Here is a 115,343-nt window from a genome sequence, read left to right on the forward strand (position 1 = left end):
TTCGGATTTCAGGCAAATCGCCATACGGACGGAATCGGGAAAAGCCGAAAGGCTGTTTCGCGCCGCCGTGTCGGCGTTCTGCTCGCTGACCCGCCCGTCGCGCCGCGAGATCGCCCAGCTCGAGGATCTGACGCTGCCGCTGTTCGACAGCGTGCCGGTCGAATCGCGCCGCTATGTCGCCGCTGCCCTGTCCGAATGCGAATATGCGCCGGCCGCCCTGGTGCGGCGGCTTTGCGAGGAGCCGGTCGATGTCTGCGCGCCCTTGCTCGTCCGTTCGCGGGCGCTGGGCGACATCGACCTGATCGCGTTGATCGGCCGCCACGGCCTGCCGCATGCGCGCGCCATTGCCCGCCGCAAGGATTTGAACCCGACCATCGCGCAGTTGATCAAGGCGCTGGAAAAGCCGACCCTGGTGCGCGTGCGGCAGCCCGAGCCGATCGCCGACGTGGCGGGCGCCGACGCCGAAGCCGCTGCCGCCGCTCCCAGCGCACCAAAACTGCCCGGCAGCGCCGCCGAAACCGCCAGGCGCCGCCTGCGCTCGATGATGCTCGCCGAGGGCGAGGCGACATCGGTCAATCCCTTCGCCGGCTTAGCAACTTACAGCAAGCTGCGCGAGACGGCGCTGACCGGCAACGCCGCCTTCTTCCAGACCGCGCTTGCCGACGCGCTCGATATCGACTTCTCGACGGCGCGGTCGCTGACCAAGCATTCGAGCTATGTCTCGCTGCTCGCCGCGCTGCGGGCGCTCAACCTCAGTGAGGACAGGGCATTCCTGATCGTGGTCGCGGTTTACCCCCGGGAGTTTCCGCACCCGCAGGCGATCCGCATCTTCCTCGACCGCTACCGGCTGCTGCACCACGAGGCGGCGCTCGACAAGGTGCGCGGCTGGAAGGCCGAAACATTGTCGCGAGCGGTGCGCGGCAACACCCCTGTCGCCGCGAATGGCGACCAAGCGCCGGACGTCGACAAAGCCAGCTTAGGGGCCAGCCTCAAGGCGTCTTGACGGAGAGAAGCTCCTCGACGGAAACCGTTCCGGCCTCGATCTCGACCACCCAGATGTCGGGATCGAATTTTTTCTCCCGCTCAAGCCTGGCGTCAAGCGCGGCGGCATCGTCGCCGGCGCCGAGCAGCGTGAAAAAGCGATCATCCGGTTTGTCCGAATCGTAGCTCGTCTGCGGCGCCGGGCCGAACAGGCAGACGTCGCCCAGCCTGCCGCGGGAGAGCACGAAGACAGCGCCGGCCTCGGTCGCGCCGCGCTTGACGACGGCCGCAAAGCCGCCGGCGCCGAAAACACGGCGCAGCAGGGCCGACACCCAAAACTCGGTGGTTACGCGCATGGCGAGGCTCCGGAGGACATGCGCGGCGTCTTAGCCGGATTTTCGGCTATCCGCGAGCGGTCGTCTTGACCACTCAATTGGTCAGGCCGATCTCGCGCATCTTGACGTAGACGACCTCGTCGGGCTCGCCCGTTTCCGGCAGGCCGAACAGCGACTGGAATTCCTTGATCGCCGCCTTGGTGCGGGCGCCGACGACGCCGTCGAGCTGCATGTCGTCATTGCCGAATGCCTTCAGGCCGGCCTGGATCTTGACGATGCGGGCATCGGGCGCCTGGGCGGATACCGGCGCGGAAACCGGGATGGGCGCAGGCGCGGCCTCGGGCGCGGCAACTCGAGCGGCGGCCATATCCACGGGCCTCGGCACAGGATGCGGGATGCCAGCCGTTGTCTGCTTGGCGCCGAGCTGGTCGAGCAGGACGGCGTCGATCTCACCGGAGGCCGGCAGGCCAACTTTCTGCTGGTATGCCTGGATCGCCTTTTGGGTATTCGGCCCGGAAATGCCGTCGACCGTTCCCGTGTAGAAATCGAGATCCTTCAGGATGCCCTGGACCTGCTCGACGGTCGGGTCGCTTTTGACCGGTGCCGGGCCGGGCCGCAGGATGTTGATGGTGGTTTCGGGTTCGTCCGCGCCGGGGTGCGGAAAACCCTCGATGCTGCGGGTGGCGAAGAAGGCGCCGGCATGCGGAAACGGCTGGTACCACAGCGCGTTGGCGGAAACGTAGAACAGCGTCACCAGGAAGGCGGTCGACCCGCCGACCAGGACCGGATTGCGCGAGATCGCGCCGCCGAGCGCAATCGCGCCGGCCTCGAACGCGCCGCTGCGGCGCTTGACCGCCTTAGGCTGTTTTGCGGAGCGAGCCATTCCTGTCCCCTTTCGCGTCGCCTTTCGTCCTGGTCGCGGGCATCGGCAGCACGCCGTTCCTGTCGGTCGCGCTCCTCTTCGGCCCGTTCACCGGCAGGCTGATCGTGACCGTCGTCCCCTCGCCCGGCATGCTTTCGATCGACATCGTGCCGTCGTGCAGCGCCACCAGGCCCTTGACCAGCGACAGGCCGAGCCCGGTGCCCTCGAAGCGGCGCGTATAGTCGTTCTGGATCTGCATGAACGGCTTGCCGAGATTGACAAAATCTTCCTCGGCGATGCCGATGCCGGTGTCCCTGACCCAGAAATGCAGCCGCGAGCCGATCCGCTTGGCGCCGACGACGACATTGCCGCCATCGGGCGTGAACTTGACCGCATTGGAGACGAGGTTGATCAGGATCTGCTGCACGGCACGACGGTCGGCATTGATCTCGCCGGCATCCGGCGCAATCTGCGCCTGGAGACCGATGTTCTTGGCATTGGCCTGTAGCTGCATCATCGACTGGCACATCTCGACCGCTTCGATAAAGCGGAACGGTTCGGGCTCGGTCGCGTAGGCGCCGGCCTCGATCCTCGAGACATCAAGGATGGAGGTGACGACGGCAAGCAGATGCTGGCCCGACTCCTTCACCAGGCTGACATACTCCTTCTGGCGCGGGTCCTTGAAGCCGCCGAACATCTCATGCAGCAGCATGTCGGAAAAACCGATGATGGCGTTGAGCGGCGTCCGAAGCTCGTGGCTGACGACCGCCAGGAAGCGGCCCTTCGCCACCTCGGCCGACGCTGCGGCCTCATTGGCGGCAGCAAGCTCGTCGCGCAATCGGGCAGCCTCGTCGTTCTCGCGCAGCAGCAGGGTGAAGGTCTCCTGCTGCCCTTCGGCGCGCATCAGTTCGAGCTGGAATGGCCGGTAATTGTCGGCCGCCGAGGCGCTGCCTTCCTGCGGCAGCCTTACCCGAAGATCGAGCCGGCGCGCCAGCGCGCCATCGCGCATGTCGGCAAGCGCGCTGAGATAAGCAACGCGATCGGACAGGTGGATGCGGTCGAACATGCCGGCGCCGAAAAGCAGTTCGGGCGGCAGTTTTAGAATGGTGCGCGCCTTGGCCGAGGCATCCAGGACCTCGCCATGCCGGGCGACATGCAGGACAACGGCGTCGATCATGTCTTCAAGGCGGTCGTTTGGAAGGAGCGCGGGTTGCGCGCGTGCTGCATCGCCGAGGGCTGCGAGCCGGGGAACCAGCGTCAGGCCCCAGGCGAGCGGCAGCAGCCAGTACCACGCCGCGACTTGCGCCCCGCCGAGCGGGACGACAGAGCCGACAAAGGGCTGCAGCAGCATTGCGGCCAAAGCTGAGAGGCCGCCCCAAAGTGCCGCGCGCTTTGAACCGCCGATCCACCAGGCCTCGAATGGCAGTGCCAGGGCCAGCAGCGCAACCGGCGACGCCAGGCCGCCTGCTGCCGCGACGGCGCCGGCAAGCGCAAGACCGCCGGCGGCAAGGGCAACCTGGGCTGCCAGCGTCATCTTGCCCGACGCCGCCACCAGCAAGGCGGCGAACCAGCAAAGACCGAAGGCGGCGAAAATGGTTGCGACGGTGACGGCGGCGCCCATGCCCGAGGTGACCAGTGTCACCGCCGCACCGGCGGCGAAGAACGGAGCGGCAAGCATGATGCCGATGAACCGGCGCTGGCGCAGGCGATCGCCCTGGCCGATGATGGCCGGATGGACCATGCGTTCGCAACCGGCCGCCAGCGCGCCAGGCAGTTCAATATATCTGGCAGTTGTCAAACTCAACGCACTCGCACCCGGTCGTGACTGCCCCTGCGTTGCAGGTCGCTTTTGCTTGTTTGAAACTCGCATCCAGCGTTTAAGGAATGAATAAGGCTGACCGGAACAACGAGCGCGCTGCGGCAAAAATTGGAGCGCCGGCACCGGAATGCACTGCCATTTGTAGCCATAGTAAACGGAGCGTTATGTGCAAAGGGCGTGCCCGTGGCTGCGAAACCCTGAGCCGGCATGCCTGCTCTTCTGAAGATATCCATGCGCAACAATCGCTTAGATGGTTACTGCAAGGTTAAGAAAATTGTCGGCATTTGAGGCTAATGCACTGCAAAACGCCTCGCTTCGAATTTGCCTAAAATTTGAGGAAAATTTTCACTGAGCAAGAAAGCCGTCCTTTGCGCCTCATGTGCCATTGTCGCTGATATAAAGAGGTCATTGCGCATGGACGCATGATCCGGTCATTGGACGAGAGGGCAGATCGATGGGCTTTTTGATAAGAATGGCGTTCTGGTTTTCGCTGGTGTTGCTGGCGCTGCCGCTGACCGTCGGCCCCGACGAGGATGGCCGCGAGAGCGTCGGGCCGTTCCAGGCGCTTTTTGCGGCGCGCGAAGCGGTCGGCGACATCGCCGGCATTTGCGAGCGTAAACCGGACGTCTGCGAAACCGGCAAGTCGGCGATGCATACGATCAGCGCCCGGGCCAAGGAAACCGCCAAGATCGCCGCCGCCATGCTGGACGACAAGAGCGCCGAGACCTCGCCCGATACATCGCTGGCCACCGGCAGCGTCGCCGAGGACATCGTGCTGCCGGCGACAGTCAACATACCTGCCAAGCTGGTGGCGAAGAACTAAACACCGTTTCAGCTGGTATCTACAGCGACACCGCAGGCCGGTCGGACCTCTCGATGCCTGCGGTGCTTTTCTTCTTTTTCCGTGACGCCGCAGCCGCGGATGACTATATCCCGAGCAATGGCCACGACGATCCAGACGATCCGCGACGACTTCTCCCTGCTCGACGAGTGGGAAGACCGCTATCGCTATGTGATCGAGCTCGGCGAAGCGCTGCCGCCATTTCCCGACGCCGAACGCAACGCCGCCAACAAGGTGCCGGGCTGCGTCAGCCAGGTCTGGCTGACCACGAGCCGAGCGCCGGGCGCCGATCCGGTCATCACCTTCACAGGCGATTCAGACGCTCATATCGTACGCGGTCTGGTCGCCATCATGCTGGCGCTGTTTTCGGGACGGACTGCCAGCCAGATCCTTGAAACGGACGCCGAGGCGACGCTGAGGTCGCTTGGCCTCGACGAACATCTGTCGCCGCAGCGGGCCAATGGCCTGCGCTCAATGGTCAAGCGCATCAAGCGCGACGCCGAGATGGCTCTCAAGCAGACTGCTTGATTGCTCTATCTTCTCTTCTTTCGACGCAATTCCCAAGAGAAAGCGCTCGGCAGTTTTCCTGGAATTGTTCTAGAAACAAAACGGCGCCGTAAGGGGCGCCGTTGACCTTGTCCATTGGAGCGGTGTTACCGCCCCTTGCGCTTGCGGCCGAGGCCCATCTTCTTGGCCAGCTGCGAACGGGCAGCGGCATAGTTGGGGGCGACCATCGGATAGCTGGCGTCGAGATTCCACTTCTCGCGGTATTCATCGGGCGTCAGACCGTAATGGGTCATCAGGTGGCGCTTCAGCGACTTGAACTTCTTGCCATCTTCAAGGCAGACGATGTAATCGTCATGAACAGAGCGCTTCGGGTTTACCGCAGGCTTCTGCTTGTCGGCCGGAGGCTGTTCGCTTGCTCCGCCCACGCGCCCGAGAGCGGCATGGACATCAGCGATAAGGTTCGGCAGTTCGCCGACGGGCACGGGATTGTTGCTGACATAGGCTGCCACCACATCGGCGGTCAGCTCGATCAGCGCATCGCTATTTCTGGAAGGTGTTTCGACGATATCCATGGTTTAGGCCCCAACGAAGGATGTTTCTGTTTGCGCCCTTTTTGGAAGATCGGGCATGGCGCGAATTTCACGCGGGAAGAGCTTCATGGATTCGCGTCCGGGCATCTTAATGAGCCCACAGACAAAGTAAGTCAATTCGCATCTTGCGCTATATTCAACGATATTCATCGAATAGTCGCTCTTCAGCTTCAATCTTTCGTGCACTCTGTAACTTCGCGATATTTTCTGGTCGGACCAGGACTAGCATGACGTAAGGTCACACCACCGCTAAATCAGCAAGGACTCATAAAGTGGGCAGCGATGCTTGGTCTATGCTTCGAGGTTTGGGCGGCTGATTGTCGGATTCGTACCAAACCGCAAGTTGCAAAGCGTTGGCGAAACACGCCGAAGAAGATTTGTCTGACCGGATTCAATACGGCGTGAGGTATTTTCCATAGACCCAGCCACTAACAAAACCACCGTTTTGCGCCGGGTCGTGCCAAACTTGACACCATTGATAGCGAATTGCCTGTTTCTGTTTCCAGTGCGGCTGGCCGGCGATCTCCAGAAGATTCAAGCCGCCGGTGCACTTGCCGGTCATCTGCAGGATCGTCCCGTTGGGATAGGCGGCCTGCTTCTGCGAGGTGCCGGACGGATATTTGCGAACGTTGAGCGTGTCGCCGAACGGCACGCCAGCCACTTGCCAAGCGGCGAACGCGGTTGCATGAGACTGGCCGGTGAAAGCCAGAACGGTCGAAGCGACGACGGCGAGAGCCGCAGCGGTGTTGATATGGAAATTCATCATCCTCTCCTTTTGGCTCATCTCCCGAGCCCGCCGCAACCAATACATCCCGGCCCTTGAACCCGCGCTGATCGGCGTGTTCATTTGCCATTCAAGTAATTTCTTCAGTGAGACGCAATGACCAAGACCTCAGCTTTTCCGACCGCCAGCCCGCCGAGCCCCGAGAAACACCCCGTCTTCGACACGCATCACGGCATTACCCGCACAGATGACTATGCCTGGCTGAGGGCCGAGAACTGGCAGGCGATGTTCAGGGACCCTTCCCTGCTTGAGGGCCGCATCCGCGCCCATCTCGAAGCCGAAAACGCCTATCAAGCAGTGCTTATGGCCGATACGCTAGAGCTTCGGAAGCAGCTGTTCGGCGAGATGAAGGGGCGCATCAAGGAAGATGATTCGACGGTGCCGATGAAGGATGGCCCCTATGCTTACGGCTCATCCTTCAAGCTTGGCGGCGAACAGCCCCGCTATTTCCGCATGCCGCGCGATGGCGGCGATGAGCAGATCCTGCTCGATGGCGACGCGGAAGCCGAGGGCAAGCCCTATTTCCGCCTCGGCGGCGTCGACCATTCGGCCGATCACCGCAAGCTGTTGTGGGCGTTCGACGACAAGGGCTCTGAATTCTTCACACTTCGCGTGCGCGATCTCACCAGCGGCAAGGAACTGAGCGACCAGATCGAGGCCACCAGTGGTGGCGGCGTCTGGAATGCCGCCGATGACGGCTTCTTCTACACAAGGCTCGACGACAATCATCGCCCGTCCAAGGTGCTGTTCCACGCGCTCGGCGGCAGCCCCCTTAATGACCGGCTGATTTATGAGGAAACCGATCCCGGCTTCTTCATGGATGTCGGCGGCACGCGCTCCAACGAATGGATCATGATCGGGATCAACGATCACGAAACCTCGGAATATCACCTGATGCGCGCCGATGAGCCTTTCGCCGAGCCAAAGCTGGTGGCAAAGCGCGAGACTGGCCTGCAATATGATCTGGAAGAAGGCGGCGACATCTTCTTCGTCCTCACCAATGCCGACGGCGCCAAGGACTTCAAGATCATGACGGCGCCGGCTAATGACCCGGTTCGCGCCAATTGGGAAGAGCTGGTGGCGCACGAGCCAGGCCGGCTGATCCTGTCGGTGGTCGGCTTCAGGGATCATATGGTCAGGCTCGAGCGCAAGGAAGGGCTGCCGCGCATCGTCGTTCGCGATCGCCGCAGCGGCGAGGAGCATCTGATCTCGTTCGACGAAGAGGCGTTCTCGCTCGGCCTGTCGGGGTCCTATGAATACGACACCGAGATCATGCGCTTCACCTATTCGTCGATGACGACCCCGGCGCAGGTCTTCGACTACAATATGCGCAGCCGCGAGCGTGTGCTGCTGAAGACCCAGGAAGTGCCGTCCGGTCACAATCCGGATCATTATGTCACGCGCCGGTTGATGGCGCCGGCCGCCGATGGCGAACTGGTGCCGGTCTCGCTGCTGCACCACCGCGACACGCCGCTCGATGGCTCCGCACCGTGCCTGCTTTACGGCTACGGCTCTTACGGCATTGCCATTCCGGCGGCGTTCAACACCAACTGGTTCTCGCTGGTCGACCGTGGCTTTGTCTTTGCCATCGCCCATGTCCGCGGCGGCAAGGACAAGGGCTATGGCTGGTATGACGACGGCAAACGGGCGCACAAGATGAACACGTTCACCGATTTCATCGCCGTCGCGCAGCATCTCGTCGCCGAGCGTTACACCCATCACGACCGCATCGTCGCGCAAGGCGGCTCGGCCGGCGGCATGCTGATGGGTGCGATCGCCAACATGGCGCCGCAAAATTTCGGCGCCATCGTTGCCGAGGTTCCCTTTGTCGACGTGCTGACCACGATGCTCGACGCAAGCTTGCCGCTGACGCCGCCGGAGTGGCCGGAATGGGGCAACCCGATCGGGTCGGCGGAAGATTACAATACCATCGCCGCCTACTCGCCCTATGACAATGTTGCCGATCACGACTACCCGCCGATCCTGGCGCTGGCCGGCCTCACCGATCCGCGCGTCACCTATTGGGAGCCGGCCAAATGGGTGGCGCGGCTGCGCGAGCGCAAGAGCGGCGACAATCCGGTGCTGTTCAAGATCAACATGGATTCCGGCCATGCCGGCGCCTCCGGCCGGTTCTCCAGGCTGGAGGAGATCGCCTACACCTATTCCTTTGCGCTCAAGGTGACTGGCAAGGCCGAACCCGAGGTTACGGCCAAGCCCGAACCTGAGGTGACGGGCAAGGCTGAGAATGCAACGGAGGCGTCGCAATGATCGATCTATCCACCTTGACGGCTTACATAGCGGTTGTGCTTGGCTTTGTGTTTATTCCAGGCCCAGCCACGCTTTTGACGGTCGCGCGAGCGACGAGTTCCGGAACCAGGGTTGGCGTCGCGACGGGCGCGGGCGTCGCGGCTGGCGATGTGTTCCATACCATCATGGCGATGGTCGGCATTTCGGCGATCATCGCCACTTCGGCAACGCTGTTCAGCGTCGTAAAATACATCGGCGCGGCGTATCTCGTTTACCTCGGCATCCGCGCAATCATCGAGAGAATACCGGCCGACCCTACTGCCGGCGCACTCGCGATCTCCGCCAGCAAGGCGTTTCGTCAAGCTGTCCTGACCGAAGTGCTTAATCCAAAGACGGCGCTTTTCTTCCTCGCCTTCCTGCCCCAGTTCGTGCGGCCTGAAAACGGATCGGTGATGCTCCAGCTGATGACGCTGGGCATAATCTTTGTTCTGCTCGGCCTTTTCAGCACAGTCGTCTTTGCCGTGAGTGCGGGCCGGCTCGGCACGTTCCTGCGCCGCAATCCGTCGGTGGTGAAATGGCAAGGCAAGGTGGTTGGCGGCATCTACTGCGCGTTAGGCGTTCGTCTGGCCTTGCAGCAGCGCTGATGTCGAAGCGAAAAGCGCGCCCGTCGAGGCGCGCCGGTCGTCACTTTTTGAATTCCGGGCTGCTCATTTTCACTCGCATTTGCAATGGCTGCGCGCTACCCATGCGCGCCACCTTCCAGACCATGACATACGCAAAGGGGCCACTATGTTGCTCGTCGACACCTATCTCGAGAAATCACCGATCCAGGGCATCGGGGTTTTCGCCAGGAACCACATTGCCAAGGGCACGCTGGTCTGGAAGCTCGACCCCAGATTCGACCGGATCATCGACGTCGAGACCTATGAAGGCGAGAGCGGCCCGGTGAAGAACTATCTCGACCGTTATTCCTATCCAGACCGCCGGGATCCGAACTACATCGTCTTCGAAGCCGACGACGCCCGCTACATGAACCATGACGACGAACCGAATTGCGATGTCTCCTCGCCCGAGGAAACCTATGCCTTGCGCGACATCGCACCCGGCGAGGAACTGACCTGCAATTACAGCCATTTCTTCGAGACGGGCTTCGACTTCCTCGGCGATCGCCACCTGTAGATCGCCACCTGTAGCCGGGATCACTTGGCCGGCTTGCTGCGCACCGGGTAGCCGTTGGGATGCGGCGGCACCGCCTTGAGATAGGCGGCTATTGCCGCGCGATCTCCCGGCGGCAGTTCGGCCATGTTGCGCTGCACGTCGACCATGGCGCCGCCTACCGAGTCGAAATCGGGGGTAAAACCGGTTTCGAGATAGTTGGCGATGTCGGCTTCCGACCAGTCACCGAGCCCGCCCTCGCCCGATGTGATGTTCGGCACGACGCCGCTGCCTTCGGCTGCCGACGCGCCAGCCAGCCACTGGCTCTTCCTGGTGGCGCCGGTGAAGTCGCGCGGCGTGTGGCATTCGCCGCAATGGCCAGGCCCCTCGACCAGATAGCGGCCGGCGAGTACCGGATCAGGCGTGCCATCGGCAAAGGCAATCACCGGCTCCTTGCTGAGATAGAGCCGCTTCCACAGGCCGAGGCCGCGGCGGATGTTGAAGGGGAAACTCAGGGAATTGTCCGGCGCCTTGCCGGCGACCGCCGGCAGCGTCTTCAGGAACGCATAGAGATCGGCAATATCAGCCGGCTTCATGCGGGCGTAGGATGCGTAGGGGAAGGCCGGATAGAAATGCTCGCCCGACGGCGACACGCCCTTCAGCATGGCGTTGGCAAGGTCCTCGACCGTCCAGGCGCCGATGCCGTCCTTGGGATCCTGCGAGATGTTGGGCGGCACGAAGGTGCCGAACGGCGTCTTGAGCTCGAGGCCGCCGACCAGTTGCAAACGGGCGTCACCCTGCGAGCCTGGCTTGGCGTGACAGGAGGTGCAGCCGCCGGCATTGAAAATGCGCTTGCCCCTGGCGGCGTCGCCGGGGCCGAGCTGCGCCAGGGTGTCAGTGTCGAGCTTGACCGGCGCCGACAACAGCCAGCCGGCGCCGGCACCGACGACACCCAGGACAAGGGCGGCGCCGACAAATTTTTTCCACAAGGGCATTGACCGGGATCAGCTCTTCTTCACCCGATAGGTCTTGTGGCAGGTGCCGCAATCACTGCCGAGCGTATCGATCTGCGCCTTCAGCGCATCGACATCGGCGGGTGCGGCGGCGACTGCGGCCTTGACGTCGGCGAGGTACTTGTCTTCGGTCGATTTGAAGCCCGCCATGTCTTTCCAGATTTTGGGCGAGGCGGTGGTATCACCGCTGTCGCTGCCGGCCGGGAACAGCGTGTCGACATCGAACTTTTCCGCGTTGACCTGCAGCGCCTGCAGCGCCGTCAGCACGGCGGCGGCATCGAAGTCCGCTTCGCCCTTGGCGATCTTCGACAGGCCGCCGACAATCTTGCCGCGTTCCTTCATCAGTCCCTGTCGGTCGAGGATCGGGTCGGCAAAAGCCGCCGAGGCGGCGAGGCTGAGCATAGAGATGGCGATAACAAGCTTTCTCATTCAATTGGCTCCAGGATGATGAGGGGGTCGCGACCTAACGTTAACGGAGGGCGGGCCGGGATTATTCCCTGTCCGCCGGCCGGATTCTGCCGAATTTCCGTGTACCTCCTGTTTCAGCAAAAAAAGAAAAGCCCCGATGCCGGGGCTTCTCTGGGTCGATCAGGCTTTCGCCTCTTCGTACATTTCAAGGACATGGTCCCAGTTGATGAGGCTGTCGACGAAGGCCTCGAGATATTTCGGCCGCGCGTTGCGGTAGTCGATGTAATAGGAATGTTCCCAGACATCGACGCCGAGGATCGGCGATGCGCCATGGACGAGCGGGTTCTCGCCGTTCGGCGTCTTGGATATCGCCAGCTTGCCGTCCTTGACCGAGACCCAGGCCCAGCCCGAACCGAACTGCGTGGTGCCGGCGGCGATGAAGTCGGCCTTGAACTTGTCGTAGCCGCCGAGGTCGGCGTCGAAAGCCTTCTGCAGGGGGCCCGGAAGCTTGTTGCCGCCGCCGCCCTTCTTCATCCACTTCCAGAAATGGATGTGGTTGTAGTGCTGGGCTGCGTTGTTGAAGAGGCCGGCATTCTTGCCGAACGACTGCTTGACCACCTCTTCGACCGACAGATCGCCAAGGCCCGCTTCGGCGGCCAGCTTGTTGCCGTTGTCGACATAGGCCTTGTGGTGCTTGTCGTGGTGATACTCCAGCGTCTCCTTCGACATGTAAGGCTGCAAGGCCTCGTAGTCGTAGGGCAAGGCGGGCAATTCAAAAGCCATCGGTCATACTCCTCATGGAAAAATCCGGTGCGGATACCGGATTAAGATAGGGCTGCATTGATCTGGAACAACTCCGGAATGAAGCGCCAATTGCCTTTTAGCGGCTCAACCGGCGGAAGTCGAATGCGCCCATTCCCAATAAAGGTCGCGCGCTTTCTTGGCCACCGGCCCGGGCTGCAGATCGCGGTCCTCGATGCGGGTGATCGGCACGACCTTGGAATGATTTCCGGTCGAAAATATCTCGTCGGCTTCAAGAAAGTCGCGCACCGACAGCATCTTCTCCGTGGTCTTGAAGCCGTAATCGCCAAGCAGCGTCATGGTGCGCGAGCGGGTGATGCCGGACAGGAAGGTGCCGTTGGGCGCCGGCGTCAACACGTGGCTGTCCTTGACCAGGAAGATGTTCGAGGTTCCGGTCTCGGCGACATTGCCCAGCATGTCCAGCACCAGCGCATTGTCGAAGCCGCGTCCCTTGGCTTCGAGAATGGCGCGGCCATTGTTGGGATAGAGGCAGCCGGCCTTGGCATTGGTCGGCATGGTCTCGATGGTCGGCCGCCGGAACGGCGACACGGTGATCGAAAAGCCGGTCGGCGAGATCATCGGCGATTCGTAGAGGCAGAGGCAGAAACGGGTCGAGGCCGGATCGGCCGGCACGCCCATATAGCCGCCATGCTCGGCCCAGTACATCGGCCTGATGTAGACCGCTGTCTTGCCGTCGAACTTCTTCAGCCCGTCCCAGGTCAGTCCAACAATCTCATCGGCGCTCATCGACGGCGCGAGGCCGAGCGCGGTCGCCGATGCGTTCACCCTAGCGGCATGCAGCTCGAGATCGGGGGCGACGCCTTCGAACCAGCGGGCGCCGTCGAAGACGCTGGTGCCGAGCCACATGGCGTGGCTGCGCGGACCAAGGATGGCGACGTTGCCTTCGTACCAGTCGCCGTCGACGAAGGTCCATGTCGCCGATAGCGCCGCAGTCGCCAGTGTCATTGTTCGGTTCCGCTTCAAAGCTGTTTGTTGCCAGGCATTGGAAGATGCTTTGACCGGCGCCGTCAACCGGCATGGAGCGGATTTGTTGAGGCCAGAGCGCCCCAAGAAAGCGATCAAGACTACAATCGATGCTTGCACCTTGCGCCGCCTGCCCTCAAAACTGTCGCCATGCATTACGCGGCTTACGTTTTCGACGCCTATGGCACGTTGTTCGACGTGCACGCAGCCGTGCGCCGTCATGACGGCGAGATCGGCCCCGACGGCCCGCTGCTTTCGGAAATCTGGCGCGCCAAGCAGCTGGAATATTCCTGGGTGCGCACGCTGATGGGCGGCTATGCCGATTTCTGGCAGCTCACCGAACAGGCGCTCGATTTCGCCCTGCGCAAGGTTCCCTCCGCCGACAAGGGACTGAAGGCCAAGCTGCTCGAAGCCTATTGGCGGCTCGACTGCTATCCGGAAGTGCCGGCCGTGCTGAAGGCACTGAAAGCATCCGGCGCCAAGCTCGCAATCCTGTCCAACGGCTCGCCCGAGATGCTGGAAGCGGCGGTCAAGTCGGCCGCCCTCGACCAGGTGCTGGACGATATCTTTTCGGTCGACGCCGTCAGGCGCTTCAAGACCGACCCGTCGACCTACGACATGGTGGCGACGGGCTGGCGACTCTATCCGGGCGCCGTCTCGTTCCAGTCGTCCAACCGCTGGGACGTCGCCGGCGCCACCAAATTCGGCTTTCGCACCGTATGGATCAACCGCGCCAACCAGCCCGAGGAATACCGGGATTTCCCGCCGGCGCTGATCCTGCCGTCGCTTGAAGGCCTGCTGACCGGCGGCTGATCACTCTGTTGCCTTCGAGCAACAGTGGCAGGGCGGTCACAGCTTCGCCTTTGTTTGTCCACCCTCAGGCCAGAATCGGAACCGCCTATCGCGTCAGGCATTGGGGGAGGCCGACCACTGCGCCGCTTGAAGGCATTCACGCTTTCTTGCGATTCGAGACTTAAAAAAGGCAACCATGTTGAAGACCGAAATCGACCCCTATCGCCTGAGCCGTCGCGGCTTTCTGAATGCTGCAGCCCTCGGCGCCGCTTCGATTGCGGTCTCCGCCTGCACCACCACCGGACCGGCGCCGGCGCCGGTCGAACCGCCACCGCCGACCTATGACGAGCCGCCGCTCGGCGACTATGCGACGATGTACGGCCCGATTTCCGACAGCGGGTTCGAGCTCCCGGCCATCCCGATCAAGAAGATGGACCCGCAGTTCCTGCGCCAGATCGTTCCCGATCCGACCGGCCAGCGGCCAGGCACCATCATCGTCGATACGACCAACCATTTCCTGTATCTGGTGCGCGAAGGCGGCCAGGCGATCCGTTACGGCGTCGGCCTCGGCCGCGCCGGCTTCGAATGGTCGGGAGACGCCGTCGTCCAGTGGAAGCAGAAATGGCCGAAATGGACGCCGCCCGATGAGATGGTTGCCCGCCAGCCTGAACTGGAAGAATACAGCGCCAAGAACGGCGGCATGCCCGGCGGCCTCAAGAACCCGCTCGGCGCCCGCGCGCTCTACCTGTTCCACGACAACGTCGACACGCTCTACCGCCTGCATGGCTCGCCGGAATGGAACTCGATCGGCAAATCCGTCTCGTCAGGCTGCGTGCGCCTGATAAATCAGGACATCATCGACCTCTACGACCGCGTGCCGTCGAAGAGCCCGGTCATCGTGACGTCCGACATCGGCCAGCCGATGGCGGCGAGCGCAAACCGAAGAGCCATCCCGATCGATGGCGGGGTGCCGGATGGCTCGGTCCTGCTCGGCCCGGTGACCTGATCGACTTCATCGATGCCATGAAGCGGCAGGTTCCGCTCCATGCGGCAAAGCTCGCCAGGATCCCGATAGCTTTACGCGAATGCCTGGGGTTCGCATCCAAGATATGCAATGCCGGCAACAGGAGGCCAAAAAAAACGTCCAGACGAACCATGGAGCCGCTGCAATCGGGGCGGCCATGCCCTGTCAATCTCGACGCTGCTGTGTTTCGTTACCGATTGATGTATATTAGACGGGAGTATGATTGCAGAGACATACATTTCATTAGATCATTGATGGCGGGGGAACGCCGATGGTGGGATTTGATTTCGATAGTCCGCCTGCCGACGGCGCCGAGGCCAACCTGTCGGCCGAATGCGAGCGCCAATTGCTGCCGCTCGTCCGTGGAATTGTCGAGGCGGCGGTTGCCGCCGGGTGGAGCCAGGAAGACGTTCTTCTGGCCATGGTCGAGCTGTCCTGGGATCTGTACGAGAAACGCCGAGGCGATCTTTAGCAGGCCTGCGTGAGCCGGATAATTCCGTAGCGCCGGCCAAGCCAGGCCATGTTTTTCTCGCGCGAACTTTTTTCTTCACTTACAATGTTTTTTCTATCCGCGGGATGCGCTACGCTGCCTTTGGGCAGGACTATGGGGGATACAAATTACCGTCCGGATTTCCGGGTTGGCTGTTTGCACGGCACGGAATTTCGATGGGCTGGCAAAGCGGCTGAGGCAAGGCTGAATGAAAAATGCGGGCGAGGTTCAGGAACGCAGCGCAGGCGCCGATCGGGTCGATCGGCACGCCCTCGGACATAATCCCCGAAAATGCCAATCCCAGAAGAGCAACCATGCGGGGGAGCGGGATATGCTCTGTCCGCAGCCCTGGATCGCTCCCGGAGGGTCGCTATCGCCGAAGTCGCCTACCTCGCGGGATTTTCGGATCAAGGCCATTTGGCCACCGCCATGAAGAAGCACAAGGGAAAGAAGCCATGATTCGGGCGATAACTGCTGCTGGATCGTCCGTGGCAATGACAGATAGTCGACCAGCTCTGTCAATGGCCGCGCGATCTATATTCGGAATACAACGCTGGATTGTGACGGCACACTATGCACAATAACTAGGCAAAATGTAAGATAAGATCGGAAAATAGTCAGGTAGCCTTGGCTAAAAATTCGAACCTGTAAATTTATAGTCAAAATCCTGGTAAAATTTTCATTTGAGCTCAAATTCTTCTTTGCAATATAAAGCAGCATCTGTAGGATTCGAAGGAACGCCCAGGAGCAAACGTGAATTCTGGGCGCCTCGATACAGCACAGGATTGGATTGATCGGCGCAGCAGTGGCAGAGACGAAGATGCAACATAGAGGCAACGTCCAGGAAAGCGCCGGGACAGAGCGGCGGCGCGAGGATCGTCGCATCTTCGACGGAATTCCGGAAAGCGCGGGGCGCTACCTGGTCACGTTTCGAGGCGGCGCGGCTCATGTCGTTCATGGGCCGGGATCACACACATTCAAAGCGGCGGAACATTTCGCTTCGGTTCTGCTTACACCCTCACCAGGGATTGCGGCATCGCTGGGCAGCGACAAAGTCCACGAATACGACGGCGACGTCGGCATGATCATGATCGTCCCAGCCGACCTCGGCGGCAAGGTGACCCGATCATCCACCACGGAAAGCGCAATCGTGGCGCTCACCCCCGAGAGTCTCTTCGAGCTGGCAACGCGTGAATTCGACACCGGCCATGCCGAGCTTCAACCGCCGCCGTTCGGGACCGTCGACTTCCAGGCGCTGCAACTCGCGCAGTTGCTGAAGGCGGAACTGACGGATCGGGAAACTCCAAACGAGTTCTATGTCGATTCGTTGGTCACCATGTTCGGCGTCCATTTGCTTCGGAACTACGCAGGAGCGCGAAAGTTGCCACAAGCCCCAAAGGGAGGTCTGTCGAACCGCAGCGCCCGGCGGGTGCGCGAATTCCTGGAGGTAAATTTTTCCAGCAAGATCGCGGTGGCCGAGTTGGCCGCACTCTGTGGCCTTTCGCCGAGCCATTTCATCCTGGCATTCACCAAGACCTTTGGCGAGCCGCCGCACAAATACCTGCTGCGGCTGCGTCTCGATTTCGCCGAAAAACTTCTCATCGAGAGCGACCTGTCGATTGCGGAAGTCGCTCATCTCAGTGGATTCTCGGACCAGAGCCACTTGACAGTCACCATGTCCAGATACCGGAACAGAACCCCCAGGCAGGTGAAGCTGCAACGTTAACGACTGTTGCGGCGCGCATGATTGTCCGCGGCGATACCTCGATTGATCTTCAGTATAGTCGAAGGTTGTGTGGCAGAGCAGTCACAGTTGTCGCGCAGGGACCAAATACCGGATTTTCCTACAAAGATTCCGGATTATTCCAAAATACCTGCACCGCGAATGTGCTCATGGTCGCGATGGAAGTCATTTGGGGCGGGGGAGCAACCAGATGATACAGCATGTCGGATTGTCCCATGGACATTCAATTCGCGGAAATCGAGGTCTTCGCGCCTAAGGCCGAAGCGGCCTGGGCTGCACTGCAACGCCAATACGCCAGCCGGATCAGCGCTGCGGAACTCGACCATCTCCTGGCCTGTTTCGTGCTTGGACTGACCTCTCCGGCTTGTGGTGACGGCGATCCGGGATTTCATTTCGATCTCTGCCGCGCGCTGGTGGCGGTAAGCCTGCCGCCGGAACGGACGGAGGCTGCACTGCATACGGTTCCAGAACCGACGCAGCCATGGGTCGCGAGCGCCTATCAGCTGATTGAAAAACAAGGCGCGAAGGTCGGTCTCTCGTTGCGGGAGAAGACGCGCAATTTCGAAGATTTTTTGGCCACCGAGGCGAATGGTGCGGCACATCAGAGCGCCTCGGCAATTGCGAGGAAAAACTAGCATGACCAAACGCGTCGAGGGGCGGAGAAGGATCGAACTTTCTTCAAGCTTTGTCGGAAACTGGATCGCGGGCGCGGCCGACAGCCGCTCGGTGCGGCGCCGCCTGATGGCGGTGCTGCGCATGGCTCACCGGGTTCTTGGATTCGGTCGCAAGAATATGGGTCTGGGAACATTGGGAAGCGGCACCAGCGTGCGTTCGGCTCTGGCCTGTGGCGTGAGCCCGGCCAGCATGCTCGGCGGCCTGGCCGCGATCGCCGCGCTCGGCCTCGCCACACCGGCCCAGGCACAATATCAGGCTGGCGGCGGTTCGGCGACCGGCGGCAACGCCGTCGCCATCGGTAACGGCGCCGCGACGAATGGCAACAACAGCGTGGCGTTGGGCAGTTCCAACAGTGCAACGGGCGACGGCACGATCGCCATCGGCTATGCGATGGGTGTCAATGGCCTCAATTCCATAGGCATAGGTGTCTTCGCAGGCGCAACCGGTGTCAATGCCCTCGCCGTGGGCGGGAACGCCAATGCCAACGGGGACGCAGCAAGCGCTATTGGCATTAATTCGGTTGCAACCACAAGCGGCCGCCTTTGGCAATAATGCGCGTGCCGACGGAGTCAACTCGACGGCCATCGGCTCTGTTACCCGGGCGACCGGGCTGCGCGCCACCGCGCTCGGGTTCGGGGCAACGGCATCCGGCGTGGATTCGATTGCCCAAGGTAACAGCGCCGTAGCAAGCAACCAGAATGCCGTCGCCATCGGATTCCAGTCGACTGCTACGGCGATAAACTCCGTCTATCTCGGCTCACGTACCGCGGCCGGAACGGGAGCGCTGGCCCAAGGCGCGGTCGGCATCGGCACAGATGTGACAGCATCCCAGGTCGATGCCATTGCGATGGGACGTTCGTCCGTTTCGTCGGCGCAATACGCGGTTGCTATTGGCCTGAATGCGAAGGCTACAGGAGCGGGTGGCGCGATGGCGTTGGGCCAAGGCACGATCTCGAGCGGTGTCAATTCCGTTGCACTCGGCGTTCAGGCTAATGCCACTGGAGCCGGCTCCAACGCCTTGGGCACGTTGTCCGTCGCTTCGGGAGGGAATGCCACTGCTCTAGGCACCAGTTCCACGGCCAGCAACAACTATGCGACAGCCGTAGGCTGGGGAACTGTCGCCAGCGGTACCAATTCGTTTGCTGGGGGGCAGAGAGCCGCTGCGTCGGGAGCAAGCTCCACGGCGCTGGGCACTACCTCGAATGCTTCGGGCGACTTTGCTCTTGCATTGGGCAATGGTGCTGTGTCGAGTGGAACCGGCTCGGTCGCCACGGGTTCTGGAGCCCAGGCCACAGCCGTCGCCACTGTGGCGATCGGCAACAACGCTGCCGCCACCGCCCAGAATGCCATCGCCGCCGGAACTGGCGCGGTCGCCAATTCCGCCGACGCGGTTGCCATCGGCACGGCCGCGACGGCCACGGGCGGCAAGGCTGTCGCCATCGGCGCCGGCAACACAGCTTTTGGCAACGGCGCTGTCTCCATTGGCGATCCGAGCTATGCCAGCGGCACCGGCGCCTTCACCGGCGGCGCCAACAACATCGCCAACAGCGACGGCACGGCAACCGCCACAGCCGCAAACCAGGCCGCAGGCGCGGTTGCCATCGGCAACAACAACAAGGCCGTCGGGCAAGGCTCCGTGGCGCTGGGCAATGGCTCGACAGCGGGTGCAGCCGGCCTTGCCGGCAATGTCGCGCTGGGCAATGGCGCGACGGCGACGGCAAGCTCCGGCGACGTAGCGCTCGGTTCGGGCTCGGTGACCGCGACGGCGGTCGGCACCAGCGGCGCGACGATCGGTGGCACGGCCTACAGCTTCGCCGGCACGACGCCGACGAGCACTGTCAGCGTCGGCGCGCTCGGCGCGGAGCGGACCATCACCAATGTCGCGGCGGGCCGGCTCAGCAACTCGTCGACCGACGCGATCAACGGCTCGCAGCTGTTTGCGACCAACCAGCAGGTGACGCAGAACACGGCGGCGATCGCCGCCAACACCGCCGACATCACCAATCTCGGCAACACGATCAACAGCATCAGCACCGGCGGCGGCATCAAGTATTTCCACGCCAATTCGACGGCGGCGGACTCGTCTGCAACGGGCACGGACTCCGTCGCCATCGGACCGGTCTCCACCGCGACGGGGACGAACGCCATCGCGGCCGGCACCAATTCGAGCGCCTCCGACGCCAACGCCTCGGCCTTCGGCAGCGGCGCCGTCGCATCGGCGCTTGACGCAACGGCAATGGGGTACATCTCCAAGGCCTCGGGCCAATACAGCACCGCCGTCGGCGCCAATGCCAACGCCACAGCCACGTCCAGCACGGCGATCGGCCAGAACGCGTTTGCGACCGGCGTTCAGGCGACCGCTGTTGGTGTAGGTGCGAATGCCGCCGCCCAGAACGCGATCGCGCTGGGCGCCGGCTCTGCTGCCAGCAACGCAGGTGACGTGGCGCTCGGCTCCGGCTCGGTAACCGCCGCGGCGGTCGGCACCGCCGGCACGACGATCGGCGGCGTCGCCTACAACTTCGCCGGTACGACGCCGGCGAGCACCGTCAGCGTCGGCGCGCTCGGCGCGGAGCGGACCATCACCAATGTCGCGGCGGGCCGGCTCAGCAATTCGTCGACCGACGCCATCAATGGCTCGCAGCTCTTCGCCACCAACCAGCAGGTGACGCAGAACACCACGGCGATCGCCGCCAACACCGCCGACATCACCAATCTCGGCAACACGATCAACAGCATCAGCACGGGCGGCGGCATCAAGTATTTCCACGCCAATTCGACGCTGGCGGATTCGCAGGCGCTGGGGACGGATTCCGTTGCCATCGGCCCGAATGCCGTGGCCAACAATGCCGGCGACGTGGCGATCGGCGCAAATGCGGTGTCGACCGTGACGACGGCGGTCGGCGGCACCACGATCGGCGGCGTTGCCTACACCTTCGCCGGAACCACGCCGGCGGGAGCGTTTTCGGTCGGCTCGGTGGGCGCGGAACGCCAGATCCAGAATGTCGCGGCCGGGCAGTTGAGCGGCTCCTCGACCGACGCGGTCAATGGTTCGCAGCTGTTTGCGACCAACCAGCAGGTGACGCAGAACACGACCGACATTGCCGCCAACACGGCTGACATCACCAATCTCGGCAATTCGATCAGCAACATTACGGGCGACACCTCGCTGGCCTACACCGACGCCAATGGCGACGGCATCCGCTATGTGCGCACCAACGACAGGACGCTTGCCGTCGCGGACTCCTTCGCGCAAGGGATCGGCTCTTCCGCCCTGGGCTACCAGGCGACCGCGAGCGCCGACAATGCGCTGGCGCTCGGCCGCGACACCCAGGCCAGCGTCATCGGCGGCGTGGCGCTTGGCGCCGGCTCGGTTTCGGATCGGGCGGTCGCGCCCGTATCGGGATCGATCCTCTCGGGCACCGGCCTCATTCCCTACAACACCGCGGACATGAGCCTGCTCGGCGCCGTCTCGGTCGGCACCTCCACCTCCTATCGCCAGATCATCAACGTGGCCGACGGCACGCAGGACCAGGACGCGGTCACGCTCCGCCAGTTGAAGGGCGCGCTGAGCTCGTTCGCGGTGACGGGAAGCTTGTATTTCCATGCCAATTCGACGGCAGCGGACTCGCTCGCGGTCGGCGTCGATTCGGTTGCGGTCGGTCCGCGCACCACCGTCAACGGCGACAATGGCATCGGCATCGGCAATGGCGCCATCGTGCAGCAGACGGCGCCGGGAGGCATTGCGATCGGCCAGAACTCGACCGTCAACCAGGCCGACAGCATCGCCCTCGGCACCAACGCGACCACCAACGGAGCGCAGGCGGTGGCGCTCGGCGCCGGCGCAAAGGCCAACGAGCCGGGCAGCGTCGCGCTCGGCGCGGGCTCGACGACGGCGGCGGCGGTCGCCACCACCGGCACCACGATCAACGGCGTTGCCTATACCTTCGCCGGAACAGCTCCGACGAGCACGGTCAGCGTCGGCACCGTCGGCAACGAGCGCACCGTCACCAATGTCGCGGCGGGCCGGATCAGCGGCACCTCCACCGACGCCATCAACGGCAGCCAGCTCTTCGCCACCAACCAGGCGGTCGAAGCCATGCAGGGTAGCGTCGGCGACCTCAACCAGTTCGCCGTCCAGTACGACAAGGACGGGAACGGCAACAAGTCCAACTCGATAACGCTTGCCGGCGGCGATCCCAACACGCCGGTGGTCATCCACAATGTCGGGCCGGGCGTTGCCAACACCGATGCGGTCAATGTTCAGCAGTTCAACAGCGGGTTAGCATTGAACCTGGACAATTCGAAGAACTACACCAACCAGGTGGCGGCCACCACGCTGCAGCAAGCCAATGCGTATGCGGACTCCAAACTTAGCCAGCTCAACATGGACATGGGAGAGGTCAGGGGCGAGGCGCGCCAGGCTGCGGCAATCGGCCTGGCGGCCGGCTCGCTGCGCTACGACGATCGTCCCGGCAAGCTGAGCGTGGCCGCCGGCGGAGGCTATTGGCGCGGTGAAGGCGCCCTGGCCTTCGGCGCCGGCTACACCAGCGAGGAAGGACGTGTTCGAGCGAACCTGTCCGGTACGACGGCAGGGGGACACTGGGGTGTCGGCGCGGGCGTCAGCCTTACGCTGAACTAGAGCCCGGCCATGATCAGGCAGGCAGTCCTTGCTGTCGCGATATCCATGACGTCAATGCTCCTGTCCGGCCCGTTAGCGGCCGGGCAGGAAGCGATCCCTTCCGGCTACAGGGTAAAACCTTCCGACGTAGCGATCCCTGCGGATGCGAAGCTTGGCGAGTATCAACGGACCACCCGTCCTTTCGAGAACTGGACGCTGATCTGCGACGAGAACCTGAAGGCGCGCCAAAAGGTCTGCAATGTCACCCAGATCATCGAGGACCAGGCAGGACAGGTTGCGTTCAGCTGGTCGCTTGCCGCCACCAAGGAAGGCAACCCCTACATGATCTTGCGCGCCCCGCCGATCGCCAAGAGCGACGCTCCTGTCTCGCTGACATTCGAGGGGCGCAAGGAGCCGATAAAAATTCAACTCGACGGATGCAATCAGGCCGTCTGCGTCGGCATGCTGCCGGTTGGTCCGATCATGCGCGAACAGATTTCGAAGGCCGCGGCATCCGTCATCTCCTTCCCGACCACGGATGGCAGGACGATCAACGTAACCGCCACCCTCAAGGGCTTGGCCGCGGCCGTTGCGGCGATCAATTGACGAGGCAATCGCGATGAACCAGCAATCGATCCATGACCGGATAATGTCCCGCAACCAGGGAAAGGATGCTGTCCGGGTCGGCATCGAAGACCGGAGCAGACCGCAACGAAACCGCGCGAGGACCGCTGTCTTCTCGTTGCTCGCCATTGCCGTCGTCGCCACGGCCGGCTTCGCGGCCATGCGCTACGACCTGCTCCACAATTTATTGCCGCAGCCGGCGGTCGCGGAGACCAACCAGCCCAATCCGGCCCTGGCCGAGACGCCATTTCTGCAACACGCCAAAGAGGCAGGCTTGCAGTCTTGTTCCAACATTTTCCCAGCCCTTGGGCAGATGCTGACAACCGGCACGACGTACAGCGTCCAGTCGATCTGGAACAACGAGGCCCCCGACAAACACCTCGTGGAAGCCTTGGTCGGCATGAACTACGCTACACAGGGCTACAGCGGTCCGGCGGCAGGCCTGGTGTTCGCAGCACCCACCGCATCCGTTTGCGAAGGTACGATGGTCAGGGTGGCGCCATTCGCGGCCAATTGCGCCGATGTTCCGGCCCTGCTTCCGAAAGACAGCAAGCTCGCCAACAATCTTGGACAAATCAGCGTCTATGAACTCGCCAATGGAGGGGGCAACGCGATGCTGCTGCCAACCGGCAACAGCTGCGTCGTCATTTCCGTGGCCTCGGCAGCAGGAAAACAAGGAGGCGTACAATGAGGGTGAATTCCGCCATTGCGGCGATCGGCATGCTGTTGCTTTGCGCCGGGCGGCTGGGCGCGGCGGACCTAGCCCCGGCGGCGGACGTGCCCGAGCCGCCGGCCCAGGAGGAGAGAGGCATCTGGGCGGCGATCGCCTATTCGAGCCCCGACGAGAAGCACGGCTTCTTTTGGGGCGCCGACAAGCGGCAGGAGGCGATGGACATCGCGCTGAAGCATTGCCAGAACGCCGGCGGCGGCAGCTGCGCCGTGGTCAGCGTATTCCGCAACCATCGCCATTGGGACGATGACGACAATACCGGCTTTCCCTACAAGCATTGCGGCGCCCTCGCCGTAGGCGAGAAGCCGGAAGGGCGGCTGACCAGTTGGGGCGCCGAGACGGCGCAAACACGCCGGGATGCCGAAGACCTGACACTGCAGGCGTGCGAGCGGAGCGGACAGAAATGCAAGATCCGCGAGTGGGTGTGCACATGACGCATCAGAGCGAAGCAGCGGAACGCCAATCGAGGCGCATGTTTGCACTCAGCGTAGCGCCGTGCTCAAGCGGGGTCAGCCCTTTGCCGTGATGCGCATCGACGGTATGCGACACCGGCTCGAAGCAGAAGAAATCCGCATCAATCGACGGCGAATAGAGGATAAAGACGTCGAGCGGCGGCGAGGCCGTGAGCGAGATGGCGATCCTGTCCTCGGGCCGGGTCATCCTGGCGCGGCGGTCCCAGCCGTCGAAGGCGTTGTTGACCCAGCTCCGCGGCAACAGGGAGGCGTTCGAGAAATTCCACGCGGGGTAATCGGCCACCGGCGCCACGCCGACCGGCAGATGATGCTTGTCCTCCAGCCAGACCCGCGCCGCCTTCGCCTCGAGCGTCGTTCCGGCGCTGCGCGGGAACCAGGGATGAAAACCGAGCCCGTAAGGCAGGCGAATGCCGGTGCGATTCTCCACCGTGAGCGTGACATGCAAGGCCCCGTCATGCAGCGCATAGGCGACCCGCGCCGTATATCGGTAGGGGCCGATTTCACCGGCGTCGAGGACCAGTTCCGCCTCGGTGGCGCTGTGGCTGGCAATCCGCCACTCCCTCTGGAAGCCGTCGCCATGGATTGGAAAGGCCTCCCCCGGCACGTTCGGCTCGATCGCATGGAAGCGGCCGTCGAAGGCGAAACCGCCGCCTGAGATGCGGTTCGACCAGGGAACCAGAAGCTGGCAGCCGGAGGCGCCGGTGCCATCGTCGGGGCGGAGCAGCGGCACCGTTGCGCCGCAGACCAGTGCGTCGAAGCGGTCGATCGCCGCGCCCTTTTGGGGCGCCAGGACCAGACGGGCGCGGTCGTCGCGCAGTTCCAGGAGGCCGGCCACCCCTCACCAACCGCCGTCGATGGCGATATTTTGGCCGCTGATCATGTCCGAGGCGGGCGATCTGAGACTTTTCACCGCCCCCTGGACAGGCTGCCCAGAATCCCGCGCACGATCGCGCGGCCGACCGACGAGCCGACCGAGCGCACCACCGCTTTGATCGCGGCTTCGGCCACCGTCTGGCGGTTGGACGGCCGTGGTGCAGGGGCCCGGCGACCGCCTGATTGCTGCGGCGGCCGATCGTCATTGCCGAAGCCCGGAATGGTCCAGCGCGAGCGCCCGCTGTCGGCCTGCTGCGCCTGCTCGTCCTGCGCATCCTTGGCTTTCTTCTGCAGCATCTCGAAGGCCGATTCGCGGTCGATGGTCTGGTCGTACTGGCCGGCGACCGGGCTCTGGTCGATCAGCTTGCGGCGCTCGTCCGCCGTGATCGGGCCAAGCCTGGACGACGGCGGCCGGATCAATGTCCGCTGCACCATGGACGGCACGCCCTTGACCTCCAGCGTCGAGACCAGCGCCTCGCCGGTGCCGAGCTGGGTGATGGCGGTGGCGCAGTCGAAATCGGGATTGGGCCGGAAGGTGTCGGCGGCGGTCTTGACCGCCTGCTGCTCACGCGGCGTATAGGCGCGCAGCGCGTGCTGCACACGGTTGCCGAGCTGGGCGAGAACCTTTTCAGGGATGTCCAAAGGGTTCTGCGTGACGAAATAGACGCCGACGCCTTTCGAACGGATCAAGCGAACCACCTGCTCGACGCGGTCGATCAGCACCTTCGGCGCCTCGTCGAAAAGCAGATGCGCCTCGTCGAAGAAGAACACCAGCTTCGGCTTTTCGGGATCGCCGACCTCGGGCAATTGCTCGAACAGTTCCGACATCAGCCAGAGCAGGAAGGTGGCGTAGAGCCTGGGGTTCATCATCAGCCTGTCGGCAGCGAGCACGCTGATGGCGCCGCGGCCGTCGCGGGTGGTGCGCATGATGTCGGCGATGCGCAAAGCCGGTTCGCCGAAGAAATGCGCCGCGCCCTGCTGTTCCAGCACCAGAAGCGTGCGCTGGATTGCGCCGACCGACGGCTTGGTCACATTGCCGTAGCGCGAGCTGATCTCGTCGGCGCGCGCTGCGATGTTGGCCAGCAGCGCTTGCAGATCCTTCATGTCGAGCAGCAGCAGGCCATCCTCATCGGCGATGCGGAAGGCGATGTTCATGATGCCTTCCTGCGCTTCGGAGAGGTTCATCAGCCGCGACAGAAGCAGCGGCCCCATTTCCGAGACGGTGGCGCGGATCGGATGGCCCTGCTCGCCGAACAGGTCCCAGAAGATGACCGGGAATTCCTGGAAGTCGTAAGGGTCGAGCTTGACCTGCTCGGCCCGCTTGACCAGGAAATCCTGCGCCTTGCCCATCATGGCAATGCCGGACAGGTCGCCCTTGATATCGGCGCAGAACACAGGCACGCCGGCATTGGAAAACCCCTCGGCCAGGATCTGCAGGCTAACCGTCTTGCCGGTGCCGGTGGCGCCGGTGATCAGGCCATGGCGGTTGCCATATTGCAGCAAGAGCTGTTCGGCGCGCTGATAGCTGTCGTCGGGCTTGCGGCTGGCGCCGAGGAAAATGCTGGTGTCGTCAGCCATATGGCCATGTCTCCGCAAACTGATGTGTTAAAAGCCTGTGGCCGTGCCGCAGGGTATAGTCAGGCCATTGCGCAGCGACAATGCTATTCTCCAATTGGGCTATCCATCCAGTTGGCTATTCATCCAGATTGGGCCAATCGTCTAAATTGAACCAATCCTCCAAATCGGTTTTTGGAACTTGCGGATTTTGCCGCTGTTTGGCAATCGTTCATGGTTCGTCCACGTAGGCTGCCCTATATCCAGGACATCGAATCCAGCCGTCGCAGGCGCATTGCATTGCGATATCGGGCAGGGAACCGTAGACTGGACCGCTGACGCTGGTGCGGCCGCATAAAAACGAGGAGCATGGATGGGCGCCGGAGCCTTGACCAGGAGTGTCGAACCCGCTGGCGTCGAGCGCCAGCGTTGGCTGGCCTTGGCCGAAAAGGCGCTCGCCGGCGCCTCCTTCGAGGAAAAACTGGTCTCGCATACCGACGATCAGATTCGCATCGAACCGCTCTACGATCGCGCCGGCGGCGCCGAGCCGCTTGTGCGCGCCAACCCCAAATTGCCCTGGATTGTCAGCCAGCGCATTGACCATCCCGATATCGGCCGCGCCAAGACGCAGGCCCTGGACGATGTGGCACAAGGCGCGACGGGATTGTCGCTTGTCTTCGAGGGTGCTCCGAATGCGTTCGGCTATGGCCTGCCGAGGACGGCGCAGGCGCTGGAGACGGTGCTGGACGGCGTACCGCTAAACCGCACGCAGATCCGCATCGACGCCCATCCCTGGAGCCGTGCCGTTGCCGACTGGCTGGTGGCGTTCCTGAGCAAGCGCCGCTCCGACCCGGCAAAGCTGAACCTCTCCTTCGGCATCGACCCGGCGGCAATCTTTGCCGGAACCGGCCGGCTGCGCATGTCGATCGAGGCGTTGCAGGCATCGATGCCGCAATCGCTGGCGCATTTCTTCTCGCTGGGCGTGCCGGGTGTGCTGCTGGAGGCAGACGGGCGGGTGTTCCACAATGCCGGCGCCACGGAGGCGCAGGAACTCGGCACCATGCTCGCTTCCGCCGTGTCCTACCTCAGGATGTTCGAGGATGCGCGCCAGCCGCTTGTCTATGCCGCTCCCCATATCGGCTTTGCGCTGAGCGTCGACCAGGACCAGTTCCTGTCCATGGCCAAGGTCCGGGCGTTGCGCAGGCTGTGGGCACGTATCCAGGAAACCTGTTCCATCCCGGCATCGACAGCCAACATCCATGCCGAGACGTCGTTCCGCATGATGACGGCGGCGGATGCCGAAACCAACATCCTGCGCACCACCATTGCCAGCTTTGCAGCGGCAGCAGGCGGCGCGGACTCGATCTCCACCCTGCCACACACCATCGCCCACGGGCTGCCGGCCGGCTTTGCCCGCCGCATCGCCCGCAATGCGCAGTTGATCATGGCCAATGAAAGCCATATCGACCATGTCGCCGACCCAGCCTTGGGGTCGGGCGCGGTCGAGGCGCTGACCCTGGGCCTGTGCGAAGCGGCGTGGGAAGAGTTCCAGCGGATCGAAGCGGAAGGCGGCGTTCTGGCAAGCCTGCAGCAAGGGCATATCCAGAAGCGCGTGAAGGCAGCATCCGAGCGCCGCGCCGAGGCCTACCGGTCGGGTGAACGGGCAATCATCGGCACCACGCTTTACCCGCTGAAAAACGATGCCCCGGTCGAGACGCTGGCGGCTGAGCGGCGGCCGCCTTTCACAGAGGGCGTGGCGGTGTGCGAGGCGCTGTTTCCCGTCCGCATCGACCAGGCAATCGGAGCCGCACAGTGATCCCGGATTTCAGCCACATTGGCTGGTCGGCGCCACGGCGCGCGCCGGTCGAGGTCAAGGGCCAGCGGCTGACGCCGGAAGGCATCGCCGTCAAGCATCTCTACGGCCAGGGCGATCTCAAGGGGCTGCCGCATCTCGACACCTATCCGGGAATGCCGCCCTTCGTGCGCGGTCCCTACCCGACCATGTATGTCCAGCAGCCGTGGACGATCCGGCAATATGCCGGCTTCTCGACGGCCGAGGAATCCAACGCCTTCTACCGGCGCAATCTCGCCGCCGGCCAAAAGGGCCTTTCGGTCGCTTTCGATCTGCCCACACATCGCGGCTATGACAGCGACCATCCGCGTGTATCAGGCGATGTCGGCATGGCGGGCGTGGCCATCGATTCCATCCTCGACATGCGGCAATTGTTCGACGGCATCCCGCTCGACGAAATGACGGTGTCGATGACCATGAATGGCGCGGTGCTGCCGATCATGGCGCTCTATATCGTTGCGGCCGAAGAACAGGGCGTCGCGCAGAAGGATCTCGCCGGCACCATTCAGAACGACATTCTGAAAGAGTTCATGGTCCGCAACACCTACATCTATCCGCCGAAGCCCTCGATGCGGATCGTGTCTGACATCTTCTCCTATACCTCCCAGCACATGCCGAAGTTCAATTCGATCTCGATCTCCGGCTATCACATGCAGGAGGCCGGCGCGACCGCGGACCTGGAGCTCGCCTACACCATCGCCGACGGCATCGAATATGCCCGCGCCGGCGTCGCCGCCGGGCTCGACATCGACCGTTTCGCCCCGCGGCTTTCCTTCTTCTGGGCGATCGGCATGAACTTCTTCATGGAGATCGCCAAGCTCCGCGCGGCGCGCCTGCTGTGGGCGACCCTGATGCAGAAGAATTTTGCACCGAAGGATGAACGCTCGCTGTCGCTGCGCACCCATTGCCAGACCTCCGGCTGGTCGCTGACGGCGCAGGACCCCTACAACAACATCACCCGCACCATGATCGAGGCGATGGCGGCGACGCAGGGACATACCCAGTCGCTGCACACCAACTCGTTCGACGAGGCGATGGCGCTGCCGACCGACCACTCGGCCCGCATCGCCCGCAACACGCAGTTGATCCTGCAGAAGGAATCCGGCACCACCCGCATCATCGATCCATGGGGCGGCTCGGCGTATGTCGAACGGCTGACGCATGATCTGGCGGCGCGTGCGCTCGCCCATATCGAAGAGGTCGAGGCGCTTGGCGGCATGGCGGCGGCAACCGAACAGGGCATTCCAAAACTGCGCATCGAGGAAGCGGCGGCGCGCACGCAGGCGCGTATCGATTCCGGCGAGCAGATACTGGTTGGCGTAAACGCGCATCGCCCCGAGAACAACATCGAAGTCGACGTGCTGAAGATCGACAATGCCGAGGTCAGGGCCCGACAGTTGTCGAAGCTGCAGAACCTCAAAGGCACGCGCAATGTCGGCGCGGTCGAGAGCGCGCTCGATGCGCTGACCCGCGCTGCGCAGGGTAACGGAAACCTGCTGGAATTTGCCATCCGCGCCGCGCGCGCCTATGCCACGGTCGGCGAGATCTCGCTGGCGCTGGAAAAGGTCTTTGGCCGTCACGTCGCCTCGGTGCAAACGATCTCCGGCGTTTATCGCAATGCGCTTGGCGACAATCTGACGGTCGGCCGATTGCTGGAGAAGCTCGAAGCTTTCGAGAAGAAGTCCGGCGGCAAGCCGCGCATCCTGGTCGCAAAGATGGGACAGGACGGCCACGACCGTGGCCAGAAGGTGATCGCCACGGCCTTCGCCGATCTCGGCTTCGACGTGACGGTCGGCGCGATGTTCCAGACACCCGACGAGATCGCCAGGCTGGCGGTGGCGCAGGACGTCCATGTCATCGGCGCCTCGTCGCTGGCGGCGGGGCACCTGACACTGATCCCCGAATTGCGCGATGCGCTGAAGAAACTCGGCCACCCCGACATGCTGATCGTCGTCGGCGGCGTCATCCCGCCGCAGGATTACGGCGCAGTGCTGGAAGCGGGTGCCGCGGAAATCTTCCCGCCAGGGACGGTTATCCCGGAGGCTGCGGATCGGTTGCTGGACCGGCTGCTGGCGAGCTGATTGAAACAGTTGCACTGCTTATCAAAGTTGCGTTACAATATCGGGCGCAACCTATGGTATAGCTATGAACACCATCATTCACGGACTTGAGGACGGATCGGGCGTTGTAATCCTGCCGCGGGAAACGCTCGACAGCTTGAGCCTGCAAGTGGGCGATGAACTCCAGATCATCGAAACCACGACGGCATCATCCTAAGGCCGGTGCCGTGTGACGACGTCGAACGGCAAATACGTGCTGCTCGCGATGTCATGGACAAGTATGAGCCCGCGTTGCGAAAGCTGGCTGTGCAAATAGGGTGAGCTGGCGTCAGGCGTCCGACAGCTTGACAATTTCCCATTCCTTGCCGTTGACGCTTGCGACGTCGCCGACCTTCTTGCCGAACAGCGCCACGGCCATTGGCGAGACGTGTGAGATGCTGCCCTTTGAGGGGTCGGCCTCGTCCTCGCCGACGATCTTCCAGTGCACTTTCTTGCCGTCATCGCTTTCCAGCGTGACACCCATGCCGAAGCGCACCTGGTCGCTGCCCGGTTCCGGCACGGAAAGCTCGGCGCTTTCGCGGCGCGCTGTCCAGTAGCGCAGGTCGCGCGAGACGACGGCAATGCGCTCGCGATCGGCTTTTCGCTCGGCTTTCGCCAAAATGTCGCGCAGATCGGCCAGATTGTCCTCGATCATCGCCAGGCCGCGCTCCGTCACCAGATTGCGGTGTTGGCTGATCGGCCGCTCGCCGATGCCGGCAATGGCGTTTTCGCTGTCTTCCTCGCGGGTGAAAGCCCTGCTCATCGGATAAACTTAGGCCCGCTTCGGCGACTGTACAAGCCACTTGGCGGACCCGGTCATTGGTCGGACTATCGCCGAGCGGAGACCTATGCGGCTGGCCCAATTCCTGCGAAGAACCATTTCATCGCAGGGATCTGTGCCGATGTTGAACAGACGAACGCTTCTCAAGGGGACTGTCGGCTTTGCGGTGCTCGGCGTTTCGCTGGACAACGCCTTGGCGAAGACGGCAGCGCTTGGCTCGATCAATGCCGCCGAGCTTGGCGTGGAGCCGGACGCACCGGACGACCAGAGCAAGGCCTTCGCCACGATGCTAGCCGAGGCAAGCCAGCGCAATGCGCCGGTGTTCCTGCCGCCGGGCACCTATGTCGTGTCCAACCTGACCCTGCCCGCCCGCGTCAGGCTTTCGGGCGTGCCGGGCGCCTCGCGCATCCTCTATGGCGGCAATGGCCATTTGCTGACGGCCGAACAGGCCGAGCATATAGAGTTCACCGCATTGGTCTTCGACGGCGCCAACGGCGGGTTGGCCGACGATGCGCAAGGCCTGCTCGACCTGCGCCGCGTCGCCCATCTCGTCATTGACAATTGCACGATCACCGGCAGCGGCAAGCATGGGCTGGCGCTGGAGCATGCGTCGGGCCGCATCGAGCGGTCCGAGATTTCGGGGGCTGCGGACGCCGGCATCTACTCCGTCGAGGCCGCTGGCCTGGCGATATCCGACAACACCGTATCCGACTGTGGCAATGGCGGCATTCTTGTGCATCGCTGGCAGCAGGCCGAGGACGGCACGATCGTCAGCGGCAACCGCGTGCAGCGGATCGGCGCGCGCGGCGGCGGCACCGGGCAGAACGGCAATGGCATCAACGCCTTCCGTGCCGGCAATGTCTCGGTCACCGGCAACATCGTCTCGGACTGCGCCTTCTCGGCGATCCGCGCCAACAGTTCCAGCAATCTGCAGATGACCGGCAACACCTGCTCGCGGTCGGGCGAAACCGCGCTCTATTCCGAATTCTCCTTCGAAGGCGCCATCATCGGCAACAACATCGTCGATGGTGCCGCTAACGGCATCTCGATCGTCAATTTCAACGACGGCGGCCGTATGGGTGTCTGCTCAAACAACATCATGCGCAACCTCTCGACCACCGGCCCCTACCCCGCCGACGCGCCGGGCTTCGGCGTCGGTATCAGCGTCGAGGCCGACACCACCGTCTCGGGCAATGTCATCGAGAACGCGCCGCTCTACGGCATGCAGATCGGCTGGGGCGCTTATATGCGCAATGTTGTGGCGACGGGAAACATCATCCGTCAGGCCGGAACCGGCATCGCCGTCACTGTGGTAGAAGGCGCTGGAAACGCCATCATTTCCGACAACGTCATCGACGGCGCCAAGAACGGCGCCATCATCGGCCAGCGCTGGGCCGAACCGGCGACCGGCGACCTCGCGCGGTCGAGCGATAGCGGCTATGCGCACCTGACGGTCGAGCGAAACAGGGTCAGCTGAGCGTCGTCGTCGGCCGCAGCGAGCCGACCTTGGCGCCAATGCGGCTTTCGATCGGAGGATTGGCCCGCTCCAGAAGGTTCGCCGCCAGTGCGCCGTCGGCGCTGAGAAGTTTTGCCAGCACAGTGGCAATCATCACCTCGGCGGCGCGGCCGGCGCCGTCATCGCATTTTAGCGCGATGCCGAGGCCAAGCTCCGGAACGGCAGCGCAATAGACACCCTCGGCGCCCGTCTTGACGAATATGCGGCCGGGCGCGGCCTGCATCAGCGCCACATCCACTTTGCCGGTGCCGGCGACCAGGAAAGGCTCGGCCATACAGGCAGACAGCAGGCGTTTGGCCGCCTTGGCGCGCTCAGGGCCAAAGCTCCTGCCCGTCGCCATGCGGGCAAAGCCAAGGGCAAAACTTTTCAGCGGCACGGCATAGGTGGGAATCGAGCAGCCATCGGTTGCCCGGTGATCCGCATCGTGGGCAGCGCCGGTCACCGCCTGCATGGCGTCGCGCACCATCTCCTGCAAACCATGGCCTGCCTTGACGTAGCCTTGGTGGGCAATCCCTGAGTGCACGCAGGTGCAGAGAAATCCGGAATGCTTGCCCGAGCAATTGTTGTGCAGTGCGTTCGGCGAGACGCCTGTGCGGGCCAGTGCGATCGTCGCGTCGTGGCTCGACGGCCAATGCGCGCCGCATTCCAGCGCCGACTTGTCGAGCCCGGCCTTGGCCAGCATCGCCTGCGCCAGTTCGACATGCGCGGGTTCGCCCGAATGCGAAGCGCAGGCCAGCGCCAGTTCGCGGTCGCCCAAGCCGTACGCATCGGCAGCACCCGTTTCAACCAGCGGCAGCGCCTGGATCGCCTTGACCGCCGAGCGCGGAAACACCGGCCGCGCCGTATCGCCGATCTCCAGGACAGGCTTGCCGTCACCGTCGAAGATTGCGACAGCGCCGCGATGGACGCTCTCGACGATCGCGCCGCGCAAGACCTCGACCAGAACCGGATTTGTCATCACCACGCCCCAAAAATACGGGCCGCTTCTACCTGATCCGGTCGAGAATGGAAACGTAGTTGGCGACGGCAGCGCCACCCATATTGAAGATGCCGCCGAGCTTTGCGCCCGGCACCTGGATGCCGCCGGCCTCGCCCGTCAACTGCATGGCAGATAAGACGTGCATCGACACGCCGGTGGCGCCGATCGGATGGCCCTTGGCCTTCAGGCCGCCCGAAGGATTGACCGGCAGCCTGCCGTCCTTGGCCGTCGTGCCGTCCAGCGCCAGCCTGGCGCCTTCGCCGGGCTTGGCCAGGCCCATCGCCTCATATTCGATCAATTCGGCGATGGTGAAGCAGTCATGTGTTTCGACGAAGGAGAGATCGTCGAGCGTCACGCCGGCCTTTTTCAGCGCCTGGTTCCAGGCCTGTTCGCAGCCTTCGAAGGACAGGATGTCGCGCTTCGACATCGGCAGGAAATCCTGGACATGCTCGTTGGCGCGGAAGGCGACGGCGCGGCGCATCTTCAGCGCCGTCGAGGTGTCGGTCAGCACAAGGGCGGCTGCACCATCGGAGACCAGCGAGCAGTCGGTGCGCTTCAGCGGACCGGCGACGAAGGGGTTCTTCTCGCTTTCCTGGCGGCAGAATTCGTAGCCGAAATCCTTGCGCATCTGCGCGTACGGATTGTCGACGCCGTTCTTGTGGTTCTTGGCGGCAATCATCGCCAGCGCGTCCGACTGGTCGCCATAACGCTGGAAATAGGCCTGCGCGATCTTGCCGAAGACGCCGGCAAAGCCGGCCGGCGTGTCGCCCTCCTCCGGCAGATAGGAAGCTTTCAGCAGGTTCTTCCCGATCTCAGGCCCGGGCGTCGTCGTCATCTGCTCGGCGCCGACCACCAGCACGATGCGGGCAGCGTTTGCGTCGATGGCGCGGATGCCTTGCCGGACCGCGGCCGAACCGGTGGCGCAAGCATTCTCGACCCGCGTCGCCGGCTTGAAGCGCAGTCGGTCGTCGGCCTGCAACACGAGGCTGGCGGTAAAATCCTGTGGGGAAAAGCCGGCATTGAAGTGGCCGAGCACGATCTCGTCGACCTCATCCGGGCCGATGCCGGCATGGTCGAGCGCGTCGACCGCGACCTTGGTGATCAGGCCTTCCAGCGTCTCGCCTTCCAGCTTGCCGAAGCGCGAATGCGCCCAGCCAACGATGCATGCGGTCATGGCGGTCTCCATCCTTGGCGCCAGCCTAACATGTGGGCAAATGGCGCACTTCGCCTTTATTGTTCAAATATAAACAATCCCGCCCGCATCGAAAAGGGCCGCAAGCCGACAATCGCTTGGTGCAGGTTCCAATCGGATCGTTTTTTGTTGATTGACGCGTCAATAAAAAATAATCTCCGCCGCAAAAGCCGGGAACATCATGCCTAAAGTCGGAATGGAACCGTTGCGCCGCAAGGCGCTCATCGACGCGACGATCTCGGCGATCGGCGAGCGCGGCTCGCTTGACGTGACCATGTCGGAGATAGCGGGGCGCGCCGGTGTGTCGTCAGCATTGGCTCACCACTATTTCGGCGCCAAGGATGAGCTGCTGCTGGCGACGATGAGGCATATTCTGGCCGAGCTGACGATCGACATGCGGCGCGCGCTGCAATCCGCCGGCTCGCCGCGCGAACGTGTTTCGGCCGTGGTGGCCGTCAACTTCTCCGACATCCAGTTCCAGCCGGAAACCATCGCGGCCTGGCTCGCCTTCTATGTCGAGGCGCAGAAATCATCGGCCTTGCGCCGGCTGCTCAGGGTCTATGCGCGGCGGCTGCATTCCAACCTAATGAGCGGGCTGACCGGCATCTTGGCCAGGCACGAAGCCGACCGCGCGGCGGAAGCGACCGCGGCGATGATCGACGGGCTCTACATCAGGCGGGCGCTGAAGGACGGCGTGCCGGACGCGGCGACCGCGATTGCGCTGGTCGAGGACTATCTGGAAACCAAACTCGGCGGGCGACAGACACAGTGACAGCCTCAGTGACACAAAGGCGACCCAACATCCTGATCGTCATGGTCGATCAGCTCAACGGCACGCTGTTTCCGAACGGACCGGCGGACTTCCTGCACGCGCCGCATCTCAAGGAGCTGGCCGCGCGCGCGGCACGTTTCCGGAACAATTATACGCCCTCGCCGCTTTGCGCGCCGGGGCGCGCCGCCTTCATGAGCGGCCAATTGCCGTCGCGCACCCAAGTCTACGACAACGCCGCTGAGTTCGCCTCCTCAATTCCGACCTATGCTCACCATCTGCGCGCCGCCGGCTATTACACCTGCCTGTCGGGCAAGATGCATTTCGTCGGCCCCGACCAGTTGCATGGTTTCGAAGAGCGGTTGACCACCGATATCTATCCCGCCGATTTCGGCTGGACGCCGGACTACCGCAAGCCCGGCGAACGCATCGACTGGTGGTATCACAATCTGGGCTCGGTGACCGGCGCCGGCGTCGCCGAGATCACCAACCAGATGGAGTATGACGACGAGGTCGCCTTCCACGCGGTGCAAAAACTCTACGACCTTGCCCGCACCTCCGACGATGCGGCCAGCCGGCCCTGGTGCCTGACGGTTTCCTTCACCCACCCGCACGACCCCTATGTCGCACGGCGGCAATATTGGGATCTCTATGAAGATTGTCCGGCGCTCGAACCGGAGGTGGGATTCATCCCCTATGCCGATCAGGACCCGCATTCGCAGCGGCTTTACCGCGCCAGCGACTACGACAGTTTCAACATCACGCCGGAGCAGATCCGCCGCTCGCGGCGCGGCTACTACGCCAACATCTCCTATCTCGACGACAAGGTCGGCGAGTTGATGTCAGTGCTGGAACGTACGCGCATGCTGGACGACACGGTCATCCTGTTCTGCTCCGACCATGGCGATATGCTTGGCGAGCGCGGCCTGTGGTTCAAGATGAACTTTTTCGAGGGCTCGGCACGGGTGCCGCTGATGATCGCCGGCAAGGGCGTTGCCGCGGGGCTGATCGACGCGCCGGTTTCCAATCTCGACGTGACGCCGACATTGTGCGATCTCGCCGGCATCGACATCTCGGCGATCGCGCCGTGGACCGACGGCCAGTCGCTGCTGCCGCTGCTCGAGGGCACGAAACGCGATGCTCCAGTTCTGATGGAGTATGCCGCCGAAGGCTCCAACGCGCCGTTGGTGGCGATCCGCGACGGCCGCTATAAATTCATCCATTGCGAGATCGATCCGCCGCTTCTGTTCGATCTCGAAGCCGATCCGCAAGAACTCACCAATCTTGCCACCGATCCGACGCATGCCGATCTGGTGGCGGCCTTCACGGGAGCCGTACGAGCGCGCTGGGACATGGCCGCCTTCGACGCCGCCGTGCGTACCAGCCAGGCGCGGCGCTGGGTGGTCTATCCGGCGCTACGCAACGGCACGCATTACCCCTGGGAGTTCCAACCGCTGCAGAAGGCGTCGGAACGCTACATGCGCAACCACATGAACCTCGACAATCTCGAGGAACAGAAACGCTTTCCGCGAGGCGAATGATGACAATTGTCCCCTCCCTCGAGCACCTCAGACAGGCCTATGCCGTGACGTCGAAGGCGACGCAGATCACGCCTTTGCTGGAATCGACAGCCTTGGCCAAGGAGACGGGTGCGGCCCGCGTCTTTATCAAGCCGGAATCACTGCAATGGGCCGGCTCGTTCAAGGTGCGCGGGGCCTATTGGCGGTTGAAGCGGCTGTCGCCGGATGAGGCCATAAAAGGCGTCGTCGCCTACTCCTCCGGCAATTTCGCGCAAGGGTTGGCGGCTGCCGGCCAGGCGCTCGGCATTCCCGTCACCATCGTCATGCCGATCGACGCGCCGGCCGCCAAGCGCGATGCGACCACAGGCTATGGCGCGCGCGTCGTGCTGACCGATCATGGCGAGCGCGCCCGTGAAGAGGTCGCAGCCGCCAAGGCCTGCGAGATTGCCGAGACCGAAGGGCTGGCGTTGCTGCATCCATTCGACGATCCGGAGATCGTTGCCGGCCAGGCCGGCGCCGGGCTCGAAGCGCTCGAACAATTCGAGGCAAAGGACGCCAGTGCCGACCTTCTGTTCTGCTCGGTCGGCGGCGGCGGACTGATCGGCGGCATCTCGCTCGCCTTCCACTATCTGTCGCCGGCAACCGAGATCATCGGCGTCGAGCCGGAAGGCTTCAACGGCATGGGTGCATCGCTAGCGCATGGCGCCATCGAGACCATGCCGATCGCGCCGAAATCGATCTGCGACGGGCTGATGTCGCGGCGGCCGGGCGACGCGCCGTTCGCGGCGGTCAAGACCGCTGGCGTGCGCGGCATCACCGTCGACGACCAATCGGTTAGGCGAGCGATGAAGATCGCCTTCGAACGGATGAAGCTGGTGCTCGAGCCATCGGGCGCCGCCTCTCTGGCGGCGCTTCTCGGCGGCAAGGTGGATGTGACGGGTAAAACGGTCCTGGTCATGGCTACCGGCGGCAATGTCTCGCTCGCCGATTTTATTTCGCATATGAACGATGGGCGCATGTGAACCATGCTTGAAGCAGACTTCGTCATCATCGGCTCCGGCTCGGCCGGCTCGGCCATGGCCTACCGGCTGTCGGAAGACGGCAAGCATTCGGTGATCGTCATCGAGTTCGGCGGCACCGATATCGGGCCGCTGATCCAGATGCCGTCGGCGCTGTCGATCCCGCTCAACATGAGCCTTTACGACTGGGGCTTTGCCAGCGAACCAGAGCCGCATCTCGGCGGCCGCGTGCTGGCGACGCCACGCGGCAAGGTGATCGGCGGCTCGTCCTCGATCAACGGCATGGTATATGTCAGGGGCCACGCACGCGACTTCGACCACTGGGCCGAACAGGGGGCGGCCGGCTGGGGCTTCGCCGACGTGCTGCCCTATTTCAAGCGCATGGAGGACAGTGACGGGGGCGAGGACGGCTGGCGCGGCCACGGCGGCCCGCTGCACGTCCAGCGTGGCCCGCGCAAGAATCCGCTCTACGGCGCCTTTGTCGAGGCCGGCCGCCAAGCCGGGTTCGAACTGACCGACGACTACAATGGTTCGAAGCAGGAAGGCTTCGGGCCGATGGAGCAGACCATACGCGGCGGCCGCCGCTGGTCGGCCGCATCAGCCTATCTGAAGCCGGCGCTCAAGCGGCAAAATGTCAGCGTGATCAAAGGCTTCGCCCGTCGTGTGATCATCGAGAATCAGCGCGCTGTCGGCGTCGAGATCGAAGCTCACAAACAGATTCAGGTCGTTAAGGCGCGACGTGAGGTGATCGTTGCCGCATCATCGATCAATTCGCCCAAGATCCTGATGCTATCCGGTATCGGCCCGGCCGCGCATCTCAAGGAGAACGGCATCCAGGTCGTGGCCGACCGGCCCGGTGTCGGCCGCAATCTGCAGGATCATATGGAGCTCTACATCCAGCAGGAATCGACCCAGCCGATCACGCTGAATTCGGTTCTCAACCCATTCTCCAAGGCTCTGATCGGGGCGCAGTGGCTGTTCTTCAAGACCGGCCTCGGTGCCACCAACCATTTCGAGGCCGCGGCCTTCGTGCGCTCGCAGGCCGGCGTCGACTACCCCGACATCCAGTATCACTTCATCCCGGCTGCGGTGCGCTATGACGGCAAGGCGGCGGCGAGGGCCCATGGCTTCCAGGCCCATGTCGGGCCGATGCGGTCGAAGTCGCGCGGCTCGGTGACGCTGCGCTCTCCCGACCCGAAAGCGACGCCGGTCATCCGCTTCAACTACATGTCGCATCCAGACGACTGGACCGAGTTCCGCCACTGCATCCGGCTGACCCGCGAGATCTTCCGCCAGAAGGCTTTTGACGGCTTTCGCGGCAAGGAAATCTCGCCGGGTTCGCACGTCCAGTCGGACGAGGATCTCGACGCCTTCATCCGCGATCATGCCGAGAGTGCCTACCACCCGTGCGGCACCTGCAAGATGGGCCGCGCCGACGACATCATGAGCGTGGTCGATCCGGAGTGCCGGGTAATCGGCGTCGACGGCCTGCGCGTCGCCGACTCCTCGATCTTCCCGCGGGTGACCAACGGCAACCTCAACGCGCCGTCGATCATGACCGGCGAGAAGGCCTCCGACCACATTCTCGGCCGCACGCCACTGGCGCCGTCCAACCAGGAACCCTGGATCAATCCGCGCTGGCAGGTGGCGGATCGATAGGGCATTGTCCGGCGGACTGCTCCGCAATAGCGAATACATCTGGAGAACAGCATGCGCGCCCAGCCAACGGCATCGCACTATGTCAACGGCCGCTACATCGAGGACGAAGGCGGCGCGCCGCTGCCGGTGATCTATCCGGCGACCGGTGAGGTCATCGCCACTTTGCATTCGGCGACTCCGAACGTGCTGGAGCTCGCCATCGAAGCCGCGCGGGCCGCACAACCGGCCTGGGCGCGGATGAAGCCGGTTGAGCGTGGCCGCATCCTGCGCCGCGCCGCCGACATTTTGCGCGCGCGCAACGCCGATCTGGCGCGGATCGAGACGCTCGACACCGGCAAAGCGATCCAGGAGACGCTGGTGGCGGATGCACTATCGGCCGCCGACTGCCTCGAATATTTCGGCGGCGCGGTTGCCGCCTTCAACGGCGAGGCGATCGATCTTGGTGGACCTTTTGCCTATACGCGCCGCGAGGCGCTCGGTGTGTGCGTCGGCATCGGCGCCTGGAACTATCCGATCCAGATCGCCGGCTGGAAATCCGCCCCGGCGCTCGCCATGGGCAACGCCATGGTATTCAAGCCTTCGGAGAACACGCCGCTGTCGGCGCTGGCGCTGGCCGAGATCTACTCAGAGGCGGGCCTGCCCGACGGGCTGTTCAACGTCGTGCAAGGCTATGGCGAAGTCGGCGCCGGCCTCGTCGGCCATGATGTCGTTGCCAAGGTTTCGGTGACCGGCTCGGTGCCGACCGGCCGCAAGGTGCTGTCGCTCGCCGGTTCGAAGATGAAGCACGCTACCATGGAGCTCGGCGGCAAGTCGCCGCTGATCGTGTTCGACGATGCCGATCTCGAAAACGCCGTCGGCGGCGCCATGCTCGGCAATTTCTATTCGACCGGGCAGATCTGCTCCAACGGCACGCGCGTCTTCGTGCAGAGCGGCATCCATGACCGCTTCGTCGACCGGCTGGTCGAGCGGACGAAAAAGATCCGCATCGGCGATCCGCTCGATCCTGAGACGCAGATGGGGCCGCTGGTCAACAAGGCGCAGCAGGAGAAGGTCGTTTCCTACATCGCGGCCGGCAGGCAGGATGGAGCAACGCTCGCCTGCGGTGGCAACGTGCCGTCGCTGCAAGGTTTCGATGGCGGCTTCTTTGTCGAGCCGACGGTGTTCACCGGTGTCACCGATACGATGCGCATTGCGCGCGAGGAGATTTTCGGGCCGGTGATGAGCGTGCTGAAGTTCGACGGCGAGGACGAGGTGATCGACCGCGCCAACGACACCGAATTCGGCCTCGCCGCCGGCGTCTTCACCCGCGACCTGCAGCGCGCTCATAGGGTGATCGCCGAACTGCAGGCCGGCACCTGCTGGATAAACGCCTACAATCTGACGCCGGTGGAAATTCCGTTTGGCGGGGTGAAGCAATCCGGCATTGGGCGCGAGAACTCGCTGGCGGCTTTAGCGCTCTATTCGCAGCTGAAGGCGGTGTATGTCGAGACCGGGGATGTAGCGAGCCCGTATTGAGGGGTTGGCGCGAGGCACCCCCCTCTGCCCTGCACGGCAGAGGGGGGTGCCTCGCACCGGCCTCTCAACAACCTCACCCCTTCTGCGCTGTCCCATCAAGATACTGCGTCAGCGCGCAGACCAGATGATAGAAGATGCTGGCCGGCACGTCCGATGCCAAGGAGCGGCCGCGTTCGTCGATGCGGTCGATCCACAGGCCGAGCGGCGCCGGGTCGATGTGCCAGCGGAATAGCCGGCCGACGCGCGCCTCGATTTCGGGCTTGAGGTCGGGACCGCCCGAGCCATCCAGCGCAATCGCCGCCTTGATCGCTTCCGCCTGCGGCCAGCTGCGCGATACGAGGTCGAGCGGCAGGCCCTGCCGGGAGACCGCACCGTAGGCAAGGCCGGTGGCGCGGTTGAGGCCGTTGGCGATGGCCGAGGCGTAGAGCTTGCGGGCAAAATTGCTCAACTCGCCCTGGCCGCTGCGGGCGACGAAATCGGTGAGCAGCGAGGCCCATTCGAAATGATGGCCGGGCTCGGTCCATGTGCCCTTCTCGCCGGCGGCCGGCTTCCACCCGGCGTCGAAATATTCGCCCAGCGTCCAGCTCTCGGCATCGAAGAAATGACTGCGGAAAAGGTCGATGATGCGCGCGGCGCGGCGCAGATAGGTGCGGTCGCCGGTCGCCTCATACCAGGCGAGGAAGGCCTCGAGCAGATGCATATGCGGGTTGGAGCGCCGCTCGCCCTCCCCGTCGGACGTCTCGAGGAAACCGGTCATGCGGCTGTCCTCGAGATGCGCGTCGAGGAACACGAAGGTCTCCTGGCCCAGCCGCAGCGCATCCGGATTGCCGCACATATGCGCATGCGCCAGCGCCAGCAGCACGCAGGAATGGTCGTAGGCATCCTCGGTTGGGTCGGCGACGGAGCCGTTGACATTGAGCGTGCGCACCCAGCCGCCCCGGTCCGTGCGGCCCTTGCCGGCCATGAAGGCGATGCCATGGGAGATCAGGCGATCGGCTGGACCGTCCCAGCCGCGGGCCTTGGCAACGGCGAAGGCGTAGACTTGCCTCGCCGTCGTGCGCATGCGCTTGGGCTTCAACAGCGCCTCGCCGTGGAAGCCGAGCGCCTCGTGGAAGCCGCCATGACGCTCATCGACGCCTGAAGTCGACCACAGCGGCAAGGTCTCCTCGAACAGCCAGTGATGCACGCGCCGACGCCAGGCGCCGCTCTCGATGACGCGGTCGTGTGCCGGCGTAAACCTGGTTTCCAGCCGGCCCGACTTTTCCAGCTGCTCGACGATTTTCTTGACGTGCTGGCTGTGGCTGACCGGGGCGACGAAGGTGGCGTCCGCCGTCGAGACGATGGCGACATCCTTCATACCGATTGCCGACAAAAGCCGGCCGTCGCTTCTGATGTAGGAGTTTTCGCAATCAATGGCGACGACATCGCCGACGACGACATTGCCCTTGGCGTCGGCAGGGCCGACATCGAGCAGCGACTGCCAGGAGCCGAGGTCGTTCCAGCGGAAGCCGGCCGGCACCATGGCGATGTCCTTGGCCCGTTCCATGATGGCGTAGTCGATCGAGTTCGACGGGATGGCGGCGTAGAGGTCGAGCGGCATATAGAGGCCGGACAGGTCGCTCGTTGCCGCCTTGTAGGCGGTTTCGGTGGCCTGCCAGAGGTCGGGTTGGAAGGTGGCGAAGGCGTCGCGCATGGCGCCGGCGCGAAACAGGAAAATGCCGGTGTTCCAGTAGAAGGTGCCCGCACTGAGATAGCTCTGCGCAGTGGCGAGGTCGGGCTTTTCGACGAAGCGCGACACGTCGAAGACGCCGCCGCTTTCGGCTGCGACTTCGATATACCCATAGCCGGTCTCGGGCTGCGTCGGCTTGATGCCGAACACCACCAGACGGCCGGCAAGCGCTGCCTGGCTGCCCGCCTCGACGCTCTGCCAGAACTGCTTGGGCGTGGCGATTTCGTGGTCTGACGGCACCACCAGCACCAGGCTGTCGCCGAACTCCGACAATGTGCGCAGCGCGGCCAGCGCCACGGCGGCAGCCGTGTTGCGCCCGGTCGGCTCGAACAGCGGGCCACCGCCGGCGAGGTCGAGGCCGGCAAGGTCGGCATGCACGCGCTCGGCATGGCGCTCGGCGGCGATCAAGAAGATCGGCGTTTCGCCCTCCGGACGCGCCGTCAGCCGGCGCAGTGTCTTGGCCAGCATCGAGCCGTCCCCGGAAAGATCGTGGAACTGTTTCGGGTTGTCCTCGCGCGACAGCGGCCACAGCCGCGAGCCGACACCCCCGCTCATGACAAAACTGACGATGCGCTCGCTCATGAAAGGTCCAATCAGAACGTCTGGTTGTAAGCGCCGACTTCGGGGCTGCGGCGCAGCACGGCGTCGACGGCCTCGAACATCTGCCGGCGGCGGTCGGACGATGTCGGGCTTTCGACAACCACGACAAGCTCCGGCTTGTTCGATGACGCCCGCACCAGCCCCCAGGTGCCGTCCTCAGCCACGACGCGCACGCCGTTGACGGTGATCAGGTCAGCGATCTTCTGGCCGGCAAAAGTCTTGCCGGCGCGCTGCATCGCCTGGAAGTCCTCCACCACCCGATCGACCACGCCGTATTTCACATCGTCGGCGCAATGCGGGGACATGGTCGGCGTGCCGAAGGTCAGCGGCAGCGCGCGATAGAGATCGGCCATCGAACTTGTGGGGTTGCGGACGAGCATCTCACAAATGGCTATTGCCGTGATGAGACCGTCATCATAGCCGCGGCCGATCGGCGGATTGAAGAAGAAATGGCCCGACTTCTCGAAGCCGGCGACGGCGCCAAGCTCGGCGACGCGGCGCTTGATGTAGGAATGGCCGGTCTTCCAGTAATCGGTGACCGCGCCATTGGCGCGCAGGACGCTGTCGGTGTGGAACAGGCCGGTCGATTTGACATCGACGACGAAAGTCGAGCTGGAATGCTGGCTGGAGATATCACGCGCCAGCATGACGCCGACCTTGTCGGCGAAGATCTCGTTGCCCTCATTGTCGACCACGCCGCAACGGTCGCCGTCGCCGTCGAAGCCCAGCCCGACATCTGCGCCGGTCTCCAGAACCTTGTCGCGGATGGCATGCAGCATCTGCATGTCTTCCGGGTTCGGGTTATAGCGCGGAAAACTGTGGTCGAGCTCGACATCGAGCGGGATCACCTCGCAGCCGATGCGCTCCAGCGCCTGCGGCGCGAAGGCGCCGGCGGTGCCGTTGCCGCAAGCCGCCACAACCCTGATCTTGCGCGCGATGCGCTTGTCGCTCACCAGATCGTCGAGATAGGTCTCGCGAAAACCGGAGACGAATTCGTAGGAGCCACCGCCGGCAAGATCGAAATCGCCCGACAGCACGATCTGTTTCAGGGCGCTCATCTCCTCCGGTCCGAAGGTGAGCGGCCTCGCCGCACCCATCTTGACTCCGGTCCAGCCATTCTCGTTGTGCGATGCCGTGACCATGGCGACGGATGCCGCGTCGAGCGCGAACTGGGCGAAATAGGCCATGGGCGACAGCGCCAGGCCAATGTCTTTCACCTTTGCGCCCGCAGCCATCAGGCCGGAAACCAGCGCCAGCTTGATGGCAAGCGAATAGGAGCGGAAATCATGCCCGGTGACGATGTCAGGCCCGGCGCCAAGACGCCGAATCAACGTGCCCAGCCCCATGCCGAGCGCCTGGACGCCGATCAGGTTGAGCTCCGGCGGCTGCGCAGAGCCGGGGTGACCGAACCACCAGCGCGCATCGTACTCGCGAAATCCCGACGCCTTGATCAGCGCTTCCGTTTCGAATTCGAAGCTGTTGGGCCGGGCGTCGCCTACGATTTTCAGGGGCAAGACAGCAAAGCTCCAGATGGCGAAAACACGATCTATCGAGGCTGCGACTTAGCACACAAGGCTTTAAGCCGGGTTTATCCCGGGAGGGAAAGCCAAGCTTTGCGGCAATGCCCAACGAAAGCCAACGAAATGCGACAGAAGCGCTGCCATTGCCGCTTGCAGGAACGGTATGCGGCAGCTATAAGCCCGCGGTCTGGTCACGGAGTGTAGCGCAGCCTGGTAGCGCACCTCGTTCGGGACGAGGGGGTCGCAGGTTCAAATCCTGCCACTCCGACCAGAAAAAACAGACACTTAGGTGTTTGTTCTCCCGACCCACAAGATAGCTTGATGCAAACCGGCCGCGTCGGCGTCGCTGTCAGCATGGTGTTTTGACGCGACAACCTTCCGCGCTACCTCGATAATAGGAATGCCGCCGAGACAGCGGCCGGAACGAGGTTTGCGGAAGATGAATTTGTTGATTTCAAGCGTAGGCCGGCTGTCAGCGCTGCTTGCCCTGTCGCTGGCGGCAGGCTGCTCATCGCTGGGCAGCGCGGTCAACCCGGCGAAATACGACAGCATGACATGCGCCGAGCTCAACAACGCGGTAGGCGATACCGCGCGCGACATCTCGCAAACCGCCATCACCCGCGGCAGGGTCGCCAACACCAGCGTTCCCAACTGGCTGCTCGGCGGCACGCGCGTGAAGAGCGCAGTGGCCAACCGTGAGACGGCCAGAATCGAAAAGCTGAAGCAGCGGCAAGAGGCCATTGTCGCGACAAGAGCCAACAGATGCCCCAGGTCAGCGGGCTAAGCGAACTGGCCCTACCCTGACTATCGGCTGAACGTCACGCCTTAAGCACTCAGCCTGAAGCGCGTGACATCGATCGCCGCAGCCATCAGTGTCTGCGTGTAGGCCGCCTGCGGGTTGCTGAAGATCTCTTCCGTCGGGCCTTCCTCGACGATCTTGCCCTGCCTCATGACGATGATGTAGTCGGCCATGGCGCGCACCACGGAGAGATCGTGGCTGATGAAGAGGTAGGACAGTTCGTGGTCGGCCTGCAGCTTGCGCAGCAATTCGACGATCTGCTTCTGCACCGAGCGGTCGAGCGCCGAAGTCGGCTCGTCCAGCACCACCAGTTTGGGCTTCAGGATCACGGCACGCGCGATGGCGATGCGCTGGCGTTGGCCGCCGGAGAATTCGTGCGGGTAGCGGTTGCGTGCGTTGGGATCGAGGCCGACCTCGAGCAAGGCCTCGACGGCGCGCTGATCGCGTTGCTTGCCTGACAGGTTCGGCTCATGCACCAGAAGGCCTTCGGTGATGATCTGGCCGACGGTCATGCGCGGCGACAGCGAGCCGAACGGATCCTGGAAGACGAGTTGCATCTCACGACGCAGCGGCCGCATCGCCTGGCGGTCGGCAGTGGAGATGTCGCGGTCGCCGAAGCGGATGACACCGTCGCTGGGCAACAGGCGCAGAAGTGCGCGGCCGAGCGTCGATTTTCCCGAACCGGACTCGCCGACGATACCGATGGTCTGGTTGCGCTTCAGCCGGATCGAAATGTGATCGACGGCGCGTAGCAGCAGCGGTTCGCCCGCAAGGAAGCCGCCGCCGATCTTGAAGGTCACTTCGACATTGCGGCCCTCCAGCAGCACAGGAGCGCTGGGCGGCGGCGCCGCCTTGGTGCCGGTCGGTTCGGCGGCCAGCAGCATTTTGGTATAGGCATGCTGCGGGTTGGCGAAAAGTGCTTCCGCCTCGCCTTCCTCGACCACCTCGCCATAGCGCATGACATAGACGCGGTCGGCAAAGCGCCGGACGATGCCGAGATCGTGGGTGATAAAGACGATGGCCATGCCGAGCTTGCGCTGTAATTCGGCGAGCAGCACCAGGATCTGCGCCTGGATGGTGACGTCGAGCGCCGTCGTCGGCTCGTCGGCGATCAGGATGTCGGGGTCGTTGGCCAATGCCATGGCGATCATGACGCGCTGGCGCTGGCCACCCGACATTTCGTGCGGATAGGATTTCATCCGCCGCTCGGGATCGGGGATATGCACCAGCCTGAGCAACTTGAGCGCCTCGTTCCGTGCCTCGGCTGCGTTCAGCCCGCGGTGCTTGCGGATCGGTTCGATAAGCTGGTTGCCGATCGAATAGAGTGGATCGAGCGAGGTCATCGGCTCCTGGAAGATCATGCTGATCTTGGCGCCGCGCACCTTGTTGAGGTCGGGCTTGCTCATGGTCAAAAGGTTGCGGCCGCGATAATCGACGTGACCCGTCGCCTCGCCATTGGACGCCAGCAGGCTCATCGCCGCCATCATGGTCTGGCTCTTGCCGGATCCGGATTCGCCGACCACGGCAACGGTTTCCCCTGCCTTGACGTGGATGTTGATGCCCTTGACCGCTTCGACCGCGCCGTCGAGCGTGCGGAAACGGACGCGAAGGTCCTTGACGCTGAGGATCGTTTCGGGCGTTTCCATCGCAACGGTCCCCATTTTATTTGGTCCCCATATTATCGGTCTCTCGGATCGAGCGCATCGCGCAGGCCGTCGCCGACGAAGTTCAGCGCAAACAGCGTCGACACGAGGAAGAAGGCGGGGAACAAAAGCAGCCAGTTGGCGGTGCCGATGTTCTTGGCGCCGACGGAGATGAGCACGCCCCAGCTGGTCATCGGTTCCTGCACGCCAAGGCCGAGGAAGGACAGAAAGCTTTCCAGGATGATGACCTGCGGCACCAGCAGCGTCATGTAGATCACCACTGGTCCGAGCAGATTGGGGATGACATGGCGCAGCAGGATGCCGCGCTGGCCGACGCCCATGGCTTCGGCCGCCTGGACATACTCCTGCCGCCGGATCGACAGCGCCTGGCCGCGCACGATGCGCGCCATGTCGAGCCACAGCACCGCCCCCACCGCCAGGAACATCAGCACGAAGTTGCGGCCGAAGAACACCACCAGCATGATGACAAAGAAAATGAAGGGCAAGGAATAGAGCACGTCGACGATGCGCATCATCACCTCGTCGATCTTGCCGCCGGAAAAGCCGGCCGCCGCCCCGTAGAGGACGCCGATGACCACCGCGACAATGCCGGCAAGCAGGCCGATGGCCAGCGAGATGCGCCCTGCCATCAGCGTTCGCGACAACAGATCGCGACCGGTGTTGTCGGTGCCGAACAGGAAGTACTGCTGTTTGACCGACGCAGTCATCGTCAATTCGAGCCCGTCGGCCGATTTGCTCTCTATCTTGGTATCGTCGAAGGCATCGGAGCGGTCGAGATAGCGGATGTTGCGGTCGTCGATCGGTTTGGTCGAGGTGACGGTGACGGTGACGCGACTGCCGTCCAGTTTCCACTCCTTGATGTCGACGCGCATGCGCTTGATGGCATCCTTGAGCGCCGTCTCGATCATGTCGGGCTTCGGATAGGCTGAAAAGCTTGGCGGCGTGCGCACATAGTCGGCATAGATGGTGGTGTACTGATGCGGCACGAACCAGGGGCCGAAGATGCTGATGACGCCAATGAAGGCCAGGTAATAGAGGCTGAACATGGCGGCGCGGTTGGCTTTGAGGCGCGCCCATGCGTCGCCCCAGAGCGAGCGGCCGACGACGGCCGGCGGAGCGGCGGCGGCTGTGATGTCGGTCATAGCGCACCCTCAGTCATAGCGCACCCTCGGGTCGACGACCGCGTACATGACGTCGACGATCAGGTTGAAGACGATGGTGAAGAGCGCGATCACCACCACGGTCCCCATCACCAGCGTGTAGTCGCGGTTGAGCGCGGCATCGACGAAATAGCGGCCGACGCCGGGAATGGAGAAGATGGTCTCGACGATGACCGAACCGGTGAGCAACGCCGCGGCTGCCGGGCCGGTGAAGGAAACGATCGGCAGGATGGCGCCGCGCAGCGCGTGCTTGACCACCACCGACCAGTCGGAGAGGCCGAGCGCACGCGCCGTTCGGATATGATGCGAACGCAAGCTCTCGATCATCGACCCGCGCATCAGGCGGGCAACGATGGCGATCTGCGGCAAGGCCAGCGTCAGCACCGGGCCGATCTTGTTGATCAATGCGCCATCACCCCAGCCGCCGATCGGCAACAGCTTCCAGGTCAATCCGAACACCAGCTGAATCACAGGAGCGATGACGAAGGTGGGGATAGTGCTGCCGGCGGTCGCCAGCGCAATCACCGTATAGTCGCCAAGCTTGTTCTGGTTGAGCGCGGCGATGGTGCCGAGCACCGAACCAAGCAGCAGCGCCAGGATCAGCGCCGAGGTGCCGAGCTGGACCGATATCGGCAGCCCCTTGGCAAACAGTTCGGTGACGGTGAAGTCAGGCAAATTGTAGCTCGGCCCGAAATTGCCGCGCAGAAGATTGCCGAGATAGTGGGCATATTGCAGCCAGAGCGGATCGTCGAGGCCGAACTGTGCTTCCAGATTGGCCCTGATCTCGGGACTGAGGCCCCGCTCCTGATTGAAAGGGCCGCCCGGTGCGACGCGTATCAGGAAGAACGCCATGGTCACGATGACGAACAGCGTCGGAATGGCGGTCAGAAGCCGCCGTAAGATGTATCGCAGCATCGGCGCCCCGCTTCGGCCAGAGCGACATACGTCCATGCAGACGCATTGCCACGCTCCGGCGCCAAATCTTCGCACCGGGCTTGCCGAAAATCGACCACGACTTTCGGACCGGTGCGATGACCGACCAGTCCGCCCCGCCCGGAGGGGGCGGGGCGGTCCAGTCAAGGATGATTATCAGTCCTTGGAGACGAAGCGGGACGGATGGATGTCCATCACATTGTCATCGAAGCCATGCAGCTTCGAGGAAACGATATCGTGGAAGCTGTAGTAGAGAAGCGGAATGTTGCCGACGTCATCGACAAGGATGCGCTCGGCCTCGGTGAGGTCCTTCATGCGCTCTTCCGGCTTGCCGCCGGCAGCCGCGGCCTTGTCCATGGCCGCCTCATATGCCGGGCTGACGTAGCTCGAATAGTTGTTGCCGCTGGCCTTGCGGGTGATGCCGAGGAAGGTCTCGGGATCCTTGTAGTCGGCGATCCAGGCGGCACGCGCCACGTCGTAGTTGCCCTTCTGCTCGAGGAAGGAATAGTGGGTCTTGGTATCGGTGTTGAGCAGCGTGATCTCGACGCCAAGCGGCTTCAACTGTTCCTGGATGGCAACCGCGGTGTTCTTGTGGTTTTCCGAGGTGTTGTAGCGGATCTCCATCTTCAGCGGATGCTCGGGCGTATAGCCGAGTTTCTCAAGGATCTTCTTGGCGGCGTCCTCGCGGTCGATCTGCGGCATGTCGGCGTATTTGGCCATTGCCGGCGTGTAGCCGGCGATGCCCGGAGGCACCATCGAATAGCCAGGCAGCATGGAATTCTGCCAGACCTTTTCGGCCAGGAAGTCGCGGTCGATCGCCATCGAGATGGCGTTGCGCAGCTCGACATTGTCCCACGGTGCCTTGTCGGTCTTGATCGCGTAATAGTAGGTGCCGAGATACGGTCCGACACGGACCTGATCGCCGAACTTGGTCTTGAGGTCAGCGAGCTGTTCGGTCGGCAGGTCGCCGTAGCTGTCGAGTTCGCCGGCCTCGAAGCGCTTCATCGCCGATGAGCGGTCTTCGGTCGGGATGTAGTTGACGACGTCCATCTTGACGGTCGCGGCATCCCAGAATTTCGGATTCTTGACCAGCTTCATGTGGTCGTTGGGAATCCACTCGGCCAGCGTATAGGCGCCGTTCGAAACGAGATTGCCCGCCTTGATCCAGTCGGCGCCGAGCTTGTCGATCGAGGCCTTGTTGACCGGATAGGTAGCCTGGTGGGTCAGCATCTCGAGGAAGTATGGCGTCGGCGCCTTCAGCGTCACCTCCAGGGTGTTGGCGTCGATCGCCTTGACGCCCATGTCCTCGGGCTTGCCTTTCTTGGTGTTGACTTCCTCGGCGTTCTTCACGGGATAGAGCATGGAAGCGTATTCGGCGGCGGTCGCCGGATCCTCAAGCCGACGGAAGGAATAGACGAAGTCCTCGGCCGTCACCGGGCTGCCATCCGACCACAAGCCGTCCTTGCGCAGCTTGAAGGTGTAGACGGTGCCGTCATCCGATACCGTCCAGCTTTCGGCGGCGCCCGGGATGAGGTTCGTCTTCTGATCGTGCATGACCAGTCCCTGGAACAGGTCGCGTATGATATCGGCTTCGTAGACGGTCGAGGTCTTGTGCGGATCGACCGTCTCCGCTTCGGCGGCGCTGCCTCTGTTATAGACGGTCTCGGCAAGGGCCGGCGTCAGGAACGTGCCTGCGGCAAAGGTCATGGTCGCGGCGACAAGCGTCGCCTTCAGCATATTTTTCAGCATGAAGTCTCTCCCTGTGGCGCTGCCCATCGGCTGCGCCTTACGAGTGTTGACGCCCCGGAACCGATTTCTGGCCCCTTCGAGCGCGCCGCCGGTTCCCGTCCCGGCAGCTGGTGGCAGGAGACTAGACAGACGGAAATATTATTTCAACCGAGTCTTGCTTGACGCTAAGTGAGCATCCTCATCCTAAACCAGCCATAGCTAATCTATATTACCAGGTTCAATTGGGTGCAGCTTGCGGTTGTCCTGTAATTTTGCGTTTTGCCCTCAGGAGTTGTAATTGGCGCAACCATCTGGAAACATTCCAGGAATGCCGTTCGTGGCCAAGCTCGACGAAAGTACCGAAGAAGCCCGAAAATGAAAAACATGGCGCCGGTGGCGTTGCGCGGATCACTCGGCACGGTTGCATGCGGACACGATCTTTGTTGACGCCGGACGGCGTCCCTGAAGATCAGCCTACCTTGCCGACAAACCAGCCCAGGGCTGGCAGCAACAGCCCCTCCTCCTGCAGGACGGCACCGCCACCCAGAGCGATCGCCTCGACAGGCTGGAGATCCGGCGGCAGCCGCCAGTCGGCCGGCTTGTCGGCGAAATTGAAGACGCAGAGCAATATCTCGTCCTCGCCCTGCCGGATGAAGGCAAGGACATCGCCGTCGGTATCGAGAAAGCGGATCGGGCCCTTGACCAGCGCCAGATGCGCCTTGCGCAAGGCGAGCATCGTCCGGTAGCCGGCGAGCACGGACTTGTCGTCGGCGTTCTGGATATCGACCGCCCGAGCGCGGTGGCTTTCCGGCACCGGCAGCCAGGGTTTTCCCGAGGAAAAACCGGCATTGTCGGCGCCCGCTTCCCAGACCATCGGTGTGCGGCAGCCGTCCCTGCCCTTTACCCCCGGCCAGAAACGGATGCCGACGGGATCGCGCAGATCCTCGAAGGTCAGTTCCGCCTCCTCCAGCCCAAGCTCTTCGCCTTGGTAGAGACAGATCGAGCCCCGCAGGCAGGAGAGCAAAGCGATAGCGAATGTCGCCACCGCATCTGGATCGCCGCCCGGCCGCGTCCAGCGGCTGACATGGCGCACGACATCGTGGTTGGAGAATGCCCAGCAGACCCAGCCGTCGGCGACAGCTGCCTCGAAGGCCTCGACGCAGCCGCGCACATGGGCGGCTGAGAATTGCTGACCGAGCAGGTCGAAGGTGTAGCACATGTTGAGCTTGTCGCCGCCGGATGTGTAGGCGGCCAGCGTCTGCAGCGAACGGCCTTCGTCGCCGACCTCGCCGACACTGGCGCGGCCGTCATATTCGTCGAGCAAAGCGCGGAAGCGCCTGAGGAAACCGAGGTTTTCCGGTTGCGTCTTGTCGAACAGATGCTCCTGGAAGAGATAGGTGTTGGTTTCGCCATTGGTGCCGGCGACGCTCGACGCCAGCGGCGGATTGCTGCGCAGCCAGCGGTCGTGGACATAGTAGTTGACCGTATCCAGGCGGAAGCCGTCGACGCCGCGCTCGAGCCAGAACCGCACCGTCTGCAACAACGCGTCTTGAACCTCAGGATTGTGGAAGTTGAGGTCCGGCTGCGAGGCGAGGAAATTGTGCATGTAGTATTGCCGGCGGGTCGCGTCCCACTCCCAGGCCGGGCCGCCGAAGACCGACAGCCAGTTGTTGGGCGCGTTGCCGTCCGGCCTGGTGTCGGCCCAGACATACCAGTCAGCCTTGGGATTATCCTTGCTGGCACGGCTCTCTACAAACCATTCGTGCTTGTCGGAGGAGTGCGACAACACCTGATCGATGATCACCTTCAGGCCGAGCCTGTGCGCCTCGGCAACCAGCGCGTCAAAGTCGTCGAGCGTGCCGAACATCGGATCGACCGCCTGATAGTCGGAGACGTCGTAGCCCATATCGGCCATTGGCGATTTGAAGAAGGGCGACAGCCAGACGGCGTCGACGCCGAGCGAGGCGACGTGCGCCAGCCGTGAGGTGATGCCTGAGAGGTCGCCGCTGCCGTCGCCGGTGGTGTCCTGGAAGGAGCGAGGATAGATCTGGTAGATGACGCAGCCGCGCCACCAGTCGGCGCTCTGTTCAGGTCCCGGCTGGGCATTGTCGTCGGCCATTACGGACCCTTCCTGGCGCGGGCCTTTGCGGTCCGGCGCTCGATCATGAAACTGACACTGCGGCCGGGCAGCGGCCGCGCGAGGTCGACCGCTTGCGCTTCAACAGCCGGCTGCCATTCAAACCCTTGCCGCGCGGGCAGCGTGAAGACGCATTGGCGGCGATCGCCATTGACGATCACAGCCAGGCGGCCTTCCCCGCCATCGCCGAGCAGCATGACGAGGCGATGGCGCGAGCCATCGTTCCAGTCGGCTTCGCTGAGCGGCGCGCCGGTCTCGGTCAGCCAGGCGACGTCGGGCGTTTCAGAACCGGCCGGCGGCTCTCCGGTCAGGAAGCGCGTATCGGAAAGCGCCGGCACCGCGCCGCGCAGAGCTGCGAGCGCGGACACATGGGCTTCCAGCCCGACGTCGCGCCCGGCCCAGTCGAGCCAGGTGATGGCGTTGTCCTGCGCATAGGCGTTGTTGTTGCCCCCTTGCGTGCGGCCGAATTCATCGCCCGCCGTCAGCATGATGGTGCCGCGCGAGGCAAACAGCGTGGCGAGCAGCGCGAAGCGATCATGGGAACGGGCCTCGGCAATCGCCTTGTCCGAGGTTTCGCCCTCGACGCCGTTGTTCCAGGACAGGTTCTCATTGTGGCCGTCGCGGTTCTTCTCGCCATTGGCTTGGTTGTGCTTGGCTTCATAAGCGACGATATCGGCCAGCGTCATGCCATCGTGTGCGGCGATGAAGTTGACCGTGCGGCTGGCGGATTGGCCCTCCCTGCCGAACACATCGGAGGAGCCGGCGAGCCTTGTCGCCAGCGCACCGACCGCGCCGGCATCGCCGCGCCAGAAGCGCCTGATGTCGTCGCGGTAGCGGTCGTTCCATTCGAGGTAAGGCGGCCGGAAATTGCCGAGCTGATAGCCATTCGGGCCGATGTCCCACGGCTCGGCGATCAGCACCCTGTCGGCAAGCAGACGATCGCCAGCGATGGTCTCGAGCAACGGGGCCGCCGGATCGAATACGCCATCGACGCGGCCGAGGACCGGCGTCAGGTCGAAGCGGAAACCGTCGACGCCGGCATGGCGGACGAAATGGCGCAGCGTGTCGAGTACCATGTCGCGAACGACCGGATGGTCGCAGGCAATGGTATTGCCGGTGCCGGTATCGTTGGCCAACCTGCCGTCCTGCTCGCTGCGGTAGTAGGCTTGATTGTCGAGGCCGCGCAGCGACAGCGTCGGCCCGAGCCGGTCACTTTCGCCGGTATGATTGAAGACGAGATCGAGGATGGTGCCAATGCCAGCCCTGCGCAGCACCCCCACAGTATCGCGCAACTCGGCGATGCCGCCGGGCGCCAGGCGCGGGTCGAGCGCCATGAAGGTGACTGGGTTGTAGCCCCATGCGTTGCTGAGGCCGAGCGGCGGTAGATGGCGCTCATCGATCCATGCCGTCACGGGCATCAGCTCAACGGCGGAGACGCCGATCTTTCTGAGGTGTTCGAGGATGGCCGGATGCGCAAGTGCGGCAATGGTGCCGCGCTGCGCTTCCGGTACGTCCAGATGCAGCCTGGTGAAGGAGCGGACGTTGAGTTCGTAGATCAGGCCGCCTGGCTGGAACAAAGGCGGCTTGGCCGGCAGCGGCTTCGGTTGAGCCCGCGCGATGGTCTTCGGCATCAGTGGCGCGGTGTCGGCGCCTTCGTTGCGCCGGGCGGCAAGCCGCCAATGATGCTGGTAGGGCCGGTCGATTTCGACGGCGTAGGGATCGGTGAGCAGCTTGTCGGGATCGAACCACAGCCCGCGCTCCGGCGCATATTCGCCGTCGGCGCGAAAGCCGTAGCGCGTACCCGCGGCAAGGCCGGCGACGAACAGCGCATGGACGCCCTCGCTTTCCGGCTGAAGTTCGAGCCGGTCGATTTCACGGGCGCCGGTGTCGTCGAAGATCGACACCCACAGGCGCCGCGCGGACGACGACCAGGCGGCGAAGCGGATGCCTTCGGGAGTGACGGTTGCGCCGAGCTGGGTCATCGGCGCATCCTCCACTCTCCCCCTTGTGGGGAGGGTCGCGAACGAAGTGAGCGGGGTGGGGGTCGGCGCGGGGAAAGCGCTTTACGAGCACCCCCAACCCGATCCGCTGCGCGGATCGACCCTCCCCACAAGGGGGAGGGTAAAGACCTCACCACCCTCAAGTAATCACGCTCGGCTTGTTGCGCCCGGTGTGGCTCTTGATCCCGGCGATATCATCGGCAGCCGCGATCAGGTCGGCGAGCGCCTCTTGCGTGTCGAGATCATGCCGCGCTCTGTCCGGCTCGTAGCGCTCGATGTAGACGCGCAGCGTAGCACCCGACGTGCCGGTGCCGGACAAACGAAACACGACACGCGAGCCGCCTTCGAACAGGATGCGGATGCCCTGGTTCTTGCTCACCGAACCGTCGACGGGATCGTGATAGGCGAAGTCGTCGGCATTGGCGATCTTCAGGCCGCGCACGCTGGTGCCGGGCAGCGAAGCGAGCTTGGCGCGCAACTCGTCGACCAGGGCGTTGGCGCGCCCGGTTTCGACCTCCTCATAGTCATGACGTGAATAGTAATTGCGGCCGTAGGTCGCCCAATGTTCGGTGACGACGTCCTTGCAGCTTTCGCCGCGCACGGCCAGGATGTTCAGCCACAACAGCACCGCCCACAGCCCGTCCTTTTCACGGACATGGTTCGAGCCGGTGCCGGCGCTTTCCTCGCCGCAGATCGTTGCCATGCCGGCATCGAGCAGATTGCCGAAGAACTTCCAACCGGTCGGCGTTTCGTAGATGCCGATGCCGAGCTGTTCGGCGACGCGGTCGGCAGCGCCGCTGGTCGGCATCGAGCGGGCGATGCCTTTGAGGCCGTCCTTGTAGCCCGGCGCCAATTGCGCATTGGCGGCAAGCATGGCCACCGAATCCGACGGGGTGACGAAAATGCCCTTGCCGATGATGAGATTGCGGTCACCGTCGCCGTCGGAAGCGGCGCCGAAATCGGGCGCATCCGGTCCCATCATCTCGTCGTAGAGATGCTTGGCGTGGACCAGGTTCGGATCCGGGTGATGGCCGCCAAAATCCGGCAGCGGCTTGTAGTTGCGGCAGGTGCCATTCTCCGCGCCGAGCCGGCGCTCGAGGATTTCCTTGGCATACGGGCCGGTGACCGCATGCATGGCGTCGAAGCGCATGCGGAAGCCGTATTTGAAATTGGCGCGGATGGCGTCGAAGTCGAACAGGCTCTCCATCAATTCGGCATAGTCGGTGACCGGGTCGATAATCTCGACCGCCATGCCGCCGGCGGTCACCGTGCCGATCTTGTCGATGTCGATCTGGTCGATGTCGGCGGTCTTGAAACTCGAAATCGTCTTGGTCTTTTCGAAGATCGCGTCGGTCAGCTTTTCCGGCGCCGGGCCGCCATTGCCGGCATTGTACTTGATGCCGAAATCCTCGTGCGGGCCGCCCGGATTGTGACTGGCCGACAGGATGATGCCGCCGAAGGTCTTGTATTTGCGGATGACATGCGACGCCGCCGGCGTCGACAATATGCCGCCCTGCCCGACCATCACCTTGCCGAAGCCGTTGGCCGCCGCCATGGCGATGGCCTTCTGGATGACCTCGCGGTTGTAGAAGCGGCCGTCGCCGCCGATCACCAGCGTCTTGCCCTCAAAGCCCTCCAGCGCGTCGAAGATCGACTGGATGAAGTTCTCGGCATAGTGCTCCTGCTGAAAGACAGGCACCTTCTTGCGCAGTCCGGACGTGCCGGGTTTCTGGTCGAGATAGGGTTTGGTGGCGACGGTCCGGATCATGCTTCAGGCAACCCTTTTCGAAAGCAGCAGGCGGTAGAGTTCAACGTATTTGTCGGCGCTCTTGTCCCAGGAGACATCGGCCTTCATGCCCTGGCGCTGGATCTGTTCCCAGACGGCCGGGCTCGAATGCGCATCGACCAGCCGGCGGATGGCGTGCAGCATGGCGCCGCCACTATTGGGCGCGAACTGGAAGCCGGTGGCGACACCGGCCGAGATCGCTGCTTCATTGGCGTCGATGATGGTGTCGGCAAGGCCGCCGGTGCGGGCGACGACCGGCACGCAGCCATAGCGCAGGCCGTAAAGCTGGGTCAGCCCGCAAGGCTCGAAGCGCGACGGGATGACGATGGCGTCGCAGCCGCCCTGCATGGTGTGGGAAAGCCCCTCGTCATAGCCGACGACGACGCCGACACGGCCGCGATGGCGGGCGGTGGCAGCCAGCAGCGCGCCTTCCAGGCCGGCGTCGCCTGAGCCGAGGATCGCCAGCCGCGCGCCGGTGGCGACGACGCCGTCGACCACAGCCGCCAGTATGTCCATGCCCTTCTGCCAGGTCAGCCGGCTGACGACGCAGACGATCGGACTGTCGTCGCGCTCGAGGCTGAAGCGGTCCTCGACAACCGCCCGGTTGGGAAGCCGAGCCTTGAGCGTCGCGGCGGAGTAGGCCGACACCAGATGCTTGTCGGTCTCCGGGTTCCAGATGTCGGTGTCGATGCCGTTGACGATGCCGTAGAGGTCGGAAGAGCGCATGTTGATCAGGCCGTCGAGGCCCATGCCGAATTCCGGCGAGCGGATTTCCTGGGCATAGGTGGGGCTCACCGTGGTGATCGCCCAGGCCGCCTGCAGGCCGGCCTTGAGGAAGCCGACGCCGCCATAGTATTCTACGCCGTCGAGCGCCATCGCCGCGGCCGGCAAGCCGAGCTCGCCAAAAATGCCGGCGCCGAACTGACCCTGGAAGGCAAGGTTGTGAACCGTGATCAGCGACGGCACGCCGACCGCCTTGCCGTAGCGCATATAGGCCAGCGTCATCGCCGACTGCCAGTCATGGGCGTGGACGAGATCCGGCTGGTAGCCGGAAATGGCGCCGCCGGCGATATCGCCACCGACCTGGCTCAGCGCAGCAAAACGCCGCCAATTGTCGGGCCAATCGGCGCCGGCCGCATTGCCGTAAGGGCCGCCGGGACGGTCGTAGAGATGCGGCGCGTCGAGCACGAACAGGTCGAGCCCGGCGATCTTGACGGCATGGACCGAAGCCTTGCCGCCCTGCAGCAGCGGGTATTGGTAGACAGCCTTCTTTTTCTTGAAGGCGTCCATCACCTGGGGAAAGCCGGGGATGAGCGTGCGCATGGTCACGCCCTTGGCGGCCAGCGCGATCGGCAATGCGCCGGTCACGTCGGCAAGTCCGCCGGTCTTGATCAGCGGGAATATCTCGGGCGTGACCGACAGAACCTGCATGCGTTTATGGTACCCCGTCTTACAGCTTCAGCTTGTCGATCATGTCCTGCGTGACCAGGCAGATGCCCTTTTCCGAAACCCGGAAACGCTTGGCGTCGAGAACAGGGTCTTCGCCAACCACCAGCCCTTCCGGTATCCTTACACCGTGGTCGATGACGACGCGCTTCAACTTTGCGTTCCGGCCGACATGAACGTCGGGCAGCATGACGACCTCTTCCAGCGTCGAATAGGAGTTGATGCGCGCGCCGGTGAAGATCAGGCTGCGCTTCAGCGAAGCACCCGAGACGATGCAATCGCCTGAGACCAGCGAGGAGACGGCCGAACCGCGCCGGCCATCCTCGTCATGCACGAACTTTGCCGGCGGCTTCAATTCGGCATAGGTCCAGATCGGCCAGTCACGGTCGTAGAGGTCGAGTTCGGGGGTAATGTCGGTCAGGTCGATATTGGCTTCCCAGTAGGCGTCGACCGTGCCGACATCGCGCCAATAGGCCTCGTTCTCGGCCGTCGAGCGCACGCAGGATTTGGCGAAGCGATGCGCGATCGCCTTACCGTGCTGGACGATGTAGGGGATGATGTCCTTGCCGAAGTCGCGGCTTGAACCCGGCTCGGCGGCATCGCGGCGCAGCTGCTCCATCAGGAACTTGGTCTTGAAGACATAGATGCCCATCGAAGCCAGCGCGAATTCCGGCTTGTCGGGAATGCCGGGCGGGTCGGCGGGCTTTTCGACGAACGCGATGATGTTGTCCTTGCCGTCGACATGCATGACACCGAAGCCGGTCGCTTCCATGCGCGGCACTTCGAGGCAACCGACGGTGACGTCGGCATTGGCGTCGACGTGCTGACGCAGCATCAGCTCGTAGTCCATCTTGTAGATGTGGTCGCCGGCGAGGATGACCATGTATTCGGGGCCATAGGCTTCGATAATATCGATGTTCTGGTAGACGGCGTCGGCGGTGCCTTCATACCACTGCGTTTCCGAGACACGCTGGCTGGCCGGCAGGATGTCGAAGCTTTCGTTTCGCTCCGGCCGCAGGAAGTTCCAGCCGCGCTGCAGGTGGCGGATCAGCGAATGCGCCTTGTACTGGGTGGCGACACCGAGGCGGCGGATGCCGGAATTCAGCGCATTGGACAGCGCGAAATCGATGATGCGCGTCTTGCCGCCGAAATAGACAGCCGGCTTGGCCCTGCGGTCGGTCAATTCCTTGAGCCGGCTGCCGCGGCCGCCGGCCAGCACATAGGCCATGGCATCGCGCGCCAGCGGCTGGGTTCTCTTCAAGTCTGCCATTTTTACCCTCCCAAATTACCAGTCTGGAGCATCGCCCGGTCCGCAACGAGTCGACGGACCTAATCCGAAACGAGTTGACGGACCTAGTCCGCAACGAGTTCAAGCATGATCGTCGACAGCGGCGGCAAAAGCATCGTTGCCGAAATGCCTCCTCCTTCCGCCCTGGCTTCGACCACACCGCCATTGCCCTTGCCCGAACCACCGTAGTCCGAAGCGTCGGTGTTGATGATTTCGCGCCATTTGCCGACCTTGGGCAATGGCACGCGATAATTGTCGCGCGGCACTGGCGTGAAGTTGGAAATGACGGCGATCGGGTTGCCGCCGGGCGCGCTGCGCAGCCAGGCGAAGACCGAATTTTCCTTGTCGTCGACGATCAGCCAGGAGAAGCCGTCCGGCTCGCAGTCGCGTGCATGCAGCGCTGGGCGCGAGCGATAGAGATAGTTTAGGTCGCGCACCGTCTGCCAGACGCCGCGATGCGGGTGGAAGTCGAGCAGGTTCCAGTCGAGCGCGCGCGCCTCGCTCCACTCGCGGTGCTGGGCGAATTCCTGGCCCATGAACAACAGCTTCTTGCCGGGATAGCCCCACATGAAGGCGTAAAAGGCGCGCAAAGTCGCGAACTTCTGCCAGTCGTCGCCGGCCATCTTGCCGAGCAGCGTGCCCTTGCCGTGCACGACCTCGTCATGGGACAGCGGCAGCACGAAATTCTCGGAAAAGGCGTAGGTCAGGCCGAAGGTCAGGTCGTTGTGGTGATGTTTGCGGAAGATCGGCTCCTTGGCGAAATACTCCAGCGTGTCGTGCATGAAGCCCATGTTCCATTTGAAGCCGAAGCCCAGTCCGCCTTCATGCACCGGCGCCGAGACCTTCGGCCATGAGGTCGATTCCTCGGCGATGGTCATCACGCCGGGATGGTGGCCGTAGACCTCCTTGTTCATCTTCTGCAGGAAGGAGACTGCTTCGAGGTTTTCGCGGCCGCCCTTCTCGTTGGGGATCCATTCGCCGGCCTTGCGCGAATAATCGAGGTAGAGCATCGAGGCCACCGCATCGACGCGCAAACCGTCGACATGGTATTTCTCGGCCCAGAACAGCGCATTGTTGACCAGGAACGACACCACCTCGCGGCGGCCGAAATTGTAGATCGCGGTGTTCCAGTCGGGATGAAAACCCTTGCGCGGATCGGCATGCTCATAAAGTGCTGTGCCGTCGAAATTGGCCAGGCCATGCGCGTCGACCGGGAAATGCGCCGGCACCCAGTCGAGGATGACACCGACGCCGGCGCGGTGCGCACCGTCGACGAAACGGGCGAAGCCGTCGGGGTCGCCGAAGCGCGCTGAGGGGGCATAAAGTCCGGTTGTCTGATAACCCCATGACGGGTCATAGGGATGTTCGGAGATCGGCAGGAACTCGATGTGGGTGAAGCCGGTCTCGACAGCATAGGGGATCAGCTGGTTGGCGAGTTCGTCCCATGACAGGAAGCTGCCATCATCGTGCTGCTGCCACGAACCGGCATGGACCTCGTAGATCGATATGGCTTCGCGCCGGGGATCGGCCTTTCGCCAGTAAGCGCGATGCGCCTCGTCGCCCCATTCATGCGCCGGCGGCACCGCCGTCACTGAGGCTGTGGCCGGGCGCAATTCCGACTTGAAGGCGAACGGATCGGCCTTGAGCGGCAGGCGCACGCCGTCCGGGGCAATGATCTCGTATTTATAGGGGTGGCCGGCGCCGATATCGGGAATGAACAGTTCCCAGATGCCGGTGTCGCGGCGGTCGCGCATCGTATGGCGGCGGCCGTCCCATTCGTTGAAGTCGCCGACCACGGAGACGCGCCTTGCATTGGGCGCCCAGACCGCGAAATGGACGCCCGACGCGCCTTCATGGTCGAGGAGATGGGCGCCGAGCTTGTCGAACAGCCTGAGATGCGACCCTTGGGCGATGTAATAATCATCCATCGGGCCGAGTACCGGGCCGAAGGAATAGGGATCGGTCAGCCACCAGTCGCCGCCGGCATTTTTGGCGTGATACCGCAGCGGCTGGCGCTTCTTGATCGACAGTCTGCCTTCGAAGAAACCGGCGTCGTCGCGCCGCGTGAGTTCGCCGGCGTTCTTGCCGGCCAGCGTGTATGCGGTGACGAACTCGGCATTGGGGACGAAGCAGCGGGCAACCAGGCTCTTGCCGGCATCATGCACGCCCAGGATTGCAAAAGGATCGCCATGCGTGCCGGCAACAATTGCGGCGACATCGCCGGCTGACGCCAGCCCGTCCGACCCGCTCGTCGTCGCGGTCGCGCGCGGTTTCTTCATCAGGCGGTGTCCCTCCCTGGGAACCAGTTCTTGTGCACAAGACCCATTGTCGTGGGCCTCATGCAATCATATCAGGCGGGCACGTTCCAGATTTCTTTCGCATATTGGCGGATCGTGCGATCGGAAGAGAACCAGCCGACGCGGGCAACGTTGCGGATAGCGCGCGCGTACCAATCGGGGCTGTTGCGCCAGACGGCGTCGACATCGCGCTGGGCGGCGGCATAGGCGTCGAAATCCGCCGCCACCATGAACCAATCGCTGTTGTAGAGACCGTCGACCAGCTCGCGGTAGCGATCCGGCTGGTCGGGCGAGAACACGCCCGACGATACTGCGGCAACAGCCTGCGCCAATTCAGGGGAGCCCTCGATCACGGCGCGCGGGTTGTAGCCATTGCTGCGCCGCTCGGCGACTTCCGCCGTGCTCAGGCCGAAGATGAAGATGTTGTCGTCGCCGACGCATTCCTTGATCTCGACATTGGCGCCGTCGAGCGTGCCTATGGTCAAGGCGCCGTTCAGCGCGAACTTCATGTTGCCGGTGCCCGACGCCTCCATGCCGGCAGTCGAAATCTGCTCGGACAGGTCGGCGGCCGGCATCATCACCTCGGCCAGGCTGACATTGTAGTTCGGCACGAACACCACTTTCAGCAGGCCGCGCACCGACGGGTCGCTGTTGATGACCTTGGCAACGTCGTTGGCCAGTTTGATGATCAGCTTGGCATTGTGGTAGCTGGGCGCCGCTTTGCCGCCGAAGAATTTGACGCGCGGCATCCAGTCCTGTTCGGGATGCGAGCGGATCTGGTCGTAGAGCGCGATCGCTTCCAGGATGTTGAGCAGCTGGCGCTTGTATTCGTGGATGCGCTTGACCTGGATGTCGAACAGCGCCGACGGGTCGAGCTTGATGCCGAGCCGGTCGGCGACCAGATTGGCGAGCTTGATCTTGTTGGAGCGCTTGACGGCGGCGAACTTGTCGCGGAAGGCGGCGTCACCGGCAAAGGCTTCGAGCCCCTTGATGGCGTCGATGTCGTCGAGGAAACGGTCCCCGATCGCCGCGCGGGCGAGCGCGGTGAGGCCTGGATTGCACTGGATCAGCCAGCGGCGTGGCGTGATTCCGTTGGTCTTGTTGTTGATGCGATCGGGATAGAGCTTGTGGAGATCGGCAAACACCGTCTCCTTCATCAGCTCGGTGTGCAACGCCGACACGCCATTGATCGAGTGCGAGCCGACAAAGGCCAGGTTACCCATGCGCACGCGGCGGTCGCCATTTTCCTGGATCAGCGAGATGCGGCTGATCTGCTCATTGGAAAACTGGTTGGTGGCGCGGGCCTCAAGCAAAACCTGCGCATTGATGGCGTAGACGATCTGCATATGGCGCGGCAAAAGCCGTTCGAACAGCGGCACCGGCCAGCTTTCCAGCGCCTCCGGTAGCAGCGTGTGGTTGGTGTAGCCGAAGGTGCGCTTGGTAATATCCCAGGCCTGGTCGAAATCCATGCCATGGACGTCCATCAGCAGGCGCATCAGCTCCGGCACGGCGATCGCCGGATGGGTGTCGTTGAGATGGATCGCCGCCTTGTCGGGCAGCGAGGCGAGATCGCCATACTGGCTGAGATGGCGCTGGACGATGTCCTGCAGCGACGCGGTGGAGAAGAAATATTCCTGCCGCAGCCGCAGTTCCTGGCCGGCCTTGTGGGAATCTGCGGGGTAAAGCACACGCGACAAGGCATCGGCCTTGTTGCTTTCGGCCAGCGCGCCGATGTGGTCGCCGGCGTTGAACTTGTCGAGCAGGATCGGATCGATCGGCATGCCGGACCAAAGCCGCAGCGTGTTGACGCGGTTAGCGCGCCAGCCGACCACCGGGGTGTCGTAGGCGACGGCCTGGACATGCTCGGTCGGCTTCCAGACGTGACGTTCGAGCCGGCCATCCTTGGAGGTGATCGATTCCACCGAGCCGCCGAAGCCGACCTCGAAGGCGCGTTCGCGGCGCTCGAACTCCCATGGGTTGCCGTGGTCGAGCCAGGTTTCGGGCAGTTCGACCTGCCAGCCATCATGGATCTCCTGGCGGAACATGCCGTTGGCGTAGCGAATGCCGTAGCCATGCGCGGGAATGTCGACGGTCGCCATGCTTTCCATGAAGCAGGCGGCGAGCCGGCCAAGACCGCCATTGCCGAGCGCTGCATCCGGTTCGAGCCCGGCGATGAGGTCGAGGTCGACGCCCAGCGACTTGAGCGCTTCTCGCATATTGTCCATCAGGCCGAGATTGGAGAAGGCATCGCGCATCAGCCGGCCGATGAGGAATTCGAGCGACAGGTAATAGACGCGCTTTTCCTGCTGGGCGTAGGCCTCCTGCGTCGCCTGCATCCAGTGATCGACGATGCGGTCGCGCACGACCTTGATCGAGGCTGTCAGCCAATCATATTGCGTGGCAACGGAGGTGCCTTTGCCGACCCGGTATTTGAGAGCCAGCAAGACTTCGTCGGCCAGCGTCTTGGGATCGGGTATTTCGAGATCGGGGGCTTTGGCTGTCATTGTTCGCGTCATACTGCCTCTCGTGATCGTGCTGCGATCATACCGGCTTTCGCTCTCAGTCCCAGCCTATCCTAGTGCATCGCAACATACGTTCAATCGATTTAGACCAGCATGCCGCCAGTTCCCCTGCGGCAATTTATCCGTCGAGCGGATCAGGCAGCGAGTGCAGCCTCCGGCGGAACCTTCGCTCCCGTCATGAAGGCGACGGCGTCGGACATGGTATATTGCTTGGGATCGATGACGCAGAGGCGGCGACCCAGCCGATGGATATGGATGCGGTCGGCAACCTCGAAGACATGCGGCATGTTGTGCGAGATCAGCACGATCGGCAGGCCTCGCTTCTTGACGTCGAGGATCAGTTCCAGCACGCGGCGGCTCTCCTTGACGCCGAGTGCCGCGGTCGGCTCATCCATGATCACCACACGGCTGCCGAAAGCGGCGGCGCGCGCCACCGCCACGCCCTGACGCTGGCCACCCGACAGCGTTTCCACCGCCTGGCTGATGTTCTGGATGGTCATCAGCCCAAGCTCGGTCAGCTTGTCGCGGGCGCGCTTTTCCATTGCGGGCCGGTCGAGCATACGAAGCCAGTCGCCGAGGAAGCCGGGTTTGCGGATCTCGCGGCCGAGGAACATGTTGTCGGCGATCGACAGAGCCGGCGACAAAGCCAGGTTTTGGTAGACCGTCTCGATGCCCGCCTCGCGCGCCTCCATGGGCGATTTGAAAGCGACAGCTTTGCCTTCAAGACGGATCTCGCCTTCGTCGGGCACGGCGGCGCCGGAAATCGCCTTGATCAGCGATGATTTGCCGGCGCCATTGTCTCCGATGACGGCCAGGATTTCGCCTGGGTAGAGGTCGAAGTCGGCATTATCGAGGGCGGTGACGCGGCCATAGCGCTTGATCAGGCCACGCGCGGTGAGGATGGGTTCCACGGTCATGCCGAAACCTTTCTGATCCATTGGTCGATCGCCACGGCGCCGATGATCAGCACACCGGTGAGCAGCACCTTCCATTGCGGATCGGCGCCCAGCATGTTGAGGCCCATCGAGACGACGCCGACGATCATCGCGCCGAAAAGCGTGCCCAGAATTGAGCCGCGCCCGCCGAACAGTGAAATGCCGCCGATCACCGTCGCGGTGATCGCCTGCAGGTTGTAGTCGGTGACGGCGGCTGACGGCGAGATCGAGCCGTTGCGGCCGATGGAAACCCAGGCAGCGAAAGCGGCGATCAACCCGGCAAGGGTGTAGACCGTCATCAACACTTTCTTGGTCTGGATACCAGACAGCTTCGCCGCCTCCTGATCATCGCCAACGGCGTAGACATGGCGGCCCCAGGCGGTGTGATTGAGCACGTACCAGAGGATCAAAACGAGCACGACCGTGGCGATGACGCCCAGTGTCAGCACCGCCGTGCCGATCTTGAAACTCAGGGCAAAGAGATGCAGCAGCGGCGCCTGGGCGTCGACGTCGGTATCGCGGATCGTCTCGTTGGCCGAATAGATGAAGTTGGTCGCCATGACGATGTTCCAGGTGCCGAGCGTGACGATGAACGGCGGCAGCTTCATGTAGGCGACCAGCAAACCGTTAAGCAGGCCGCAGGCTGCGCCGGCGGCAAGCCCGATGGGCACTGCGAGCACGGCCGGCATGCCGTAGCTGACCGCGCAATTGCCCATGATCACGGCCGAAATCACCATGATCACGCCGATCGACAGGTCGATGCCGGCGGTCAGGATGACCAGTGTCTGCGCGGCACCGAGGATGCCGACGATGGCGATCTGCTGCAGGATCAGCGTCAGCGTATAGGATGAGAAGAAACGCCCGCCAATGGCGATGCCGAAAATTACGATCGACAGGACCAGCACAATCAGCGGCACCGCCGCCGGCGTGGAGTGCAGGAAATGCTGGATGCGCTTGACGGCCGATTTGTGCTCGTCAAAGGCGGCAACGCTTGTGTCGCTGCTCGAGAGAACCTTCTCGAATTCCTGTGCTTGAGCCATGTTTCCTCCCCTGGGCTTCAGCTCCATGCCGATACCCGCTCGCGCCTGTCCGGTCTGCTGCCGGGATTATTCGCGTGACGCATCGTCCACCCGAAGCGGCCGGGGATCAAGCCCCCGGCCGTCAGCTTGTCGCTGGCTGTCAGACAGCCATCAGCCCCAGCACTTGGCGAGGCCTTCCTTGGTGTCGATCGACTTCACGCCATTGGCCGGCTTGTCGGTGACGAGGTTGACGCCGGTGTCGAAGAAGTTCTTGCCTTCGGTCGGCTTCGGCTTGGCGCCGTCCTTGGCGAAGGCGGCGATCGCCTCGATGCCGAGTGCCGCCATCTGCAGCGGGTATTGCTGCGAGGTGGCGCCAATGACGCCTTCGGTCACCGACTTCACGCCGGGGCAGCCGCCATCGACCGAGACGATCAGCACCTGGCTTTCGAGACCGACCGCCTTGAGCGCCTGGTAGGCGCCGACAGCGGCGGGCTCGTTGATGGTGTGGATGACGGTGATGGAGTTGTCCTTCTGCAGAAGGTTTTCCATCGCCTTGCGGCCGCCTTCTTCATTGCCGTTGGTGACGTCGTGGCCGACGATGCGGGCATCGTCCTCATCGCCGATCTTGTTGGGATCCTTCACGTCGATGCCGAAGCCCATCATGAAGCCCTGGTCGCGCAGCACATCCACGGTCGGCTGTGAGGGGGTCAGGTCGAGGAAGCCGATCTTGGCGTCCTTGGCCTTGTCGCCGAGGGTCGCGGCTGCCCAGGCGCCGATCAGCTTGCCGGCTTCCAGATTGTCCGTCGCGAAGGTCGCGTCGGCGGCATCGATCGGGTCCAGCGGGGTATCGAGCGCGATCACCAGCAGGCCGGCGTCACGCGCCTTCTTCACCGTCGGCACAATGCCCTTGGTGTCGGACGCGGTGATCAGGATGCCCTTGGCGCCGTCGGCGATGCAGCTTTCGATCGCCGCCACCTGGCTCTCGCTATCGCCGTCGATCTTGCCGGCATAGGTCTTGAGGTCGACGCCAAGTTCCTTGGCCTTGGCGGTCGCGCCCTCCTTCATCTTGACGAAGAAGGGGTTGGTGTCGGTCTTGGTGATCAGGCAGGCGCCGACGCCGGCGGCCGATGCTGTCGAAGCAAACGCCATCAGGCCGAGGCCCGCCGCGGCGAACACGGTGGACTTCAATAAAGCTTTGGTCACGATCTTCCTCCCATGGAACCATGCGGATGCCGCCAACCGGCATCTCGAGCGCATCCACTGAAGTTCTCCCAGTGTGGACGCGCCCTCAAATGACACCAGCGGGAGCCGCCTGTCAATAATTAAATCACTCTTATTTATTATTGACAGCTTTGCGCGGTTCACTCATTCTGCCGCAAAAGCAGTAAGAATAAACCAAGGGAAGGAACAAGGGTGGAGACCGGCATTGCGAGGCACGGTTCGCCCGAGGCGGCCGCCAGCCGTCTCCACCGTGGCACCAACCAGAGCGGCATGCGCGACCACAATGAGCGGCTGGTGCTGTCGTTGGTTCGCCAGCATGGCAGCTTGGCCAAATCAGACATTGCGCGCATGACCGGGCTTTCAGCGCAGACCGTCTCGGTCATCATGCGCGAACTGGAGGAAGACAGCCTGCTGCTGCGCCAGGCGCCGTTGCGCGGCAAGATCGGCCAGCCCTCCATCCCGATGGCGCTGAACCCCGAAGGCGCCTTCTTCATCGGCCTCAAGATCGGCCGCCGCAGCGCCGAACTGGTGCTGATCGATTTCCTCGGAACTGTGCGTTCCATGCTGCAGCACTCCTACCGCTATCCGGCGCCGCGCGAGACGGTTGAGTTCGTCACCGAAGGCATGAAGACGATGCGCGCCGAACTGACACCTGCGCAGGACAAGCGCATTGCCGGGCTCGGCATCGCCATGCCGTTCGAACTGTGGAACTGGGCCGACACCGCCGGCGCGCCGCGCGACATCATGGACGAATGGCGCCATCGCGACATCCGTGCCGACATCCAGGCGCAGTGCGAATTCCCGGTCTATCTGCAGAATGACGCCACCTCCGCCTGCGGCGCCGAACTGGTGTTCGGCCAGACCGGCGGGGCGCGCGACTTCGTCTATTTCTATATCGGCGCCTTTGCCGGCGGCGGCATCGTGCTCAACGGCCGGCTGTTCGGCGGGCCAACCGGAAATGCCGGGGCGCTGGGTTCGATGCCGGTGCCGGGACCAGACGGCAAGCCGACGCAGCTCATCGACGTCGCCTCGATCGCCATGCTGGAAAAGGCGCTTAACGCACGCGGCATTGACGGCTCCTATCTCTGGACCTCGCCGCAGGAATGGGGCGAGATCGGCGCCGATCTGGACGACTGGATTGCCACCGCCTCGCAGGCGCTTGCCTACGCCATTGTCGCGGCGTCCTCGGTGATCGATTTCGAGGCCGCGGTGATCGACGGCTGGATGCCGCTCGCTGTCCGGCGCCGGCTCGTCGATGCGATCAGGCAGGCGATCGGTACGATCGATGGCGAAGGGCTGAAGCTTCCGGTGGTGCGCGAAGGCACCGTCGGCATCCATGCCCGCGCGCTGGGCGGCGCCAGCCTGCCGCTGTCCGAACGCTTCCTCATCGGTTCGACCACGATTTCCAGGAGCATCTGAATGCTGATCGGTATTCCGTCGCTGCTCGGTCCGGAGCTTCTGGCGACATTGCGCGCCATGGGCCATGGCGACGAGATCGCGCTCGTCGACGGCAACTATCCGGCGGAAGAACAGGCAAACCGGCTGATCCGCGCCGACGGTCTTCACCTCATACCGGTGCTTGACGCCATTTTGAGCGTGCTGCCGGTGGACGACTTCGTGCCGGAAGCGCTGTTTCGTGCCTCGGTAAAAGGCGATCCCTCGGTCGCCGATCCGGTCCACCATGAAATCGAAACGATCTGCACCAGGCGCGCGCCGGGCCGCAAGGTGGTTGCGCTGGCGGGCGCCGACTTCTATGCACGCGTCCGGTCGGCATATGCGATCGTCGGGACCAGCGAACCCCGGCTCTACGCCAACATCATCATCCGCAAGGGCGTGATCTATCCGCCGGAGAACAAGAAATCATGATCCTCTGCTGCGGCGAAGCCCTGATCGACATGCTGCCGCGCACCACGACACAGGGCGAGCCGGCCTTTGCGCCCTATGTCGGCGGCGCGGTGTTCAACACGGCGATCGCGCTTGGCCGCCTCGGCGCGCCCGCCGGCTTCTTTTCCGGCCTGTCGTCGGATCTGTTCGGCGGCCAGTTCCGCGAGGCGCTCGGCGCAAGCAAGGTCAGCTCCACCTATGCGCACACCTCCCCTCGCCCGACCACGCTCGCCTTCGTGCGGCTCACCAACGGCCAGGCGACCTACACTTTCTACGACGAAAACACCGCCGGGCGCATGCTGACGACAGAGGATCTGCCGAAACTGGGCGCCGAGATCGAAGCCATGCTGTTTGGCGCCATCAGCCTGATTTCGGACCCGGCGGGTGCTGCCTACGAAGAATTCATGAAACGCGAGCACGAACGCCGCGTCATGATGCTCGACCCCAACATCCGGCCGAACTTCATCCCCGACAAAGCCAAGCACCTCCGGCGCATCCGCTCGATGATGGCGATGGCCGACATCGTGAAGCTATCGGATGAAGATCTGCACTGGTTCGGCGAGGCCGGCTCGCATGAGGACGTCATCCGCAACTGGCTGGATCGCGGCCCGAAGCTGATCGTCGTTACCCACGGCAGCGAAGGTGCCGTCGGCTACAGCAGGGAACACAAGGTCACGGTGATGCCGCATAAGGTGGAGGTGGTCGACACGGTCGGCGCCGGCGACACTTTCAATGCCGGCATTCTGGCCTCGCTGCACGAGCAAGGCCTGCTCACCAAGGCCGGGATCGGCGGCCTTTCGGAGGACGCCATCCGTCAGGCGCTGGCGCTCGGCGCCAAAGCGGCGGCGGTGACCGTGTCGCGGGCCGGCGCCAACCCGCCCTGGCGGCACGAAATCGCCTGATCCACGCTTAGTCCGCCGCCAGCCGCTGCAAGCAGCCGATCACTTTATGTTTCCGCGAGCCGGAAAGACGCACTGAATTGGCCGGATTAATAGGCGGCGAAGCCCGGATTTCCGGCATCTTGCGGCAATGCAGGGAAAGCCTGAAGTAACAGGCTGCGACACCTAGACAACCCGTCCCGCGGCCGGTCCGGCTTTCTAGACCGGCCCAACTCTGGTACCAGCGGCCCGGTTAAGTTGTTGTTTCTGTGCGTGTCATTGTCCCCGGGGCAGCCCGCACCACACCGTTTTTGAGGCCGACATGCAGTTCATCGATCTTGGCGCGCAGCGCGAACGTATCCGCGACCGGCTGAAGGCCGCGATCGACAATGTCGTCGAGGAAGGCCGCTATATCCTCGGACCGCAAGTCACCGAATTCGAAAACAAGCTCGCAGCCTATATCGGCACCAAGCATGTCGTGGCCTGCGCCAACGGCACCGACGCTCTGCTGTTGCCGCTGTTTGCCGCCGGTATCGGCCCCGGCGACGCGGTGTTCGTGCCGAGCTTCACCTTTGCCGCGACGGCGGAAGTGGTGGCGCTTGCCAAGGCCGAACCGGTTTTCGTCGATGTCGACGCCGAGACCTACAACATCGACATCGCCAGCCTCGAGGCGGCGATCGCCATGATCAAGAAGGAAGGCCGGCTGAAGCCGAAGGCGATTGTTCCCGTCGACCTGTTCGGGCTTGCCGCCGACTACGAGGCGATCATGGCGATTGCCAAGCGCGAAGGGCTGCTGGTGATCGAGGATGCGGCGCAGTCGATCGGCGGTTCGGCCGACGGCACAATGTGCGGCGCCTTCGGCCATGTCGGCTCGACCAGCTTCTATCCGGCCAAGCCGCTGGGCTGCTACGGCGATGGCGGCGCGATGTTCACCAATGACGACGCGCTGGCCGACCAGCTGCGCTCGTTTGCGTTCCACGGTAAGGGCGAGACGCAGTATGACAATGTCCGCGTCGGCATCAATTCACGCCTCGACACGATCCAGGCGGCGATCCTGATCGAGAAACTCGCCATCCTCGAAGACGAGATGGTCGCCCGCCAGGTGGTGGCCAAGCGCTACGCCGAAGGTCTCGGCGACATCGTCAAGACGTCACGCAATCTGGGCGGTGGCCGCTCGGCCTGGGCGCAATACGCCGTCGAGACGCCGAAGCGCGACGGGTTGAGGGCGCATCTCGGCGAAAAGGGCATCCCTTCGGTGATCTATTATGTGAAGCCGCTGCACGAGCAGGTCGCCTATCGCGACTATCCGCGCACGCCGACCGGGCTTGCGGTTTCGGAGGAACTGCCGAAGCGCATCCTGTGCCTGCCGATGCATCCCTATCTCAGCGAAGCCGACCAGGACCGCATCATCGAGACGATCCGCAACTACATTGGCTCGAACTCGGCGCATGTAGCGGCGGCGTAAGTTACGCCGCGTCCGCCGCCTTCCCGCTCGCAATAAAATGCGGGTTGGCGAAATCCTCGTCGTCGCTCTGTTTGCGCTTGCCATAGGTGAGCGGCTCGCCGTCCAGCGTGCGCGTCATGCCGCCGGCGGCGCGCAGTACGGCGTCGCCGGCCGCCGTGTCCCATTCCATGGTGCGGCCGAAGCGCGGATAGATGTCGGCTTCGGCTGCGGCGAGCAGGCAGAATTTCAGCGATGAGCCGACCGAGACGATCTCGGCGGCGCCGAGATCCTTGATGAAGGCTTCGGTCTCCGGGGTGTTGTGCGAGCGGCTGGCAACGACCGCCAGCGGCGTGACCGCCCTCCTGACCGAAATCCGCCGGCGGCCGACGATACGGAAGTCGCCATCGACCTCGATTGCTTCGGCCCAGCCCGGCCGTCCAGAGAAGAACCGCCCGCTGCACGGTGCGAAGACGACGCCGATCTCCGGCACGCCGTGCCGGACAAGCGCGATGTTGACGGTGAAATCGGTCCGGCGGTTGACGAATTCCTTCGTTCCATCGAGCGGATCGATCAGGAAGAAGGCGCCATCCAGATCGGGCGGCACAATGCCTTCGGCGACCTCTTCCTCGGCCACGCAGGGAATATCGGGATAGGCCGCACGCAGGCCGGCGAGGATGATCGTCTCGCTCTCGCGGTCGGCTTCCGTGACCGGCGAGGAGTCCGACTTGCTGTCGACCGCGCAGCCGGCCTTGAAGACCCGCATCACCTCGCGTCCGGCTTCGAGCGCCAGGCGCTCGAACACGTCGAGCATCACTTCGTCGTCAGATGCCGCCGCCGCTGTCATATTGGTCTTCGGCAATGTCGCGCTCATTCAGCCAGTGTTCCAGAGCCTCTACCATCTCCTCGGCCGTCTTGCCGAGTGTCTTGAGATGGATTTCGGGATTTTCGGGAGCTTCATACGGGGAATCGACGCCGGTGAAGTTCTTGATCTCGCCATTCAGCGCCCGTGCGTAAAGGCCTTTCGGGTCGCGTCGGGCGCATTCCTCGAACGGCGTATCGACGAACACTTCGACGAACTCGCCGTCGGCCATCAACTCCCTGGCCATGCGCCGCTCGGCGCTGAAGGGGGAAATGAAGGAGACGATGACGATCAGCCCGGCATCGGCCATCAGCTTTGCCACTTCGGCGACACGGCGGATGTTTTCGACCCGATCGGCGTCGGTGAAGCCGAGATCGCGGTTGAGGCCGTGGCGGACATTGTCGCCGTCGAGAATGTAGGTGTGACGCCCCGAAGCGAACAGCTTCTTCTCAAGCAGATTGGCGATGGTCGACTTGCCCGAGCCGGAAAGACCGGTGAACCAGAATACGGCGGGGCGCTGGCTCTTGAGGTCGGAGCGGCCGCGCTTGCCGACATCGAGCGACTGCCAATGGATGTTTTCGGCGCGGCGCAAGGAATGCAGGATCATGCCGGCGCCGACCGTGGCATTGGTGATGCGGTCGATCAGGATGAAGGCGCCGGTATCGCGGTTGTCGGCGAAGGTGTCGAAGGCGATCGGCGCCCGAGTCGAGATATTGCAGATGCCGACTTCGTTCATCTCGAGCGACTTCGCCGCCTCGCGAGCGAAGTCGTTGACGTTGACGCGGTATTTCAGGTCGGTGACGGTGGCGCTGGTCTGGTCGGTCTCGGTGCGCAGTATATAGGAGCGTCCCGGCAGCAGCGCTGCCTCGTCGAACCAGACGATGTTGGCGGCGAACTGGTCGGCGACCTGCGGCCGTGCCGCCGGCGACACCAGCATGTTGCCTCTGGAGACCTCGACCTCGTCATCGAGCACAAGGGTGATGGCCTGGCCGGCCACCGCCTGGGCAAGATCGCCGCCTTGCGCGACGATGCGCTTGACCCGCGAGGCCTTGCCGGATTTGGCGACCACCACCTCGTCGCCCTGCGCGACGGAGCCGGACGCGATGGTGCCGGCAAAGCCGCGGAAGTCGAGATTGGGCCGGTTGACATACTGCACCGGAAACCGGAACGGCAGTTCGACCGCGGCCTCGTCGACCGATATGGTTTCGAGATGCTCGATCAGCGACGGGCCGGAATACCACGCCGTCTTGCCGGAGCGGCTGGTGACATTGTCGCCATAGCGGGCCGACATCGGGATCGGCACGATCGTCTGGAAGCCGAGCTCGTGCGAGAACTGCCGGTAATCCTCGACGATACGGTCGAACACCGCCTGGTCGAAATCGACGAGGTCGATCTTGTTGACGGCAAGCACGATATGGCGGATGCCGAGCAGCGAAGCGATGATCGAGTGGCGCCGGGTCTGGCGCAGCACACCCTGGCGCGCATCGATCAGCACGATGGCGAGATCGGCAGTCGATGCGCCGGTCGCCATGTTGCGGGTGTACTGTTCATGGCCGGGGGTGTCGGCGACGATGAACTTGCGCTTGGGCGTGGCGAAGAAGCGGTAGGCGACGTCGATGGTGATGCCTTGCTCGCGCTCGGCCTCGAGGCCGTCGACCAGAAGCGCGAAGTCGATGTCGTCGCCAGTGGTGCCGTGCTTGCGGGAATCGCGCTCGAGTGCGGCGAGCTGGTCCTCGAAGATCTGCTTTGTGTCGGACAGAAGACGGCCGATCAGCGTCGACTTGCCGTCGTCGACCGAGCCGCAGGTGAGGAAGCGCAGCAGCGACTTCTTCTCCTGCGCCGCCATGTATTCGCGCACGCCGTCGGTCGGGGCGAGGCTCTTGGCCAGGATATGGCGCATGCTCAGAAATACCCCTCGCGCTTCTTCTTTTCCATCGAGCCGGCTTCATCGCGGTCGATGAGGCGGCCCTGGCGCTCGGAGGTGCGCGCCGTCAGCATCTCGCCGACGATGGCTTCGAGCGTGTCGGCGTCGGATTCGATGGCGCCGGTCAGCGGATAACAGCCAAGCGTGCGGAAACGCACCATGCGGCTCTCCACCGTCTCACCGGGGCGCAATTGCATGCGATCGTCATCCTTCATGATCAGCATGCCGTCGCGTTCGACCACCGGCCGCTCCTTGGCGAAATAGAGCGGCACGATCGGGATGTTTTCCTGCAGAATGTACTGCCAGATATCGAGCTCGGTCCAATTCGACAGCGGAAACACGCGGATCGATTCGCCCGGCGCGATGCGGGTGTTGAAGATCTTCCACATCTCCGGCCGCTGGTTCTTCGGGTCCCAGACATGCTGGGCGTTGCGGAAGGAAAAGATGCGCTCCTTGGCGCGCGACTTCTCCTCGTCGCGCCGCGCCCCGCCGAAGGCAGCGTCAAAGCCGTATTTGTCGAGCGCCTGGCGCAACGCCACCGTCTTCATCACATGGGTGTGGGTGTTCGAGCCATGGTCAAAGGGGTTGATACCGTCGCGCACGCCGTCTTCATTGACGTGGACCAGCAGGTCGAAGCCGAGCTTCTGCGCCATCTGGTCGCGAAAGGCGATCATCTCGCGGAACTTCCAGGTGGTGTCGACATGCAGGAAGGGGAAAGGCGGCTTGGCCGGATAGAAGGCCTTCATCGCCAGATGCATCAGCACGGAGGAATCCTTGCCGACGGAATAGAGCATCACCGGCTTGGAGAAGGAGGCCGCAACCTCACGGAAGATGTGGATGGACTCGGCCTCGAGCCGCTGCAGATGCGTAAGCGCGATGTTCATGGACTGTGAGCGTTCTCTCGTGCAATCCAGACCTTGCATCAGATGGATCGGGCGTCCTTTTCAGCCGCCCGGTTCAAGCTTCACTGCTGGACACTATCGGTTCGTGCCGGCGTTCTAGCAGATCGCCACCTGATATAACAACGCTGGAAAGGGCGGCGGCCACACCGATCGGCAACGAATTTTCCATGAAAAGCCCAGAATCCGGAAATTCCTGCCCGACGGAGCGATAGCCTTCAAAGGCCGGGAAAAATCTTGCCTGGACCGAAAGAAACGCCGGCCCGACCTCGTCGCACTTTCGAAAACCGCACCCAGCCGCTATACCGGCTCCTGAACCTGCGCCGGGCGGCATGCCGCAAATGCCGCGCCAAACATTGTCCGTCGCCACGCGACCCAGCGCATTGTGAACCAGAGCATTGACCCCGATCTCCGCCATCAAGCAGCACGTTTCGCCGTCACGGATCAACATCACCTTCTCCATTCTGTGCTTCTTTTTCCCGCCGGTGCTGGGATCGGCGGTCAGCTTTTTATTCAATGGCGGCGGCCTGTGGTCGGTGCTTCTGCTTGCGTTGAAAAGACGGCGTTTCAACATTGACCGGCCGATGACCGCGATGACGGTGGCCATCTATGCCTATTGCGCAGCAAGCGTGCTCGCCTCCATCGTCAACAATTCGATCGCCAGGGATGCGCCGCATCTGGCAGGGCTGATCACCTTCCTGTTTTTCCCTGTCTCATACGCGACCTGGAGCATTACCGAGAAAACCACGCTGACGCGCATCGTCGTGCTGGCGAGCGCCGCCGCCTGTTTTGGCGCCGTGCTGCTGGCGGTCGTGCAATATTACTGGCTGGGCATACGGGCCGAAGGCGGCGCCGGCAATCCGATCGTGTTCGCGACCGTCGCCTGCCTCAGCATGATGATGTGCCTGACAGGCGCCTTATCGGGTGTCGAAAAGAACAGGGCTTTGCTGGCCTGCGCGACACTGGCCGGCGCGGTCGCCATTGTCTATTCGGGATCGCGGATCATCTGGCTGGCGATGCTGGTGGCCGGCATCGCGGTCCTGCTGATCAACCGTCGCAAGCTCAACAACAGAAACGCCATTCGGCTTTTGCTGATCGCGGGCGCGATCGGCATCGTCATCGCTGTCATCGGTCTCCCCATCATTTCCGAGCGCGCGGCCTTCCTGTTCAGCGATTGGGATGGGCTCGCCACGAAGGGCGACCACACGACCGCGCTCGGCTTGCGCGCAGCACTTTGGCAGATTGGGCTGAGCGCCTTCCACGACATGCCGATTTTCGGTCACGGCATTGGTGCAAGCCGCGAGCTGATAAAGGATGGATTCCACAATCAGTTCCACATGCCGTCGACGGGATTCAGCCATTTTCACAACGGCTTCCTGACCGCATTGGTGGAGGCCGGCCTGCTTGGAGCCGTAACGCTCGCGGCTGTGTTCGTCGTTGCCGCGAGAAACGCGGCCATCGTGCTGCGCACCAGCACGGACGCGATCGAGCGGTTCGGCGCCACGATGATTGTCGTCACCGTGATCACCTATCTCATCAGCGGCCTGACCGGCATCCTGGTCGGCCACGACATCCTCGATGCCACACTGATGGTGTTTCTGGTGTCCGGGACATATCTTGCATCGGGCCGGCAACAAATGCTGCCGGAACAACCGGCCCCGGCGCCCCAGGCAAGCCGGCCGTGAAAGTGCTGGTCACAGGCGCGACGGGTTTCATCGGCAGGCAGGTGGTCAATCAGCTTCGCGAAGCCGGGTTCGAGGTGCGCATGGCATCGCGCCATCCGGAACGGCTCGATCCCGTGAGCGATGCGGTTTTGTTGCCGGACTTCGAGGCGCCGGCCCAGGCATTCCAGGCGCTGATGCGAGATGTCACCCATGTCGTCCACTGTGCGGCGCTCAACAATGACCGCAAGGCGAGCGAAGCCGACTTCATGGCCGTCAACGCGACACTGACCGCACAGCTGGCGCGCGCGGCCGCCTCGCGGACAAGCGGGCGCTTCATCTATCTGTCGTCGATCCGGGCAGTAGCCGGTCCCGGTTTCAGCGGAACGATCAGCGAGGCGACGCTCCCTGCCCCACAATGCGCCTACGGGCGCTCGAAACGCGAAGGCGAGATCAAGACACTGGAAGCCTATGCGTCCAGGCCCTCCGATGCCACGGCGCTGCGCCTGCCGCCGGTCTATGGCGAAGGCATGAAGGGAAACCTGCGTGAAATGATGCGGGCTGCCGCCATTGCCTTACCATTGCCCTTAGGCGCTTTCACCGCAGTTCGTTCGCTGATATCGCGCGACGCGGTGGCTGGCGCCGTGGCGCATCTTTTGACTCGTCCCACGCCACCGCGCCCGACCTATGTCCTGGGCGATGCTTCCCCCGTTGCGATGTTCGAAATCTTGACTGCATTCAGGCACGGATACGACGTTCCGACCCGGCTCGTTCCTGTGCCGGCCTGGCCATTCAGGATGTTCGCCACACTGCTTGGCAGAAAAGCAGCGTACGACGCTTCCATGGCGACACAGATTTGCGACCCGTCACTGCTGATCTCGGAAGGCTGGATGCCGGAAACCGACACGCTCGGCCGGATTGAGGAACTTGCACGACAGGCCCGTCAGGTCCGGTAGATTGTGCCAAGCAGGATTTTGACGTCGAGTCCGATCGAGGCTCCCCTGAGATATTCGGCATCCGTTTCGGCGCAGAGTTTCGGATCCGACATGTCGATGCCTTTCATCTGTGCCAGCCCGGTAATGCCCGGAAGTGCGGCAAGCACACCCAATTGCCTGCGGCGTTCGATCAATTCGGTTTGCGTGGGCAGGCATGGACGCGGCCCGACCAGGCTCATCTCGCCCTTGAGCACGTTCCAGAGCTGCGGCAGCTCGTCGATCTTGAATTTCCGCAGCACCTTGCCGACGGCAGTGACGGAAATTGCCGGCGCCTGATGCGAGGGCAGAGACGGCGTTCCCACAACCATCGTGCGCAGCTTGTGGCAGGCAAACGGCACCCCGTGCTGGCCGACACGGGTTTGAGAGAAGAGTGCCGGTCCAGGCGACGTCGTCCTGATTGCCAGCATGGCAAGCAGGACGAAAGGCGAGGCCAGTGGCAGCAGCAGCGCCGCCACCGCCAGGTCGAAAGCTCGCTTGGGTCCCTTCATGGCCGTGTCTGCATGCTCTAGATCCGCCGCCAGATGAACGCCAGATAGAGCCCAAGCGTCCCAGCCAGCGTCTGCCGGTAGACGCCGCTTTTCCTGAGAAGGTGCAGGCGTCGCAGGATACCGCCCTTTCGTGCCCTGATGAACAGGCCGAGACAGGCGGCGGCATCCCTCGAGAGGATGTCGCGATTGACCGCCAGGCCGCTCAGATTGTGATCGGTCCAGACGGCGAACTCGCCCCTGAACAGGCGCCCCAGCCGCGACAGCCTCGCCTTCCACGACACGTTGGCGCCGACCAAGTTTGCCTCATGCTGGCGGTAGCGCACCAGCGGTCGCGGGTCATAGCGGACAATGCCGCCGGCAGCCGTGACGATCAGATAGGTCCACCAGTCATGGCTGACGAACTCGGTCCTTGCCGATGCCTTTGCCAGCAACTTTCGCGCGGCGCGGTTGATCATCATCGTGTTGCCGCCGGCAATGCTTTGCACAAGCGCATTGCGAAATGCGGGTGGATGCTGGAACAGCGGCGAATACCCTTGCGCTGCTCCGGTTTCGGACATGGTTGCGGTTCTGGAGCAAAACAGCAGCGGCGTTCCGGCGTCGTGCCCTTGCATCCAGGCAATGGCGCTCTCCAGCCTGTCCGGCTCCCAGATGTCGTCCTGGTCGCAGAAGGCGTAGTAGTCGGCCTCGATGCGCGGATCGATGATCATCGCGCGGAAATTGGCGGCAAAGCCTTGGCGAGGACCATTCGACAGGGTCAACCGGCCCTTGGACCAGCGGCTCTGCCAGGCGCCGATAATGGCCGAAGTGCCGTCTGTCGAACCGTCGTCGGAAACCCAGAGGTCGACAACAGGATGCGATTGCGCAGCCAGCGACGCGAGCTGCTCGTCAAGGAAAGCCGCGCCATCTTTGGTGCCCAGCAGCACGGCCACGCGCTGATCTTGTCTGCTCACTGGTTCAAAATCATCTGCAAACGCCTGGGAACGGCCATCGGATCGGTTTCAATAGCCAATCCCGGTCGATCAGGACAGGCTCTTTGTTTTGACGCAATCCCGGACTGAAAACCGCTCCACACTTTTCCTGGAATTGCTCTAACCAGCTTGCCCGACTGTTTTCGCAACGGTTTCCCGGCGTGCGTCACTTGGAGGCTCTTCCGCCTGATAGAGGCCGGCCATGACGGCGAGCGCCGAGGCCTTGTCCTGATCGCGCATGGCCGCCTGCAGCAATGTCAGCGCCGCCTGGACCTTGGGCCATCCCACGACATCGGTCCTGAGGCCGAAGATCTTGGGGATATCCAGCGCGACGATCTCCTCATTGCCGCCATGCAGCACCTCGTGAAGCTTCTCGCCCGGCCTGATCCCGGTGAAACGGATCGGAATGTCGGTGTAGGGGCTTTTGCCGGCCATGCGGATCATGGTTTCAGCGACTTCGAGGATCGGCACCGGCTTGCCCATGTCGAGCATGTAGATGGCGTAGTCGTCCTTGCCCTGGCGCCGCTCGGCGTCGGCCGCCGACATGATGACGAGGTCGACGGCTTCGGCCACCGTCATGAAGTAGCGGGTCATGCGGCGATCGGTGATGGTGACCGGACCGCCGGCCTCGATCTGCGCCTGGAAGATGGTGGCGACCGAGCCATTGGAGCCGAAGACATTGCCGAACCGCACGGCGATGAACTTGGTGCCGGAGCGACGGCCGCTGGGCCCGGTGGCGTGCGTTTCGTGCAGCGAAGAGACGATCTGCTCGGCGGCGCGTTTCGTCATACCGAGCACCGAGGTCGGATCGACCGCCTTATCGCTGGAAATCAGCAGGAACTGCGGCACCCCGCATTTGGCGGCAACCTCGGCGCAGACGAGGGTGCCCAAAATGTTGGTCTGGATCGCCGATTCCCAATTTTCCTCGAGCAGCGGCACATGTTTGAGCGCGGCGGCATGGAAGATGATGTCGGGCTTGAAATCGCTGACGACGCGGGTGATCTGGCGCCGGTCTGTGACATCGACGATGCGGCTCTTGAGCCGGACATGGTCCTTTTCGTCAACCTGCTGGTCGAGCTGGAAAATACCGAACTCCGAGATATCGGCGACCAGAACCGCCTCGGCGCCAAGTTCCAGCGACCGCTTGACCAGGATGCGACCGATTGAGCCGGCGCCGCCGGTGACCAGGACGCGCTTGCCACCGATAAAGCCGCCGATCCGCTCCATATCGGAAGCAACTGTGGAGCGGCGCAGGATGGTTTCCATCTCGACAGCGTCGAGTACCAGCTTTCCGCCTTGGCCGAGCTCCGAAACGCCGGAGAATTGGACAACGGCGATACCGCTGTGACGGGCGACACGGACCAGTTCCGAATATTCCTCGATCTCGCGTTCGGTGCCATTGCCGAAAATCAGCATGTCGAGGCTTTTGGTGCCTCTTGCATATTCTTCGAGGACCTCGACCAGGCGGGGCCGCACGGCCACCACCGGAACGCCCTGTATCTGCGTGCCCAACGGCGCGCCGTTCTCGATGGCCATGATGCCGGCGATGGAATATTCGGCCGGCTCGGCCGTGCGTGTGAAGCGGATGATGACGTCTGCTTCGCCAAGCCTGCCGACGAACAGCGCTTGTTTGATCGCCGCATTGTTTGCGTTGCGGCTCAGGATTCGCCAGCTCGCCCCGTCGCGCAGGAAGCGGTAATAGAGCCGAGGCGCCGATATGATGGTGAAGGAGACGAGGAAAAAGACGATGAACTGGCGCTCGTTGAGGCCGGTCACCGGCTGAAACGATCGAACCGCCAGCGAGACGACATAGAGCGTGACGGTCAGGATGGCGCAGCTCTTCAGGATGTTGAAGAAGTCCGGCGTGGAGGCGAAACGCCACACGGTGTTGTAGAGGCCGCAATAGCGAAACAGCATATGGCTGAGAAAAACAATACTTGCCCAGCACGCCAGGCCGGCCGTGGAGAGCGCGTCGAATGAAAGTCTCGACTGAGAAAGCCCCAGACTCAGCGCCACCGCGACCAGGACCATGACCAGATCCTGGATCATTATAATGGCGCGCCGCATCTTCGGCCGAAGTCCGGACACGACCTCTACATAGGATGTCATTGGGTAGTACTGAACTCCAGGCGCAAGGACTTGGACACTAACGTAGTGCGAGGGCGAATATCATTCGTCACCGACCACCTGTTTAGAGTGCCAATCCCCATCCCCCGCTGCCCGTATCGCATAGCGCGGAGTCACGGTCATCGCCAGATATTTTTTTGGCGACGCGGCCGATTGGTGAATCGGGTGCTCAAAGAGGCACTCTTTTCGAGGGTGGTCCTGCCGAAGCGATGGGCGCTCCAGCCACATTACGGCGAGACGAAAAGGTTGGAAGAGGCCTGGGGTCAGATTCACTGGTTCGCTCACAGCCTCCTAGTGATTGTTTGCACTGGCCGGCTGACTGCGTGGTAGCAGCCACTGACAGAGGCCCGTTGCAAGATATTCGACGCAGTCTACATAGTAACAATCTCTGGTTGAGAGAAATTCGCACACCGTCACGGTGATAAATGCCATGATGCATTTTTCATTGAACAGAGGTTCATTGATCTGGTAATGGACGTAGCGACTCGTCGGTTTTTCTGATGCTACCCGCCTGGGTATTCGCATAGAAATAACGATATTTTTCGTTCTACCGTGATAATTTATATTGGTATGATGCTCTTGATGGGACAACTCTCTCGATCGACCGCGTTAGATGGCCTTCGAGGCTGGGCTGCCTGCGTTGTGATATTGCATCACACCATTGGATGGATGAATCCCAATCTACTTCGAGATGTGTATCCCGCCACTTTCTTCGAAGCCACCTCTGCCCGCTGGGTATATGCTAAAATTGTCATGACGCTCCTAAGCGGCGAGAGCGCCGTCATCCTCTTTTTCGTCTTGAGCGGGCTCGTCTTGGGAAGGTCGCTGGGAAGGTCATTTGCAAGTTCTCCGGCGTGGGAGACGGTAATTTCATTTCCGGTAAAAAGACTTCTGCGCATCTACCCGAGTAATATCTCGTGCCTGTGGTGGTCTGCCGGAATATTAATTGTTCTTTCCTCCGTGCGCCCTTCCTTGTTTGGCGTATTCGATCTGAATGACGTAATATCAAACTCATTGCTGACGAACACAAACCTGCAGGGCGCAATTTGGACATTGCAAGTTGAGATACTTGCCATAATCCCGCTTACGATATCAGCTTTTATATCTCATCTATACGGAACTAAGTGGGGTATAGTTTTCATTATTACGATTTCCATTGCAGCTCACTTTATTCCAACCTCGACGCATGGATTTATGACCCTATTCTCTTTAATATATATTGCTTTTGGCTACGCCGTAAATTCTAAGGTCGGTGAATTAACAGGTCGTATTTCAAATATATATTTAGCCATGATAGTATTTCTTTTCCTGCCTACGTTCCTTGCAGAACAATGGGTTGGTCGCTCTTTCGTCCAAGGGTTTTTGGGCTTCATCTTTGTTTCTGCCTTATATCATGGAGGTGCCAGCAGCTTGAAAAGCTTCCTATCCTCCCCCACATCCCAATTCTTTGGCCGGATAAGCTTCAGCTTATATTTATGGAACGTCATTATTCTTAGAATATCTATGGCTTTGTACTCATCTATTTACGCCGAACCAGGCATTCACATGCTATCAAAAGGCATCATATTTGGTTTAATAGTTATTTCAATCTCATTGCCGATTTCTGCATGCGCTGAGAAATACATCGAGCGACCATCAATCGCTTTAGGTACTCGGCTTTCTAGCTGGATTGTTGGCCTTCTCAGGCGGGCAGGCTACGTCAATCCCGTCCCCATCGTCGTCACAATAGACAACGCATTAGAAACTCACGGTGCAGTGACGTAAGGACGATGGATAAGCAGTGACCGAAAGGCTGGCCTTCTTCTCGATTTCCGATCCAAGCTATGTGGACATGACGTCCGTGCTCTTCTCGAGCGTTCGTCACCACTATCCGGAAGCCGACCTCTTTCTCTTCATGGTCGGAACGGGGGAGCCGCAAGAACTCGATAACGGCATTCAAGTTATCTATGTCGGAGACATCGTCGAGGCCGACGACCTGGAGCAAAGGTTGTGTTTCTATTTGAACGTTGAGTTGGCAACAAGCCTTCGCCCTCACTGCTTCCAGGCATTGTTCGATCGAGAGTACGGTCGCGTTATTTATGTTGACCCAGACCTCTATATTTTTCGGAGAATGACCGAGGTCGATGACCTCCTCTCCGGCGGCGCGAACGGCATCGTGACTCCCCACGCGTTACGCTCGATATCTCCTATGAACGCCGCTATTGCGGGCGGTGACAAGATCTTCCTGCAAGTAGGAATTTTCAATCTCGGCTTCCTCGCCCTGAACCACACGCCCGAGGCCATCCGTATGGTCGCTTGGTGGCGCGAGAAATTGAAATGGCAATGTGTTGCGGACCAGAAGAACGGACTTTTCGTTGACCAGCGATGGCTGGAATTCCTGCCGGTGTACTTCGAGGGCTTTCACATCCTTCGGCTCCCCACGTACAACCTTGCCCCATGGAACGCGGAGCATTACTCGGTGATTAAATATGGGGACGCATTCTACATAGATACCCTGGACCAACCGGTCGCTTTCATCCATTTCAGTGGCGTCAGGCGCTCTCGTGCACACTTCAAGGACATGATCAGCGCACATGAATTCTACATGTCCAAGCTGAAGGCGGCGGGGAACGTAGATCTTGCCTTCGAGCCGTATTCATTGCGGATCAAGAAGGGCGGCATAGTTTGGGATAAGATATTAACATTCCTCTACAAGGATTACATTTCTGCAAGCGACGACGTTTGGAACGGGCCACTATGCAACGATGCGTTCTATAACTATGCAACAGGAATGGATATCGAAATCAATCTACCAAGATACTTAGTTAAGGCCATTGAACTCTATCCCCGCTTTGCGGCTGCGGTTCTGTTTTCCGACGGCGAAATCACCTACGATAATCTCTTGAAGGAACTGGATAACGACAAGTCGCCTTACGCAGATTGTGCGTGTCACGAAACCGTGGCGTACCTTAAACAGATGTCCCAGCTCCCGACCTCGAATATGAGCCGGGCGACAGTATCGACCGGTGAGCACCTCCTTATCAACCCTGCCAAGGGGCCAGTCAGGAGACTTTTAAGAAAAAGCCGAGTCGCACTAAAAATGTACGCCAGAGCGAGGGTAGCTGCGATCAAATTCTTCAATATTCACGTCGAGGCCCAGCCGATAGATTCCGGGCGAAACCTGATCAACAGTGAACTCGTCAGCGCGCGCAAGGATGCGGTACTAGCCCGCATCCTGCTCCGCAAATCTCCCGACACCGAATATGTGAAGTAGGAGTGTCGGCTTTCGAATGTCTCGTTTGTTACTTCATATTGGTCACTACAAGACGGGCTCCAGCTATATCCAGTCGAGCCTCGCTTTAGGCGTGGCTGCCCTAGAAGCCTCGGGAATCACCTATCGACATCCGGATTTTTCAGGTCGGGCGTCGGAAGGAAAAATATCATCAGGAAATGGCATGCTGCTTCGGCAGCTCGTCTTGGACAACCGGCCGCCAACTGCGCCGGCGGACTTGTACAGCAGTGAGCTCCTGTTTACCGAACTGCTTGGACATGAGTTTCAGCGATACTTCGGAGGCTTTGCAAACTACTTTTGCCAGATCGAAGTGCTCCTATTCATACGAGATCCAGTGGATTACGCATGTTCGAAATATCAGCAGGCGGTCAAGCGAGACGGCTACACTGGCGACATCGCAATGTTCTTTGAACACGAGAGCATGCCTTCAGAAGTGAAACGAGTAATTGAGTTTCTTAATTCCATCCCGAAGGTCGTGCTCACTGTATTCAACTATTCCGCGTGCTCGGACGCAGTCCTCCAGAAGACTGAGCGTTGGTTAGGCATTGTCCCAGGCACTCTGCCGCTCCCTCCAGTATCAGTCATTAATCGATCAATGACGTTCCCCGAGCTAGAAGCCCAGCGGATGCTCAACGTTGAACTGGGTCCGTCAGGCCACCTTCTGTCTGACTTCCTTTGCAACGAATTGCCCCTGGTGAGGGCTGACGATCTGAGACCGTCCGTAGAACGCCAGTCAGAGCTTTGGGAAAGGCTCTCGCCCGCCATTTCTTGGGTCAACGATCACATCCCGGAAACAGAGCATTTTTCCCACCGGCGAGATGTGCGCGAGCCCACGCTGCGTTACGAAGGCACATTCACATTCTCCGAGGCGCAGTTTCGTTTGATCATGAGAGAATTCGGTCGCCCTCATGCGGACGCAAGAAGGATACTGGAGTCCTACGGTGATTCTTAAGCCGCGTTGATGGTGCGATTGCCGAGGGTACGGAGCCGGCAGTAGTGGTGACGCGCCAGTCGCCTCAGCCACGCAGCGCTGGATGCTGTTCGACCGGCGATCCAATAGCTACTGTAATCTTAGAGCTCCGTAAGGGGCACTTCAGCAACAGAGCCGTGGTCGAGTTTGAAAATCCTGTTGCAAAATCGTTTGATAAGCTCGGTGTTGTGAGAGGCAAATACCAAAACTTTTGCGGCATCAATCATAGTTTCTATACGTCGTTTTGCTTTCTCCTGGAACTCGGCATCTCCCGTTCCAAACACCTCATCGATCAGTAGGATCGACGGAGCATACATGGTCGAAACGGCAAACATCAAACGAGTCATCATCCCCGCCGAATAAGTCCGGACAGGCAAGTCAAGATAGTCGCCGAGTTCTGTAAATTGGGCGATCTCTTCATAGATTTCCCTTGCATCCCTCTTGGTTCGACCCAGCAACATCATGACTCTGGTGACGTTGTCGTATCCTGAAAGTTCAGGATCCATTCCGGCGCCAAGCTCGAATACCGTTCCGATCGATCCCTCCCGGACAATTTTGCCGTGGAGGGGGACATATATTCCCGCCATTGTTCTCAGTAGGGTGCTCTTGCCCGCGCCGTTGTGTCCAACAAGGCCAACGCAGTCACCATCGCTCAGGCTAAAAGATACGTCGTCTAGCGCGGTGACTGTTACAACATTCCCAGCTTCGGCACCTATGCGTCCACCGGTACCCAAGCGCACCAAATGATTACGCACTGACATCGAACGAGCATTGTAAATGGGATAGCGAACGGTTACGCGATCAAACTCTAACTTTGCCATTCTCAGAGCCAGAACGCCAGACGCCGTCCTCGGCCACTCAACAACGAAATGGCTACGATGCCACAAACGACCATGCTAACAAACGACACTCCATAGACCCAAAGGCATGGTATTTTTCCAAAGAAAGGTGCCCGGACAATTTCCATAAAATAAGTAAAAGGGTTCAACCAGATCACAAATTGGCTGATCCCCAAATTCTTTGGTTCGTAGATGACTGGTGTTACAAAGAAGAGAAGAGGCATAAGCGATTGAACCAGTGGATCCAAGTCCCGAAACCTTGTACCGGCAACGCCTATTATTATAACAATAAATAATAGGTTGGCAGTTACGATGATCAAACCCAAAATTCCAACCAACCCATAGAACGAAAACGCATGAGGAAAACATACAATCATGAGGAGCACAATTGCAATATTGTGGGCCAAAGTTATTAGCTGGCGCATCACAAGCTGGAGCGGATGCATTATAAGCGGCAAATTGTAATTTCTAATTATCTGCGCCTGTCTTATGAAAACACTCGAGGCCTCTACCAGGCTACCAGAAATGAATTGCCACAAAACGAGCCCGATAGCCAAGCGGGGCATCAGTTCGCTTGGCGCCTGGTTCAAAAGGGCGCTCCAAACGATCCCCAGACCTAGAACGCCTATTCCCGCACCGAGAGTCAACCACCATGGGCCTAGTACGCTTCGCCGATAGCGTGCTTTTGTCTCGCTCACTGCGAGACTGATCGCAAGGGGCAATCGTCGTCTGAGTGCGACAAGCTCAGCGGTTAAATTGCCAGTATTCATAAGCCACTCACCTGGCAACGGAATGCGCCGTTACGTACTCATAGATCTTGGTCATTTCGTCATCCCATGTGATGGGCTCCATCGTCTTAAGACCGCCATCGGCCAACTTCTGGCGAAGCTGTCGGCTATCATAAAGGGCGGCAAAAGCATCAAGTACCGCCTGTGGGGCAGGATCCACAAGGTAAGCATTCTTGCCATGCTCGCAGTGCCATTCAATGTGATTGCCGTTGTTCGAAATTACTGGAACGCCAGATTGCATGAGCTCAACTGGCAGATAGGACAGGTTGGTCGCAGAGAAGGCCATACCCAAATCACACGTTCGGTAAAGTTCCCCCGTCTTCGCAAGGGTCATATTGCCAAGTAGCGTAGCCTTGAAAGGCGGCTCCATCGCAAGATCTAAGCCGGCGATTACAATCTCGACATCGGGATAGTGATCTGCAATTTTTTTCAAGGCAACCATGCCAAGCTCGAAACAGCGCCTTTCTGTCGAGGGGCGCCCGTAGAAGAATAGGCGTTTGACCTTCGATCGGACTTTCCCACCGGGATCTGCAGGAAAAAAAATGGTCTTATCAGCTGCAAATCTATAGTTCTGCGCGGTTCCCTTCCCAGCATGGGCTTCGTAACGGCTTTTCAGCCAGCCGCCCCCCGTGATGCCTCTAAACCCGAAGGTATATGTGGCATTGGCCTGCATTGATGCCGTCCCATATGCATAGAATTGGCTTTCATAGTCCTGCATGAAGTAGAATTTGTTCAGAGCGAAAGGAAATGCCCGGACATGGTACGCCGATTGCCATGTCGTTGCTAATGCTACATAGGCCTTCGGCAAATTCTTCGGGTCTGTTATCACCTCCAACGTGCAATTTTCGAAGACTTCATTGAGTTCAGCCTGAAGGGCCTTTGGATTACTATGGCGCTCGTTGTTATAAATGTAGATGATGTTGTGGCACCCGAAACTCGAAAAATGATGCGCGAAGCGAAATAGCGTGAAATGGCCTCCGCCCCAAACGTTCGACCAATCGGGCACGAACCAGACAAACACCGGCTTGTCGCTTCTCGGCTTCGCAGCCTTCTCCGCGCCTCCAAACTTCGTCCAAGGAACGTAGTCATAAACCGAATCAAACGAGGCCCGATAATCCAAAGCAGCAACAAGGGGGGAAACGCTGCTGGATGCTCCGCCGAGCTTTCGGGAGAGCAGAACAAATTTCCTCGGAAATATCTTGAACAGTGAGAATATAATTGCATTACTCCAGCCATACTGGCGGGCGTAAGCAAGAAACAGGCGCAGTTTTAGAAGCATGATGTCTCGCATTAATCAAGGAAGGTGGCGACGTAGCTGGCCAAATCGTCGCGCCAATTGCCTGGCTGGGGTGCTGCCGTCAAGAGTGGCGTATATATCGAACTCATTCCTTCTGAAAATGGCCGGGGGGCCGAGAGAGGAAAATCCGAAGACTTCACAGATGTTATAACTACATCCTTACCGATGATTTCACCGATCATTTGAGCGATATTGAATCGAGTTACCGTACCCTTGCTTGTATAATGCAAAGTGCCGGTACAACGTGACTCCAGCGCCCAGACGATGAAATCACTAAGTAGGGACGCCCGGGTAATCGACCCAAATTTATCACCTACCGCCCGAAGCGAAACGGCTCCTTCCCTGATTTGCTGTATAAGCTTTCCGACAAATTTATGATCGCCGCTTGCGCCACCCCCGATCATCCAACCTGCGCGCACAATCAAGTGATTCAATGGGCAGTGTTGTCGGACCGCGTATTCGCCCATCAGCTTTGAACGACCATAGTAATTTACAGGCGACGGCAGATCCAATTCGTTGTGTTCGAAGCTGCCCCGCTCTCCAAACACGTTGGATGTTGAAACGTACAACATCCAGGCGCCGGATTTTTCCGCAGCCTTTGCAATGCTGGCGGTCGATAGGTGGTTTCGTATGCCGGCTTGTTGCGGATTTAATTCGCATAAATCCACATTTGTCTCGGCTGCCAAATGCAAAATCGCGGCCGGCTTTTCTGCCAGGACGTAGTCGTAAGCTGCATCGGGATCAGCTAGATCAAATTTTGCACGATCCGCCAAGACTACGACATGAGAAGCGTGCTCCAATGCCTTGGACACGTAACCACCGAGCATCCCGCTACCGCCAGTTACGAGCACCTTCGCCATACTTTTATATCCTTCTTAAGAGGGTACTAGTGCGAACCGATCAACAAAGTGATCGGCGTCCGGCCAATTTTCCCTTAGCGTCCGGTCGAAACAATTGGCGTCATGCCGACAGAATCGTTCCATAAAATGCATTGCCCAATGTTCAGCAGACTAGGTGCGTGGCCTTGTAGAGAAATTCTGCGCCTTACGAAAGGGTCATGAACCCATCCCGCAAACCAGATTGTATCCAAAGCTGTCAGCAGTTCATCAACCCAATTTTCCAAATGTGGGGGACGATCGACGCAGATCACTTGGCTCTCGTCGATCCAACAGTTCCCCTTTCCTGCCCAGCCGCTCGCCGCCATAGCGCTGCTCGCGGATCGGCCCCCACCACCATTTGTTGTCGAGGAACCAGTCGACCGTCCTTGCCAGGCCGCTGTCGAAACTCTCCGCCGGCGCCCAGCCGAGATCCCTGCTGATCTTGGAGGCATCGATGGCATAGCGGCGGTCGTGGCCAGGGCGATCGGTGACGAAGCTGATCAAATCGCGGTAGCTCCTGCCGCCGCCGCGCGGACGCCTGATGTCGAGCAGGTCGCAGATCGTCTCGACGACGCCAAGATTGGTGCGTTCGGAATTGCCGCCGACATTGTAGCTTTCGCCCGGCTGACCCTTGGTGGCGACCAGTTCCAGGGCGCGCGCATGATCCTCGACGAACAGCCAGTCGCGCACATTGGCGCCGGCGCCGTAGACCGGCAGCGATTTTTCTTCGAGCGCATTGAGAATGACCAGAGGGATCAGCTTTTCGGGAAAGTGATAGGGCCCGTAATTGTTCGAACAGTTGGAGAGCACGACCGGCAGGCCGTAGGTCTCGTGCCAGGCCCGCACCAGATGGTCGGACGCCGCCTTGGAGGCGGAATAGGGCGAGGACGGCGCGTAAGGCGTTTCCTCGACGAACATGCCGCCGTCGAGGGGCAGATCGCCGAACACCTCATCGGTCGAGACATGGTGGAAGCGGAAGCGGGCTTTCCTGTCCTCGCCAAGGCCGCGCCAATATTCGAGCGCAGAATTCAGCACCCGGTAGGTGCCGACGATGTTGGTCTCGATGAAGGCGTCGGGTCCGTCGATCGAGCGGTCGACATGGCTTTCGGCGGCGAGGTTCATGACGACGTCGATCTCGTCGCGGTGGAGGATGTCGAGAACCGCCCGCTCGTCACAGATGTCGGCCTGCGCAAATTTGTAGTTGCGCGCATTCTCGATCATGCGCAACGAGGCGAGATTGCCGGCATAGGTGAGCTTGTCGAGATTGGTCACATGGTAGGCCGGATTGGCGCACAAATGCCGGCACACCGCCGAGCCGATGAAGCCGGCACCGCCTGTCACCAGAAAATTCATGACGCTCTCCTCATATCGTCGCGCGTCATGCGAACACCTCGGCCGTGGCAAGCGTCGGCGCCTTGAGGTCCTTGGCCGAGAGCTCGAAGGCGCCGGCCGGCGACGGCCAATCGATGCCGATATCAGGATCGTCGAAACGGATCGATCGATCATGCGCCGGCGAATAGGTGTCGGTGACCTTATACAGAACCTCGGTGTCCGGCACGAGCGTGACGAAACCGTGCGCGAAACCCTTCGGCACCAGGATCTGGTTGCCTTTCTCGGCCGATATCTCGAGCGCGACCCATTTTCCGAAGGTTTTCGAGCTGCGGCGGATGTCGACCGCGACGTCGAGGATCTTGCCTCTGATCACACGCAGCAACTTGTCCTGCGCGCGTGGGGGCAGCTGATAGTGAAGCCCCCGCACGACACCTGCGGCAGCCGAATAGGAATGATTGTCCTGGACGAAACGCAGATCGATGCCGGCCTCGGCAAAGGCCTCGGCATTCCAGGTTTCGATGAAATAACCGCGCGCATCGCCGTGCCGCTTCGGGACGATCTCCAGTACGCCGTCCAAACCGAGCTGCCTGATTTCGAGCATTCTAGTTCTCCGTCAGTTCGATGACACGCCGGCGCAGGTAGGCGGCGTATTCGTTCTTGCCCAGGCGGGTCGCGCGTTCAAGCACCTTGTCGGCGGTCAGCCACCCCTGCTCGAAAGCGATTTCTTCAGGACAGGCAACCTTGATGCCCTGGCGGTGCTCGATGGTGCGCACGAAGGAAGAGGCTTCATGCAGGCTGTCATGCGTTCCGGTGTCGAGCCAGGCATAGCCGCGGCCGAGCTGATGCACATGCAGCTGCCCACGCTCGAGGTAGATGTTGTTGACCGCCGTGATCTCGAGTTCGCCACGCGCCGAGGGCTTGATCGTCGAAGCGATGTCGACGACCTCGTTATCGTAGAAATAGAGGCCGGTGACCGCCCAGTTGGACTTCGGCTCCCGCGGCTTCTCCTCGATCGTCAAAGCCGTGCCGCTGAGCTTGTCGAACGACACCACGCCGTAGCGCTGCGGGTCCTCGACATGGTAGGCGAACACCGACGCGCCGCTTTGGCGCTGCGCGGCAGCGCGGCAGAGCTGCGACAGGCCCTCGCCGAAATAGATGTTGTCGCCGAGGATCATCGACACATTATCCTTGCCGATGAAGTCGCGGCCGATGATGAAGGCCTCGGCAAGCCCGTTAGGCTGCGCCTGCTCGGCATAGGAGAATTCGACCCCGAATTCCGAACCGTCGCCCAGCAACTCCCGAAACACCGGCAAGTCGCGAGGTGTCGAAATGATCAAAATCTGGCGGATACCGGCGAGCATCAAGACGCTCAGCGGATAAAAAATCATCGGCTTGTCGTATATCGGCAGGACTTGCTTAGAGATCGCTAATGTTAGGGGATAAAGACGCGTCCCGCTGCCTCCCGCAAGGATTATTCCTTTCACAAGCTCTCCTTGAATTGCCGGCCCCCGCCCTGAAATCAAGTTGCTCGTGCTTAGGTTTCGCGCAATGGCTTGTCAATTCAATCTCGGCCGTGGATCGGCGCCAGAATTGCTCTGCATCTGCCGTCTCGCGGCAATTTGATCTACCAGCCACAAGCTGACGATGCAAATTGGCGTGGCGATTTGGCAACCGGCTTGCACCATCGGCTGGCGGACGCGTGACAACAAAAGCCGGCGGGCCTTGGACCCGCCGGCTCATTCATTTGTCCGGTTTCAGGGCTGCTTGGGCAGCAGCGACCATACCGCCGGCACCAGGCTGGCGGCGAGCGCAACCTTGATCAGGTCGCCGAGGACGAACGGCAAAACGCCGAACTGCCACGCCTTTTCCGCGCCGATGAGGGTGGCCAGCCAGGCAAAGCCCATGGCCATCATGACGACTTCGGCGACCAGCATGGCGTTGAACAACTTGATCGGGTGGCGGTCCCAGCCGCGGTCGGCGGCCCAGCCGACAATGGCTGCCATGACGATGAAGCCGGCGAGATAACCGCCGGTGCCGCCGATCATGTAGGCGATGCCGATGCCCTTTTCAGGCGTGCTCTGGAAGACCGGGAAGCCCATGGCGCCTTCGGCCATGTAGAGAAGCAGGGTAGCGACGCCAAGCCGCAGGCCAAATGCGGTGGCGATCAGCAGGACGGCCAGCGTCTGCATCGAGATGTCGACCGGCCCGAGCACGACTTTCGTCTTGGCCGACAGGGTCAAAAGCAGCGTTCCGGCGATCGCCAGCAAAAGCTGGGTTGCCAGGCGCTGCGCGCCCTCCTGGGGCAAAGCGAGAGAAACAAGCGGGCGCATCGTCGTTGCAAGTGCCATGGTCTTCCCCAATCCGGATTGCCGCAGATCGCGGCCTTGCGTTTTTCTATATTGGCTTCCGTGTTATGCGGCAATCAGTTTTGCCGTCTTCCTGAACAGAGATTCAACGACACCGCCATGGCGCTCAAATTCGACACCAGCTTCGATCCGGCCTATGGCGAGGGCGTCACCGTTGCGCCGGACGTCTTGCGCGTCACCGCCAAAAACCCCAGCCCGTTCACCTTTCACGGCACCAACAGCTACATCGTCGGGCGCGATACGCTGGCGGTGATCGATCCCGGCCCCGATGACGAGGCGCATTTCCAGACGCTGCTCAAGGTGATCGCAAACCGGCCGGTCAGCCATATCTTCGTCAGCCACACGCATCGCGACCATTCTCCGCTGGCAGCCCGGCTGAAAGCGCACACCGGCGCTATTGTACTGGCCGAAGGCCCGCACCGCCCGGCAAGGCCGCTGCGGATCGGCGAGATCAACCCGCTCGACGCCAGCGCCGACACGGTTTTCGTCCCGGAGATCGCGTTGCCCGACAATGCGCTGGTCGAGGGCGATGACTGGACGATCCGGACGGTGCTGACGCCGGGCCACACCGCCAATCACGCGGCATTTGCGCTCGAAGGCACCGGCATCCTGTTTTCAGCCGACCATGTGATGGCGTGGGCTACATCGATCGTGGCGCCGCCGGACGGAGCGATGGCCGACTACATGGCCTCGCTCGACAGGCTGATCGCGCGCGGCGATCGCCTGCTGCTGCCCGGCCATGGCGGCCCGGTGACCGCGCCGCGCAGCTTCATGCGCGGCCTCAAGACCCATCGCAAGATGCGCGAACGGGCGATCCTCGAGCGGATCCGCGACAGCGACCGGACGATCCCGGACATGGTCAAGGCTATCTACCGGGACACCGACCCGCGCCTGCATGGCGCCGCCGGCCTGTCGGTGCTTGCCCATCTCGAAGACCTGGTGGCGCGCGGCCTGGTTGCTACCCAGGGTGACCCGGCCATCGACGGCGTTTTTGTGCCGGTGGGGTAGAGAACTATTCAGCCGGCGCGGCACCCACCTGCCCTGCAACCTCCTGGTCGAGTTCGGCGAGGAACCCGACGATGCGCGCCGCATTGTCGCCGAGGTCGTAGCGGCCGTAGCGGGAGGCTGAGCGCATGTCGACCACGATCGTGTCGCCGTCATTGCTGACCCGGATGGCGACGTCGGCGGGCAGGCCGACCACGAAGCTCCGGGCAACGGCCGATATCGTCACCTCGTCCTGACCGTCCGTCACCGGATATGGCGCAGTAAGTTGCCAATCGCGGCGGTCGAGCACGGTTTCAACGGCGTCGACGACGGTTTCGAAAGGCAGATTGTAGCTATGCCCGGTGACCAGCGGATAGGCGTCGGCCTGCAGGCGCGCTTCGCCCGGCGTTGGCAGCGCGAGCACGTTCATGTCCTTGGTGCGGTCGCTAGTGTCGAGCACTGGCGGATTGTCGAGGTCCGTCGTGATGTCCCTCAGGGGCGGCGTGGTCGCCGCCAAATAGGTGGCAAAGCCGTAGGGCGTCAGCACCAGCAGCGCCAGCAGGGCGCCGACCGAGAGGTCGCGGCCGCCACGGTCACCGAAATGCCACAGCCGGGACAAAGCGAGGCCGGCAAACAGCAAAGCGAACGCGGCAAGCAAGGCGACGATCGCCAGCACCCACAGGAAGGCCGGCGTTTCGACCAGTTCGAAATGATGGCCGGCCAGCACGGTCAGCAGCAGGACCAGGGCAAAAGCGCCCGTGCGCCGCGACCAGCCGGCCGCCTTCGATGTCTGCCGCTCGTCAATTTCCATTGTCTTCAGCACCGCCCCAACCCGCACAGACGCTTAGAGCAAAGGATGCTCAAATTGAACATCCCCTGCCCTAACGTTTTTGCCGCCGGTAGCTTGAAGGTCAAGGAAACGCACGGTCCCGGTCAATCCGTCGGCAGGCGGTAGTCGCTGAACTGCTTGCGCAAGGTGATCTTCTGGATCTTGCCGGTGGCGGTGTGCGGGATTTCACTAATGAAAGCGACGTCGTCGGGCATCCACCATTTCGCCACCTTGCCGTCCATGAACGCCAGTATATCGGCCTTGCTCGGCTCCTTGCCGGGTTTGGCGACCACGACCAGCAACGGCCGCTCGCCCCATTTCGAATGATGGACGCCGATCGCCGCGGCCTCGGCGACATCGGGATGGCCGACGGCGAGGTTTTCCAGGTCGATGGTCGATATCCACTCGCCGCCCGACTTGATCACGTCCTTGGCGCGATCGGTGATCTGCATGTAGCCGCCGGAATCGATATGGGCGACATCGCCAGTGTCGAACCAGCCGTCCTTGTCGAACTGCTCGGCGCCGACGCCGCCATAATAGGCGCTGGCGACGGCTGGACCGCGCACCTTCAGCCGGCCGAAGGTCTTGCCGTCCCAGGGCAGTTCCTTGTCGTCATCGTCCGTCACCTTCATCTCGACGCCGAAGGGCGGGTAGCCCTGCTTGCCCTGGATATCGAGCCGGGCCTCGCCCTCGAGCGCTTGATATTGCGGCTTCATGGTGCACAGCGTGCCGAGCGGCGACATTTCGGTCATGCCCCAGGCATGGATGACTTCGACGCCGTAATTGTCCTGGAATTTCCTGGTGATGGCGCGCGGACAGGACGAGCCGCCGATGACGACTTTGCTGAGATGGGGAAGCTTCTTGCCGGTCTCTTCGAGATGCTGCAGCAGCATCATCCAGACGGTCGGCACGGCGGCGCTGAAGGTCACTTTCTCGGTGTCGAGCAGCTCGTAGATCGAGGCGCCGTCCATCTTGCAACCGGGCATGACCAGCTTGGCGCCGATCATCGGCGCGCTCTGGCCAAGGCCCCAGGCATTGGCATGAAACATTGGCACGACGGGGAGGATCGTGTCCCGCGCGGAGAGGCCCATGGCGTCGGGCATGGCGGCGATCATGGCATGCAGCACATTCGAGCGGTGGCTGTAGAGCACGCCTTTGGGATCGCCCGTCGTCCCGGAGGTGTAGCACATGCCGGCTGCGGTGTTTTCACCGAAAACCTTCCAGGCGAAGTCGCCATCGGCCTCGTTCAACCAGTCCTCATAGGCAACCACATTCGGCAGCGTCGTTTCAGGCAGATGCGCCTTGTCGGTCAGGACGATCACCTTTTTCAGCGATTTGACCGCGCCGGCGATCTTTTCCAGCAGCGGCATGAAGGTCAGGTCGACGAAGATCCCTTTATCCTGCGCATTGTTCATGATCCAGACGATCTGCTCGGGGAACAAACGCGGGTTAAGCGTATGGTAGATGGCGCCGATGCCCATGATGCCGTACCAGGCCTCTATGTGGCGCGCCGTGTTCCAGGCCAGGGTCGCGATGCGGTCGCCGAGCACAAAGCCATCGCGTTCGAGCCTTTGGGCGACCTTCAGCGCGCGCCGATGGATCTCGGCATAGGTCGTGCGCACCACCGGACCTTCGATCGAGCGAGAGACGATCTCGCGTGTCCCGTGCTGCCGCTCGGCATTGTCGATCAGCTTGTGGCAGAGCAGCGGCCATTCCTGCATCAGTCCGAGCATCTGGTTCCTCCCATTGCTTCCTCGTTTTTCCCGTCTTTTGTTCCATTGTGGGACGAACGGAAGGATTGTCCAGTCGTGACGTCTCCAACCGTTAACGGCTGAAGCAAGCAGTGATCGAAAGGCGGAGAAAACCGCCACAATCCGGCCATCGTCGACGTTAAAGTTCGTTAACGGGGTAGGGGTGCGGATTGGCGACTGAAAGAGGTTCGCATGGACACGCAGCTCGACGACAAGCAGATCGACGACAAGCAGATCGACGACAGGCAGATCGACGACAGGCAGATCGACGACAGGCAGCTGGATGACAGCGGGGCCCAAGACGTGCAGTTGGACGATATTCAACTCGACGACAAAGAGCTTGAAGACACGCTTGCCGCAAGTCTGGCCGATCTCGTGCCGGAGGCCAAAAAGGTCTCCGAAGACGAATTTGTCGAGGTGGTCGGCGGCGCCCTGGAAGCGGTCGGCGGCACGCTGCTGTTCAAAATGTGCGTCCAGAACGAAGGCGAAGGCCAGCATGTCGCCGCCGCATCGATCGGCGACGGCGGCAATCGCCAGTTCCTGCTGCTCACCTTGCCGACCGGCGGCGGCCCGCTGAAGGTCGAGACGACGTCAAGAAGCACCAACCCGGTAGCCGGTATTGCCGCGGCCTATGCCGGCCTCATGGACGTGTTCAAGACCGCAGCCTGAGCATTCCACGCGGGATCGTTTTTAGTGATCGGAAGGCCAGCTCTGGCCTACTGGCGAAGGCTTGCGCAACGAGTTCTCCAGACACATTTTAGGGACATGGGAAGCAACCCCGCACTCTCTCAATCGGACTGTGCTCCCAATCGAACAAGGAGAACCCCGCATGGACCAGATCGCCAACCCCGCGCCCCCGGCTTTCAGAGCAATCCCGGCAAGGTTATCACCGTCGAACCCTATCGCGGTACCGTGGTCGTGCGTGCCGGCGATACGGTGATCGCCTCATCGACGCGGGCGAAGCTTCTGTCCGAACCGCCCTACCCCCAGGCATTCTACATCCCCTTCGAAGACATCGACTTCACCCAGCTCGGCAAAACCACCCTGTCGACCCACTGCCCCTACAAGGGCGACGCCAGCTACTGGAGCGTGCTGCCGGCCGGTGAGACCGGCAAGGACGCGATGTGGGGCTATGAGCAGCCCTTCGACGAAATGGCTGAGATTCGCGACCAAGGCGCGTTTTATCCCAACAGGGTCACTATCGAAGCAGCACCGGCCTGAGCAAGCGACTCAAGCCGCCGTTGCTCGCTTCGTCATCCCAGGGTCTTCGCGATGGAGCTTCGCTCCTGTTTCATCCTGGGATGACGAAGTTTAGAGGCCTCGGCTAATCTCAAACGTCGGCGACGTCAGTCCAAAGGCGATGAAACTGCCTGCCGCCGCCTAAGCCTAATCAGTCGTCCCGTCGTTGCCGACACCGTCCGCGTCATCCAGCCGCACGAACGTCAGCCCCTTGGCCTTCAGCGCGAGCAGACCTTGCACGACGCCCTCACCGGCGGCGTGGGTCGGCTGGTTGATGTGGGCGATGATGACATCGCCATCCTTGGCGGCGGCGATGCGCCGGGCAGTTTCTTTTGCGCCGAGCAACGAGCCGCCATCGCCGTTGATCGAAAAGCCGGCGACCTTGAAGCCAAGCTTGCGGATCATGGCGATAGCCGACGGGCTGTATTCGGCGGTCGCGCCGCGAAACCATTTCGGCGCCGGCTCGCCGGTGCCAGCGAGAGCGGCAGCGCCCGATTCGACTTCGGCCCGCACCGCTTCCGGGCTGCCGGCGCTGCGGATGCCATAGATCTTGCGCGGCGTGTCGACGGCCGGGATGTGATGGCCGCCATGGTTTTCCAGTTCGAACAGGTCCGGATGCGCGCGCATGATCTCGACGACGGCGGCGTTGCGCTTCAGCCAGATGCCGGTGACGAAGATCGTCGCCGGAATCCGGTTCTCCACCAGCGCCGACAGGATCCTCGTATCGGTCTGGCCGCCACAGGCGTCGAGCGTAAGCGCGACGCGGCCGACATTGCCACTGCCACCATCCTCAGCCTTCAGATGCAGCGTCGGCTCGACAAGCGGCGCGGCCTGGGCCGACGACACGGCCAGGATAGATAGCGCCAAGGCGCAAAACAGCTTTTGCAAGGGATGCCTGTCTTGTCTGAGAATCGGCGCTGTCATAGCCGCATCGCAGGACCCGCAACAAGGCGGAAATCGGGATAGTGGCCGTGAGAAAGCTGATATCCCGACAATGTGACCGCCGCGCACCGTCAGACGGCGTGTTCCAGTTCCACATGCGTGCGTGACAGGACTTCGCGCACGGCCGCGACGACCAGTTCGACCTCGAGGCGCCAGACACAGCAGGCCTTGCTGGGATCGAGCGGATTGCACAGGCTGCCTGCCACGCAATTGCACGGCATGGATGGCTGCAAGGCGAGGCTGGGCACGCCGACCGGTCCCCAGACGGCCGGGCTGGTCAGGCCGAAAAGGCCGACAACCGGCGTTCCGGCCGCTGCCGCCATGTGCATGGGGCCGCTCTCATTGCCGACAAACAGCCGCGCCTGCTGCAACACCGCCAGCAGCGTTTCCAGCGACAGCGCGCCGACGAGGTTGACGATCGACGCGGCACTGGCGAGGATCTGCTCGGCCGGCTTGCGCTCGTCAGGGCCGCCGACGAGTACGAAATCCAGTCCGGTTTCGCGCGAAATCGTGTCGATCACGGCGGCAAAGCGTTCATGCTGCCAGCGCCGGCCGTGAAAACTTGCGCCGGCATGCACCGCGACAAAGCCATTTGGCCGCAGATGGTGTTTGTCCAACAATGCCTGGGCCCTCGCCGTCTCCATCGGCAATGGCCGAATCGACGGCACCCGCACGCGCAGGCCGACGCCGAGCGGCTCGAGCGGCGAAAGGTAGCGGTAGAGATAGTGACGTTCGCCAAAACCGAATGGCTCGGCAAAGACATTGGCGGGCTGGCGCTCATGCCAGCGCAGCGGCCTTTCCGGAGGATTGTAGCCGATGCGGGTGCTGGCGTTGAGGAACCTGACGATGAGCCGCGATGTCTTTGAATCGGTCAGGTCGATGGTCAGGTCGAAACGGAATTGGCGCAGCTGGCTGATCATCGAATAGAGTTCGCGTCCACGCTCCAGCGGGGTGCCGCGCATGGCGGCGCGGCGGAAGGTCACGACTTCCGAGGCGATGCCGTGGGCGGTCACAAAACTGGCCAGGCGCGCCTCGCAGAGAAAGACGATCCTGACACCGGGATATTCGAGCTGCAGGTTCTTGGCGAGCGTGGAGGACAGAACAACATCGCCGATGAACTTGGTCTGGATAATCAGGATCGAGCGGAAGGGTCTGGGCGAAATCTGTAACATCTTTTTCTCGGCACCGGGCGGGTTGGGGGGCCGTGAAATTGGGCGGAAACGATGTCGGGATTGCGTGTTGAGCCGCGCACATCAGCGTGAATTTGCTTACAAAATCGTAAGCTTAGCGCCAAACGGCCACCCAGGGGTGGCCGTTTCATCGATACCGAAAGGACTATGTCGAAATCAGGATGCCGCGGCGCTCTTTTTGGGGCGCGGCACTGCTGTTTTGGGAATCTGCACCGCGGCTTGGGCTGCGGCCAATCTTGCGATCGGCACCCGGTAGGGCGAGCACGACACATAGTCGAGGCCGACCTCTTCGCAGAAGCGGATCGAGGCCGGATCGCCGCCATGTTCGCCGCATATGCCGAGCTTGATGTCGGGCCGCGTCGCCCTGCCCTTCTCGGCAGCCATGCGCACCAGTTCGCCGACGCCCTCGATGTCGAGCGAGACGAACGGGTCCTGCTCGATGATACCTTTCTGCCGATAGGTCTCGAGGAAGGATGCCGCATCGTCGCGCGAGATGCCGAAGGTGGTCTGGGTGAGATCGTTGGTGCCGAAGGAGAAGAACTCGGCCGTAGCGGCGATGACGTGGGCGCGGATCGCCGCGCGCGGAAGCTCGATCATCGTGCCGGTGAGATAGTCGATCTTGACGCCGGTCTCGTCCATGACAGCCTTGGCGACCGCATCGATGCGCGCCTTGACGTAGTCGAGCTCCTTCACCAGGCCGACCAGCGGCACCATGATCTCGGGAACGACCAGCGCGCCGGCTTTCTTGCCGGCCTCGACGGCTGCCTCGAAAATGGCGCGCGCCTGCATCTCGGCGATCTCGGGATAGGAGACGGCGAGACGGCAGCCGCGATGGCCGAGCATCGGGTTGAACTCGTGCAAGGCTTCGGTGCGCTGCCTGAGCTTGTCGGGCGAGACGTTCATGGCGGCGGCGACCTCCGCCACCTCCGCTTCCGTCTTGGGCAGGAATTCGTGCAGCGGCGGATCGAGCAGCCGGATCGTCACCGGCAGGCCGGCCATGATCTCGAACAGTTCGAGGAAATCCGAGCGCTGCATCGGCAACAGCTTGGCAAGTGCGGTGCGGCGGTCCTTCTCGGTATCGGCCAGGATCATCTCGCGCATGGCGACGATACGCTCGCCGTCGAAGAACATGTGCTCGGTGCGGCAGAGACCGATGCCTTCGGCGCCGAAGGAGCGCGCCATGCGCGCATCGAGCGGCGTCTCGGCATTGGTGCGCACCTTCATGCGGCGCACCGCATCGGCCCATTCCATGATGGCGGCGAAATCGCCCGACAGTTCCGGCTGCAGCATCGACACGGCGCCCTTCAGCACCTGGCCGTTGCTACCATCGATGGTGATGATGTCGCCCTTGCGGAAGGTCTGGCCCATCGACATCAGCGTGCCGGCCTTGTAGTCGACACGCAGCGAGCCGGCGCCCGAAACGCAAGGCTTGCCCATGCCGCGCGCGACCACGGCGGCGTGGCTGGTCATGCCGCCGCGCGTGGTCAGGATGCCTTCTGAAGCATGCATGCCGTGAATGTCTTCGGGGCTGGTTTCGATGCGCACCAGGATTGCCTTGCGACCTTGCGTCTTCAGATCCTCGGCATCGGCGGACGAGAAGACGATCTCGCCGGTCGCGGCGCCCGGAGAAGCCGGCAGGCCGACGCCGATGACATCGCGCGCGGCCTTGGGGTCGATGGTAGGATGCAACAGCTGATCGAGCGAGGCGGGATCGATGCGGGCGACCGCCTCCTCCGTCGTGATCAGCTTGTCGCGCGCCATTTCGACGGCAATCTTCAGCGCCGCCTTGGCGGTGCGCTTGCCGGAACGCGTCTGCAGCATCCACAATTTGCCGCGCTCGATGGTGAATTCGAGATCCTGCATGTCGCGGTAGTGCTGTTCCAGGCGGTCGGAGATGTCGACGAAGGACCGGAACGCGTCCGGCATCAGTTTCTGCAGCGACGGCTTGTCGGAGCCGGCGGCGATGCGCGCCGCCTCGGTGATGTTTTGCGGCGTGCGGATGCCGGCTACGACATCCTCGCCCTGCGCGTTCACCAGGAATTCGCCATAGAGCATCTTTTCGCCGGTCGAGGGGTTGCGCGTGAAGGCGACGCCGGTGGCCGACGTCTCGCCCATATTGCCGAACACCATGGCCTGGACATTGACCGCCGTGCCCCAGCTTTCCGGGATGTCGTGCAGGCGCCGGTAGGTGATGGCGCGGTTGTTCATCCAGCTGGAAAACACCGCGCCGATCGCCCCCCACAGCTGCTCGTGCGGGTCCTGTGGAAACGGCCTGTCGAGCTCCTCCTCGACCTTGGCCTTGTAGAGGGCAATGACGCTCTGCCATTCCTGCGCTGTCAGTTCGGTGTCGAGCTCGTGGCCGAGGCTCGCCTTCTGGTCCTCGAGGATTTCCTCGAACACTTCGTGGTCGAGACCCATGACGACATCGGAATACATCTGGATGAAGCGGCGGTAGCTGTCATAGGCAAAGCGGGCATCGCCGGAATCGGCTGCCAGCGCCTCGACCGTCTCGTCATTGAGGCCGAGATTGAGCACGGTGTCCATCATGCCCGGCATCGAGGCCCTGGCCCCGGAGCGGACCGAGACCAGAAGCAGCTTCGACGGATCGCCGAAACGGCGCCCGGTCAGTTGCCCGATATGGTCCAGCGCCTTGACGACATCGGCCTGCAACGCGGCCGGATAGCTGTTGCCGTTGGCGTAATAGGCGTTGCAGACTTCGGTGGTGAGCGTAAAGCCCGGCGGCACCGGCAGGCCAAGACTGCACATCTCGGCCAGATTGGCGCCTTTGCCGCCGAGAAGGTTGCGGTCGCCCGCACGTCCTTCCGCGGCGCCATCGCCGAAGGTGTAGACCCATTTGGTCATGCTCGCCCTCCAAGTTCTCGGAAGATTAGAACCCCGGGGCCAAGACCCGGTTCCCCCGCGCTCCGACCCGAGCGTTATTATGCTGCAGTGCGAAAGGCAAGGTGTGGCAGCGAAGCCCGGCGACTACAATCGATTAAGCAAAAGCTGCGTCGAAAAGACTTGCCGGATCGCTGCCCAGGATATAGAACATATAGGGAACAAGTTGGGAGCAGCGTGATGAAACTCAACGGAAAACTCGACTATCTCGAACTGCCCGCGACCGGCGCGACGCTGGACAGCGTCAAGGCTTTCTACAGCGCCGCCTTCTCGTGGTCGTTCACCGATTACGGGCCGACCTATTCGGCCTTCGGCGAAGGGCTCGATGGCGGCTTCCAGGCCGATGCGGCGGAGGCGCCGGCGAAACCATTGCCGGTGCTCTATTCGCAGGATCTGGAAGCAACGCTCGACGTTGTCGAAAGCGCCGGCGGCACGATCGTCAAGCCGATATTCTCGTTCCCGGGCGGCAGGCGGTTCCATTTCACCGATCCCGCTGGCAACGAGTTGGCGGTCTGGGGCGAATAGCGCGCCCCCGCGCCAAGCGGTGGATCAGTTTTGCACAGTGGCCAACTCGGCATTGAGCTTTCGTGCCGCTCGTCCTATAAGGCCGCGCGCAACGGGCAAAGCTCGCTTGCTGGGGCGTCGCCAAGTGGTAAGGCATCGGTTTTTGGTACCGACATTCCCAGGTTCGAATCCTGGCGCCCCAGCCAAATCACATGCCTTTGGAATCAATGATTTACCGACCTTATCGATGGCTGCCGTCAGGAGCTATCTGACTCCCACGCGACCCCGACTCCGTTGACAGAGCCGGGGCCGTGCGGAGAGGATCAGTAATCGTTGTCGTCCTGGATGACGACGGGATGATGCCGATGATGTCGATAATGGCGATGATGGCTGCGCTCGATCGAGCCGGTCACGATGACCGTATCCCGGCGATGATGTCTGCGGCCGTGGTCGTAGAAGGCAACCGTGCCGTGTCTGCGGTGATGAAGGCGTTGACCCTGGTCATTGATGACCTTTACGCTCCTGTGATGATGTCGATGGTGGGTCGTGATGACCACGTCAGCTTCGGCTGCCGGAGCTATCGTCGGCATGGCAATGAACAGCGCCAAGGCGCTCACGATCATTGTTTTCATTGTAATATCTCCACCTGCTAATTATCCCTTCGCGGGGATAACCGCGTCCCATCCCTTTGGTTCCGAGTAGCGTCGTCGGTCCACGGGCGCGATCAGTGACGGCTGCTCCCGCGCAACACGGCGTGTGAAGGAAGGAATTGCGACAACAGCTCTTGTTGGCAAATTCTGGTGAGCACGCCCTTTCAAGCCGGCCACCAAGGTTACGCAACTCGACAAAGCAGCGCTGCGCACGACCATTCTATGTCGTCGCGTTCGATCTCCTTTATGTGACGGGAAACACTTGTCTTGCGAGGAGGACTGTCGGCACAACTTTTCAGATTTACGAGAATACGACCAATCAGGCCATCTTAGATCGCCTAAGTCGGGCCGTCTCAGATCCCGTAAGAAAGTGCAAGGTAAACCACCGGCGCCAAGATCAGCAGAACCGCGATTCCGATAACCACTGCGATTGCCAGGCGCTCTGTTCGCCTGACAAGTTCAGCGACGTTGTCGTCGTCAGCCGATGGTATGAGGTCAAGAACGGAAGAAACTTCCGCAGGACTGTCGTTGTCGTTTGCGGGTCGGGTGGCGCCGTCACGCACAGATCTCTGGACAAAGGTCACTGTTAGCCTCGCTATTGAAACGCACGCGTTGGCGGTGTCACGACAATCGGGTGCCCGCTAACCTCTCAGGGATGGCGGGCACCCGATTGACCACCGATGAAGGGACTCATGCTCGGCAGCCCGGTTCCAATGCATCGGGAGGGCATAGGTTGCCCGCCTTCAGGCCTATGGCTCCGACGTCAGGACTTCAGTCATACCCTGTTCGGACCTTGGTCTGGCAATCGACGAAGCGATGGCCGCCATTTTGTTTCGACGCAGAAAATGCGGGAACATTAGTAGGCTCTTACGAGTTCACTCCCAGCAACTAGTTCGGGAGAGATACGGTGAACAACATAATCTGGCTCATCGGAGCAGTCGTTATCGTGATTGCGATACTGAGCTTCCTGGGCTTCCGATAAACGTGGCAGCTGAATTGCGGTCGGAGCCTATTGCCATCTGTGCCTTATAGGCATCGCTTTCGCGTTGGCCGGGCGCTTTGCATGTGGGCTTTGGCGTTCGCTCTCAGGTGGCGCTTAAATTCCTTCTCTTCGAACCTTACAGAATGCGCGTCGCAAGCAGGTCGCAAGGGCGACGGTCCTGTTGCAACAGTCGGATCGAGGCCATCGCCGACGAAATCAACAAAGCATGCTGCGTCAGCTCGCCTCGCGCATCGCCTCGGCGGCCTGCAGATCGACCGAGACCAGTTGGCTGACGCCCTGCTCGGCCATGGTCACGCCGAACAGGCGGTTCATGCGCGCCATCGTGATCGGGTTGTGGGTGATGATGACGAAGCGCGTCTCGGTGGTCGCGGCCATTTCGTCCATAAGGTTGCAGAAGCGCTCGACATTGTGATCGTCGAGCGGCGCGTCGACTTCGTCGAGCACGCAGATCGGCGCCGGATTGGTCAGGAACACGGCAAATATCAGCGACATCGCCGTCAGTGCCTGCTCGCCGCCGGACAGCAGCGTCATGGTCTGCGGCTTCTTGCCGGGCGGACGTGCCAGGATTTCGAGCCCGGCTTCGAGCGGGTCGTCGGATTCGATCAGCTGCAGTTCGGCCGTGCCGCCACCGAACAGATGCGAGAACAGCCGCTGGAAATGGCCGTTGACCACCTCGAAAGCGGCAAGCAGCCGTTCGCGGCCTTCGCGGTTCAGGCTCTGGATCGCTTGCCTGAGCTTGCGGATCGCCTCGATGATGTCCTCGCGCTCGGAGACGATGGTCTCCAGCCGGTCCGACAATTCCTTCTGCTCTTCCTCGGCGCGCAGATTGACGGCGCCGAGCCGCTCGCGCTCAACCTTCAGCCGGTCGAGCTGGCGCTCGATCTCGGCCATTTCCGGCATCGGGCTGTCGGCTTCCAGGCCAGTATGGCGAATGACCAGATGCGGCGGCGTGTTCAGCGTTTCCTGGATGCGCGCCTCGACCTCGAGCCGGCGCTCATCGGCGGCGGTCAATCGCTCTTCGGCGCGGACGCGGGTTTCGCGGGAATCGGCCAGCGACTGGATGGCCGCGGTGGCGGCCTTGTCCAGCTCGGCCTGCTTGTTCTCGGCCTCCTGCAAACGGTCGGCGGCCGCCTTGCGCAAGGTCTCGGCCTCGGTCAGCTGCGACATCAGCGCGCGCCGCCTGGCGTCGATCTCGTCGGGGGCGTCGGCCAGCGTTTCGCGCTCGGCCTCGGCCTCGGCCCTGCGCTCGCCCAGCGAGGCAATCTGCGTCGAGGCGTTTTCGGCCCGCTGCAACCAGTTGCTGCGCTCGGCGCCGATGGCGTCGAGCCGGCGCGTGCGCGCCTCGGCTTCGCGGCGCAGGCCTTCATGGACGGCGCGCGCGTCGGCCAAGGTTGCGCGGTCCCTGCCGACATTGGCGGCGGATTGTTCAAGCTGCAATTGCAGGTCGCCGAGATCGGGGGCGTCCTGCAGCAGCATTTCGGCCTCGGCGAAGGCGGCGGCCGTTTCTTCATGGCTGTCGACGATTCGTGCGCGCGCCTCGTCCAGGGCGGCGCGGCGGCTTGCCAGCTCGCCACCGGCCTTTTCGGCCTCGGCCAGCGCGCTGCGGGCGGCGTCCAGGCCGTGCTGGGCATCGCGCCCGGCCTGGCGGGCATTGCGTTCGGCCTCACTCGCCTGGCGGAGTGCATGTTCGGCCTGGGCAAGGGCAGCCTCTGCCTCGCGCATGATCTGCGTCGCCTGCACCGCCTCGGCATCGAGCTCGGCCAGCCGGTTCTTCTGCGCCAGCCTTTGCGCGGCCGCGGTCGGTGCATCGGCGCTGGCGGTCAGCCCGTCCCAGCGCCACAGCGCGCCGTCACGGCTGACCAGCCGCTGGCCGGGGGCAAGCAGCGTCTGCAGGCGTTTGCCGTCGGCGGCATCGACGATGCCGATCTGCGCCAACCGGCGGGCAAGCTGCGAAGGCGCGCGCACCACGCTGGCGAGGCTCTTGAGGCCTTCCGGCAAGGCCGCATCGCCTGGTTGAACCTGGCTTTCGCCCCAGTGCACCGGCGCGCTGCGGTCGAGCGGCACGTCGAGATCCTCGCCAAGCGCAGCACCAAGGGCCGTCTCATGGCCGCGTTCGACGCTGAGTTGCTCCAGCACCGACGGGAAAAGATCGCCGCTGGCGGCATTGAGGATCTTGGCCAGCGTGCGGGCTTCGGTCTCGATGCCGGCGAGTTCGGCCCTGGCATCCTGCAGCGGCGGACGGGCGGCACTCTCGGTGGCGCGCGCCTCGGCGACCGCCTGTTCGGCAGCAATGGCGCCGGCCTCGGCCTCCTCCAACCGGGCGAGCGCGTCCTCGACCAGAGCGCGCTTCTCGGCGGGATCGGGCAAGCCCGCAACCTTCGACATAATCTCGGACAATTCGCGGTCGACATCGGCCAGATGGCGGGCAAAGCGATCGCGGCGTTCGGCGTTTTCGCGCAGCGTGCGTTCGATCTGATTGCGCGCGGCGGCGGCCTCGGCGCGTTCGGCGGTTAGCGCAGCGAGCTTGGCTTCGCTCTGCGAGAGCGTTGTGCCGGCCTGCTCGAAAGCGGCCCGCGTCGTGGCCTCGCGTTCGGCGGCGCCGGCATTTTCGGAATTGAGCGTGGCTTCTTCCTCGCGCAGGCGCTCAAGAATATCCGCATTGTCGCGGACCATGCGCTCCTCGCGGGCGATGTCGCCGTCGAGCTGCTGCAGCCGGCGCTCCAGTTCGGCCTGGCGGGCGCGGATGCGGCCAGCCTCCTCCTCGATCTGAGCCTTGGCGATCGACAGGCGCTGGAAGGCGGCAGCCGCGGCGGCCTCGGCATCGCGCAGATCGGGCAGCCGGTGGGCGCCGATGCCTTGCTCACGGGCGGCAGCCATCTGGGCGGCGGCGCGGTCGCCGACCAGAGCTGTGGCAACCGCCAATGCCGAACGCGCATCGCCCTCCTGGGTTTTGGCCAAAGTCCAGCGCAGATGCAAGAGCGTGGCTTCCGCCTTGCGGATATCGGCCGACAGGTTCTTGAAGCGCGATGCCTGGCGCGCCTGGCGCTTAAGGCTTTCGATCTGGCTCTCCAGTTCGCCGACGACATCGTCCAGCCGTTCCAGATTTTGTTCGGCCGCCTTCAGCCGAAGCTCGGCCTCGTGACGGCGCGTGTGCAGGCCGGAAATGCCGGCGGCCTCTTCGAGCAGCGCGCGGCGCGCCTGCGGCTTGGCCTGGATCAGTTCGCCGATACGGCCCTGTCCGACCATGGAAGGCGAGCGCGCGCCGGTCGACTGGTCGGCGAACAGAAGCTGCACGTCCTTGGCGCGGGCTTCCTTGCCGTTGATGCGGTAGAGCGAGCCGGCTTCGCGCTCGATTCGGCGCGACACTTGCAATTCATCGGCGTCGTTGAAGGCGGCGGGCGCGGTCCGGTCGCTATTGTCGAGGAACAGCGTGACTTCGGCGGTGTTGCGGGCCGGGCGCGTTCCCGAGCCGGAAAAGATCACGTCGTCCATGCCGGACGCGCGCATGTTCTTGTACGAGCTTTCGCCCATCACCCAGCGCATCGCCTCGACAAGGTTCGACTTGCCGCAGCCATTCGGCCCGACAATGCCGGTCAGGCCACGTTCGATGACGAACTCGCCGGGTTCGACGAAGGACTTGAAGCCGAGGAGGCGAAGGCGCGAAAACTTCATTCGCGCCTGCCTGGAAGGCACAAAGGTGCGCTGACGCCGAAGCGCAGTCGCTCCGGCGCCGCCTGGACGTCAGAGCAGAGGGTCGATGATGGCCGATATTTCCTCAATCGACATCGCACCTTTGTAGGTTTTCCCGTTGATGAAGAAGGTCGGTGTCGAGTCGACCTTGAATTCATCGGCGCCGCGCTTCTGGACCGATCTCACATCGTCCAGAAGTTTCTGGTCCGTCAAGCAGGCCTCGAAGGACTCCTGTGTAAAACCGGCGAGCTTGGAGATCTGCAGCAGCGCATCCTTGGTATTGTTGACGCCGACCCAGTTGGCCTGCTGCTTGAACAGCACGTCGACCATCGGGAAATAATTGTCCTTCGAACAGCGCGCCAGCATGAAACCGGCCTCGGCGCTCGGATCGAACGGGAATTCGCGCAGGATGTAACGCGCCTTGCCGGTGTCGATGTATTTGGTCTTCAACTCAGGGAAGGTGGTCGCGGCGAAATGCGCACAATGCGGGCAGGTCATCGAAGCATATTCGACGATGGTGACCTTGGCGTCATCCTTGCCGAGCTGCTTGTCGGGCAAAGCGCCGGGCTTCAGCAGTTCGGCCATGTCGACATTGCCGGAAGACTCCGGGACCTTGACGGCGGCCGGAGTGGCAGGCGTCGAAGCAGGCACCGCGGGAGCCGCAGGCTTCACATCCGCTGCTTTGGCATCCTCGCCTGAATCGCTGCATGCGGCGAGCATAGCCACTGCCGGAATGACGGCCAGCGAAGACAGGAGGTTTCTGCGGGACAAGCTACGGTTCATGCGAATCACCTGACTGTGGTTTGATTTTGCAACGCAAAGGCTAGAAAAGGCGAGAGTTGGCGGGAATTAAGGCATCGCCGTCCCCATTCCAATCGCCAAACTCTACATGCAGGATCACGAATGCGCGAGATAGATGACGCGTTCATGACCGACTGATTGCCGGTTGATTACCTTGGCCGCTTCCTTTGGCCAAGAATTGTGGCGCCAAGACGCTCCAGCGAGGCGCGCAAGCCTTCATCCTCGATCTTGCCGACGGTATCCGACAATTTGGCCTTTTCGACAGAAGTCAGTGCTCTCGGCGTCGGTTTCGGCCGGGCTTTGTCCCTCAGCACCGGCTTTTGCACGATCCGGATCCTGCCGATCGCGTTGAAGCCGAGAAAGGCATTGACGCGGTTGATGATCTCGCCGGTCTCGTGCTGTAGGTGCAGCGCGGCCATGCCCTCGCAGGCGATGACCAGCACCGCCGGCTCGAACGGATCGTCCTCATGCATGCGGCGCGGCCACTGGATTTTTTCGGGGCGCGAATGGCCGGCGAGCCTGGGGCCGGCGATCTCTTCCCATGACTGCACCAGCCCGATCGAAATGCCGGCCCGCTTGCGCAGCACGGGGTCGAGGATCGCGGTCGCGAGATCGCTCACCGGAACGGGATTGCCGTAAGGCGTTCTCCCTGCCATGTACGTTCTCCAGCCACGCTCCTCACCAGCCTAGAGCCAGCCCGCGATCAATGGCACTGCACGAACAGACCCGCAAGGCCGCATCCGGACCAACTCTATCGGGAGAGATCGCCGCGCGTCTGCTTGCCTGGTACGACGCGCACCATCGCGAACTGCCGTGGCGGATCACGCCGCACGCCGCGGCCGGCGGTGCACGGCCGGACCCCTATCGCATCTGGCTTTCGGAAGTGATGCTGCAGCAGACCACGGTCGAAGCGGTAAAATCCTATTTTCGCGCCTTTGTCGAGAAATGGCCTGATGTGAAGGCGCTGGCGGCTGCGCCGGCCGAGGATGTGATGAAGGCCTGGGCCGGGCTCGGCTATTATTCACGGGCGCGCAACCTCAAGGCCTGCGCCGATCTGGTTGCGAGCCAGGGCGGCCGTTTTCCCGACAACGAAACGGGATTGAGGGAATTGCCGGGGATCGGCGCCTATACGGCGGCGGCGATCGCGGCGATCGCCTTCGACCGTCCGGCGGCGGTCGTCGACGGCAATGTCGAACGTGTCATCTCGCGGCTCTATTCGATCGCAACGCCGCTCAGCGAGGCAAAGCCTGAAATCCGCGCGCTCGTCGCAAGACTGGTTCCGCAGACAAGGCCGGGCGATTTCGCCCAGGCGATGATGGACCTCGGCGCTACGATCTGCGCGCCAAGACGGCCGCGCTGCATGCTGTGCCCGGTGCGCGAGGATTGCAGCGCCATCCTGTCCGGCGACCCCGAGCGCTTCCCGGTCCGCCTGCCCAAGGTCGACAAACCACTCAGGCGGGGTGCCGCCTTCGTCGCCGAGCGCGGCGACGGCGCCATCCTGTTGCGCAAGCGGCCTGACAAGGGCCTGCTCGGCGGCATGACCGAGGTGCCGACCACAGGTTGGACAGCGCGGATCGACGGTGCAACCACTTCGGAGGCAGCGCCCTTCCCTGCCGACTGGCGGCGCGCTGGAGAGATCGCGCATGTCTTCACCCATTTCGCGCTCGAGCTCGAAGTCTTTCACGCTCAAGTGAAAAGTGATGCGCCGGAAGGGCATTTCTGGTCGCTGGCCCATGACATTTCCGGAGAAGCGCTGCCGACGGTCATGAAAAAGGTCATCGAAGCAGCGATACCGGGCGCAACCAAAAAGCACCGCCCCATTGACTAGCATTCGCTTTGAAAGGCCAGAAATGACTGAAATCCGCCATATCGTGTTCGACATCGGCCGCGTCTTGCTCCACTACGATCCGAACATTCCGTTCAGCCGCCTCATTCCCGATGCCGAAGAGCGCAAGTGGTTCTTCGACAATGTCTGCACGCATGACTGGAACATCGAGCAGGACCGTGGCCGGACGTGGGAAGAGGCGGAAGCGCTGCTGATCGCGGATTACCCGGATCATGCTGAAAACATTCGCAATTTCCGACGCTATTGGAACGACATGGTGCCGCATGCCTATGAGGACAGCGTCGCCATCATGCTCGGCCTGATCGAGAGCGGCCACGACGTGACCATGCTGACGAACTTCGCCGCCGACACACTTGCCGAGGCAAGACTGCGCTTCGATTTCCTCAGCCGCCCGCGCGGCGTGACCGTGTCGGCCGATATCCGTGAGATCAAGCCCGACCGCGCCATCTACGACCATCACGTCGCCGCGTTCGGTCTCGAACCGTCAGCCACGCTGTTCATCGACGACAGCCCCAGAAATGTCGATGGCGCCAGGGCCGCCGGCTGGCAGTCGGTGCTGTTCACGGATGCAAAAACGCTGCGGGCAGATCTTGCGGGGTATGGGATCGCGGTGTGAATGCGCGGAGGGCCGAAGTAACGCTCTACGGCGCCCCCCTCTGGCCTGCCGGCCATCTCCCCCTCAAGGGGGGAGATCAGCAGCCGCTGCGGCCGTTCTCACCTTGCAAGATCAAAAATTGGCGAAAGCGTTGATGACAGCAATCTCCCCCCTTGAGGGGGAGATGCCCGGCAGGGCAGAGGGGGGCCGTCGTAGAGCGCCGAATTTAAACCTTGAATCTCAAGCCCCTGCGCGCTCCATACCGAGCCTGGCGATGCGGCGCAGTTCGTCGATCGGGGTCAGGCCGCCCGAGCGCTCATAGTGCCAGAAGGTCCAGCCGTTGCAGGCGTCCAGGCCCTGCACTTCGGCGCCGATCTTGTGGATCGAGCCGGCGCTGTCACCGATGGCAACCGTGCCGTCGGCGCGTACCTTGGCCGACCAGCGCTTCTTGGCATCGTAAAGCGTGGCGCCGGGCTGCATAAGCCCGGTATCGATGAGGCTGACAAAGGCGACGCGCGGCTCGGCGCGCTTGCCGGTGAGCACGGCGAGATCGGCGCTTTCCAGCGGCCGCACCGCATCGATGCGCTCATTGGCGGCGTCGATATAGGCCTGTTCGCGCTCGATGCCGACGAAATGGCGGCCAAGCCGCTTGGCCACGGCGCCGGTGGTGCCGGAGCCGAAAAACGGGTCGAGCACGATGTCGCCCGGCTTGGTCGAGGCCATCATGATGCGGGCGAGCAGCGCTTCCGGCTTCTGCGTCGGATGCAGCTTGTCGCCATTGTCGTTCTTCAGCCGCTCGCCGCCAGTGCAGATCGGGAACAGCCAGTCGGAGCGCATCTGGATGTCGTCGTTCGATGCCTTCATCGCTTCGTAATTGAAGGTGTAGCCCTTGCCCTTCTGGTCGCGCGAGGCCCAGATCATGGTCTCATGCGCGTTCTGGAAGCGGCGACCGCGGAAATTCGGCATTGGGTTGGTCTTGCGCCAGACGACATCGTTGAGGATCCAGAAGCCGAGATCCTGCATCTTGGCGCCGACGCGGAAGATGTTGTGGTAGGAGCCGATGACCCAGATGGTGCCATTCGGCTTCAGCACGCGGCGTGCCGCCAGGAGCCAGGCGCGGGTGAAGGCGTCATAGGCCTCGAAACTCTCGAACTGGTCCCAGTCATCGTCGACGGCGTCGACCTTGGACTGGTCGGGCCGGTGCAAATCGCCGTCGAGCTGCAGATTGTAAGGCGGATCGGCGAAGATGACGTCGATGGATTTTTCCGGCAGCCGGTCGAGCGCGGCGACACAATCGCCCTTGAGGATCGTGTCCAGCCACTCGGATTGCTGGGGGGCGTGGGAGAGGTCGGCGAGAAGACGCACGGCAGACATTTTTACACCCAAGGCACGCGTTACTGTTTACTCCCCGTTATGGTTACCGATCAGCGTAAATATTCGGTGAAGGACGCAACGGTCCAGGCAGCCCTGACGTCGTCAATTTGCGCAGCCCGGCCCGTTGGTGTATGTCGCGCCGCTTGAGCCTTGCCGGGCCTCCATCACCCTCCTCGTTCGGATTGCCATGCCCCAGCCAGATCTTGTCATCTTCGATTGCGACGGCGTGCTCGTCGATTCCGAAATCATCGCAGCCCGCGTCGAGGCCGAATTGCTGACCTTGGCCGGATATGAAATTTCGGCTGAGGAATACGCCGAAACCTATGCCGGACTGACCTTCAAGGACATCATGATGCGGGTCGAGCAAAAATCCGCCATCCCGTTCCAGGCCTCGATGATCGACCGGGCCGAAGAGCTGGTCGACCGCAAACTGCGCAGCGACGTGCGCGCCATCGACGGCGTGCGCGAGGCGGTCGCCGCGGTCACCGCGCCGCGCTGCGTCTGCTCGAACTCACGCTTGGAGCGGATCGAGTTCATGCTCGAGAAAGTGGGCCTGCTGCCGTTCTTCGC

The 115,343-nt window shown here is 62.3% G+C and carries 95 protein-coding genes, 2 tRNA genes and 3 pseudogenes (2 of these 100 cut by a window edge); 45 read left to right on the top strand and 55 right to left on the bottom strand.

What is annotated here, in order from left to right; genetic code table 11:
• Positions 1-1,003 carry the 3' portion of a hypothetical protein gene (locus tag NKI96_RS05210; RefSeq protein WP_352803206.1) on the top strand. The gene continues 8 nt to the left of window position 1, outside the view, so 1,003 of the gene's 1,011 nt are visible here — the last part of the coding sequence; its start codon lies beyond the left edge, outside the window; the stop codon is at positions 1,001-1,003.
• Here the strand turns inward: NKI96_RS05210 and NKI96_RS05215 are convergent.
• From NKI96_RS05215 to NKI96_RS05225, 3 genes are all read right to left on the bottom strand, one after another.
• The gene (locus tag NKI96_RS05215) at positions 990-1,337 is read right to left on the bottom strand and encodes a DUF1491 family protein (protein WP_352803208.1); all 348 of its coding nucleotides are present in this window, start codon (positions 1,335-1,337) and stop codon (positions 990-992) included. The two genes, NKI96_RS05210 and NKI96_RS05215, sit on opposite strands and share 14 nt — an antisense overlap.
• Before the next feature lie 73 nt (positions 1,338-1,410).
• Positions 1,411-2,199: a peptidoglycan-binding domain-containing protein gene (locus NKI96_RS05220; protein WP_023670159.1), complete on the bottom strand. Its 789-nt coding sequence runs from the start codon at positions 2,197-2,199 to the stop codon at positions 1,411-1,413.
• Complete coding sequence (locus tag NKI96_RS05225) at positions 2,174-3,919, bottom strand: ATP-binding protein (protein WP_352803464.1); 1,746 nt, start codon at positions 3,917-3,919, stop codon at positions 2,174-2,176. The genes NKI96_RS05220 and NKI96_RS05225 overlap by 26 nt, the downstream gene beginning before the upstream one ends.
• Positions 3,920-4,451: 532 nt before the next feature.
• On the opposite strand from NKI96_RS05225, the gene NKI96_RS05230 reads away from it, so the two are divergent.
• Positions 4,452-4,820, top strand: coding sequence for a DUF5330 domain-containing protein (locus NKI96_RS05230; RefSeq protein ID WP_023732038.1), 369 nt, complete (start codon positions 4,452-4,454; stop codon positions 4,818-4,820).
• A gap of 117 nt (positions 4,821-4,937) precedes the next feature.
• Positions 4,938-5,366, top strand: coding sequence for a SufE family protein (locus NKI96_RS05235; protein WP_023684547.1), 429 nt, complete (start codon positions 4,938-4,940; stop codon positions 5,364-5,366).
• Between the two features lie 125 nt (positions 5,367-5,491).
• On the opposite strand, the gene NKI96_RS05240 is transcribed toward NKI96_RS05235, so the two are convergent.
• The gene (locus NKI96_RS05240) at positions 5,492-5,917 is read right to left on the bottom strand and encodes a Ros/MucR family transcriptional regulator (protein ID WP_023673680.1); all 426 of its coding nucleotides are present in this window, start codon (positions 5,915-5,917) and stop codon (positions 5,492-5,494) included.
• 409 nt (positions 5,918-6,326) lie between these two features.
• Positions 6,327-6,701: an SH3 domain-containing protein gene (locus NKI96_RS05245; RefSeq protein ID WP_023702200.1), complete on the bottom strand. Its 375-nt coding sequence runs from the start codon at positions 6,699-6,701 to the stop codon at positions 6,327-6,329.
• A gap of 114 nt (positions 6,702-6,815) precedes the next feature.
• Between NKI96_RS05245 and NKI96_RS05250 the strand changes: the two genes are divergently transcribed.
• From NKI96_RS05250 to NKI96_RS05260, 3 genes are all read left to right on the top strand, one after another.
• Positions 6,816-8,987, top strand: coding sequence for a S9 family peptidase (locus tag NKI96_RS05250; protein ID WP_352803210.1), 2,172 nt, complete (start codon positions 6,816-6,818; stop codon positions 8,985-8,987).
• Positions 8,984-9,610, top strand: coding sequence for a LysE family translocator (locus tag NKI96_RS05255; RefSeq protein ID WP_023692796.1), 627 nt, complete (start codon positions 8,984-8,986; stop codon positions 9,608-9,610). The genes NKI96_RS05250 and NKI96_RS05255 overlap by 4 nt, the downstream gene beginning before the upstream one ends.
• Before the next feature lie 145 nt (positions 9,611-9,755).
• Positions 9,756-10,145: an SET domain-containing protein gene (locus tag NKI96_RS05260; protein ID WP_023673684.1), complete on the top strand. Its 390-nt coding sequence runs from the start codon at positions 9,756-9,758 to the stop codon at positions 10,143-10,145.
• 20 nt (positions 10,146-10,165) lie between these two features.
• Here the strand turns inward: NKI96_RS05260 and NKI96_RS05265 are convergent, their stop codons facing one another.
• From NKI96_RS05265 to NKI96_RS05280, 4 genes are all read right to left on the bottom strand, one after another.
• On the bottom strand, positions 10,166-11,116 hold the full coding sequence (locus tag NKI96_RS05265; RefSeq protein ID WP_023754809.1) for a cytochrome c: 951 nt from the start codon (positions 11,114-11,116) through the stop codon (positions 10,166-10,168).
• A gap of 9 nt (positions 11,117-11,125) precedes the next feature.
• A complete protein-coding gene (locus NKI96_RS05270) occupies positions 11,126-11,563 on the bottom strand; it encodes a c-type cytochrome (protein WP_023684552.1) in 438 nt (145 codons plus the stop codon).
• A 159-nt stretch (positions 11,564-11,722) separates the two neighbouring features.
• Positions 11,723-12,325 carry a superoxide dismutase gene (locus NKI96_RS05275; protein WP_023754810.1) on the bottom strand — a complete coding sequence of 201 codons (603 nt, stop codon included), beginning with the start codon at positions 12,323-12,325 and terminating at the stop codon, positions 11,723-11,725.
• 105 nt (positions 12,326-12,430) lie between these two features.
• Complete coding sequence (locus NKI96_RS05280) at positions 12,431-13,309, bottom strand: branched-chain amino acid aminotransferase (RefSeq protein WP_023673688.1); 879 nt, start codon at positions 13,307-13,309, stop codon at positions 12,431-12,433.
• A gap of 168 nt (positions 13,310-13,477) precedes the next feature.
• Here NKI96_RS05280 and NKI96_RS05285 point away from each other — a divergent pair, with 168 nt between their 5' ends.
• The 11 genes and pseudogenes from NKI96_RS05285 (at position 13,478) to NKI96_RS05335 (ending at position 24,458) form a co-directional block, all read left to right on the top strand.
• On the top strand, positions 13,478-14,140 hold the full coding sequence (locus NKI96_RS05285; RefSeq protein ID WP_352546114.1) for a haloacid dehalogenase type II: 663 nt from the start codon (positions 13,478-13,480) through the stop codon (positions 14,138-14,140).
• Between the two features lie 175 nt (positions 14,141-14,315).
• Positions 14,316-15,125 carry a L,D-transpeptidase gene (locus NKI96_RS05290; protein WP_023692792.1) on the top strand — a complete coding sequence of 270 codons (810 nt, stop codon included), beginning with the start codon at positions 14,316-14,318 and terminating at the stop codon, positions 15,123-15,125.
• Between the two features lie 289 nt (positions 15,126-15,414).
• Complete coding sequence (locus tag NKI96_RS05295) at positions 15,415-15,615, top strand: hypothetical protein (protein WP_023684556.1); 201 nt, start codon at positions 15,415-15,417, stop codon at positions 15,613-15,615.
• A gap of 808 nt (positions 15,616-16,423) precedes the next feature.
• The gene (locus NKI96_RS05300) at positions 16,424-17,359 is read left to right on the top strand and encodes a helix-turn-helix domain-containing protein (protein ID WP_352803213.1); all 936 of its coding nucleotides are present in this window, start codon (positions 16,424-16,426) and stop codon (positions 17,357-17,359) included.
• 233 nt (positions 17,360-17,592) lie between these two features.
• Positions 17,593-18,012: a hypothetical protein gene (locus NKI96_RS05305; RefSeq protein ID WP_352803215.1), complete on the top strand. Its 420-nt coding sequence runs from the start codon at positions 17,593-17,595 to the stop codon at positions 18,010-18,012.
• Between the two features lies 1 nt (position 18,013).
• Positions 18,014-18,604 carry a hypothetical protein gene (locus NKI96_RS05310; protein ID WP_352803218.1) on the top strand — a complete coding sequence of 197 codons (591 nt, stop codon included), beginning with the start codon at positions 18,014-18,016 and terminating at the stop codon, positions 18,602-18,604.
• Positions 18,531-18,698, top strand: a pseudogene (locus NKI96_RS05315) (hypothetical protein); the annotation flags it as partial. The gene NKI96_RS05310 and the pseudogene NKI96_RS05315, both read left to right, overlap by 74 nt.
• Before the next feature lie 6 nt (positions 18,699-18,704).
• A complete protein-coding gene (locus tag NKI96_RS05320; RefSeq protein ID WP_352803467.1) occupies positions 18,705-22,691 on the top strand; it encodes a YadA-like family protein in 3,987 nt (1,328 codons plus the stop codon).
• 9 nt (positions 22,692-22,700) lie between these two features.
• Entirely contained in the window at positions 22,701-23,276 is a 576-nt protein-coding gene (locus tag NKI96_RS05325; protein WP_023670757.1) for an invasion associated locus B family protein, read from the top strand.
• 13 nt (positions 23,277-23,289) lie between these two features.
• Positions 23,290-23,985: a hypothetical protein gene (locus NKI96_RS05330; protein ID WP_023727661.1), complete on the top strand. Its 696-nt coding sequence runs from the start codon at positions 23,290-23,292 to the stop codon at positions 23,983-23,985.
• Complete coding sequence (locus NKI96_RS05335) at positions 23,982-24,458, top strand: DUF4189 domain-containing protein (RefSeq protein WP_352512382.1); 477 nt, start codon at positions 23,982-23,984, stop codon at positions 24,456-24,458. The genes NKI96_RS05330 and NKI96_RS05335 overlap by 4 nt, the downstream gene beginning before the upstream one ends.
• 4 nt (positions 24,459-24,462) lie before the next feature.
• Here NKI96_RS05335 and NKI96_RS05340 read toward each other — a convergent pair whose 3' ends face one another.
• Positions 24,463-25,332, bottom strand: coding sequence for an aldose 1-epimerase (locus tag NKI96_RS05340; RefSeq protein WP_352803220.1), 870 nt, complete (start codon positions 25,330-25,332; stop codon positions 24,463-24,465).
• Positions 25,333-25,403: 71 nt separating this feature from the next.
• Positions 25,404-26,948 carry a helicase HerA-like C-terminal domain-containing protein gene (locus NKI96_RS05345; RefSeq protein WP_352803223.1) on the bottom strand — a complete coding sequence of 515 codons (1,545 nt, stop codon included), beginning with the start codon at positions 26,946-26,948 and terminating at the stop codon, positions 25,404-25,406.
• 349 nt (positions 26,949-27,297) lie between these two features.
• Between NKI96_RS05345 and NKI96_RS05350 the strand changes: the two genes are divergently transcribed.
• From NKI96_RS05350 to NKI96_RS05360, 3 genes are all read left to right on the top strand, one after another.
• The gene (locus tag NKI96_RS05350) at positions 27,298-28,740 is read left to right on the top strand and encodes a methylmalonyl-CoA mutase subunit beta (protein ID WP_352803225.1); all 1,443 of its coding nucleotides are present in this window, start codon (positions 27,298-27,300) and stop codon (positions 28,738-28,740) included.
• Positions 28,737-30,857 (top strand): methylmalonyl-CoA mutase, encoded by a 2,121-nt coding sequence (gene scpA, locus NKI96_RS05355; protein WP_352538465.1) that lies wholly within the window; start codon positions 28,737-28,739, stop codon positions 30,855-30,857. The genes NKI96_RS05350 and scpA overlap by 4 nt, the downstream gene beginning before the upstream one ends.
• Before the next feature lie 64 nt (positions 30,858-30,921).
• Positions 30,922-31,053 carry an AbrB/MazE/SpoVT family DNA-binding domain-containing protein gene (locus tag NKI96_RS05360; RefSeq protein ID WP_023732052.1) on the top strand — a complete coding sequence of 44 codons (132 nt, stop codon included), beginning with the start codon at positions 30,922-30,924 and terminating at the stop codon, positions 31,051-31,053.
• 111 nt (positions 31,054-31,164) lie between these two features.
• Here the strand turns inward: NKI96_RS05360 and greA are convergent, their stop codons facing one another.
• On the bottom strand, positions 31,165-31,638 hold the full coding sequence (gene greA / locus NKI96_RS05365) for a transcription elongation factor GreA (protein WP_023670749.1): 474 nt from the start codon (positions 31,636-31,638) through the stop codon (positions 31,165-31,167).
• 139 nt (positions 31,639-31,777) lie between these two features.
• Here greA and NKI96_RS05370 point away from each other — a divergent pair, with 139 nt between their 5' ends.
• Entirely contained in the window at positions 31,778-33,133 is a 1,356-nt protein-coding gene (locus NKI96_RS05370) for a TIGR03808 family TAT-translocated repetitive protein (RefSeq protein WP_023698160.1), read from the top strand.
• Here NKI96_RS05370 and NKI96_RS05375 read toward each other — a convergent pair.
• Positions 33,126-34,130 carry an asparaginase gene (locus NKI96_RS05375; protein WP_023735549.1) on the bottom strand — a complete coding sequence of 335 codons (1,005 nt, stop codon included), beginning with the start codon at positions 34,128-34,130 and terminating at the stop codon, positions 33,126-33,128. The two genes, NKI96_RS05370 and NKI96_RS05375, sit on opposite strands and share 8 nt — an antisense overlap.
• A 28-nt stretch (positions 34,131-34,158) precedes the next feature.
• Positions 34,159-35,325 (bottom strand): acetyl-CoA acetyltransferase, encoded by a 1,167-nt coding sequence (locus NKI96_RS05380; protein ID WP_023698158.1) that lies wholly within the window; start codon positions 35,323-35,325, stop codon positions 34,159-34,161.
• A 199-nt stretch (positions 35,326-35,524) separates the two neighbouring features.
• On the opposite strand from NKI96_RS05380, the gene betI reads away from it, so the two are divergent.
• The 5 genes from betI to betB are packed head-to-tail and all read left to right on the top strand — an operon-like array spanning position 35,525 to position 41,825.
• Positions 35,525-36,115: a choline-binding transcriptional repressor BetI gene (gene betI / locus NKI96_RS05385; RefSeq protein ID WP_023692769.1), complete on the top strand. Its 591-nt coding sequence runs from the start codon at positions 35,525-35,527 to the stop codon at positions 36,113-36,115.
• An 8-nt stretch (positions 36,116-36,123) separates the two neighbouring features.
• On the top strand, positions 36,124-37,653 hold the full coding sequence (gene betC, locus NKI96_RS05390; protein WP_023687209.1) for a choline-sulfatase: 1,530 nt from the start codon (positions 36,124-36,126) through the stop codon (positions 37,651-37,653).
• On the top strand, positions 37,650-38,654 hold the full coding sequence (locus tag NKI96_RS05395) for a threonine/serine dehydratase family protein (RefSeq protein ID WP_023687208.1): 1,005 nt from the start codon (positions 37,650-37,652) through the stop codon (positions 38,652-38,654). Before betC ends, NKI96_RS05395 begins: the two co-directional genes overlap by 4 nt.
• 3 nt (positions 38,655-38,657) lie before the next feature.
• Entirely contained in the window at positions 38,658-40,310 is a 1,653-nt protein-coding gene (gene betA / locus NKI96_RS05400) for a choline dehydrogenase (RefSeq protein WP_023687207.1), read from the top strand.
• Between the two features lie 51 nt (positions 40,311-40,361).
• Positions 40,362-41,825 carry a betaine-aldehyde dehydrogenase gene (gene betB / locus NKI96_RS05405; RefSeq protein WP_023805737.1) on the top strand — a complete coding sequence of 488 codons (1,464 nt, stop codon included), beginning with the start codon at positions 40,362-40,364 and terminating at the stop codon, positions 41,823-41,825.
• A 73-nt stretch (positions 41,826-41,898) separates the two neighbouring features.
• On the opposite strand, the gene NKI96_RS05410 is transcribed toward betB, so the two are convergent.
• A complete protein-coding gene (locus tag NKI96_RS05410; RefSeq protein ID WP_023805738.1) occupies positions 41,899-44,136 on the bottom strand; it encodes a mannose-1-phosphate guanylyltransferase/mannose-6-phosphate isomerase in 2,238 nt (745 codons plus the stop codon).
• Positions 44,137-44,147: 11 nt separating this feature from the next.
• The gene (locus tag NKI96_RS05415; protein WP_352803228.1) at positions 44,148-45,668 is read right to left on the bottom strand and encodes a phosphomannomutase/phosphoglucomutase; all 1,521 of its coding nucleotides are present in this window, start codon (positions 45,666-45,668) and stop codon (positions 44,148-44,150) included.
• Positions 45,669-45,868: 200 nt separating this feature from the next.
• Between NKI96_RS05415 and NKI96_RS05420 the strand changes: the two genes are divergently transcribed.
• Together NKI96_RS05420 and NKI96_RS05425 are read left to right on the top strand one after the other, a co-directional pair.
• Positions 45,869-45,945: transfer RNA gene (locus NKI96_RS05420), tRNA-Pro, on the top strand.
• A 168-nt stretch (positions 45,946-46,113) separates the two neighbouring features.
• The gene (locus NKI96_RS05425; protein ID WP_352803231.1) at positions 46,114-46,458 is read left to right on the top strand and encodes a hypothetical protein; all 345 of its coding nucleotides are present in this window, start codon (positions 46,114-46,116) and stop codon (positions 46,456-46,458) included.
• Between the two features lie 41 nt (positions 46,459-46,499).
• On the opposite strand, the gene NKI96_RS05430 is transcribed toward NKI96_RS05425, so the two are convergent.
• From NKI96_RS05430 to NKI96_RS05495, 14 genes and pseudogenes are all read right to left on the bottom strand, one after another.
• Complete coding sequence (locus NKI96_RS05430; protein ID WP_023702233.1) at positions 46,500-48,119, bottom strand: ABC transporter ATP-binding protein; 1,620 nt, start codon at positions 48,117-48,119, stop codon at positions 46,500-46,502.
• Positions 48,120-48,151: 32 nt separating this feature from the next.
• Positions 48,152-49,279, bottom strand: a complete 1,128-nt coding sequence (locus NKI96_RS05435; protein ID WP_023670736.1) for an ABC transporter permease — start codon at positions 49,277-49,279, stop codon at positions 48,152-48,154.
• A 9-nt stretch (positions 49,280-49,288) separates the two neighbouring features.
• On the bottom strand, positions 49,289-50,212 hold the full coding sequence (locus NKI96_RS05440; RefSeq protein WP_023684574.1) for an ABC transporter permease subunit: 924 nt from the start codon (positions 50,210-50,212) through the stop codon (positions 49,289-49,291).
• Positions 50,213-50,638: 426 nt separating this feature from the next.
• Positions 50,639-52,006 (bottom strand): annotated as a pseudogene (locus tag NKI96_RS05445) (peptide ABC transporter substrate-binding protein); the annotation flags it as partial.
• A 421-nt stretch (positions 52,007-52,427) separates the two neighbouring features.
• Positions 52,428-54,077, bottom strand: coding sequence for a beta-galactosidase BglA (gene bglA / locus NKI96_RS05450; RefSeq protein WP_023684575.1), 1,650 nt, complete (start codon positions 54,075-54,077; stop codon positions 52,428-52,430).
• Positions 54,077-56,077: a glycogen debranching protein GlgX gene (glgX, locus tag NKI96_RS05455; RefSeq protein WP_352763034.1), complete on the bottom strand. Its 2,001-nt coding sequence runs from the start codon at positions 56,075-56,077 to the stop codon at positions 54,077-54,079. The genes bglA and glgX overlap by 1 nt, the downstream gene beginning before the upstream one ends.
• Positions 56,078-56,234: 157 nt before the next feature.
• Positions 56,235-57,863 (bottom strand): alpha-D-glucose phosphate-specific phosphoglucomutase, encoded by a 1,629-nt coding sequence (locus NKI96_RS05460; RefSeq protein WP_352803235.1) that lies wholly within the window; start codon positions 57,861-57,863, stop codon positions 56,235-56,237.
• Between the two features lie 3 nt (positions 57,864-57,866).
• Positions 57,867-59,312 (bottom strand): glycogen synthase GlgA, encoded by a 1,446-nt coding sequence (gene glgA / locus NKI96_RS05465; RefSeq protein WP_023692759.1) that lies wholly within the window; start codon positions 59,310-59,312, stop codon positions 57,867-57,869.
• A 19-nt stretch (positions 59,313-59,331) separates the two neighbouring features.
• Complete coding sequence (gene glgC, locus NKI96_RS05470) at positions 59,332-60,597, bottom strand: glucose-1-phosphate adenylyltransferase (RefSeq protein ID WP_023670729.1); 1,266 nt, start codon at positions 60,595-60,597, stop codon at positions 59,332-59,334.
• 83 nt (positions 60,598-60,680) lie between these two features.
• Complete coding sequence (gene glgB, locus NKI96_RS05475) at positions 60,681-62,894, bottom strand: 1,4-alpha-glucan branching protein GlgB (protein ID WP_023692758.1); 2,214 nt, start codon at positions 62,892-62,894, stop codon at positions 60,681-60,683.
• A 71-nt stretch (positions 62,895-62,965) separates the two neighbouring features.
• On the bottom strand, positions 62,966-65,428 hold the full coding sequence (locus NKI96_RS05480; RefSeq protein WP_023692757.1) for a glycogen/starch/alpha-glucan phosphorylase: 2,463 nt from the start codon (positions 65,426-65,428) through the stop codon (positions 62,966-62,968).
• A 140-nt stretch (positions 65,429-65,568) separates the two neighbouring features.
• Positions 65,569-66,351: an ATP-binding cassette domain-containing protein gene (locus NKI96_RS05485; RefSeq protein WP_023670726.1), complete on the bottom strand. Its 783-nt coding sequence runs from the start codon at positions 66,349-66,351 to the stop codon at positions 65,569-65,571.
• A complete protein-coding gene (locus NKI96_RS05490; protein ID WP_023670725.1) occupies positions 66,348-67,409 on the bottom strand; it encodes an ABC transporter permease in 1,062 nt (353 codons plus the stop codon). The genes NKI96_RS05485 and NKI96_RS05490 overlap by 4 nt, the downstream gene beginning before the upstream one ends.
• Positions 67,410-67,559: 150 nt before the next feature.
• Positions 67,560-68,537, bottom strand: coding sequence for a sugar ABC transporter substrate-binding protein (locus NKI96_RS05495; protein WP_081725578.1), 978 nt, complete (start codon positions 68,535-68,537; stop codon positions 67,560-67,562).
• 264 nt (positions 68,538-68,801) lie between these two features.
• On the opposite strand from NKI96_RS05495, the gene NKI96_RS05500 reads away from it, so the two are divergent.
• The 4 genes from NKI96_RS05500 to NKI96_RS05515 all read left to right on the top strand — a co-directional run bounded on the left by NKI96_RS05500 (position 68,802) and on the right by NKI96_RS05515 (position 72,836).
• Positions 68,802-70,028 carry an ROK family transcriptional regulator gene (locus NKI96_RS05500; RefSeq protein ID WP_023692756.1) on the top strand — a complete coding sequence of 409 codons (1,227 nt, stop codon included), beginning with the start codon at positions 68,802-68,804 and terminating at the stop codon, positions 70,026-70,028.
• Entirely contained in the window at positions 70,029-70,475 is a 447-nt protein-coding gene (locus NKI96_RS05505; protein ID WP_023684581.1) for an RbsD/FucU family protein, read from the top strand.
• Positions 70,472-71,395, top strand: a complete 924-nt coding sequence (locus tag NKI96_RS05510; protein WP_023684582.1) for a carbohydrate kinase family protein — start codon at positions 70,472-70,474, stop codon at positions 71,393-71,395. Before NKI96_RS05505 ends, NKI96_RS05510 begins: the two co-directional genes overlap by 4 nt.
• 298 nt (positions 71,396-71,693) lie before the next feature.
• Positions 71,694-72,836 carry a DegT/DnrJ/EryC1/StrS family aminotransferase gene (locus NKI96_RS05515; protein ID WP_023692755.1) on the top strand — a complete coding sequence of 381 codons (1,143 nt, stop codon included), beginning with the start codon at positions 71,694-71,696 and terminating at the stop codon, positions 72,834-72,836.
• A gap of 1 nt (position 72,837) precedes the next feature.
• On the opposite strand, the gene cysQ is transcribed toward NKI96_RS05515, so the two are convergent.
• The 4 genes from cysQ to NKI96_RS05535 all read right to left on the bottom strand — a co-directional run bounded on the left by cysQ (position 72,838) and on the right by NKI96_RS05535 (position 77,104).
• The gene (cysQ, locus tag NKI96_RS05520; protein WP_031196090.1) at positions 72,838-73,626 is read right to left on the bottom strand and encodes a 3'(2'),5'-bisphosphate nucleotidase CysQ; all 789 of its coding nucleotides are present in this window, start codon (positions 73,624-73,626) and stop codon (positions 72,838-72,840) included.
• Between the two features lie 10 nt (positions 73,627-73,636).
• The gene (cysN, locus tag NKI96_RS05525; protein WP_023670718.1) at positions 73,637-75,574 is read right to left on the bottom strand and encodes a sulfate adenylyltransferase subunit CysN; all 1,938 of its coding nucleotides are present in this window, start codon (positions 75,572-75,574) and stop codon (positions 73,637-73,639) included.
• A gap of 2 nt (positions 75,575-75,576) precedes the next feature.
• Entirely contained in the window at positions 75,577-76,482 is a 906-nt protein-coding gene (cysD, locus tag NKI96_RS05530) for a sulfate adenylyltransferase subunit CysD (protein ID WP_023692754.1), read from the bottom strand.
• Positions 76,483-76,555: 73 nt separating this feature from the next.
• Complete coding sequence (locus NKI96_RS05535; RefSeq protein WP_245260541.1) at positions 76,556-77,104, bottom strand: hypothetical protein; 549 nt, start codon at positions 77,102-77,104, stop codon at positions 76,556-76,558.
• Between NKI96_RS05535 and NKI96_RS05540 the strand changes: the two genes are divergently transcribed.
• Together NKI96_RS05540 and NKI96_RS05545 are read left to right on the top strand one after the other, a co-directional pair.
• A complete protein-coding gene (locus tag NKI96_RS05540) occupies positions 77,082-78,182 on the top strand; it encodes an O-antigen ligase family protein (RefSeq protein ID WP_245260540.1) in 1,101 nt (366 codons plus the stop codon). The genes NKI96_RS05535 and NKI96_RS05540 overlap by 23 nt on opposite strands.
• A complete protein-coding gene (locus tag NKI96_RS05545) occupies positions 78,179-79,114 on the top strand; it encodes an NAD-dependent epimerase/dehydratase family protein (protein ID WP_023692751.1) in 936 nt (311 codons plus the stop codon). Before NKI96_RS05540 ends, NKI96_RS05545 begins: the two co-directional genes overlap by 4 nt.
• Here the strand turns inward: NKI96_RS05545 and NKI96_RS05550 are convergent.
• From NKI96_RS05550 to NKI96_RS05560, 3 genes are all read right to left on the bottom strand, one after another.
• Entirely contained in the window at positions 79,102-79,641 is a 540-nt protein-coding gene (locus tag NKI96_RS05550) for a sugar transferase (RefSeq protein ID WP_023692750.1), read from the bottom strand. The two genes, NKI96_RS05545 and NKI96_RS05550, sit on opposite strands and share 13 nt — an antisense overlap.
• A gap of 17 nt (positions 79,642-79,658) precedes the next feature.
• Complete coding sequence (locus NKI96_RS05555; RefSeq protein WP_023692749.1) at positions 79,659-80,591, bottom strand: glycosyltransferase family 2 protein; 933 nt, start codon at positions 80,589-80,591, stop codon at positions 79,659-79,661.
• A gap of 138 nt (positions 80,592-80,729) precedes the next feature.
• On the bottom strand, positions 80,730-82,718 hold the full coding sequence (locus NKI96_RS05560) for a nucleoside-diphosphate sugar epimerase/dehydratase (RefSeq protein ID WP_031197947.1): 1,989 nt from the start codon (positions 82,716-82,718) through the stop codon (positions 80,730-80,732).
• Between the two features lie 600 nt (positions 82,719-83,318).
• Here NKI96_RS05560 and NKI96_RS05565 point away from each other — a divergent pair.
• From NKI96_RS05565 to NKI96_RS05575, 3 genes are read left to right on the top strand one after another with little or no spacing between them, the layout of a single operon-like run.
• Entirely contained in the window at positions 83,319-84,500 is a 1,182-nt protein-coding gene (locus NKI96_RS05565; RefSeq protein ID WP_352803243.1) for an acyltransferase family protein, read from the top strand.
• Between the two features lie 16 nt (positions 84,501-84,516).
• Positions 84,517-85,989 carry a hypothetical protein gene (locus NKI96_RS05570; protein WP_023692745.1) on the top strand — a complete coding sequence of 491 codons (1,473 nt, stop codon included), beginning with the start codon at positions 84,517-84,519 and terminating at the stop codon, positions 85,987-85,989.
• Between the two features lie 16 nt (positions 85,990-86,005).
• On the top strand, positions 86,006-86,959 hold the full coding sequence (locus NKI96_RS05575; RefSeq protein ID WP_155921553.1) for a hypothetical protein: 954 nt from the start codon (positions 86,006-86,008) through the stop codon (positions 86,957-86,959).
• Between the two features lie 119 nt (positions 86,960-87,078).
• On the opposite strand, the gene NKI96_RS05580 is transcribed toward NKI96_RS05575, so the two are convergent.
• The 8 genes from NKI96_RS05580 to NKI96_RS05615 form a co-directional block, all read right to left on the bottom strand.
• Entirely contained in the window at positions 87,079-87,798 is a 720-nt protein-coding gene (locus tag NKI96_RS05580) for an ABC transporter ATP-binding protein (RefSeq protein WP_023692743.1), read from the bottom strand.
• Between the two features lie 2 nt (positions 87,799-87,800).
• Positions 87,801-88,586, bottom strand: a complete 786-nt coding sequence (locus NKI96_RS05585; RefSeq protein ID WP_081725575.1) for an ABC transporter permease — start codon at positions 88,584-88,586, stop codon at positions 87,801-87,803.
• A 7-nt stretch (positions 88,587-88,593) separates the two neighbouring features.
• Entirely contained in the window at positions 88,594-89,883 is a 1,290-nt protein-coding gene (locus NKI96_RS05590) for a rhamnosyltransferase WsaF family glycosyltransferase (RefSeq protein WP_023808025.1), read from the bottom strand.
• 11 nt (positions 89,884-89,894) lie between these two features.
• The gene (locus NKI96_RS05595; protein ID WP_023692740.1) at positions 89,895-90,761 is read right to left on the bottom strand and encodes an SDR family oxidoreductase; all 867 of its coding nucleotides are present in this window, start codon (positions 90,759-90,761) and stop codon (positions 89,895-89,897) included.
• A gap of 246 nt (positions 90,762-91,007) precedes the next feature.
• Entirely contained in the window at positions 91,008-92,132 is a 1,125-nt protein-coding gene (rfbB, locus tag NKI96_RS05600; RefSeq protein ID WP_023692739.1) for a dTDP-glucose 4,6-dehydratase, read from the bottom strand.
• A 25-nt stretch (positions 92,133-92,157) separates the two neighbouring features.
• Complete coding sequence (gene rfbC, locus NKI96_RS05605) at positions 92,158-92,712, bottom strand: dTDP-4-dehydrorhamnose 3,5-epimerase (protein WP_023692738.1); 555 nt, start codon at positions 92,710-92,712, stop codon at positions 92,158-92,160.
• Position 92,713: 1 nt separating this feature from the next.
• Entirely contained in the window at positions 92,714-93,595 is an 882-nt protein-coding gene (gene rfbA / locus NKI96_RS05610; protein ID WP_023692737.1) for a glucose-1-phosphate thymidylyltransferase RfbA, read from the bottom strand.
• Between the two features lie 270 nt (positions 93,596-93,865).
• A complete protein-coding gene (locus tag NKI96_RS05615; RefSeq protein WP_023692736.1) occupies positions 93,866-94,459 on the bottom strand; it encodes a biotin transporter BioY in 594 nt (197 codons plus the stop codon).
• A 117-nt stretch (positions 94,460-94,576) separates the two neighbouring features.
• Between NKI96_RS05615 and NKI96_RS05620 the strand changes: the two genes are divergently transcribed.
• A complete protein-coding gene (locus NKI96_RS05620; RefSeq protein WP_023692735.1) occupies positions 94,577-95,485 on the top strand; it encodes an MBL fold metallo-hydrolase in 909 nt (302 codons plus the stop codon).
• 4 nt (positions 95,486-95,489) lie between these two features.
• Here NKI96_RS05620 and NKI96_RS05625 read toward each other — a convergent pair whose 3' ends face one another.
• Positions 95,490-96,272, bottom strand: coding sequence for a DUF1499 domain-containing protein (locus NKI96_RS05625; protein ID WP_023684603.1), 783 nt, complete (start codon positions 96,270-96,272; stop codon positions 95,490-95,492).
• A 122-nt stretch (positions 96,273-96,394) separates the two neighbouring features.
• On the bottom strand, positions 96,395-98,023 hold the full coding sequence (locus tag NKI96_RS05630) for a fatty-acid--CoA ligase (RefSeq protein WP_023692734.1): 1,629 nt from the start codon (positions 98,021-98,023) through the stop codon (positions 96,395-96,397).
• Between the two features lie 327 nt (positions 98,024-98,350).
• Here NKI96_RS05630 and NKI96_RS05635 point away from each other — a divergent pair, with 327 nt between their 5' ends.
• Positions 98,351-98,710 (top strand): hypothetical protein, encoded by a 360-nt coding sequence (locus tag NKI96_RS05635; RefSeq protein ID WP_023670697.1) that lies wholly within the window; start codon positions 98,351-98,353, stop codon positions 98,708-98,710.
• A gap of 160 nt (positions 98,711-98,870) precedes the next feature.
• Positions 98,871-99,262 (top strand): annotated as a pseudogene (locus NKI96_RS05640) (DUF427 domain-containing protein).
• Positions 99,263-99,427: 165 nt separating this feature from the next.
• On the opposite strand, the gene NKI96_RS05645 reads toward NKI96_RS05640, so the two are convergent.
• The 3 genes from NKI96_RS05645 to ppdK all read right to left on the bottom strand — a co-directional run bounded on the left by NKI96_RS05645 (position 99,428) and on the right by ppdK (position 104,274).
• On the bottom strand, positions 99,428-100,204 hold the full coding sequence (locus tag NKI96_RS05645) for a polysaccharide deacetylase family protein (RefSeq protein ID WP_050587064.1): 777 nt from the start codon (positions 100,202-100,204) through the stop codon (positions 99,428-99,430).
• Between the two features lie 89 nt (positions 100,205-100,293).
• Positions 100,294-101,394, bottom strand: coding sequence for a glycosyltransferase family 9 protein (locus tag NKI96_RS05650; RefSeq protein WP_023692732.1), 1,101 nt, complete (start codon positions 101,392-101,394; stop codon positions 100,294-100,296).
• A gap of 174 nt (positions 101,395-101,568) precedes the next feature.
• Positions 101,569-104,274: a pyruvate, phosphate dikinase gene (gene ppdK, locus NKI96_RS05655; RefSeq protein ID WP_352803251.1), complete on the bottom strand. Its 2,706-nt coding sequence runs from the start codon at positions 104,272-104,274 to the stop codon at positions 101,569-101,571.
• Between the two features lie 216 nt (positions 104,275-104,490).
• Between ppdK and NKI96_RS05660 the strand changes: the two genes are divergently transcribed.
• Both NKI96_RS05660 and NKI96_RS05665 read left to right on the top strand, forming a co-directional pair.
• Positions 104,491-104,835, top strand: coding sequence for a VOC family protein (locus NKI96_RS05660; RefSeq protein WP_023670692.1), 345 nt, complete (start codon positions 104,491-104,493; stop codon positions 104,833-104,835).
• A 110-nt stretch (positions 104,836-104,945) separates the two neighbouring features.
• Positions 104,946-105,020 (top strand) — tRNA-Gln (locus NKI96_RS05665).
• 117 nt (positions 105,021-105,137) lie between these two features.
• Here NKI96_RS05665 and NKI96_RS05670 read toward each other — a convergent pair.
• The 4 genes from NKI96_RS05670 to NKI96_RS05685 form a co-directional block, all read right to left on the bottom strand.
• A complete protein-coding gene (locus NKI96_RS05670; protein ID WP_023684610.1) occupies positions 105,138-105,446 on the bottom strand; it encodes a hypothetical protein in 309 nt (102 codons plus the stop codon).
• A gap of 1,234 nt (positions 105,447-106,680) precedes the next feature.
• Positions 106,681-110,139: a chromosome segregation protein SMC gene (smc, locus tag NKI96_RS05675; protein WP_352803254.1), complete on the bottom strand. Its 3,459-nt coding sequence runs from the start codon at positions 110,137-110,139 to the stop codon at positions 106,681-106,683.
• Positions 110,140-110,208: 69 nt separating this feature from the next.
• The gene (locus NKI96_RS05680) at positions 110,209-110,940 is read right to left on the bottom strand and encodes a DsbA family protein (RefSeq protein WP_023687169.1); all 732 of its coding nucleotides are present in this window, start codon (positions 110,938-110,940) and stop codon (positions 110,209-110,211) included.
• Between the two features lie 167 nt (positions 110,941-111,107).
• On the bottom strand, positions 111,108-111,614 hold the full coding sequence (locus NKI96_RS05685) for a DUF721 domain-containing protein (RefSeq protein WP_023687168.1): 507 nt from the start codon (positions 111,612-111,614) through the stop codon (positions 111,108-111,110).
• A gap of 50 nt (positions 111,615-111,664) precedes the next feature.
• Here NKI96_RS05685 and mutY point away from each other — a divergent pair, with 50 nt between their 5' ends.
• Positions 111,665-112,786 carry an A/G-specific adenine glycosylase gene (mutY, locus tag NKI96_RS05690; protein ID WP_023687167.1) on the top strand — a complete coding sequence of 374 codons (1,122 nt, stop codon included), beginning with the start codon at positions 111,665-111,667 and terminating at the stop codon, positions 112,784-112,786.
• Positions 112,787-112,808: 22 nt separating this feature from the next.
• Positions 112,809-113,420 (top strand): HAD family hydrolase, encoded by a 612-nt coding sequence (locus NKI96_RS05695; RefSeq protein ID WP_023687166.1) that lies wholly within the window; start codon positions 112,809-112,811, stop codon positions 113,418-113,420.
• Positions 113,421-113,639: 219 nt separating this feature from the next.
• Here NKI96_RS05695 and NKI96_RS05700 read toward each other — a convergent pair whose 3' ends face one another.
• Positions 113,640-114,773, bottom strand: a complete 1,134-nt coding sequence (locus NKI96_RS05700) for a site-specific DNA-methyltransferase (RefSeq protein WP_023687165.1) — start codon at positions 114,771-114,773, stop codon at positions 113,640-113,642.
• 187 nt (positions 114,774-114,960) lie between these two features.
• On the opposite strand from NKI96_RS05700, the gene NKI96_RS05705 reads away from it, so the two are divergent.
• Positions 114,961-115,343 carry the 5' portion of an HAD family hydrolase gene (locus tag NKI96_RS05705; protein ID WP_023687164.1) on the top strand. It continues 304 nt past the right edge of the window, so the window shows 383 of its 687 coding nt (coding positions 1-383); its start codon is at positions 114,961-114,963; the stop codon falls past the right edge of the window.

It is taken from the genome of Mesorhizobium sp. M0292, from assembly GCF_040321695.1.
Taxonomy (GTDB): domain Bacteria; phylum Pseudomonadota; class Alphaproteobacteria; order Rhizobiales; family Rhizobiaceae; genus Mesorhizobium.

Bases quoted from the DNA above. Each gene is read 5' to 3' on its own strand.
- NKI96_RS05215 (WP_352803208.1), bottom strand. From the start codon at position 1,337: ATGCGCGTAACCACCGAGTTTTGGGTGTCGGCCCTGCTGCGCCGTGTT.
- NKI96_RS05220 (WP_023670159.1), bottom strand. From the start codon at position 2,199: ATGGCTCGCTCCGCAAAACAGCCTAAGGCGGTCAAGCGCCGCAGCGGC.
- NKI96_RS05225 (WP_352803464.1), bottom strand. From the start codon at position 3,919: ATGGTCCATCCGGCCATCATCGGCCAGGGCGATCGCCTGCGCCAGCGC.
- NKI96_RS05230 (WP_023732038.1), top strand. From the start codon at position 4,452: ATGGGCTTTTTGATAAGAATGGCGTTCTGGTTTTCGCTGGTGTTGCTG.
- NKI96_RS05235 (WP_023684547.1), top strand. From the start codon at position 4,938: ATGGCCACGACGATCCAGACGATCCGCGACGACTTCTCCCTGCTCGAC.
- NKI96_RS05240 (WP_023673680.1), bottom strand. From the start codon at position 5,917: ATGGATATCGTCGAAACACCTTCCAGAAATAGCGATGCGCTGATCGAG.
- NKI96_RS05245 (WP_023702200.1), bottom strand. From the start codon at position 6,701: ATGATGAATTTCCATATCAACACCGCTGCGGCTCTCGCCGTCGTCGCT.
- NKI96_RS05250 (WP_352803210.1), top strand. From the start codon at position 6,816: ATGACCAAGACCTCAGCTTTTCCGACCGCCAGCCCGCCGAGCCCCGAG.
- NKI96_RS05255 (WP_023692796.1), top strand. From the start codon at position 8,984: ATGATCGATCTATCCACCTTGACGGCTTACATAGCGGTTGTGCTTGGC.
- NKI96_RS05260 (WP_023673684.1), top strand. From the start codon at position 9,756: ATGTTGCTCGTCGACACCTATCTCGAGAAATCACCGATCCAGGGCATC.
- NKI96_RS05265 (WP_023754809.1), bottom strand. From the start codon at position 11,116: ATGCCCTTGTGGAAAAAATTTGTCGGCGCCGCCCTTGTCCTGGGTGTC.
- NKI96_RS05270 (WP_023684552.1), bottom strand. From the start codon at position 11,563: ATGAGAAAGCTTGTTATCGCCATCTCTATGCTCAGCCTCGCCGCCTCG.
- NKI96_RS05275 (WP_023754810.1), bottom strand. From the start codon at position 12,325: ATGGCTTTTGAATTGCCCGCCTTGCCCTACGACTACGAGGCCTTGCAG.
- NKI96_RS05280 (WP_023673688.1), bottom strand. From the start codon at position 13,309: ATGACACTGGCGACTGCGGCGCTATCGGCGACATGGACCTTCGTCGAC.
- NKI96_RS05285 (WP_352546114.1), top strand. From the start codon at position 13,478: ATGCATTACGCGGCTTACGTTTTCGACGCCTATGGCACGTTGTTCGAC.
- NKI96_RS05290 (WP_023692792.1), top strand. From the start codon at position 14,316: ATGTTGAAGACCGAAATCGACCCCTATCGCCTGAGCCGTCGCGGCTTT.
- NKI96_RS05295 (WP_023684556.1), top strand. From the start codon at position 15,415: ATGGTGGGATTTGATTTCGATAGTCCGCCTGCCGACGGCGCCGAGGCC.
- NKI96_RS05305 (WP_352803215.1), top strand. From the start codon at position 17,593: ATGGACATTCAATTCGCGGAAATCGAGGTCTTCGCGCCTAAGGCCGAA.
- NKI96_RS05310 (WP_352803218.1), top strand. From the start codon at position 18,014: ATGACCAAACGCGTCGAGGGGCGGAGAAGGATCGAACTTTCTTCAAGC.
- NKI96_RS05325 (WP_023670757.1), top strand. From the start codon at position 22,701: ATGATCAGGCAGGCAGTCCTTGCTGTCGCGATATCCATGACGTCAATG.
- NKI96_RS05330 (WP_023727661.1), top strand. From the start codon at position 23,290: ATGAACCAGCAATCGATCCATGACCGGATAATGTCCCGCAACCAGGGA.
- NKI96_RS05335 (WP_352512382.1), top strand. From the start codon at position 23,982: ATGAGGGTGAATTCCGCCATTGCGGCGATCGGCATGCTGTTGCTTTGC.
- NKI96_RS05345 (WP_352803223.1), bottom strand. From the start codon at position 26,948: ATGGCTGACGACACCAGCATTTTCCTCGGCGCCAGCCGCAAGCCCGAC.
- NKI96_RS05350 (WP_352803225.1), top strand. From the start codon at position 27,298: ATGGGCGCCGGAGCCTTGACCAGGAGTGTCGAACCCGCTGGCGTCGAG.
- NKI96_RS05360 (WP_023732052.1), top strand. From the start codon at position 30,922: ATGAACACCATCATTCACGGACTTGAGGACGGATCGGGCGTTGTAATC.
- greA (WP_023670749.1), bottom strand. From the start codon at position 31,638: ATGAGCAGGGCTTTCACCCGCGAGGAAGACAGCGAAAACGCCATTGCC.
- NKI96_RS05370 (WP_023698160.1), top strand. From the start codon at position 31,778: ATGTTGAACAGACGAACGCTTCTCAAGGGGACTGTCGGCTTTGCGGTG.
- NKI96_RS05375 (WP_023735549.1), bottom strand. From the start codon at position 34,130: ATGACAAATCCGGTTCTGGTCGAGGTCTTGCGCGGCGCGATCGTCGAG.
- NKI96_RS05380 (WP_023698158.1), bottom strand. From the start codon at position 35,325: ATGACCGCATGCATCGTTGGCTGGGCGCATTCGCGCTTCGGCAAGCTG.
- betI (WP_023692769.1), top strand. From the start codon at position 35,525: ATGCCTAAAGTCGGAATGGAACCGTTGCGCCGCAAGGCGCTCATCGAC.
- NKI96_RS05395 (WP_023687208.1), top strand. From the start codon at position 37,650: ATGATGACAATTGTCCCCTCCCTCGAGCACCTCAGACAGGCCTATGCC.
- betA (WP_023687207.1), top strand. From the start codon at position 38,658: ATGCTTGAAGCAGACTTCGTCATCATCGGCTCCGGCTCGGCCGGCTCG.
- betB (WP_023805737.1), top strand. From the start codon at position 40,362: ATGCGCGCCCAGCCAACGGCATCGCACTATGTCAACGGCCGCTACATC.
- NKI96_RS05410 (WP_023805738.1), bottom strand. From the start codon at position 44,136: ATGAGCGAGCGCATCGTCAGTTTTGTCATGAGCGGGGGTGTCGGCTCG.
- NKI96_RS05425 (WP_352803231.1), top strand. From the start codon at position 46,114: ATGAATTTGTTGATTTCAAGCGTAGGCCGGCTGTCAGCGCTGCTTGCC.
- NKI96_RS05430 (WP_023702233.1), bottom strand. From the start codon at position 48,119: ATGGAAACGCCCGAAACGATCCTCAGCGTCAAGGACCTTCGCGTCCGT.
- NKI96_RS05435 (WP_023670736.1), bottom strand. From the start codon at position 49,279: ATGACCGACATCACAGCCGCCGCCGCTCCGCCGGCCGTCGTCGGCCGC.
- NKI96_RS05440 (WP_023684574.1), bottom strand. From the start codon at position 50,212: ATGCTGCGATACATCTTACGGCGGCTTCTGACCGCCATTCCGACGCTG.
- bglA (WP_023684575.1), bottom strand. From the start codon at position 54,077: ATGGCCGACGACAATGCCCAGCCGGGACCTGAACAGAGCGCCGACTGG.
- glgX (WP_352763034.1), bottom strand. From the start codon at position 56,077: ATGACCCAGCTCGGCGCAACCGTCACTCCCGAAGGCATCCGCTTCGCC.
- NKI96_RS05460 (WP_352803235.1), bottom strand. From the start codon at position 57,863: ATGATCCGGACCGTCGCCACCAAACCCTATCTCGACCAGAAACCCGGC.
- glgA (WP_023692759.1), bottom strand. From the start codon at position 59,312: ATGCAGGTTCTGTCGGTCACGCCCGAGATATTCCCGCTGATCAAGACC.
- glgC (WP_023670729.1), bottom strand. From the start codon at position 60,597: ATGGCAGACTTGAAGAGAACCCAGCCGCTGGCGCGCGATGCCATGGCC.
- glgB (WP_023692758.1), bottom strand. From the start codon at position 62,894: ATGAAGAAACCGCGCGCGACCGCGACGACGAGCGGGTCGGACGGGCTG.
- NKI96_RS05480 (WP_023692757.1), bottom strand. From the start codon at position 65,428: ATGACGCGAACAATGACAGCCAAAGCCCCCGATCTCGAAATACCCGAT.
- NKI96_RS05485 (WP_023670726.1), bottom strand. From the start codon at position 66,351: ATGACCGTGGAACCCATCCTCACCGCGCGTGGCCTGATCAAGCGCTAT.
- NKI96_RS05490 (WP_023670725.1), bottom strand. From the start codon at position 67,409: ATGGCTCAAGCACAGGAATTCGAGAAGGTTCTCTCGAGCAGCGACACA.
- NKI96_RS05495 (WP_081725578.1), bottom strand. From the start codon at position 68,537: ATGGCGTTTGCTTCGACAGCATCGGCCGCCGGCGTCGGCGCCTGCCTG.
- NKI96_RS05505 (WP_023684581.1), top strand. From the start codon at position 70,029: ATGCTGATCGGTATTCCGTCGCTGCTCGGTCCGGAGCTTCTGGCGACA.
- NKI96_RS05510 (WP_023684582.1), top strand. From the start codon at position 70,472: ATGATCCTCTGCTGCGGCGAAGCCCTGATCGACATGCTGCCGCGCACC.
- NKI96_RS05515 (WP_023692755.1), top strand. From the start codon at position 71,694: ATGCAGTTCATCGATCTTGGCGCGCAGCGCGAACGTATCCGCGACCGG.
- cysQ (WP_031196090.1), bottom strand. From the start codon at position 73,626: ATGCTCGACGTGTTCGAGCGCCTGGCGCTCGAAGCCGGACGCGAGGTG.
- cysN (WP_023670718.1), bottom strand. From the start codon at position 75,574: ATGCGCCATATCCTGGCCAAGAGCCTCGCCCCGACCGACGGCGTGCGC.
- cysD (WP_023692754.1), bottom strand. From the start codon at position 76,482: ATGAACATCGCGCTTACGCATCTGCAGCGGCTCGAGGCCGAGTCCATC.
- NKI96_RS05540 (WP_245260540.1), top strand. From the start codon at position 77,082: ATGACCGCGATGACGGTGGCCATCTATGCCTATTGCGCAGCAAGCGTG.
- NKI96_RS05535 (WP_245260541.1), bottom strand. From the start codon at position 77,104: ATGGCCACCGTCATCGCGGTCATCGGCCGGTCAATGTTGAAACGCCGT.
- NKI96_RS05550 (WP_023692750.1), bottom strand. From the start codon at position 79,641: ATGAAGGGACCCAAGCGAGCTTTCGACCTGGCGGTGGCGGCGCTGCTG.
- NKI96_RS05560 (WP_031197947.1), bottom strand. From the start codon at position 82,718: ATGACATCCTATGTAGAGGTCGTGTCCGGACTTCGGCCGAAGATGCGG.
- NKI96_RS05565 (WP_352803243.1), top strand. From the start codon at position 83,319: ATGGGACAACTCTCTCGATCGACCGCGTTAGATGGCCTTCGAGGCTGG.
- NKI96_RS05575 (WP_155921553.1), top strand. From the start codon at position 86,006: ATGTCTCGTTTGTTACTTCATATTGGTCACTACAAGACGGGCTCCAGC.
- NKI96_RS05580 (WP_023692743.1), bottom strand. From the start codon at position 87,798: ATGGCAAAGTTAGAGTTTGATCGCGTAACCGTTCGCTATCCCATTTAC.
- NKI96_RS05585 (WP_081725575.1), bottom strand. From the start codon at position 88,586: ATGAATACTGGCAATTTAACCGCTGAGCTTGTCGCACTCAGACGACGA.
- NKI96_RS05590 (WP_023808025.1), bottom strand. From the start codon at position 89,883: ATGCTTCTAAAACTGCGCCTGTTTCTTGCTTACGCCCGCCAGTATGGC.
- NKI96_RS05595 (WP_023692740.1), bottom strand. From the start codon at position 90,761: ATGGCGAAGGTGCTCGTAACTGGCGGTAGCGGGATGCTCGGTGGTTAC.
- rfbB (WP_023692739.1), bottom strand. From the start codon at position 92,132: ATGAATTTTCTGGTGACAGGCGGTGCCGGCTTCATCGGCTCGGCGGTG.
- rfbC (WP_023692738.1), bottom strand. From the start codon at position 92,712: ATGCTCGAAATCAGGCAGCTCGGTTTGGACGGCGTACTGGAGATCGTC.
- NKI96_RS05615 (WP_023692736.1), bottom strand. From the start codon at position 94,459: ATGGCACTTGCAACGACGATGCGCCCGCTTGTTTCTCTCGCTTTGCCC.
- NKI96_RS05620 (WP_023692735.1), top strand. From the start codon at position 94,577: ATGGCGCTCAAATTCGACACCAGCTTCGATCCGGCCTATGGCGAGGGC.
- NKI96_RS05625 (WP_023684603.1), bottom strand. From the start codon at position 96,272: ATGGAAATTGACGAGCGGCAGACATCGAAGGCGGCCGGCTGGTCGCGG.
- NKI96_RS05630 (WP_023692734.1), bottom strand. From the start codon at position 98,023: ATGCTCGGACTGATGCAGGAATGGCCGCTGCTCTGCCACAAGCTGATC.
- NKI96_RS05645 (WP_050587064.1), bottom strand. From the start codon at position 100,204: ATGACAGCGCCGATTCTCAGACAAGACAGGCATCCCTTGCAAAAGCTG.
- NKI96_RS05650 (WP_023692732.1), bottom strand. From the start codon at position 101,394: ATGTTACAGATTTCGCCCAGACCCTTCCGCTCGATCCTGATTATCCAG.
- ppdK (WP_352803251.1), bottom strand. From the start codon at position 104,274: ATGACCAAATGGGTCTACACCTTCGGCGATGGCGCCGCGGAAGGACGT.
- NKI96_RS05660 (WP_023670692.1), top strand. From the start codon at position 104,491: ATGAAACTCAACGGAAAACTCGACTATCTCGAACTGCCCGCGACCGGC.
- NKI96_RS05670 (WP_023684610.1), bottom strand. From the start codon at position 105,446: ATGAAAACAATGATCGTGAGCGCCTTGGCGCTGTTCATTGCCATGCCG.
- smc (WP_352803254.1), bottom strand. From the start codon at position 110,139: ATGAAGTTTTCGCGCCTTCGCCTCCTCGGCTTCAAGTCCTTCGTCGAA.
- NKI96_RS05680 (WP_023687169.1), bottom strand. From the start codon at position 110,940: ATGAACCGTAGCTTGTCCCGCAGAAACCTCCTGTCTTCGCTGGCCGTC.
- NKI96_RS05685 (WP_023687168.1), bottom strand. From the start codon at position 111,614: ATGGCAGGGAGAACGCCTTACGGCAATCCCGTTCCGGTGAGCGATCTC.
- mutY (WP_023687167.1), top strand. From the start codon at position 111,665: ATGGCACTGCACGAACAGACCCGCAAGGCCGCATCCGGACCAACTCTA.
- NKI96_RS05695 (WP_023687166.1), top strand. From the start codon at position 112,809: ATGACTGAAATCCGCCATATCGTGTTCGACATCGGCCGCGTCTTGCTC.
- NKI96_RS05700 (WP_023687165.1), bottom strand. From the start codon at position 114,773: ATGTCTGCCGTGCGTCTTCTCGCCGACCTCTCCCACGCCCCCCAGCAA.